At 72.4% G+C, this 113,845-nt stretch carries 82 protein-coding genes; 41 read left to right on the forward strand and 41 right to left on the reverse strand.

Annotated features, from left to right (window positions below; all coding sequences use genetic code 11):
- Nucleotides 1-80: 80 nt before the first annotated feature.
- Nucleotides 81-1,271, reverse strand: coding sequence for an MFS transporter (locus ACWEF6_RS14880; protein ID WP_449683419.1), 1,191 nt, complete (start codon nt 1,269-1,271; stop codon nt 81-83).
- A gap of 84 nt (nt 1,272-1,355) precedes the next feature.
- Here ACWEF6_RS14880 and ACWEF6_RS14885 point away from each other — a divergent pair, with 84 nt between their 5' ends.
- A complete protein-coding gene (locus tag ACWEF6_RS14885; protein ID WP_449683420.1) occupies nt 1,356-2,249 on the forward strand; it encodes a LysR family transcriptional regulator in 894 nt (297 codons plus the stop codon).
- A 259-nt stretch (nt 2,250-2,508) separates the two neighbouring features.
- Here ACWEF6_RS14885 and ACWEF6_RS14890 read toward each other — a convergent pair whose 3' ends face one another.
- Nucleotides 2,509-3,177 (reverse strand): TetR family transcriptional regulator, encoded by a 669-nt coding sequence (locus ACWEF6_RS14890; RefSeq protein ID WP_449683421.1) that lies wholly within the window; start codon nt 3,175-3,177, stop codon nt 2,509-2,511.
- A 130-nt stretch (nt 3,178-3,307) separates the two neighbouring features.
- On the opposite strand from ACWEF6_RS14890, the gene ACWEF6_RS14895 reads away from it, so the two are divergent.
- Nucleotides 3,308-4,216 (forward strand): SDR family NAD(P)-dependent oxidoreductase, encoded by a 909-nt coding sequence (locus tag ACWEF6_RS14895; RefSeq protein ID WP_449683422.1) that lies wholly within the window; start codon nt 3,308-3,310, stop codon nt 4,214-4,216.
- 73 nt (nt 4,217-4,289) lie between these two features.
- On the opposite strand, the gene ACWEF6_RS14900 is transcribed toward ACWEF6_RS14895, so the two are convergent.
- The 4 genes from ACWEF6_RS14900 to ACWEF6_RS14915 are packed head-to-tail and all read right to left on the reverse strand — an operon-like array spanning nt 4,290 to nt 8,515.
- On the reverse strand, nt 4,290-5,465 hold the full coding sequence (locus tag ACWEF6_RS14900; protein WP_449683423.1) for a mandelate racemase/muconate lactonizing enzyme family protein: 1,176 nt from the start codon (nt 5,463-5,465) through the stop codon (nt 4,290-4,292).
- Between the two features lies 1 nt (nt 5,466).
- Entirely contained in the window at nt 5,467-6,294 is an 828-nt protein-coding gene (locus ACWEF6_RS14905; protein WP_310969720.1) for a carbohydrate ABC transporter permease, read from the reverse strand.
- Nucleotides 6,294-7,241 carry a carbohydrate ABC transporter permease gene (locus tag ACWEF6_RS14910; protein ID WP_449683424.1) on the reverse strand — a complete coding sequence of 316 codons (948 nt, stop codon included), beginning with the start codon at nt 7,239-7,241 and terminating at the stop codon, nt 6,294-6,296. The genes ACWEF6_RS14905 and ACWEF6_RS14910 overlap by 1 nt, the downstream gene beginning before the upstream one ends.
- Before the next feature lie 5 nt (nt 7,242-7,246).
- Entirely contained in the window at nt 7,247-8,515 is a 1,269-nt protein-coding gene (locus ACWEF6_RS14915) for an ABC transporter substrate-binding protein (RefSeq protein WP_449683425.1), read from the reverse strand.
- 151 nt (nt 8,516-8,666) lie between these two features.
- On the opposite strand from ACWEF6_RS14915, the gene ACWEF6_RS14920 reads away from it, so the two are divergent.
- Nucleotides 8,667-9,425 (forward strand): FadR/GntR family transcriptional regulator, encoded by a 759-nt coding sequence (locus ACWEF6_RS14920; RefSeq protein ID WP_449683426.1) that lies wholly within the window; start codon nt 8,667-8,669, stop codon nt 9,423-9,425.
- A 32-nt stretch (nt 9,426-9,457) separates the two neighbouring features.
- Here the strand turns inward: ACWEF6_RS14920 and ACWEF6_RS14925 are convergent, their stop codons facing one another.
- The 15 genes from ACWEF6_RS14925 to ACWEF6_RS14995 form a co-directional block, all read right to left on the reverse strand.
- The gene (locus tag ACWEF6_RS14925) at nt 9,458-9,835 is read right to left on the reverse strand and encodes a hypothetical protein (protein ID WP_449683427.1); all 378 of its coding nucleotides are present in this window, start codon (nt 9,833-9,835) and stop codon (nt 9,458-9,460) included.
- A 77-nt stretch (nt 9,836-9,912) separates the two neighbouring features.
- A complete protein-coding gene (locus tag ACWEF6_RS14930; protein ID WP_449683428.1) occupies nt 9,913-11,103 on the reverse strand; it encodes a glycosyltransferase in 1,191 nt (396 codons plus the stop codon).
- Complete coding sequence (locus tag ACWEF6_RS14935) at nt 11,100-12,557, reverse strand: serine hydrolase domain-containing protein (protein WP_449683489.1); 1,458 nt, start codon at nt 12,555-12,557, stop codon at nt 11,100-11,102. The genes ACWEF6_RS14930 and ACWEF6_RS14935 overlap by 4 nt, the downstream gene beginning before the upstream one ends.
- Nucleotides 12,558-12,559: 2 nt before the next feature.
- Nucleotides 12,560-13,240: a hypothetical protein gene (locus ACWEF6_RS14940; RefSeq protein ID WP_449683429.1), complete on the reverse strand. Its 681-nt coding sequence runs from the start codon at nt 13,238-13,240 to the stop codon at nt 12,560-12,562.
- Entirely contained in the window at nt 13,237-14,445 is a 1,209-nt protein-coding gene (locus tag ACWEF6_RS14945) for a cytochrome P450 family protein (RefSeq protein ID WP_449683430.1), read from the reverse strand. Before ACWEF6_RS14945 ends, ACWEF6_RS14940 begins: the two co-directional genes overlap by 4 nt.
- A 13-nt stretch (nt 14,446-14,458) precedes the next feature.
- Nucleotides 14,459-15,331: a TauD/TfdA dioxygenase family protein gene (locus tag ACWEF6_RS14950; protein WP_449683431.1), complete on the reverse strand. Its 873-nt coding sequence runs from the start codon at nt 15,329-15,331 to the stop codon at nt 14,459-14,461.
- Between the two features lie 23 nt (nt 15,332-15,354).
- Entirely contained in the window at nt 15,355-23,757 is an 8,403-nt protein-coding gene (locus ACWEF6_RS14955) for an amino acid adenylation domain-containing protein (RefSeq protein ID WP_449683432.1), read from the reverse strand.
- Nucleotides 23,754-27,497: a non-ribosomal peptide synthetase gene (locus ACWEF6_RS14960; protein WP_449683433.1), complete on the reverse strand. Its 3,744-nt coding sequence runs from the start codon at nt 27,495-27,497 to the stop codon at nt 23,754-23,756. Before ACWEF6_RS14960 ends, ACWEF6_RS14955 begins: the two co-directional genes overlap by 4 nt.
- Nucleotides 27,498-27,644: 147 nt before the next feature.
- Complete coding sequence (locus ACWEF6_RS14965) at nt 27,645-28,523, reverse strand: sulfotransferase domain-containing protein (protein WP_449683434.1); 879 nt, start codon at nt 28,521-28,523, stop codon at nt 27,645-27,647.
- Between the two features lie 73 nt (nt 28,524-28,596).
- A complete protein-coding gene (locus ACWEF6_RS14970) occupies nt 28,597-29,805 on the reverse strand; it encodes a cytochrome P450 (protein WP_449683435.1) in 1,209 nt (402 codons plus the stop codon).
- Nucleotides 29,802-30,335, reverse strand: a complete 534-nt coding sequence (locus ACWEF6_RS14975; protein WP_449683490.1) for a GTP-binding protein — start codon at nt 30,333-30,335, stop codon at nt 29,802-29,804. Before ACWEF6_RS14975 ends, ACWEF6_RS14970 begins: the two co-directional genes overlap by 4 nt.
- A 52-nt stretch (nt 30,336-30,387) precedes the next feature.
- On the reverse strand, nt 30,388-30,747 hold the full coding sequence (locus ACWEF6_RS14980) for a DUF742 domain-containing protein (RefSeq protein WP_310969732.1): 360 nt from the start codon (nt 30,745-30,747) through the stop codon (nt 30,388-30,390).
- Nucleotide 30,748: 1 nt separating this feature from the next.
- Nucleotides 30,749-31,165 carry a roadblock/LC7 domain-containing protein gene (locus ACWEF6_RS14985; RefSeq protein WP_310969733.1) on the reverse strand — a complete coding sequence of 139 codons (417 nt, stop codon included), beginning with the start codon at nt 31,163-31,165 and terminating at the stop codon, nt 30,749-30,751.
- Nucleotides 31,162-32,478 carry a sensor histidine kinase gene (locus ACWEF6_RS14990; protein WP_449683436.1) on the reverse strand — a complete coding sequence of 439 codons (1,317 nt, stop codon included), beginning with the start codon at nt 32,476-32,478 and terminating at the stop codon, nt 31,162-31,164. Before ACWEF6_RS14990 ends, ACWEF6_RS14985 begins: the two co-directional genes overlap by 4 nt.
- 257 nt (nt 32,479-32,735) lie before the next feature.
- Entirely contained in the window at nt 32,736-36,191 is a 3,456-nt protein-coding gene (locus ACWEF6_RS14995) for a CHAT domain-containing protein (protein ID WP_449683437.1), read from the reverse strand.
- Nucleotides 36,192-36,278: 87 nt separating this feature from the next.
- Here ACWEF6_RS14995 and ACWEF6_RS15000 point away from each other — a divergent pair, with 87 nt between their 5' ends.
- The 5 genes from ACWEF6_RS15000 (at nt 36,279) to ACWEF6_RS15020 (ending at nt 40,603) form a co-directional block, all read left to right on the forward strand.
- Nucleotides 36,279-36,641: a hypothetical protein gene (locus tag ACWEF6_RS15000; protein ID WP_449675502.1), complete on the forward strand. Its 363-nt coding sequence runs from the start codon at nt 36,279-36,281 to the stop codon at nt 36,639-36,641.
- Nucleotides 36,638-37,444, forward strand: a complete 807-nt coding sequence (locus ACWEF6_RS15005; protein ID WP_449683438.1) for a hypothetical protein — start codon at nt 36,638-36,640, stop codon at nt 37,442-37,444. Before ACWEF6_RS15000 ends, ACWEF6_RS15005 begins: the two co-directional genes overlap by 4 nt.
- A 22-nt stretch (nt 37,445-37,466) precedes the next feature.
- The gene (locus ACWEF6_RS15010; RefSeq protein ID WP_449683439.1) at nt 37,467-38,057 is read left to right on the forward strand and encodes a tetratricopeptide repeat protein; all 591 of its coding nucleotides are present in this window, start codon (nt 37,467-37,469) and stop codon (nt 38,055-38,057) included.
- Nucleotides 38,058-38,190: 133 nt separating this feature from the next.
- Nucleotides 38,191-39,651, forward strand: coding sequence for an RICIN domain-containing protein (locus ACWEF6_RS15015; protein WP_449683440.1), 1,461 nt, complete (start codon nt 38,191-38,193; stop codon nt 39,649-39,651).
- 88 nt (nt 39,652-39,739) lie between these two features.
- Entirely contained in the window at nt 39,740-40,603 is an 864-nt protein-coding gene (locus ACWEF6_RS15020; protein WP_449683441.1) for an expansin EXLX1 family cellulose-binding protein, read from the forward strand.
- A gap of 12 nt (nt 40,604-40,615) precedes the next feature.
- Here the strand turns inward: ACWEF6_RS15020 and ACWEF6_RS15025 are convergent, their stop codons facing one another.
- Entirely contained in the window at nt 40,616-41,095 is a 480-nt protein-coding gene (locus ACWEF6_RS15025) for a MarR family winged helix-turn-helix transcriptional regulator (protein ID WP_449683442.1), read from the reverse strand.
- 109 nt (nt 41,096-41,204) lie between these two features.
- Here ACWEF6_RS15025 and ACWEF6_RS15030 point away from each other — a divergent pair, with 109 nt between their 5' ends.
- Nucleotides 41,205-42,380: an FAD-dependent monooxygenase gene (locus ACWEF6_RS15030; RefSeq protein ID WP_449683443.1), complete on the forward strand. Its 1,176-nt coding sequence runs from the start codon at nt 41,205-41,207 to the stop codon at nt 42,378-42,380.
- An 87-nt stretch (nt 42,381-42,467) separates the two neighbouring features.
- Here ACWEF6_RS15030 and ACWEF6_RS15035 read toward each other — a convergent pair whose 3' ends face one another.
- A complete protein-coding gene (locus ACWEF6_RS15035; RefSeq protein ID WP_449683444.1) occupies nt 42,468-42,689 on the reverse strand; it encodes a hypothetical protein in 222 nt (73 codons plus the stop codon).
- A gap of 201 nt (nt 42,690-42,890) precedes the next feature.
- Between ACWEF6_RS15035 and ACWEF6_RS15040 the strand changes: the two genes are divergently transcribed.
- The 12 genes from ACWEF6_RS15040 (at nt 42,891) to ACWEF6_RS15095 (ending at nt 59,383) form a co-directional block, all read left to right on the forward strand.
- Complete coding sequence (locus ACWEF6_RS15040; protein WP_449683491.1) at nt 42,891-44,063, forward strand: ROK family transcriptional regulator; 1,173 nt, start codon at nt 42,891-42,893, stop codon at nt 44,061-44,063.
- 223 nt (nt 44,064-44,286) lie between these two features.
- Nucleotides 44,287-45,474, forward strand: a complete 1,188-nt coding sequence (locus ACWEF6_RS15045) for an ROK family protein (protein ID WP_449683445.1) — start codon at nt 44,287-44,289, stop codon at nt 45,472-45,474.
- Complete coding sequence (locus ACWEF6_RS15050) at nt 45,471-46,967, forward strand: sugar ABC transporter ATP-binding protein (RefSeq protein WP_449683446.1); 1,497 nt, start codon at nt 45,471-45,473, stop codon at nt 46,965-46,967. The genes ACWEF6_RS15045 and ACWEF6_RS15050 overlap by 4 nt, the downstream gene beginning before the upstream one ends.
- The gene (locus ACWEF6_RS15055; protein WP_449683447.1) at nt 46,964-47,962 is read left to right on the forward strand and encodes an ABC transporter permease; all 999 of its coding nucleotides are present in this window, start codon (nt 46,964-46,966) and stop codon (nt 47,960-47,962) included. The genes ACWEF6_RS15050 and ACWEF6_RS15055 overlap by 4 nt, the downstream gene beginning before the upstream one ends.
- Nucleotides 47,963-47,983: 21 nt before the next feature.
- Nucleotides 47,984-49,039, forward strand: coding sequence for a substrate-binding domain-containing protein (locus ACWEF6_RS15060; RefSeq protein WP_310969748.1), 1,056 nt, complete (start codon nt 47,984-47,986; stop codon nt 49,037-49,039).
- Between the two features lie 88 nt (nt 49,040-49,127).
- A complete protein-coding gene (locus ACWEF6_RS15065) occupies nt 49,128-50,273 on the forward strand; it encodes a Gfo/Idh/MocA family protein (protein ID WP_449683448.1) in 1,146 nt (381 codons plus the stop codon).
- Entirely contained in the window at nt 50,270-51,274 is a 1,005-nt protein-coding gene (locus ACWEF6_RS15070; RefSeq protein WP_449683449.1) for a sugar phosphate isomerase/epimerase family protein, read from the forward strand. Before ACWEF6_RS15065 ends, ACWEF6_RS15070 begins: the two co-directional genes overlap by 4 nt.
- A gap of 9 nt (nt 51,275-51,283) precedes the next feature.
- Nucleotides 51,284-52,138 (forward strand): TIM barrel protein, encoded by an 855-nt coding sequence (locus ACWEF6_RS15075; RefSeq protein WP_449683450.1) that lies wholly within the window; start codon nt 51,284-51,286, stop codon nt 52,136-52,138.
- 19 nt (nt 52,139-52,157) lie between these two features.
- Entirely contained in the window at nt 52,158-53,135 is a 978-nt protein-coding gene (locus tag ACWEF6_RS15080; protein WP_449683451.1) for a multicopper oxidase domain-containing protein, read from the forward strand.
- Nucleotides 53,135-57,094: a ThuA domain-containing protein gene (locus tag ACWEF6_RS15085; RefSeq protein ID WP_449683452.1), complete on the forward strand. Its 3,960-nt coding sequence runs from the start codon at nt 53,135-53,137 to the stop codon at nt 57,092-57,094. The genes ACWEF6_RS15080 and ACWEF6_RS15085 overlap by 1 nt, the downstream gene beginning before the upstream one ends.
- 85 nt (nt 57,095-57,179) lie before the next feature.
- Complete coding sequence (locus tag ACWEF6_RS15090; protein ID WP_449683453.1) at nt 57,180-59,009, forward strand: OmpL47-type beta-barrel domain-containing protein; 1,830 nt, start codon at nt 57,180-57,182, stop codon at nt 59,007-59,009.
- Nucleotides 59,010-59,053: 44 nt separating this feature from the next.
- On the forward strand, nt 59,054-59,383 hold the full coding sequence (locus ACWEF6_RS15095) for a hypothetical protein (protein ID WP_449683454.1): 330 nt from the start codon (nt 59,054-59,056) through the stop codon (nt 59,381-59,383).
- A gap of 84 nt (nt 59,384-59,467) precedes the next feature.
- On the opposite strand, the gene ACWEF6_RS15100 is transcribed toward ACWEF6_RS15095, so the two are convergent.
- The gene (locus tag ACWEF6_RS15100; RefSeq protein WP_449683455.1) at nt 59,468-59,893 is read right to left on the reverse strand and encodes a hypothetical protein; all 426 of its coding nucleotides are present in this window, start codon (nt 59,891-59,893) and stop codon (nt 59,468-59,470) included.
- A 274-nt stretch (nt 59,894-60,167) separates the two neighbouring features.
- Between ACWEF6_RS15100 and ACWEF6_RS15105 the strand changes: the two genes are divergently transcribed.
- The 3 genes from ACWEF6_RS15105 to ACWEF6_RS15115 are packed head-to-tail and all read left to right on the forward strand — an operon-like array spanning nt 60,168 to nt 72,012.
- Nucleotides 60,168-64,517, forward strand: coding sequence for a LamG-like jellyroll fold domain-containing protein (locus ACWEF6_RS15105; RefSeq protein WP_449683456.1), 4,350 nt, complete (start codon nt 60,168-60,170; stop codon nt 64,515-64,517).
- A gap of 54 nt (nt 64,518-64,571) precedes the next feature.
- Entirely contained in the window at nt 64,572-71,465 is a 6,894-nt protein-coding gene (locus tag ACWEF6_RS15110) for an RHS repeat-associated core domain-containing protein (protein ID WP_449683457.1), read from the forward strand.
- Nucleotides 71,455-72,012 carry a hypothetical protein gene (locus ACWEF6_RS15115; RefSeq protein ID WP_449683458.1) on the forward strand — a complete coding sequence of 186 codons (558 nt, stop codon included), beginning with the start codon at nt 71,455-71,457 and terminating at the stop codon, nt 72,010-72,012. Before ACWEF6_RS15110 ends, ACWEF6_RS15115 begins: the two co-directional genes overlap by 11 nt.
- A gap of 80 nt (nt 72,013-72,092) precedes the next feature.
- Here ACWEF6_RS15115 and ACWEF6_RS15120 read toward each other — a convergent pair whose 3' ends face one another.
- The 10 genes from ACWEF6_RS15120 to ACWEF6_RS15165 all read right to left on the reverse strand — a co-directional run bounded on the left by ACWEF6_RS15120 (nt 72,093) and on the right by ACWEF6_RS15165 (nt 84,430).
- Nucleotides 72,093-75,029: an AAA family ATPase gene (locus ACWEF6_RS15120; RefSeq protein WP_449683459.1), complete on the reverse strand. Its 2,937-nt coding sequence runs from the start codon at nt 75,027-75,029 to the stop codon at nt 72,093-72,095.
- Nucleotides 75,030-75,140: 111 nt separating this feature from the next.
- Nucleotides 75,141-75,347 (reverse strand): hypothetical protein, encoded by a 207-nt coding sequence (locus ACWEF6_RS15125; protein WP_449680210.1) that lies wholly within the window; start codon nt 75,345-75,347, stop codon nt 75,141-75,143.
- A 30-nt stretch (nt 75,348-75,377) separates the two neighbouring features.
- Nucleotides 75,378-78,212 carry a type 2 lanthipeptide synthetase LanM family protein gene (locus tag ACWEF6_RS15130; RefSeq protein ID WP_449683460.1) on the reverse strand — a complete coding sequence of 945 codons (2,835 nt, stop codon included), beginning with the start codon at nt 78,210-78,212 and terminating at the stop codon, nt 75,378-75,380.
- Between the two features lie 96 nt (nt 78,213-78,308).
- Nucleotides 78,309-79,013: a 4'-phosphopantetheinyl transferase family protein gene (locus ACWEF6_RS15135; RefSeq protein ID WP_449683461.1), complete on the reverse strand. Its 705-nt coding sequence runs from the start codon at nt 79,011-79,013 to the stop codon at nt 78,309-78,311.
- A complete protein-coding gene (locus ACWEF6_RS15140) occupies nt 79,010-82,177 on the reverse strand; it encodes a S41 family peptidase (RefSeq protein WP_449683462.1) in 3,168 nt (1,055 codons plus the stop codon). The genes ACWEF6_RS15135 and ACWEF6_RS15140 overlap by 4 nt, the downstream gene beginning before the upstream one ends.
- Nucleotides 82,174-82,755 (reverse strand): GNAT family N-acetyltransferase, encoded by a 582-nt coding sequence (locus ACWEF6_RS15145; protein WP_449683463.1) that lies wholly within the window; start codon nt 82,753-82,755, stop codon nt 82,174-82,176. Before ACWEF6_RS15145 ends, ACWEF6_RS15140 begins: the two co-directional genes overlap by 4 nt.
- Entirely contained in the window at nt 82,743-83,180 is a 438-nt protein-coding gene (locus ACWEF6_RS15150) for a hypothetical protein (protein WP_449683464.1), read from the reverse strand. The genes ACWEF6_RS15145 and ACWEF6_RS15150 overlap by 13 nt, the downstream gene beginning before the upstream one ends.
- Nucleotides 83,173-83,628 (reverse strand): hypothetical protein, encoded by a 456-nt coding sequence (locus ACWEF6_RS15155; RefSeq protein WP_449683465.1) that lies wholly within the window; start codon nt 83,626-83,628, stop codon nt 83,173-83,175. Before ACWEF6_RS15155 ends, ACWEF6_RS15150 begins: the two co-directional genes overlap by 8 nt.
- Nucleotides 83,625-84,146: a hypothetical protein gene (locus ACWEF6_RS15160; RefSeq protein WP_449683466.1), complete on the reverse strand. Its 522-nt coding sequence runs from the start codon at nt 84,144-84,146 to the stop codon at nt 83,625-83,627. The genes ACWEF6_RS15155 and ACWEF6_RS15160 overlap by 4 nt, the downstream gene beginning before the upstream one ends.
- 146 nt (nt 84,147-84,292) lie before the next feature.
- Nucleotides 84,293-84,430: a hypothetical protein gene (locus ACWEF6_RS15165; RefSeq protein ID WP_449683467.1), complete on the reverse strand. Its 138-nt coding sequence runs from the start codon at nt 84,428-84,430 to the stop codon at nt 84,293-84,295.
- A gap of 227 nt (nt 84,431-84,657) precedes the next feature.
- On the opposite strand from ACWEF6_RS15165, the gene ACWEF6_RS15170 reads away from it, so the two are divergent.
- Genes ACWEF6_RS15170 through acpS form a run of 11 tightly spaced genes read left to right on the forward strand, consistent with a single transcriptional unit; the run spans nt 84,658 to nt 95,069 of the window.
- Nucleotides 84,658-86,232: a condensation domain-containing protein gene (locus tag ACWEF6_RS15170; RefSeq protein WP_449683468.1), complete on the forward strand. Its 1,575-nt coding sequence runs from the start codon at nt 84,658-84,660 to the stop codon at nt 86,230-86,232.
- Nucleotides 86,233-86,254: 22 nt separating this feature from the next.
- Entirely contained in the window at nt 86,255-87,214 is a 960-nt protein-coding gene (locus ACWEF6_RS15175; RefSeq protein WP_449683469.1) for a 3-oxoacyl-ACP synthase III family protein, read from the forward strand.
- Nucleotides 87,211-88,554 (forward strand): preATP grasp domain-containing protein, encoded by a 1,344-nt coding sequence (locus ACWEF6_RS15180; RefSeq protein ID WP_449683470.1) that lies wholly within the window; start codon nt 87,211-87,213, stop codon nt 88,552-88,554. The genes ACWEF6_RS15175 and ACWEF6_RS15180 overlap by 4 nt, the downstream gene beginning before the upstream one ends.
- The gene (locus ACWEF6_RS15185) at nt 88,551-89,849 is read left to right on the forward strand and encodes a type III PLP-dependent enzyme (protein WP_449683471.1); all 1,299 of its coding nucleotides are present in this window, start codon (nt 88,551-88,553) and stop codon (nt 89,847-89,849) included. Before ACWEF6_RS15180 ends, ACWEF6_RS15185 begins: the two co-directional genes overlap by 4 nt.
- On the forward strand, nt 89,846-90,112 hold the full coding sequence (locus ACWEF6_RS15190; RefSeq protein WP_003100549.1) for an acyl carrier protein: 267 nt from the start codon (nt 89,846-89,848) through the stop codon (nt 90,110-90,112). Before ACWEF6_RS15185 ends, ACWEF6_RS15190 begins: the two co-directional genes overlap by 4 nt.
- A gap of 4 nt (nt 90,113-90,116) precedes the next feature.
- Nucleotides 90,117-90,980, forward strand: a complete 864-nt coding sequence (locus ACWEF6_RS15195) for a hypothetical protein (RefSeq protein WP_449683472.1) — start codon at nt 90,117-90,119, stop codon at nt 90,978-90,980.
- On the forward strand, nt 90,980-91,927 hold the full coding sequence (locus ACWEF6_RS15200; RefSeq protein ID WP_449683473.1) for a 3-oxoacyl-[acyl-carrier-protein] synthase III C-terminal domain-containing protein: 948 nt from the start codon (nt 90,980-90,982) through the stop codon (nt 91,925-91,927). The genes ACWEF6_RS15195 and ACWEF6_RS15200 overlap by 1 nt, the downstream gene beginning before the upstream one ends.
- Nucleotides 91,924-92,532 (forward strand): acyl-CoA dehydrogenase family protein, encoded by a 609-nt coding sequence (locus tag ACWEF6_RS15205; protein WP_449683474.1) that lies wholly within the window; start codon nt 91,924-91,926, stop codon nt 92,530-92,532. The genes ACWEF6_RS15200 and ACWEF6_RS15205 overlap by 4 nt, the downstream gene beginning before the upstream one ends.
- A complete protein-coding gene (locus ACWEF6_RS15210; RefSeq protein WP_449683475.1) occupies nt 92,529-93,668 on the forward strand; it encodes an acyl-CoA dehydrogenase family protein in 1,140 nt (379 codons plus the stop codon). Before ACWEF6_RS15205 ends, ACWEF6_RS15210 begins: the two co-directional genes overlap by 4 nt.
- Entirely contained in the window at nt 93,661-94,410 is a 750-nt protein-coding gene (locus tag ACWEF6_RS15215; RefSeq protein WP_449683476.1) for a hypothetical protein, read from the forward strand. The genes ACWEF6_RS15210 and ACWEF6_RS15215 overlap by 8 nt, the downstream gene beginning before the upstream one ends.
- Nucleotides 94,407-95,069, forward strand: a complete 663-nt coding sequence (gene acpS, locus ACWEF6_RS15220; protein WP_449683477.1) for a holo-ACP synthase — start codon at nt 94,407-94,409, stop codon at nt 95,067-95,069. The genes ACWEF6_RS15215 and acpS overlap by 4 nt, the downstream gene beginning before the upstream one ends.
- A gap of 106 nt (nt 95,070-95,175) precedes the next feature.
- Here acpS and ACWEF6_RS15225 read toward each other — a convergent pair whose 3' ends face one another.
- Nucleotides 95,176-96,159 carry a LuxR C-terminal-related transcriptional regulator gene (locus ACWEF6_RS15225; RefSeq protein WP_449683478.1) on the reverse strand — a complete coding sequence of 328 codons (984 nt, stop codon included), beginning with the start codon at nt 96,157-96,159 and terminating at the stop codon, nt 95,176-95,178.
- A 182-nt stretch (nt 96,160-96,341) separates the two neighbouring features.
- On the opposite strand from ACWEF6_RS15225, the gene ACWEF6_RS15230 reads away from it, so the two are divergent.
- The 6 genes from ACWEF6_RS15230 (at nt 96,342) to ACWEF6_RS15255 (ending at nt 103,402) form a co-directional block, all read left to right on the forward strand.
- Nucleotides 96,342-96,611 carry a phosphopantetheine-binding protein gene (locus ACWEF6_RS15230; RefSeq protein ID WP_310969779.1) on the forward strand — a complete coding sequence of 90 codons (270 nt, stop codon included), beginning with the start codon at nt 96,342-96,344 and terminating at the stop codon, nt 96,609-96,611.
- Complete coding sequence (locus tag ACWEF6_RS15235) at nt 96,604-98,136, forward strand: acyl-CoA ligase (AMP-forming), exosortase A system-associated (RefSeq protein ID WP_449683479.1); 1,533 nt, start codon at nt 96,604-96,606, stop codon at nt 98,134-98,136. Before ACWEF6_RS15230 ends, ACWEF6_RS15235 begins: the two co-directional genes overlap by 8 nt.
- An 88-nt stretch (nt 98,137-98,224) precedes the next feature.
- The gene (locus ACWEF6_RS15240; protein WP_449683480.1) at nt 98,225-99,064 is read left to right on the forward strand and encodes an ABC transporter ATP-binding protein; all 840 of its coding nucleotides are present in this window, start codon (nt 98,225-98,227) and stop codon (nt 99,062-99,064) included.
- The gene (locus ACWEF6_RS15245; RefSeq protein ID WP_449683481.1) at nt 99,048-99,809 is read left to right on the forward strand and encodes an ABC transporter permease; all 762 of its coding nucleotides are present in this window, start codon (nt 99,048-99,050) and stop codon (nt 99,807-99,809) included. The genes ACWEF6_RS15240 and ACWEF6_RS15245 overlap by 17 nt, the downstream gene beginning before the upstream one ends.
- An 18-nt stretch (nt 99,810-99,827) precedes the next feature.
- Nucleotides 99,828-102,824 carry a beta-ketoacyl synthase N-terminal-like domain-containing protein gene (locus tag ACWEF6_RS15250; RefSeq protein WP_449683482.1) on the forward strand — a complete coding sequence of 999 codons (2,997 nt, stop codon included), beginning with the start codon at nt 99,828-99,830 and terminating at the stop codon, nt 102,822-102,824.
- A 65-nt stretch (nt 102,825-102,889) separates the two neighbouring features.
- Nucleotides 102,890-103,402, forward strand: coding sequence for a hypothetical protein (locus ACWEF6_RS15255; RefSeq protein ID WP_449683483.1), 513 nt, complete (start codon nt 102,890-102,892; stop codon nt 103,400-103,402).
- A gap of 78 nt (nt 103,403-103,480) precedes the next feature.
- Here the strand turns inward: ACWEF6_RS15255 and ACWEF6_RS15260 are convergent, their stop codons facing one another.
- The 6 genes from ACWEF6_RS15260 to ACWEF6_RS15285 are packed head-to-tail and all read right to left on the reverse strand — an operon-like array spanning nt 103,481 to nt 113,450.
- On the reverse strand, nt 103,481-104,227 hold the full coding sequence (locus ACWEF6_RS15260) for a thioesterase II family protein (RefSeq protein ID WP_449683484.1): 747 nt from the start codon (nt 104,225-104,227) through the stop codon (nt 103,481-103,483).
- Complete coding sequence (locus tag ACWEF6_RS15265; protein ID WP_449683485.1) at nt 104,224-105,291, reverse strand: HAD-IIIC family phosphatase; 1,068 nt, start codon at nt 105,289-105,291, stop codon at nt 104,224-104,226. Before ACWEF6_RS15265 ends, ACWEF6_RS15260 begins: the two co-directional genes overlap by 4 nt.
- Nucleotides 105,288-106,427: an acyl-CoA dehydrogenase family protein gene (locus ACWEF6_RS15270; RefSeq protein WP_449683486.1), complete on the reverse strand. Its 1,140-nt coding sequence runs from the start codon at nt 106,425-106,427 to the stop codon at nt 105,288-105,290. The genes ACWEF6_RS15265 and ACWEF6_RS15270 overlap by 4 nt, the downstream gene beginning before the upstream one ends.
- Nucleotides 106,428-106,430: 3 nt before the next feature.
- A complete protein-coding gene (locus tag ACWEF6_RS15275) occupies nt 106,431-106,682 on the reverse strand; it encodes an acyl carrier protein (RefSeq protein ID WP_003066161.1) in 252 nt (83 codons plus the stop codon).
- 29 nt (nt 106,683-106,711) lie between these two features.
- On the reverse strand, nt 106,712-107,554 hold the full coding sequence (locus ACWEF6_RS15280) for a 3-hydroxyacyl-CoA dehydrogenase family protein (protein ID WP_449683487.1): 843 nt from the start codon (nt 107,552-107,554) through the stop codon (nt 106,712-106,714).
- Between the two features lie 34 nt (nt 107,555-107,588).
- Nucleotides 107,589-113,450: an SDR family NAD(P)-dependent oxidoreductase gene (locus ACWEF6_RS15285; RefSeq protein ID WP_449683488.1), complete on the reverse strand. Its 5,862-nt coding sequence runs from the start codon at nt 113,448-113,450 to the stop codon at nt 107,589-107,591.
- Between the last annotated feature and the right edge of the window lie 395 nt (nt 113,451-113,845).

Genomic DNA, 113,845 nt, shown 5'->3' on the forward strand with positions numbered 1-113,845 from the left:
GTGCTCTGGGCCTTGCTGCGCGACGGCCGGACATTCACACCGACCGCGCCACAACCCGCTACCGCTGCGGCTTGACACGGTCATTCAGATTCCTTTCCGGGGTTTCGACGGCGCAGGGCGGGCCCGAGCGCCATGTGGACGGTGCACAGCGCGATCCCGCCGATCGCGCAGGCCGCGCCGAGGACGGTGGCCCCGGCGAGGTCGAGAACTGCGGTCCCGGCCAGCGGGCCGAGTACCGCGCCGACGCTCCAGGAGGTCGAGGCGAGACCCAGGTAGCCGCCGCGGAGTTCGGCCGGCGCGAGGCTCGCGAAGGTGTCGCCGAACCGGACGGCGATCCCGATCTGGCCGAGCGTCCAGAGCACCACCGAGCCGGCGAAGGCGGCGGTGCTGTGGCCGACCGCGCCCCATCCGGCTCCGAGCCCGGCCAGGAGCATCGAGACGGCCGACACCGCAGCGGCGTTGCGGCCGGCGAGCAGCCGGACCGCCGGCGGCTGGAGGACCACGACGGCGATCCCGTTCAGCGCCAGCACGCCGCCGTAGGCCGCGGGGCCGAGCCCGCGGGCCGCCATCAGCAGCGGCAACGTCGTGAACGTCTGCAGGAACAGCGTGAAGTAGCCGACGTACAGCGCCAGCATCGCGAGCATCAACCGGTCGCGCAGCACGACGGGCAGCAGCGCCCGCCGCGTCCGCACCGAGCCCGGCGGACGGGTTTCCGGCACCTGGCGCCAGACGATCAGGGCCGCGGCCAGCGCGGTCAGGACGTTGATCCAGAACAGCAGCCCGTAGCCGTACCGGGCGAGGACACCCGCGGTGACGGTGGCGACCGAGAAGCCGAGGTTGGCCGCCCAGTAGAGCATCCCGAACGCGCGGATCCGTTGCGACGCGGGGAGATCGGCGACCGCGGCCGAGCCGGCCGGGCGGAACAGCTCGAGTGTCAGCCCGACCGCGACGGCGGCCGTCCAGATCGCAGGCAGCGAGTCCGCCGAGCCGAGCGCGGTGAGCGCCGCGGCGGCGCCCAGGAAGCCGGCCAGCATGGTGTTGCGCCGGCCGATCCGGTCGCCGAGCCAGCCGCCGAGCAGCTGGGAGCCGATGTCGCCGAGGCCGACCGCCGCGACCACCGTCCCGGCGCTCGCGGCGGAGAGGTGCTGCGCCTGCGTCAGGTACAGCACCAGGAACGACCGCACGACACCCCCGGCGCGGCCGACGAAGTGCGTGGCCGCCAGGGCCCAGACGAGTTTCGGGAGTCCCTGCCGGGTGTCTGTGGTGGTCATGGGAATCACGCTAGATCCGCGGAGACATCACGAAAAGCGATGAATTCCGATTGAATCGATCGCCTTCGGCTATGTTAGGGAGTTATGGCCGACTTCGAGCTGCGTCACCTGCGGACCATGGCGGCGATCGCCGAAGAAGGCACGTTCGGCCAGGCGGCCGCCCGGCTCGGCTACACGCAATCCTCGGTGAGCCAGCAGATCGCCGCGCTGGAGAAGGCCGTCGGCGGCCCGGTGTTCGACCGGCCGGGCGGGCCGAGGCCGGTCCGGATCACGCGGCTCGGCGAGGTGGTCCTGGCGCACGGCCGCGAACTGCTGGCGAAGGGCGAGGCGCTGACCGACGCCGTCGACCGGTTCCGGGCCGGCCACGGCCGCATCGACATCGGCACCTTCCAGAGTGTGTCGAACCTGATCCTGCCGTCCGTCATCCGCCGGCTGCTGGACGAGCACCCCGGCTGCGACATCCGGCTGTCCGACGTGACGCCGGACGACCCACGGATCGGCGAGCTCGACCTGCTGTTCCACGACGGCCCGGTGGCCGGCGACGTCGAGCGCGTCACGCTGTTCGACGAGCCCTACCTGCTGGTGACGGGCGCGGGCGCGCTGCCGGACGGCCCGGTGCGGGTGAAGCGGCTCGACGACGTGCCGATGGTCGCCTGGCCGCCCACCCACCACCAGCGCTGGCTGGAGCGCACGTTCGCCCGCGCCGGCGCGCAGCCCCGGTTCGTCTTCCGCACGACGGGCCACGAGACGATCCTGTCGATGGTCCGGGCGGGCATCGGCTGGGCGGTGCTGCCGTGGCTGGCGCTGCACGGCCAGGACGCCTGGTCCGACGACCAGCTGAGCCTCCACCGGCTGACGCCGTCACCGGAGCGCGAGCTGTCCGTGTACTGGCCGGCCGGGCGTACGGAGTCCCCGCTGGCGATCCGGACACGCGAGATCGCGGTCGAGGTGGCGGGCGAGCTGGCCGGGCGGATGTGACCCGCCGTAGCCCCCGAGGACGGCGCGGTTGGTGGAGGCGGAGCAGGAATCGGCCGCGTCCGCGACGGCGGGGGCCGCGACGGCCGAACCGACGGCGACGGCGAGGGCGCCGAGCGCTCCGAGGCAGCGACGCACGAACTTGGCGGAACTCCTTTGCCGGGCCGGGCACCGCCGTGGTGCGGCGCGGGCGTTTCGTGGTCTATCACCCGGGCGTGCGGAGGTTTCACGGCACTTGTGACGACAGGTCCGGACCGGCGCGTCAGCCGTTGCGGGCCATCGCGCCGGTGATCAGCAGCGCCAGCCCGTGCTGCAAGGCCGGCGCCAGATCCAGGTGCAGCGCGGCCAGTGCCGGGTCCGCTTCGTAGGCCGCGCGGGCGCTGGGGGACGGGCGGCAGTGCGTCCACAGCCCGCCGGCCAGGATCATGGCGAGGAGGCACACCGGGGCCGCCTCGGTGCCGACCTCGGGGACAGACCGGCCGAGCAGCTCGGCCATCTCCTCCAGCCCGCCGAGGGCGGACCTCTTGAACCGCACCACGACGTCGGTGGACACGTTGTGCTCCAGCACCCCCGCCTGCGCGCCGATCAGGTCGCACAGCACCGTGCGGCGGGCCAGCGAACCGGCGACCACCGCGGCGAACGCTTCGGCGCGCTCCTTCGCCGGGCGGTCCGGGTCGACGCCTTCGGCCACTTCGCCGGCCACCTCGGCCAGCCAGTCGCGCAGCGCGCGGTCGAGCAGTTCGAGCAGCACGGCTTCACGGGATTCGAAGTAGCGCAACACGTTCGACTTGGCCAGGCCGACCCGGCGGCTGAGCTCGTTGAGGCTGACCTCGGCCACCGGCATCTCGTCGAGCATCTTCAGCGCCGTGTCGAGGATGGTGCGGCGCCGCTCCTCCCGCTGCTCCGCGCTGCGCGCCCGCTGGAACGTCATGAGATCAGCGTAACCCGCCCGCGGCCGAATTGGAGACCGGCAGTCTCTTGACAACAGACCGACGGTTCCTTAACGTCGGAGTCATAACAGACCGACGGTCCGCAAGGGCCGCGAACGCAGGAGGACTGCCATGAGCGACACCTGGACCGAGCGCGACGTCCCCAGCCAGCGCGGCCGCGTGGCCGTGATCACCGGCGCCAACACCGGCCTCGGCTTCGACACGGCGAAGGTGCTGGCCGAGCGCGGCGCGACGGTGGTGCTCGCCGTCCGCGACGTCGAGAAGGGCAAGCAGGCGGCCGCCCGGCTCGGCGCGGACGCCGACGTCGCCGTGCAGGCGCTGGACCTGGCGTCGCAGGAGTCGATCCGGGCCGCGGCCGCCGATCTGCACGCCACGCTGCCGAAGATCGACCTGCTGATCAACAACGCCGGCGTGATGTACCCGCCGCGCCAGACCACCCGGGAGGGCTTCGAGCTGCAGTTCGGCACGAACCACCTCGGGCACTTCGCCCTGACCGGCCTGCTGCTGGACCTGCTGCTCCCGGTCGAGGGCTCCCGGGTGGTGACGGTCGCCAGCATCGCCCACCGCATCCGCGCCGGAATCCGCTTCGACGACCTGCAGTGGGAGAACTCCTACGACCGCGTCGCGGCGTACGGGCAGGCCAAGCTGGCCAACCTGATGTTCGCCTACGAGCTGCAGCGCCGCCTCGCCCCGCACGGGACGACGACGTCGATCGCGGCGCACCCGGGCGTGGCCCGCACGGAGCTGATGCGCAACTCCCCGGCGGTGCTGCGCGCGCTCTTCCCGGTGGTGGCCCCGCTGTTCACCCAGAGCTCCGAGCGCGGCGCGCTTCCGACGTTGCGCGCGGCAACGGACCCCGCAGCCCTGGGCGGCCAGTACTACGGCCCGGCCGGCCTCGGCGGCTACCGCGGCCGCCCGGAGGTGGTCACCTCGAGCCCGCAGTCCTACGACGTGAGCATCCAGCAGCGGCTGTGGACGGTTTCGGAGGAGCTGACCGGCGTCAAGTTCCCGGTCGGGTGAGCGGCGTGACCAAAGGGTCGACACGCGTGATTCCGGCGACGACACGGCCGCCGGCGCCGTGTCGACCCTTCGATCACGCGAGTTCCACTGACGTGCGGTGGCCGTTGCCCGAGGCCGGGAGCAGGTGGTAGCCCGCGCGGTCCGGGCGGATGTGGGACCCACCCGATGCCGGGTCCGGGAGGCGGTGCCCGGCGGCCGCGATCGCGGCCTCGTCCAGATGGATGCCCAGGCCGGGGCCGTCGCCGAGGAGGAAGGCTCCGTCGCCGATCGCCACGTCCAGGGTGACGCCCACCGGGGGGCGGAGGTCCTGCAGCTCGGTCACCAGGTGGTTGGGCACCGCCGTCGCCGCGTGGACCAGGCCGATCGGGGTGGTCCCGATCGGGCTGACCGGGAGGTCGTGGGCGTGGGCCAGGGCTGCCACCCGCAGGAAGTGGGTGACGCCCCAGCCCGCCGCCGTCTGGACGACGTCGACCGCTCCCGCCGCGATCAGGGGCCGGTGCTGTTCGAGCCCGGTGAGGTTCTCCCCGGTCGCCACTGAGGCGCGGATGCCGCGGCCGACCGCCGAGTGGCCGTCGACGTCCCAGCGCCGCACCGGCTCCTCGATCCAGGTCAGGTCGAGGGTCCGTTCCAGCTCGGCGACGTGCCGGACCGCCTGCTTGCGCGTCCAGTTCTCGTTGACGTCCAGCATCAGGCCCGGACGGCCGCCGCCGGCCTCGGCGAGGACGTCGCGGACCAGCGTCAGCCGGCGCCGGTCGCGGTCGATGTCCAAGCCGCCCTTGAGCTTCGCCGCGCGCAGGCCGTGGCCGGCGTACGTCCGGTACAGCGCGGCCAGCTCGTCGTCGTCCAAGGCGATGTCGAGACCCGAGGCGTAGGCGGGCACGCGGCGGTCCCGCCCGCCGAGCAGCCGCCAGAGCGGCTCGCCCGCCAGCTGCGCCTTGATGTCCCACAACGCCGTGTCGAAGGCACCGATGGTGCCGAACACCGCGCCGGCGTGCCCCGCCTTGAACGTCCGCCGCAGCATCCGGTCGTAGAGCGCCGTCACGCCGCGCGGGTCTTCGCCCTCGATCGCGGCGAAGACGGTCTCCGCCTGCACGTGTGAACCCAGCCCGACACCGGTGACACCCTCGTCCGTCTCGACGACGACGAGCGGCATCCGGACGAGACCGCTCGCGTGGACGCCGTTGGCGTCGCCGATCGGGCGGCCCCAGTCCTGCACGGTCGTGAGGGCCCGGAAAGCAGTGATGCGCATTTCATCCCTTCGTGGACCCGGCGGTGACCCCGTCGGCGATCTGGCGTTGCAGGAACAGGTAGACGAGCAGCACCGGCACCGCGGCGATCAGGACACCGGCGGCGAACGTCGGGATGTCGGCCGAGTACTGCCCGCGCAGCGCGGTCACCCCGACCATGAGCGTCCGGTGCTCGGCGGACGGCATCAGTAGCAGGGAGATCAGGACGTCGTTCCAGCAGAAGAGCGCGTTGAGCACCCCGACCGACAGCAGCGCCGGGGCCCCCAGCGGGAGCATGATCCGCCAGTAGACGCCGTAGAGGGTGGTGCCGTCGACGCGGGCGGCGTCGACGATCTCCGCCGGCACGGCCGAGTAGAAGCTGGTCATCAGGAAGACCGTGAACGGCAGGAACTGCGCTACGTACGCCAGCACCAGCCCCGGGTAGGTGTCGATGAGCCCGGTGCCCGCCATGATCCGCGCCAGCGGCACCATGATCACCTGGAACGGCACGAACAACGCGGCGAGGATGCCCAGGAACACCACGGACGACCCGCGGAAGCGCAGGCGCCCCAGCGCGAAGCCGGCCATCGACCCGAGCAGCAGCAGCACCACGACCGAGCACGCCACGACGACGACCGAGTTGAGGAAGTACCGCGACATCCCCACGCTCGTCCACGCCCGGGCGATGTTGTCCCAGCGCAGCGACCCGGCGGGGGCGAACCGGTCGAGGGTGTACTCGCGGCGGTCCTTCATGGCGACGTTCGCGGTGAACACCAGGGGGTAGATCGTCGCCAGGGCCAGCGCGGCCATCGGGACGGCGGCGAGCCACCGGGTGAGCCGGGAACCGGACATCAGTCCTCCCTTCCGGCGCGGCGCAGGATGCCGATCTGGGCCAGCCCGACCACGAGCATGATCAGGAACAGCACAGTGGACGCCGCGGAGGCCAGCGCGGGCTGGTTCAGCTGCCCCTGCTGGATCCAGACGTAGTACTCGGGCAGGTAGGTGGAGCCCGCCGGGCCGCCGCTGGTCATCACGTACAGCAGCCCGAACATCGAGGTCAGCATCCCGATCATGGTGGTGACGAAGACGAACTGGATGGTCCGGGACAGGCCGGGGACGATCACGTGCCGGATGGTCTGCAGCAGCGACGCACCGTCCACTTTGGCCGCGTCGAGCAGCGAAGCGTCCAAAGTGGAGAATCCGGCCAGGAAGACGACCAGCGCCATGCCGAACGTCGCCCAGACGTGCACCCCGACGACGGCGAAGATCGCCACGTCCGGGTTCCCGAGCCAGTCCACCGGGCCGAGGCCGACCAGGCCGAGCAGGGCGTTGACCGGCCCGTCGAAGGCCAGCAGCAGGTTGAAGATCGCCCCGACGATCACCGGGGACAGCACCGCCGGGAAGAAGTAGACGCCGCGGTAGACGCGGTGGCCCGGCACCTTCAGGTGGATGAAGGTGGCGAGCAGGCCGGGGATGGCGACGGCGACCGGCAGCAGCAGCACGAGCAGCCCGACGTTGCGCAGCGCGGTGCGGAACAGCGGGTCGGCGAACAGCGCCGCGTAGTTGTCGAAGCCGACCGCCGTGCCGTTGCGGTCGCCGTCCCCGGTGAAGGAGAAGTTGACGCCGAGCAGCAGCGGCCACAGCCGGAGCAGGAGGACGACCAGTACGGCCGGGGCGACGAGCACGAGCGGCGCGAACCGCTCGAGCCGCGTCCCGCGCGGGGCGCGCCGGGCCGGCGCCGGTCCTCCGGTGGTCCGGGCCGGAGCCCGGACCACCGGAGCGGGGGAGTACCCGGTCACCCTCCTCAGCCCTTGTCCGACGCGGCCAGCTGCGTCAGCACGTCGTCGACCCCGACCGACCCGCTCAGCAGCTGCTGCGAGAGCCGGCCCATCAGGTCGAGCGTCTTCGAGGAGAGGGCGACGTGCAGGGCCGGCTTGCCGGTCTTGACCTCCGCGACGATCTTCGCCACGGCCGGTCCGGCCGCCGAGACGTCGATCGAGGTGTCGGCGGCGATCGCGCCGCTGTCGGCGTAGAAGGACTTCAGGGCTTCGGTCGAGCTCAGCGACCGGACCAGGTCCGCGGCCAGCTTGGGGTCCTTGGTCCCCTTCGCGACCGCGTAGCCGATGCCGCCGTCGTACGGGAGGCTCGGCGTGGCGGCCGGGTTGACCTGCGGCGCGGTCATCACGCCGACCTTGTCCGCCCCGAGGAACTCGGCGAAGTCCTTCCAGTGCCCGACGTCGGACATCAGGCCGATGACGTTCGCGGCCTTGCCGGACTGGAAGAGCGCGAAGGCGTCGTTGAACATCGCGGTGGAGTTGGCGCCGTCGGTGTTCAGGCCGGTGTCGCCGGCCTGCTTCCAGAGCTCGAAGATCCGCTTGACGTCCGGTGCGGTCCAGTCGCGCTGGCCGGCGATCCAGTCGGTGTACTCCTGCGGCGTCAGGCTCGCCGAACCCAGCGCCGACAAGAAGAACTGGATCCCGGCGCCTTCCTTGTTGCCCAGCGCCAGGCACTTCGCGCCGGTCTTGGCCGAGATCGTGCCGCAGTCGCCGACGAACTGCTCCCAGGTCCGGGGCGGGGCGTCGGGGTTCAGCCCGGCCTTTTGGTACAGGTCCTTGTCGTAGTACACCGGGTGGCCCTGCAGGGTGACCGGTTCGGCGTAGACCTTGCCGTCCTTGGCGAAGGCGTCCCAGCCGCTCAGGCGCGACCGGTCGTCGGTGACGTAGGAGTCCAGCGGGACGAGGTCGCCGACCCGGTCGCGGATCTGGCCGCCGCCGTTGAAGAGCATGACGTCCGGCCCGCGCTTGGCCTGGATCGCCGCGCCGAGCAGGGTGTAGTACTGGTCGTAGGGCTGGGCGACGAACTCGACGGTGACGCCGGGGTGCTGCTTGGCGAACTCGGCCTTGGCCTTCGCGACGTACCCCGCGGCCTTGGCGTCACCGGATTTCCAGTCCCAGACCACGAGCTTGCCGCTCGCGTCGCCGGACGGCGCGGCCGGGCCGGCGGCACTTCCGCACCCGGCGGTCAACGCCAATGCCGCAGCCAGGGCGGCCGAGAATAGTGTGCGCTGCTTCATCGCTGCTCACTTCTCCAGACGGTGGCCGGACGGGGAGTGGCCCGGCACGGTGCGGCAAAACGTAACTCGTATGACGTATGACGTCAACGGGCGCGCTGTGTAAGCTTCACCTGCGTACGGCGAAGGTCGGCGCAGTGCGACCGGAGGAACGATGACGGCATCAGACCGGCAACCCGCCGCCCCCGAGTGGGTGCGCCGCCCCGCGAACCTGGCGAGCGCGGTCACCGCCGAACTCGTGGGCCGCGTGGTGCGCGGGATCCACCCGCCCGGCACGTCGCTGCCGGCCGAACCGGTGCTGTGCGAGAGCTTCTCGGTGAGCCGGACCGTCGTCCGCGAGGCGGTGAAGCTGCTGCAGGCGAAGGGCCTGGTCCAGGTCCGCCAGGGCGCGGGCACGGTGGTGAACCCGGCGTCGATGTGGAACATGCTCGACGAACTCGTGCTGGCCGCGGTGATCGCCGAGGACGAGACCTCGGCCGTCCTCGACGACCTGGTCGTGACGCGCCGCCTGCTCGAATCGGACATGGCGCAGGTCGCCGCGCGCACCGCCGGCCCGGAGGTGGTCGCCCGGCTGGGCGAGCTGGTGGACCTCATGGACGAGCTCGTCGACGACCCCGCCGCCTACCGCGAGCAGGACCTCGCCTTCCACGACACGATCATGCAGGTCTCGGGCAACCGGCTGGCGCGGGGAGTGGTGCGGGCGCTGGAGAGCCAGGTCGTGAACACGGCCCGGTACGTGGGTCCGAGTGAGCGGGCGCTGTGCGTGGCGTCGAACAAGGGGCACCGGCGCGTCTACGAACGGATCGCGGCCGGGGATGGGGACGGCGCGGCGCAGGCGATGTTCGACCACATCACCGAGGCCTGGCTGGCGCGCCGTCCCGCATCCGGGGATCCCGGCCGTCTGGAACGCTGATTCCTTTGTGGACGGTCAACTTCCCCTGACGGTCAGGCGTTCAGCCAGTTCGAGCACTGCCAGTTCGGCGTCTTCTGGCAGACGCGGAAGATGGTCACCGGGTTGGCCGAGGTGCCCGGGACCTTCGCGCTGCAGCCCGAGCTGCTGCCGTTGGCGTCGTCCACGCCGCCCCCGCCGCCGCTGCGGGTGCGCCACTCCGTGCGGAAGCCGTAGCCGTCGCCGAAAGTGTCGCAGGCGTACACGCGGGTGTGGCCGTTCGTCACGCCTCCGTAGCCGCAGCGGATCGCGCCCTGGTAGCTGCAGTTGACGACGTCGGCGTAGGCGTCGTGCGCCGACGCGGCCGGGGCCACGGCGACGGTCCCGACGGCGGCGAGCAACGCCGCTCCGGCAAGGGTCAGTAGTTTCGGCACGCTTCCTCCTGGTGTCGGCGACCGGGCGTACCGTCCACTCCGGACTCTCCCGGCCGGTTGAGGCCGGAACCCGGAAATCACCCGATCGGCCGCACCGCGCGGAGCTCGTCGAGCAGCAACCGGGCCGCCGCCGCGGCGCCGTCGGTGTGGATCCGAGCTCCCAAGGCCGCCGCTCGGGCGCGGGTCTCCGGGGTCAGCGCCGTGTCGAACGCCGCGGCGAGGGACTCGGCCGTCGGGTCCTCGAGGGCCGTGCCGACCCCGTGCGCCGCCACCCGGCTCGCCCAGTACGGGTTGTCCGCCAGGCGGATCGGGACCACCACCTGCGGCACCCCCGCCCGGGCCGCCGTCTGCGTCGTGCCCGCGCCGCCGTGGTGGACCACCGCCGCGAGCCGGCCGAACAGGCGCTGGTGGCTGACGTCGCCGACGGCGAAACAGCCGTCCACGGCCAGGCCGGCCCAGCCGCGCGAGACGAGCACCCGGTACCCGCGGGCGCGGCTGACCGCCACCGACCAGCGGACGACGTCCGGCGCCGGGGTGATGCTGCCGAAGCCCACGTAGACCGGCGGCGGCCCCGCCGCCAGGAACTCCTCCAGCCCGGCCGGCAGCGGCCGCTCGTCCGGCAACGTCCACGCCCCGGTCTGGACCACGTCGAGATCCGGCGTGGCTGCCCCGAGCACCGGGTCCGCCGCCAGCCACGGCCGGTCCGAGTAGACGTGGTCGCGGACGCCGGTCACCGGCGGCAGGCCCAGCGCGGCCCGGTGGCTGTCGAGCGCCTCGCGGAACTGCGCGTCGACCCGCTGGGCGTCCAACGCCCAGAGCGCCGGGTTGTCCAGCCCCGGCGGCTCCGGCCAGCCCGGCCGCGGCGGCGGCGCGTGGTGCGGCGACGGCAGGTTGACCGCCGAATACGTCACGTAGACGTAGCGGCGGCCCGCGGCTTCGGCGACCGACCGCGCGGCGACCTGCGCCAAGCCGGCCGCCACCAGTGCGTCGCAGCCCTCGGCCGCCTCGGGGAGAACGGCGAACTGCGTCTCGAGCAGCTCGGTGCGGTACCGGGTCAGTTCGGCGGCCGTCGCGCCCATCATCGCCCGCACCGGCGGCCCGATCGGCACCCGCTCGATCCCGAGACCGGCCAGCCGGTCCGCGAACTCCGCGTCCGGCGGGGTGCCCATCCGCACGTCCGCGCCGAGCGCCCGCAGCTCGACCGCGAGGGCCACCAGCGGTTCGACGTCGCCGCGCGTGCCGTACGTGGACAGCAGGACCCGCGTCACCGCGCCGCCCCGGCGTAGAAGCCGACCGGCATGGTGACGTCGGCGCTCGCCGCCCCGCACTCCAGCATCCACAGCGCCGCCGCCGGGCCCAGCTCCTGGCCCAGTGCCCCGAGCGCGGCCGGGTCCGGTGCCACCGCGCGGGCCTGCTCCACGCCGCGCCCGAACGCGTCGGCGTCCCAGCCCTCGGAGTCGCCCTCGCCCAGGGAACGGGCGCCGGCGGCCAGCGCCGCCACCGGCAGCGGGCCGGGCACGGCGAGCAGGCCGTGGGTGCGTTCGCCGACCAGGACGCCCATCCAGTGGGAGCTCTCCGGCGTGGGCCGGGGACCGGTCCACCGCGGCCGCCCGTCCATGTCCGGGAGTTTCGCCGGCGCGCCGGCCACCGCCCAGCGGCCCGCCCACTCGACGGCCAGCCCGGGCGCGCTGCGCGTCGCGGGGTTGTGGAACCGGGCCATGTCCCACCGGTTGCCCACCGCGACCGCGGCGAGGTCGCGGTGCGGCCAGACCCGCGCTTCCCACCAGAAACCCCACGGGAACGCCGCGGTGTGCCCCCACCACCAGTCCTCGCCCAGCGCCGGATCGGCGAGTTCGAGGGTCAGGCCGGAGAACGAGCGGACGCCGTGCGGGCTCGGGCGCTCGGCCCGCGGCGTCACCATGGCCGCGAGCGAGTCCGGGCCGACCAGCCCGCGGTCGCCCCGGGCGGTGCGCAGCAGGGATTGCAGCAACCGCGCGAAATCCGCGGCACTGGTGCGCATCCCGACGCCCGGGGAGGCCGCGGTGCGCAGCGGCGGGCTCGGCACGCACCAGTCGCCGAACGCCGCGTACCCGGTGGCGCCGCCGGTGTTCCCCTCGTCGAGGGTCGTGTCCGCCATCCCGGCCGGCGCGAACACCTCCCGGGCGACGCGGGCCGCGTACGGCTCACCGGCCAGGTGCTCGACGACCCCGCCGAGCACGCCGACGCCGAAGCTGGAGTACGAGTAGGACCCCGGCGCCGTCATCAGCGGCCGCGCCCCGCCGTACTCGACGGCGCGGCCGGTCTCGTGCCGGCGCCGGACGTAGCCGAGGATCGGCTCGGCCGGCGCGGTGGGCGCGATCGCGGTGACGATGTCGCTGGTGTAGCCGCCCTGGTGGGCGGCCAGCATGGCGGTGGTGGCGGGCGCCGCGCCGGGGCCGCGAAGTCCCGCGGGCAGCACCTGGTCGACCGGCGTGTCCAGCCCGGCCAGCCCGGCCTCGACGAGCTGCAGGAACGCCAGGCCGGTGACGGGTTTGGTGAGCGAGCCCGCCGGCGCGACCGTCCCGGCGGTCATCGGCGTGCGCGCGGCCAGGTCCGCGAACCCGGTCGCGGCCGTCCGCAGCTCGTCGCTCGTCGCCACCGCGACGGCGACGCCGGGCGTGCCGGTGACCGCGGCCAGCCGGGGCAGGACGGTCTCCAGCGCCGCCATCACGTCGTCGAGCATGCTCATCCCTCGGTGGTGTTGTAGTTGACGATCCGCGCCACCATCAGGGCGCGTGCCCCGGCCAGGGGGCTGTCCGCGTCCCGCCGCGCCACGTCCGGCAGCCGGTGGGCCTGGTCCGCGGTGACCGCCACCATGCCCCAGAGCGCGTTGAAGCCCGACGGGTCGGCCGGCTTCTCCGCGGCGGCCTCGACGGTCACGACGCCGTCCCCGCCGGCCACCGTCAGCGCGCCCATCTGCCGCAGCACCACGGGATCCCGCTCTTCGGCGGCCACCACGCTCCAGCCCGCGACCTCCGTCTGCCGCAGCGCGCCGAGCAGGCTTTCCACACTGCTGACGACGATGTCGGGCAGCACCAGCGCCACCGGTCCGCACGTCAGCGGCAGGGCGCACCGGATCGCCCCGTCGAGCCCCGGCGCGGCCACGTCGTCCTGGTAGACGAAGACCAGCTGGAAGGTGCCGGCGTAGCGCGCCAGGTACTTCACCGTGTCCAGCTTGTGCGGCCCGATCACGACGACCACGCGCACGCCGAGCCCGCTCTTCACCAGCTCCACCACGGCCTCCAGGCTGCGGTCGAGCACGGTGACCCCGGGCGCCAGGCAGTGCAGTTCCTTCGCGTACGGCGCGCCGAACCGCGTTCCCAGCCCGGCGCACGGCAGGATGACCGAAACGTCCGGGGCGTTCACCGCAGCCGCACCTCCACGGCGACCCGGTGCCGGGCCCGCGGCAGCGGTACCCACGCCTCTTCCCCGATCGGCTCGACGTCCGGGAAGCGCTCGAACAGGCTCCGCAACGCGACCTCCGCCTCCAGCTTCGCCAGCGCCACGCCGAGGCAGAAGTGCGGCCCCCAGCCGAATCCGACGTTCCCTTCCCGGCCCCCGTGCTCGGCCTGCCACCGCACGTCCGCGGTGTGCGGGTGCGCGAACTGGGCCGGGTCGCGGTTGGCGGCGCCGAGCACCGCCTGCACCGCGTCCCCCGCCTTGATCCGCACGCCACCGACCTCCAGATCGGTGGCCGCGTACCGCAAGCGGGCCAGCTGGACCGGGCCGTCCGTGCGGACCAGCTCGCGCACCGCCGCCGGCCACAGCTCCGGCTCGCCGCGCAGCAGGTCCCGCTGGGCGGGGTCGCGCATCAGCGCGAGCGCCGCGTTGGCCAGCATGTTCGCCATCGTCTCGTGGCCGGCCAGCACCAGGAACACGACCAGGGCCACCGCGTCGACGTCGGTCAGGTCGTCCTGGGCGACGACTTCGCTGAGCAGGTCGTCCCGGGGTTCGGCGCGGCGGTGGTCCACCAGGTCGTGGCAGTAGGCGAACATCGCGGTCAGCGTCGGCGTGATCGACGCCGGGTCGCCGTCGACGAGGACCTTGCCCCAGCGCCACCAGTCCGCCCAGTCCGTCTCGGGCACGCCGACCAGCTCGCACACCACCGCCATGGCCAGCGGGTAGGCGTACTCGTCGAGCAGGTTCGCCGTTTCGCCGAGCCCGTCGAGCAGTTCGCCGGCGATCTGCTGCACCCGCGGGCGCAGTGTGGCGACGCGCGCCGCGCCGAACGCGTGGCTGATGCTGCGCCGCAGCCGCGTGTGTTCGGCGCCGTCGAGGCTCAGCAGGCTCGCGCGCAGGTACGGCAGGTGTTCCCGCGGCGTGCCCAGCGCGAGGAACGTCTCCTCCTGCGTGTGGGCGCCCTGGCCCGGCAGGCCCGCCGGGTCGTTGCGCACGGCCGGATCCGCCAGCACGGCGCGGACTTCGGCGCTGCCGGTGACCAGCCAGCCCTCTTCGCCGTTCGGCAGGCGGGCCCGGCAGACCGGTGCCGCGGCGAGGATGCGGTCGTAACCGCGCATCGGGTCGTCGAGGACGGCCGGATCGCGGACGTCCACCACGGGTTCGGACGACATCGAGCGCTCCCTCTCAGCCTTTGAGCGGGCCGCCGTTGATGGCGACGCGGTGGCCGAAGCGGGTGTGCGGGTAGTAGTCGTAGGTCGCGTGGTGCTGGACGCAGCGGTTGTCCCAGAACACCAGCGTGTCCGGCTCCCACCGCACCCGGCAGGCGAGCATCGGCCGGTTCGGCACGATCGAGAACAACAGGTCGAGCACGGCCTGGCTCTCGTCGGCCGACAACTGCGGGATGCGCGAGGTGTAGGCGGGGTTGACGTACAGCAGCGGCCGGTCGGTTTCCGGGTGCCGCACGACGACCGGGTGCTCGCTCACCGGCGGCTCGTAGCCGTCCGGGATCTGGTGGCCGCGGAAGGCGTGCGCGCCGTCGTGGATCGCGGTCAGCCCGGTCAGGAGTTCCTTCAGCTTCGGCGACAGCATGTCGTAGGCCAGGTGCATGTTCGCGAAGAGCGTGTCACCGCCGCTGCCCGGCTCGGGCATCCGCGTGATGTGGAGCATCGAGCCCAGCGACGGCTCTTCGTCGGCCGTGCCGTCGGCGTGCCAGCCGTTGCCGAAGACAGTGGCCGACTCCGGCGCGGTCGCGACCTCGAGAATGTACGGGTCGCCGTGCTCGGGCGGCGGGTTGACCGGGCGCAGCTCGCCGAAGGCCGCGGCGAGGCGCTTGTGGTCCTCGACCGAGATGTCCTGGTCGCGGAACACCAGGACGTGGTGGTCCAGGAAGGCCGTCTTCAGCTCGGTGAGCTGCTCGTCGGTCAGGTCACGGGTCAGGTCGAGGCCGGTGACTTCGGCGCCGATGACCGGGGTCAGGCCCCGCACCGCCAGGGTCCGGTAGGCGCGCGCCGGCCGCGTGGTGATCCGCTTGACGGCGTCGAGTTCGTACTGCTCCATGGTTTCCTTTCCTCCGGTGGGTCTCACCGTTCGATGGCGGCGGCCACCGCGGTGACGTGCGGGGCGCGCACGACGCCGTAGTGGGTGGCGGGCAGTTCGTGCCAGTGGCTCGGTTCGGGCAGCAGGTCCCGCCAGCCGTCCCGGCTCGCCACCGGCAGGCCGGGTTCGGGTTCGGTGGCGAGCCAGACGTGGCTGGGCGTGGCGGTCAGGCGGGGCAGGGCGTGCCCGGTCATGCTGCGCAGGTTGGCCCGGGTGGCGCGGGCGAGCTTGCGCGCGTGTTCGCCCGCGGCGCCGCCGAGTTCGCGCTCGAACACCGTCTCCAGCTGGGTGTCGTCGTAGTCGGCGGCGCTCGCGCCGGGCGGCGGCGGGTCGATGAGGTGCAGGGCCCGCACCGGCTGCCCGGCCGCCTCGGCTTCGGCGGCCATGCCGGCCGCGACCCAGCCGCCGAACGACCACCCGGCCAGCTGCTTGCTCCGGCCGGGGAATCGCCGTTCGAGGGCCTCGTGGTAGCGGCGGGCCCGGTCCGCGACGGACCACCCCGGCGGTTCGGGGCGGCTCAGCGCGGGGTCGGCGATCACGCAGACGCCGAGCCCGGGCGGCAGGGCCTCGACGAGCGGGCGGTACGCGTGGACGTCCCCGCCGATCGGGTGCACGAGGCAGACGACCTCGGCCGTCGTCCCTTCGCGCCACACCTGGACGACGACTTCGCCGGTGCCGGCGGCCCGGCCCAGCTCGGCCAGCAACCCCGCCATGGTGACCTCCGGGCCGAGCCAGGCGAGATCGAGGTCGACGCCGTAGAGGCGTTTCACCGACTCGACCACGTCCAGCAGGGTGAGGGAGTCGGCGCCGAGGTCGTAGAGCGGGACGTCCGGGTCGAGCTCGGCGACGCCCAGGAGGGCACGGACTTCCTCGGTCAGGTCCGCCTCGGCGGGTTTCGCCGCCGCCTGCGGGGCTTCGCGTTCGTGGAACGATTTGGCGGTTTCGAGGCCGGTCGTGGCCACCAAGACCTGCGGGAGGCCGGTCGCCAGCGCGCGGGCGAAGGTGCGCCGCCCTTCGTCGTCGCTCAGCCCGACGGCCAGGTGGGCCTGGTGCCGGGCGTCGGATTCCAGGGCGGTGAGGGCCATGCCGCTGTCGCGCCAGACGTCCCAGCCGATGGCGAGCCGGGCGGTCGGGCCGTCCCGGTGGGCGAGCGCGTCGAGGAACCCGTTGGCGGCGGCGTAGTCGAGCTGGCCGGTGCCGCCGAACTGGGCGGACAGCGACGAGCAGTAGACGGCGAAGGCCGGGTGGTCACGTTCGATGAGCGCTTCCACGAGGAGGGCGCCGGCGAGCTTGACGTCCTGGGTGCCTTCGCCGCGGGTGGCGATCAAGCGGCCGCCCGGTGTCCCGGCGGCGTGCACGATCCCGGTCAGCGGGCCGTCGATCGCGTCGGCGGTGATCTTCGTGAGATCGGCGGCGAGCAGGTCGACGCGGTCGGCCCACGGTGCGAGGGCCTCGGGCAGGTGCGGGTGGCGGGCGAGCAGGACGACCCGGCCGGTCGAGCGGGTCAGCAGCTCTTCGGCGACCGCGGTGCCGATGCCGCCCGTGCCACCGAGAACGAGGTACTTCCCGTCCATTGTGGATACTTCTTGGGCCTCGGCGGGGGCGGTTCCTTGCCGCCACCAGAACCCGTTCCGGAAGGTCACGCGCTCGGGCGGGGTCGGGCCGGTGAGGAGGTCGGCGATGCGGTCGAAGTCGGGGCTTTCGAGGTCGACCCAGTGGCCGGGGACGCCGGTCTCCTGCGGCCCGACGGCGGTGATCCCGGCGAGCAGCCCGGCTTCGGGACGCGTAGCCGTGGCGCCGTGCGAGACCCACCACGTCCGCAATGGACGGTCGTGGGCGGCGCGGAGGAGCGCGGCCGGCGTGTCGAGGCAGGCCCATCGCGCGTGGTCGAGGGACTTCTCCCCGACGGGGCCGGTGATGCCGAGCGGGAGGGTGTGGAGCCAGTCGATTTCCCGGTTCGGCAGGGCGTCGAGGACTTGGCGGAGCTGCGCGGTGTCGGCCGGGTCGGCTTCGAAGGTGTCGGGGCCGAGGCGGGCGAAGTGGCCGGCCGCGTGGACGCGCACGACGCGGGGGTAAGCGGCGTCGAGCGCGGGCGCGGTGAGGGCGCCTTCGCCGGAGATGACGAGGACGCGGTCGGTTGCGGTGGCGGTGGTCGCCCGGCGCAGGCGGATCCAGGTGGGCTGGTGCAGCCAGGCGGCTTCGGGCAGCCGGGTGGTGGTGCGCCGCGGGAAGTCGAAGGGTGCGGTGTCGAACGCGGGCGGCGGGAAGTCCCACGGCGCGGGGGCGGGGGAGTGACCCCAGTCGAAGGGAGCGCCGGCCAGCCACGCGGCGGCCGGCCCGGCGGCGGGCGTGGTGCCCGCCGGCTCGGTCACCTCCCGCGGCTCGGCCGTGCGCAGCCATTCGACCGCCGCGGCCGCGTCCTCGCAGGCCGCCGCCATCCGCCAGCGACCCGCCGGGCGACCGGACTGCAGGTGCCGCAGAACGTCCGCATAGGACTCCGGGTGTGCGGCCAGGTACTCCGCCACCCGGGCCGCCTCCAGCTTCAGGGCCGGGGCGCTGCGGGCCGAAAGCACCAAGCACCGCACCGGATCACGCCGCCGCGGCGACCCGGGCCGGACCGACTCCAGGACGACGTGCGCGTTCGTCCCGCCGATGCCGAAGCTGCTCACCCCGGCCACCCGCGGGCCCGCGGGCCACGGCTCCGCCGACGTCGGCACCCGGAACGGCCCCAGCTCCAGCGCCGGGTTGGGAGCCCGGAAGTCGACCGTCGGCGGCAGCACGCCGTGGTGCAGCGAAAGCACCGCGCGGACCAGCCCCACCACCCCGGCCGCCGCGCCGAGGTGGCCGATCTGGCTCTTCACCGACGAAATCGCGCACGCCGAGGCCTCGGGCATCGCCTCCCGCAGCGCCGCCACCTCGATCGGGTCGCCCAGGCGGGTGCCCGTGCCGTGCGTCTCCACGTACCCGACGTCCGCTCCCGTGCGCCCGGCTCGCTCCAGGGCCGCGCGGATCGCCGCGCGCTGCCCGGCCGGGGACGGCGCGCTGTAGCCCTGCTTGACCGCGCCGTCGTTGGTCACGGCCGAGCCGGTGACCACCGCGTACACCGGGTCGCCGTCGCGACGGGCCGCCGACAGCGGCTTCAGGACCACGACGCCGACGCCGCTGCCACCCACCGTTCCGGCGGCGTCGTCGCTGAACGGGCGGCAGTGCCCGTCCGGCGAGAAGATGTGCTGCGGCCGGTACCGGTAGCCCTCGGCCAGGGTGACGTCGACGAGCACGCCGCCCGCCAGCATCACCTCCGCCTCGCCGCCGCGCAGCATCGCCGCCGCCTGGTGGACCGCCACCAGCGAACTCGAGCACGCCGTCTGGGTCGTCAGCGCCGGACCCGTCAGGTCCAGGTGGTACGCCACCTTCGTCGCCAGGAAGTCCTTCTCGTGGTGCAGGGCCAGCTGGAAGCCGTCCGGCAGGGCCGCTGGGTCGGCTTCGCGCAGCATCTGCTGGAAGTACGTGCTCTCGCCGCCGCCCGCGATCAGGCCGACGCCGGCTCCCGCGGTGATCCCGGCGTGCGTCAACGCCTCCACGCACGCCATCAGCAACTGCCGCTGCTGCGGGTCCATCAGGGCCGCGTCGCGGTGGCTGACGCCGAAGTACCCGGGGTCGAACGCCAGCGGGTCGGCCAGGAGGCTGCGCGCGCCGACCAGGCCGTCCGCCGCCGGGAACTCCTCGATCCCGCGGCGGCCCGAGACGACCAGGTCCCAGAACTCGGCCAGGTTCCGGGCGCCCGGCAGCCGGACCGCCATGCCGATTACGGCCACCGGCTCGTCGGCGACGGGCCGGGACGACGAGGTGGTCGCGGCCGGGCCGCTCGCCAGGTGCCGCGTGAGGTCCCGCAGCGTGACGTGCTCGAAGAGGTCCGCCACGGTGAACCGGTACCCGGCTTCCGCGCAGCGCAGGTGGAACTGCATCAGCGCCAGCGAACCGGCGCCGGCGGCGAAGAAGGTCTCGTCCGGGCCGATCGGCGTCCCGGTCACCTCCTCGAACAGCGCCGCCAGCTCGCTCGACGGCCGGTCCGCCGTCCGGTGCAGGTCCGTTCCGGGCGCCGAAGAAGCGGCGTCGCGGTCGAGCTTCCCGCTCGGCGTGCGCGGCAGGACGTCGACGACCCGGAAGCGGTCCACCCGGGCGTGCGGCGGCAGCAGCGGCACCAGGGAGTCCGCCAGTTCCGCGGCCGACGGCGTCCGGCGGCACTCCAGGAACGCGGTCAGCCGGTCGTCCTGGACCGTGACGACCGCGTTGACGACGGCCGGGTGCCGCAGCAGCGCGGCTTCGACCTGCCCGAGTTCGAGGCGGTGGCCGCTGACCTTGACCTGCCGGTCGGCCCGGCCGTCGAAGTGCAGCAGCCCGGCGCGGTCGAAGTGCGCGAGGTCGCCGCTGCGGTAGTACAGCTCCGGCAGCTCGGCGAACTTCTCCGGCGCCGCGTCGCCGAGGTAGCAGCGGTTCGCCGCGAGCCCGCCGATGAGCAGTTCGCCGATCTGGCCGGGCGGCAGCGGGGTGCCCGCGGCGTCGGCGACGCGCAGGACCGCGTTCGCCACCGGCCGGCCGATGGCGGGCCGCTCGGGCCACGAAGCCGGATCGCCGTCGAGGGTCAGCGCGCTGACGACGTGGGTCTCGGTCGGCCCGTAGTGGTTGTGCAGGCGTGCGCCGGGCAGCCCGGCGAACCACCGGCGGATCGCCGGCGTGCACACCAGCTGCTCGCCGGCCGTGAGCACGTCCCGCAGCCGCGCCGGGTACCGCCCGAGCCGGACGCCGTGCTCGGCGAGCAGCTGCAAAGCGACGTACGGCAGGAAGATCCGCTCGATGCCCGCGGTGTCGAGCTGCGCCAGCAGCGCCGGGACGTCGTGCCGCCACTCCGGGCGGATCAGGTGCAGCCGGCCGCCGCCGCAGAGCGTCGTGAAGATCTCCTGGAACGACACGTCGAACGACAGCATCGAGAACTGCTGGGTCGCCGCGGGCGGGGCGTCCTGCCACTGCAGCAGGTTGGCCAGCGTGCGGTCCGGGACGCGCACGCCCTTCGGCACGCCGGTCGAGCCCGAGGTGAACAGCGTGTAGAGCGGCCGGCCGGCGTGCCGGGCCGGGACGTCCGGCACCGGGCCGCCGGTGAGCGTGACGAACCGCCGCTCGACGTCGGTGTCGAACGTTTCCCCCGGCGCGAGCAGGACGCACCGCGGCCGGACGCGGTCGAGCATGGCGCGCAGCAGCTCCGGTGGGTACGCCGGATCCAGCGGCACCGCGGTGATGTTCAGCCGGGCGAGCGCCAGCAGCGCGACGACGTGCTCGGCCGAGGGCCGGAAGTACAGCGCGATGTCGGTGGCGTCCGCGGGCAGGGTGGCGGCGAGCCGGGCCGCGTGCGCGTCCAGTTCGGCGTAGGTCAGGGTCGTGTCGCCGGTCAGCGCCGGGGCGCCGGGCGTCCGCGCGACCTGACGCGCGAAGCCTTCGGCGATGGTTTCCCACGCCAGACCGGCGTCGGCGCCGCGGCCGTGGTCAGGACGGTCCGGTGTCCGCGCGTCGCCGTGCAGGGCGCGGCCGAAGACGTCGCCGAGGGCCGTCGCCTCGGCCTCGGTGAAGTGGCCTTCCCCGTACTCCCACAGGCAGTCGAACCCGTCCGGCCGTTCTACGACCGACAGCGTGAGCGCGCACTTCGCCTCCGCCGCCTCGATCCACTGTGGACTGATCGAGCAGCCGGGGAGGCGCAGTGCTTCGAAGTCGGTGTTCTCCAGGACGAACAGGTAGTCGAAGGCCGCGTAACCGGGATCGAGGTCGGCGAACGCGACGTCCTGGTGGTCCAGGGCCGCGCCCGCCGCGGTGCCGAGCCGGCGGAGCTGGGTGCCCAGGTCCTCGTCCGGGGCCACGGCCAGGGGCAGCCGGACGGTGTTGGCGAACATCCCGACGCTGGCTTCGAAGGCCCGCACCGGCCGGTTCGCCACCGGCGCGGCGATCCGCGGCCGGGTCCGCCCGGTCACCGCGTAGAGGCTCCACGCGAACACGCCGAGCAGCAGCTGGAACCGCGTCAGGCCCAGCTCGGCGGCCCAGGTGTCGACCCGCTCGCGGTCGATGCGGGTCGTGTGCAGCCGTCCGGCCAGGGAGGCCTCGCCGAGGGGTTCGGCGTCGTCGGACCGTTCGATCAGCCGGTCGCGGTAGCCGGGGGAGGCGAACCAGCGGGACTGCCAGGCGGCGAAGTCGAGGGGTGTGTGCGCGTCTCGCGGCGGGGTGCCGGACAGCTCCCGGAACAGGATGTTGAGCGACCAGCCGTCGACCGCGATGTGGTGCAGGCACAGCAGGAACGTCCCGTCGGGACGCCAGGCCGCGCGCAGCAGCCGGCCCGAAGCGAGGTCGAAGGGCGCGGTGAAGAAGTCGTCGGAGGGCTCGGTCCACGGGTCGTACGCCGGTTGCGTCACCTGCCGCAGGCCGGCGGAGGTGGCCTCGAACGCGGTGCGCAGCGCCGGGTGCCGCTCGACCAGCCCGCGCACGTCCCGGCGCAACGCCTCGAGGTCCGGCTCGCCGGTGACCCGGAAGGCGAGCGGCACGTGGTAGGCCGTGGACGCGGGATTGCGGTGCTGCACCAGCCAAAGCCGCTGTTGTTCGCTGGTGGCGGGGGCGACGGTGGCGGTGGTCGGGGCGGCCGGTTCCGGGTAGGCGGCGCGTCCCGCCCCCGAGATCGCCGCGGCGAGCTCGGCGAAGGTGCCGCGTTGGACGACCGACGGCGGCAGGTCCGTGCCCCAGCGTTCCCGGATCGCGAATCGGAGCCGCAACGCCTTGAGCGAGTCGCCCCCGGACCGCAGCCACGTGTCGCCGGGATGCAGTTCCGGGCCACCGAGGACGTCCGACACGACGTCGAGGACTTCGCGTTCCCACGCCGTCGCGTCGCCGCCGGTGTCCGGCCGCCACGCGGGGAGGCCACCGGCCAGGAGCGCGGTTTCGTCGACCTTGCCGTTCGCGTTCCGCGGCAGCTCGTCGACGCGGAAGACGTGGTGCGGCCGCATGTAGGCCGGAACCGTCTCGGCCAGGTGCGCTTCGAACGCGTCGAAGGACAGGTCGCCGGCCACGACGAAGGCGAGCAGTTCGGCGGTGGCCGCGCGGCGCACGGCTACGTGGGCCTGCCGGATCCCCGGGTGTGCGAGGAGGCGCTGCTCCAGCTCGCCCGGCTCGATCCGGAACCCGCGGACCTTGACCTGGCGGTCGGTGCGCCCGACGTAGGCGTAGCGCCCGCCCGGCAGCACTCGGACGAGGTCGCCGGTGCGGTAGAACCGCGCGCGGCCCTCGTCCAGCCACGGCAGCCGGACGAACCGCTGCCCGGTCTCCGCGGGCAGCCCGCGGTAGCCGAGGGCGACACCGGCGCCGGAGAGGTACAGCTCGGCGACTTCGCCTTCGGTGGCCACTCGCTCGTCCGGTTCGAAGACCGCGACCGCGCCGGTGCCGGGGAGCGGACGGCCGATCGGGACGACGTCGCCGTCGAAGCCGCGCGGGATCGTGTAACTGAGCGCGAACGTCGTCGTCTCGGTCGGGCCGTAGCCGTTCTGCAGCCGCGTCGGCGAGTCCGGGTTGGCCTGGTACCAGCGGCGGATCAGCGGCGCGTTGAGCTGCTCGCCGCCGATGACGACCCGGCGTACGGTGGCGAAGCTGCCGGGGACGGTTTCGGCGACCGCGTTGAACAGCGTCGCGGTGACGAACATCGTGTCGATGCGTTCCCGTACCAGCGCGTCGGCGAACGCCTGCGGGTCGCGCACGGTGTCGTCATCGAGGATCACGCACGTGCCGCCGGTGAGCAGCGGCACCCAGACCTCGAAGCTGAGCGCGTCGAAAGCGGGGTTGGCCAGGCAGGCGAACCGCGCGCCGATGTCGAGCCAGCCGGGTTCGGCCAGCCGGAGGATCCCGGCGTCGCGGACCTCGACCCCCTTGGGGCGCCCGGTCGTGCCGGAGGTGGCGAAGAGGAACGACGCCGGCGCCGGTTCGGCGGGCGCGCCCACTTCCACGGCTTCGGCCAGCAGCTCGGCCGGGGGGATGCCGGGCGGTTCGTCGCCGACCACGATCGCAGCGCCCGCGTCGGCGAGGATGACATCGCGGCGCGCGGGCGGGCTTTGCCGATCCAGTGGCACGACCTGAGCGCCCAGGCGCAGCACGCCCAGCATCACGAGGACGAGGTCCGCCGAGCGCGGGAGGCTGACGGCGACCGCGTCGCCCGGGTGGATTCCCCGGCGGGACAGCGACTCCGCGACGGCGGCGGCGCCGGCGTTCAGCTCGGCGTAGGTGAGGCGGCGGTCGCCGTCGGCCACGGCGAGGGCGTCCGGGTGCCGCAAGGCCCGGTCGTGGACGCGGCGGGCGATCGAGGTCATCGGGCCGCCAGCTCGGCCGTGATCAGCTTCGCGACCAGTGGTAACGCGTCGCTTTCCAGCATGTCCCAGTGGCCGCAGTCCGCGGGGACCACATCGAACTCGCCGAGGGCGCGGCGGCGCCAGAACTCGGCGCTGCCGGGGATCGGGTCCTCGCCGACGGCCTGCACGAAGAGCACGCGCGCGGCGGTTTCGCCGGGGTCGTGTTCGCGCGCGGTCAGCCGGTTGTGGTTGTACGTGCGGTGGTAGCGCTCGATCTGCGCGTCCTCGATGCCGGGGTACATCCCGTTGAAGCGGACCAGTTTCTCGCGGAACTCGGCCGCGGGTACCGGTTCGATCGCCGCCTTCGCGGCCGGGTCGTCGGTGGCGGTGGTGTCGAGCAGGACGACGCTGGCGCGCTCGCCGAGCCGGCGGCCCATCTCGTAGGCGATCAGCCCGCCGTAGGAGAGTCCACAAAGGACCAATTTCTCCTCCGGCCGCGGGTCGACGAGCCGCAGGTACTCCTCGGCCATCGCTTCGACGCTCGGCAGCGGCTCCTCGCCGGCGTTGAGCCCGGGGGACTGGATCCCGACGACCCCGGCGTCGTCGGGCAGCAGCCCGCTGAGCGGCAGGTAGCAGAACGCCGTGCCGCCCGCCGGGTGCACGCAGACGACCCGGGCCGGGCCCGTGCCGCGGCGGAACTCGATCAGGCTGCCGGTCTCCGGTGGGCGGTCCGCGCGCACCAGCGCGGCTTGCGCCTCGATGGTCGGGTGCAGGATGACGTCCCGGATGGGCAGCTCCCGGCCGAACTCCGCACCGATCGCGTGGGCCAGCTTGATCGCCGAGATCGACGTGCCGCCGACGTCGAAGAAGTCGTCCGAGACACCGATCGCCGGGTGCAGCAGCAGGGTCCGCCAGATCCGCAGCAGCGCGAGTTCGGCGTGGTCGCGCGGAGCGGTGGTGTTGACCGCGGCGGGGGCGCTCGTGCGGGCGCGCGCCAGGACGGCGTCGCGGTCGAGCTTGCCGCTGCGGCTCAGCGGCAGCCGGTCGAACTCGGCGAACACCGACGGGATCATGTAGTCCGGCAGCCGTCCGGCCAGCGCGGCCCGCCATTCGTGCGGTGTCCGGCCGGCGCCCGCGACCCCGGCGACGAGCCGCGGCTCGCCTTCGCGGTCCACCAGCACGGCGGCTTCCTGCACGCCGGGCACGGCGAGCAGGGCGGCCGTCACCTCGCCGGGTTCGATGCGGAAGCCGCGCAGCTTGATCTGGTCGTCGCGGCGGCCGGCGTATTCGGCTTCACCGCTCGGGAGCCACCGGGCCAGATCCCCGGTCCGGTACATCCGCTCGCCGGGCATGAACGGATCGGCGACGAACCGTTCGGCGGTCAGGTCGGGCCGGTGCAGGTAGCCGCGGGCCAGGCAGTCGCCGGCCAGGAACACCTCGCCGACCACGCCGGGCGGCACCGGGCGCAGCCGCTCGTCGAGGAGGTACAGCCGGGAGCCGGGCAGCGGCCGTCCGATCGGGGCCGGGCGGTCGCGCGGCTGCGGGTCGACGTGCGCGGTGGCGTAGAGCGTGGCTTCGGTCGGCCCGTAGCCGAAACAGATCCGCAGCCCGGGCAGGGCGGCCGCGAACCGGGCGAGGGCGGCTTCCGGCAGCGGTTCGACGCCGGTCAGCAGCTGCCGCAACGCGAGCCCCTGCAGGCGCGCGGGGTCTTCGTCGGCCCACCGGATGTAGGCGGGCGGCAGGAAGGCCTGGACCACCCGGTGCTCCCGCAACCAGGCCATCAGCGCGGCCGGGTCGGGCCGGACGTCCTCGGGCACGACGTGCAGGACGGCACCGGTGGTCAGGGGCAGCAGTAGTTCGTGCACCGAGGCGTCGAAGCCGATGCTCGACCACGCCGACGTCGCTTCGCCGGGTGTCGCGCCGAAGCGGTCCAGCCATTGGTCGAACAGGGCGAGGACGCTGTGGTGGGTGACCTCGACCCCCTTCGGGCGCCCGGTCGACCCCGACGTGTAGATCACGTACGCGGTGTCGCCGGGCTCGGTTCCCGCCGGTCGCCGGGTTTCGTCGCCGTCCAAGGGAAGGTCCTCGTCGAGGACCAGCACCGGGCACGCGTCCTCGATCATCGCCGCGCGCCGGGCGGCCGGCTGGGCCGGGTCGAGCGGGAGGTAGGCGGCCCCGGTCTTCAGCACGCCCAGCACGGCGGTGACCAGGTCCTTCGACCGTCCACTGAGGACACCGACCACCCGCCCGCGGCCGGCTCCGCGGGCCCGCAGCGCGTTCGCCAGTCTCGTGCTGCGGCGGTCCAGTTCGCCGTACGTGCAGGTCTGGCCGTCGCAGACGAGTGCGGGGGCGTCCGGGCTGGTGTCGGCGTGGGCGGTGAACCGCTCGACGAGCCCGCCGGGCCGCCGGTTCGGCCGCGGGCCGGTGCTCCAGGAGGTGAGGATCTCGCGGCGTTCGGCGTCGTCGAGGAGCTCGTAGCCGGTGATGTCCGCGTCCGGCCGCGTGGCCAGCTGGTCCAGCAGCCGGACGAGGTAGCGGGCGTACCGCTCGGCGGTGGCGTGGTCGAAGAGGGCGACGGCGTAGTCGAGGTGGCCTTGGACGTCACCGGCTTCGTGCGCCAGGCCGAGGGCCAGGTCGAACTTCGCGGGAGCGTGCTCGACGTCGAGGGGCGCGACGGCCACGCCGGGCAGGTCGAGGAGGTCGTGCTGGGTGGGCACCCAGGCGAACATGGTCTGGAACAGCGGGGTGTGCGCCGGGCTGCGCGGCGGGTTGACCAGCTCGACGACCCGTTCGAAGGGCAGCTCGGCGTGGTCGATGGCGCCCCGGAGGCCCGCGCGGACCTCCGTCAGCAGGGTGGCGCCGGTCCGTGGGCCGGACAGGTCGGCGCGCACGGCGAGGGTGTTGACGAAGAAGCCGAGCGTGTTCTCGCCGGCGTCGTCGCGGTTGGCGGTGGGGACGCCGACAACGATGTCAGTTTGCGCGGAAAGTCGGGATAGCAGGAGGTACCAGCAGGTCAGGAAGGTGGAGTAGAGGGTGACGCCGTGCTCGCGCGCCAGGGTCTTCAGCCGCGCGGTGAGTTCCGGCCCGAGCTGCACGGGCACCCGGGCACCCCGGAAGTCCTGCCGGGCGGGCCGCGGCCGGTCGGCGGGCAGCTCCAGCACCGGGGGGACACCGTCGAGCCGGTCCCGCCAATAGTCCTCGTGCGGCGACGGGCCGTCGCCGGTCAGCCAGTCCTGTTGCGCCCGCGCGTGGTCCCGGTAGGGCCGGGCGGGTGGCAGGGCGGCTTCGGTGCCGCTCAGCTCGGCGGCGTAGAGGAGGCCGAGTTCGCGCAAGAGGAGAGTCCGCGACCAGCCGTCGAAGACGGCGTGGTGGACGGTGATCAGGAGGACGTGCTCGCGATCGGACTCCACCAGCAGCCGGGCCCGGGCCAGCGGGGCCCGCGTCAGGTCGAACGCCGCCAGGGCCTCGGCCCGCCGCAGCTCGGCCGCCTTCTCCGGCCGCCCGGAGACATCGTTGACAAAGCACGGAAACCCGACATTCTCGACCACCTGCACCGGCCGCCCGTCCTCGACGACGAACCGGGTCCGCAGCGCCTCGTGCCGCTCGGCGAGAGCATCGAACGCCCGCTGCAGTGCCGCCCGATCCACCGGCCCGCGCAACGCGAACGCCATCGTCTCGTTGTAGGCCGCTCCGGCCCCGTCCAGCTGGCAAACGGTCCAAAGGCGCTGCTGGCCGGACGACAGCGGGGCGGACACGCGCATGGAGGGCCTTTCCGGTGGGGGGCGGGCGAGCCTGCGCCGTCGCAGCCGCGTTGGGGAAACGCTCTCTGTCTTCCGCGCCAGTTAACACCACACCATCGGGTGGTGCCAAAAGTCTGCCCGGAAGTCCCTTCGCGAGTGGGCCAAGCGTCAGCCCCGGTGGAGCCACCCGGCCAGGTCGGCGGGCACCAGCGAGGCCACCCGCCGGTGGTAGTGGTCGATCGCGGCGGCGTCGAGCACGTCACGCCACTGCCCGCTGGTGCCCGACCGGAAGAACGCCTTGTTGCTGCGCCACAGCTTCGCGTCGACGCCGGGAGCCAGCTCGTCGGCGCGGTTGCGCATGCGGTCGAACGTGGCCGCCGCGGCGAGCTGCTCGATGCGCCGCGACGAGATCGACAGGGCGTCCGCCAATCGGCGCAGCTGGCCCGGCAGGTCGGCCTGGAGGTCCGCGTAGTGGAACAACGCCACCCGAGGCTCGTCGCGGTGGTCCCAGAACGTCCGCACGTGGTGGACCAGGTTCGCCAGGCTCACGCCGAACGTGTCCGACGACGGCGTGGGTTCCGCGTCCACCCACCGCCGGAACCGGTCGAGCGGGTCGGCCGGCGGCGGGGCGAGGACCTGGAGGCCGCCCGCGGTGATGGCGTCCGGGTGGATGTTGGCCACCGCGTGGTCGAACGACAGCATCGCGTCCCGCCCGTCACGGCCGACGCACACGTACGTCACCCCCGGCGCGGACGGCAGGCCGTCGAGCGGCGTGTGCGTCTTGACGAACCGCCGGTGCTCCTGGCTCTCCAGCGCGGCGAGGATCGCCTCGGTATCGTACGTCGTCGCGTCCAGCCACGGGGAAATCTCCGTGAGCGGCCGGGGCAGCTCGGCGGTGCCGAAGACCAGCAGCGCGCACAGCATCTGCAGCCACGTCGTGCCGCACTTCGGCGGGGTGCTGAGCACGATGTCCCCGGCGCGGAACCGGAACCGGTCCCACAACGCGCTGTCGGACACCACTGTGCGATACCGCCGCAACCCGCCCATTTCCGGCTCCCCGCCTGGTGAGCCGCCAGAATCCCACGGTCCCGGTGCGCGGGCTATCCGCGAGCCGGGGGAATCACCAGGCCGGCGTGAACTTCACCGGCAGCGCCGCCAGCCCGCGGAACAGCGGTGACGGCCGCCAGGCCAGTTCGCCGGCCGGCACCGCCAGCCCGACGTCCGGCAGCCGGTCGAGCAGGACTTCGATCGCCGCCTCGGCGATGACCTTGGCGATCTCCTGGGCGGCGTACGGGCACCGGTGTTCGCCGTGGCTGAACGACAGGTACGCCTGGTTGCCGGTCGAGGCCTGCGGCACCGGCCGGACGAGCGGGTCCTGGTTGGCCGCGGCGAGCCCGAGGATGAGCAGGTCGCCCTTGCGGATCTGCCGGCCGCCCAGCCCGAGGTCGTGGACGGCGAACCGGCCCGGGAAGTTCTGCGTCGGCGTGTCCTCCCAGAGCACCTCGTTCAGCGCCTGGCCGACGCTGCGGCGCCCGCCGGACAGCGTCATCGCGAAGCGGTCGTCGGTGAGCATCAGCCGCAGGGTGTTGCCGATCCAGTACGCGGTGGGCAGCTGGCCCGCGTTCATCAGGTGCAGCAGGTCCTCGGTGATCTCCTCGCCGGCGAGGCCGGCCGGGTGGGCCAGCAGCCGCGAGGTGACGTCCGGCCCGGGGTCGCGCCGCTTGGCTTCGACCAGCCGCCGCACCTTGTCGCGGACGCGCGCGTACGCCTCGTTCGCGCCCTCGCCGGCGGCGTGCGTCCGGTAGACGTCCCGGACCAGGTCGGCGGTTTCCGCGTCCGGCACACCGATCATCCGGGCCACGACGGGCAGCGGGATCCCGTCGGCGTACTGGGTGATCAGGTCGGCCTCGCCGCTGCCGGCGAAGGCGTCGACGAGCTGGTCGGCCACCTGCTGGGCCCGGGCGCCCAGCTCGAACTGGTCGACGGCGCCGAGGGCCTCGTCGAGCGCCTGGGCCCGCCGCCGGTGCTCGGCGCCCTCGGCGAACATCATCGTGGGCTGGTGGGCCAGCAGCGGGAGCAACGGCCAGTCGGGCGGGACGCGGTCCCAGGCGTTCCAGCGCCGCGAATCGCGCCCGAAGACCTCCGGATTGCTGACTACGTACTGCACTTCGCGGTACCCCAGGACCAGCCACGCCGGCACGTCCCCGTCGAGCAGCACCGGGGCCACCGGCCCGTGCGTGCGCCGCATCTCCGCGTAGAGATCCGCCGACGTCTGCTGGAAACCCGGCCCGGACAACGGGGTGGCGAGGGCGGGCGGAGGGGTGCTCATGAAGTGGTCTCCCGGGCGGCGGACAGGGCGAAGAGGTGGTGGACGAGGGAGAGCAGGACGGTCTTGCTGGACTCGCGCCGGCGGGCGTCGCAGTCGATCAGCGGCACGTCGGGGGACAGGTCGAGGGCCTGGCGCACCTGGTCGAGGGAGTGTTCCGGCTCGCCGAAGTTGTTGCGCGCCACGATGAACGGCGTCCCGTGGTGTTCGAGGCGGTCGATGGAGTACCAGGAATCGGCCAGCCGGTGGGTGTCCACCAGCACGACGGCGCCCAGCGTCCCGGCGAACAAACGGTCCCAGAGGAACCAGAACCGCTCCTGGCCAGGGGCGCCGAACAGGTACAGCACCATCCGCTCGTTCAGGCTGATCCGGCCGAAGTCGAAGGCGACCGTGGTGGTGGTCTTGCCGGGCGAGGCGCCGTCGTCGATCCCGATGCCCGCCTGCGTCATGGTTTCCTCGGTGCTGAGCGGGCGGATCTCGCTGACCGACCGGACCATGGTCGTCTTGCCGACCCCGAACCCGCCGACGATCACGATCTTCAGCCCGTCCCGGGCGGTGCTCGGCAGCGGGGTCCGGACGTCCTGGTCAGAGCTTCTGCAGTCCAACGAGTACCTGCTTCAGGGTTTCGAGATCGGGCAGATCGGCGGCGGCGGGAGCCGAGGACGGGTGGCGGGCGGTGACCCGGCCGGTGTCGAGCAGGTCGCACAGCAGGATCTTCACGACGCTCACCGGCAGGCCCAGCTCCGAGGCGACCTCCACCATCGCCGTCGGGTGCCGGCACAGGTGCAGGATCCGGACGTGCTCGGACTGCATGCCCGGCACCGGATCGCCTTCGCTCACGATCAGCGTCACCAGGTCCAGCGCGCTCTCGTTCGCGCGGCTGCGCCCGCCGGTGACGGTGTACAACCGGTCCGGGTCCTCGCGGTGGAGGTCTTGCCGGCTCATGTCACCCGGCCGCCGTCGGCTGCTGGGGGCGGGCCGGCGCGGTCAGGTACTCGCCGAGCTGCTCGACGAGCTCGTTCATGTTGTGGCCGATGAGGCCCACGTCCGCGTCGTCGTCGGCGATCACGGCGAGGTGGGCGCCTTCGCCGGCTTCCACGATGAACAGCATCCCGCCGTGGAACTCGGTCATCGACTGGCGCACCCCGCCGGTCCCGTCGCCGAATTCGATGGACGTGCCGTACGCCAGGCTCTGGATGCCCGAGGCGATGGCGGCCAGCTGGTCGGCCTGGTCGACGGTGAGCCCGCGGGTGTGGCAGAGCTTGAGGCCGTCCTTGGACAGCACCAGGGCGTGCCGGGTACCCGGCGTCTTGCTCCGGAGGTTCTCCAGCAGCCAGTCCAGGTCGTGGTCCGTGGTGTTCATCGGCTGTCCTCCGAGGAAGCAGAAGGGCGGGTTCCCCGGCCGGCCGCGTGGAACGCGCTGAACTTCGCCCCGGCGTCGGCCCGGGCGGGCGCGGGACTCGGCGCCGGTGGCGGTGGCGGCTTGGGCGCGGCGGCCAGCGTCTGCCCGCGACGCCGCTGGGGCAGCCCGGACGCGGCACTCTCCACTGTGGACACCGGTGCGGCGGCCACGGCCACCGGTTCGGGCTTCTCGACCGGCGGCGCGACCGGCGGGGTGTCCGGTTCGGCCTGGGTGATCAGGAGCCGCGGGATCAGCACGACCACGCCGGTGCCGCCCCGCGCGGACGGCCGGAAGTGCACGGTCAGGCCGTGCTTGCGGGCCAGGCACCCCACCACGGCCAGGCCCAGCCGGGTCCCGGACAGCGTGGTCAGGTCCAGCGGTTCGGAGGACACCGCCCGCACCGCCCGCTCCAGCGCCGCGGGCCCCATCACCAGGCCGCTGTCCTCGATGGTGACCACCACGCCCGCGTGCACCTCCTCGACGTACACGTGCACGTCCTCCGAGGGAGGGGAGAAGCTGGTGGCGTTGTCCATCAGTTCGGCCAGGGCGTGCATGACGCCTTCGGCGGCGTACCCGGCGACCGCGACGGTGCTGGTCGAGTGCGTCCGCACCCGCTGGTAGGCGCTGATGCGCCCCATCGCGCCGCGCAGGATGCTCTCCATCACGATCGGCTTGGTCCAGCGCCGGCCGGACCGCGCTCCGGTCAGCACGGCGATGCTGTCCGCCAGCCGGCCCGCCTGCGCGGTGCTGTGGTCCAGTTCGAGCAGGTCGCCGAGCACGGTTTCGTCGTGGCGGCCTTCCATTTCGCGCAGGTCGGCCAGCATGCTGGTGGCCAGCGCCTGGACGCGGCCGGCGGCGTTGGCGCAGGCCGCCATCGTGGCCGCGCGCATCCGCTCGCCCCGGCTGATCTCCTGCGCGACCGTGGCCAGGAGCCGCCGGTGGGCCCCGTCGATCGAGTCCGGCACTTCGGCGAGCGCGGTGTCCGCCGACGCACCGTCGCGCACCCGCTGGACCAGGGCGGGCACCGTGTCGTCGGCGAGCCGGACGGCTTGGGCGTCCAGCGCCTCGATCCGGCTCCGGTACCGGCGCGCCGCCTGCGCGAAGTGCGCGGCGAGCGTCACCGCCGCGCACACCACCGCCGCGGCCACCCCGCCGGACCAGGCCACCAGCGTCCGGTCCGCCCCCGGCACCTCGGTTGTCAGCCACCACCACGCCGCACCGGTGACGACGACGGCGACCGGCAGGACGTAGCGGGCGGGTAACTGCACTGACATCGATCAGGTCCTCGGGGGCGGTCGGAGACAGGACAACGGCGCGCGGCACCGGAGATTCCGGGCTGCACCGGGGTTTCGAGCGGATTTCACGGAATGGGCAAGCGGGAGCGGCGCCAGGGCGAGGACGACCCTAGCGCCGATCTTTCCCGTCCGTAAGAGTCAATCTTCTCCGGCAGGAATTTCGCCGGTCTTCGCCGTTTCCGGAAAGTCAATTACCGACGCGCCGGGAAACGGCCGGGAAACGGGGTACCGCCCTTTTACTGTCCGAAGTGGACGAACTGGGCCCACTTGCCCGGCTCGTAGGGTGACTCGTCCCGCAGCCGCTTCACCACGGCGTGCAGGGCGGCCGCCGTGCCCGCCGGGTCGAGGGTGCCGTCCGGTCGGGCGAGGGATCCGTAGATGCCGGCCGTGACGGTGGCCGCCGTTTCTTCGCCGATGGCCCACAACGTCGAGACCACTTGGCGGAACCCGGCGATCTGGAGCGCCGCGGCCAGGTGGCCGGCTTCGTCCGGCGCGGCCGCGTCGGGCATCGCGGTGTGGCACGCCGACAACACCGCCAGCTGGGCGTCGCCGAGGTCGAGCCGGCTGATGCCGGTGGTGGTGAGCGGGCCGTCGGCGAGGAACAACGCGGCCTCGCCGTCCGGGGTCGTGCCGCCGTGGCAGGCGAAATGCGCGCACGAGTACTCCGTCAGCCGGTTCGTCACGTTCCGGACGGTCGCTTCCGCGCCGGCCAGGATCGCGCTGCCGGCGGCGAACACGCTGACCATCTCGGCTTCGTGGACGGCGCCGGGCAGATCGGGCAGGCCGGTGACGTAGGCGGGACGGCGCTCGCAGGCGACGGCGAGCGGCCGGTGCGGGACCGGCCGCGCCGGGCGGCGGGCGTGCCGCAGCGCCCGGATCGTCGGCGTGCTGGAGGAGACCACGCGGTCGAGGACGGTCCGGCCGGGCTCGTCGTCCGGGTCGTGGTACCCGGCGGCGTGCAGCGGGCTCAGCGCGAGGGGACCGGTGGGGCACCACCACAGGCGCGACCCGGGCGGGACCCGGATCTCGTCGAGCACCGGCTCGGCCACGGTGTCCCACAGCCATTCCAGGTAACCCAGCAGCAGCTGCTCCCGCGGCCCGGAGGAAAGCCCGCCGGTGCCTTTCTGCGCGGTCGCGGCGAGGTAGGCCCGGGTGCGGTCGTGCGCTTCGGCGTGCGTCAAGCCGTCCAGCGGGATGACGTGGCTGCCGTCCGGGGTCAGCACGATGGCGTCACAGCGGATCCGGCTGACGTTCACCAGCACGACCGGACCGGCCGCCGAAGACTTCGCGAGTTCCGCGAACGGCGTCGGACGCAGGAAGCCGGCGAACCCGGGCCGGGTCCGGATATCGGCGACGATCGCGTCCCACTCGGCCGCCGCGGCCCGCCGGTCCGGGGCGTCCGGGTCCACCGCGCTCAGCCGCTCGGCCAGCTCGGGGTGGGCCGCCCGCAGCCCGGTCAAGTCGGCGCGGCGGTCCAGGACCTGGCTCCACCACAGGGAACGGCCGTGCTCCAGCAGTTCGACCGCCCGCTCCGGCCGGCCCGCGGCCAGCGCCGCCGCGGCCGCGTCACCGGCGAGCCCGGGCCACTGCGCGACGAGCTTCCCGCGGTCGGTCGCGGACAGCCCGCGCCACACCAGCTGCGGCAGGAGTTCCACGGCCTGCTCGTAGAGGCCGGCGACTTCGCCCGCGTCGTCACCCCGGCCGGCGCGCAGGTCCGCGAGCGTCACCAGAGCGCGCATCCGGTCGAACGACCGGCCTTCCGGCAGGGCCGAGAGGACCGCGATGGCGTCGTCCGGACGGCCGAGCGCGGTGTAGGCCTCGGCGAGGCCCTGGAGTGCGATCGTGTGCAGCGGCGCCTCTTCGCTCGTCGCCGCGCGGACTTCCGTGAAGGCGGTGACGGCGTCGAGCAGGTCCTGCCGGCCGGTGTTCAGCTGCCCGCGGTCGCTCAGCGCCAGGCCGGCGTTGAGCAGGGCGTGGACGTCGTACTCCTGACGCAGCGCGGCGTCGAGGTGGTCGATCGCCGCGTCGAGGTCCGCCGGCTCGCCGGTGGCGAGGAAGCGCTGCCGCAGCCGGTTGCCGAGGTTGGCCCGGGCGTTGGCGATCCGCAGGGGCCCGGCCGTCGCGACCGCCCGCTCGCCGACGGCGATCGCCTCGTCGAGGTCGTGCCGCCGCCCGAGGTGGCTGTAGCGGTAGAACAGCGCGCTGCCCAGGATGTGCAGGCTGGTGGTGCCGTGGGCGTCGTCGAGTTCGACGCCCCGGCGGGTGAGCGTGACCGCCTCGTCGAGATCGGCGCTGTCGCGATCCCGCAGGAACCGGTTGACCAGCGCGGCGGCGAGGTTGCCCAGCTCCTCGAGGACGTCGGCCGGGCCGTCCACGGGACGGCCGATCGCGGCGCGCTGCAGGTCGATCGCGGCGTCCAGCTCGGCGCGGTCGCCGGTGAGCTCGTAGCGGAGCATGAGCGCGGGACCCAGCCGGGTCTCGATCAGCCACCGGCGCGGGTGCCCGGCCGGCACCGCGGCCAGCAGGGCCTCGCCGTCGGCGCAGATCCGGTCCAGCAGGGCGTGGTCGCGGGTCTGCTGGTACTCCCCGAGCAGGCGGGAGAGCCGGTTGCCGTGGCGCACCAGCTCGGCCGGGTCGCCGGCCACCCCGGCGGGCGTGCTCCGCGGTTCTTCGGGGCCGGCGACGTACTCCAGGGTGACGCCGGGCGGCGGCTCGTACTGCCGCACCGGACCGCGCGCTTCCAGCACGCTCGCCAGCCCGCGCTCGGCCGCGGCGCGCAGGTCCGCGTCCGGCGCGTGCTCGACGGCCTGCCGCAGGTAGTGCGCCGCCGTGTCGAGGTCGGCGACGTCGCCGGTCGACTCGTGGCGCTCGCGGTAGAGCCGGCCGATGTTGTGCACGGTGATCGTCCAGACCTGGTGCCCCGGCGGGTAGACGTCGAGGACCTGGCGTTCGGCCTCGAGGAAGGCGTCGAGGGAGGCGCGGGTCCGCTCGTGATCGTGCCGGAGGCGGCGGACGTCGGCCGCCACGGTGAGGAAGGGACGGCGGTTGCCGTCGTCCGGCGGGCACCGCCGCAGGGCCCGGTCGATCTCCTCCTCGGCGGCACCGAGGAGGGCGACGTCGCCGGTGGCCTCGATGTGGTGGATCAAGGCGGTGCAGCGCAGCGCGCCGATTGCCGCGCGGTCCGGGTGGTCGGCCGGAAGCGCCACCAGCGCCCGCTCCAGCAGTTCGCTCACCAGGCCGAAGAGGTGGACCGCGCCGGTCGACCCGGCCAGCAGGTGCAGTTCCCGGGTGGCGAGCACCGACTCCTCGGCGCGGGAGCGGTCGCCGGTGAGCACGCCCAGCCGAAGCGCGCTTTCGGCGATCGCGGCCAGCGAGAACGGGACCAGATCGGGCTGGTCCGCCCGCACGAGCGGCAGCAGTTCGCGGTAGTGCTCCAAGGCCCGGCCGAGGTCCGGCACCGAGCCGGTGGCCTGGTGCCGCCGCATCCGCGCGTCACCGAGGAACATCAGGGTCGCGGGCCGCTCGGGCGCGTCGGGGGCGCACCGCTCGAAGGCGGCCGTGCCCGCGGCGATCGCCTGCTCGAGGGCGGCGAGGTCGCCGGACTCCTCGAAGGTGGCGAGCCACCCCTTGCCCTCCCACAGGGCGCCGCCGACGAAATCGTCGTCCGCCTGCCCTTTCCGCCGCCCGAACACTGGCGCCCCCTCGCGACCGGTTGGCCACCGATGGTAGTGCGGATGGCTAGACTCCGTGATCGTCCGACGTCGGAAGGGGGGAACGCGGTGGACTCCGAAGCCGATCACCTGGCGCTGTGGTGCCTGCTGCTGCCCGAGCTGCGGACGGCGGCGCGCCGGAGCGGGGTGCTCGACCGGCTCGACCGCGACGCCGATCGGGTGAAACAGGGCGGCCCGGCGAAGACCGCGCTCAAGAAGTGGGGGCCGGTCGGGCCCGACGGCGCACCGCGCAGCTGGGCGGACCGGCCGGCGCTCGGGATCGCGGCGCTGCCGGGCGGGGGCCGCGCGCCCGGCGTCGGCGCGGGGGAGTACGGCTGCCCGCTCGACCGGTGCGCCCGGGTGGCCACCCGGGACGAGAACGGCCACCCGCCGCGCTGCGCGGCCTTCGACGCCTCGATGCGGCCGAAGTGACCGGCTTCCTGACCGAGGTGGGGAAACGCCTCGGCAACCGCTGGGTCACCGCGATCCTGTTGCCCGGCCTGCTCCTGGTCGCCGTGGTCGTCGCCGCGTCCACGCTGGGGCACGCGCACGCGTTCGCCTTCTCCCGGCTGTCCGCCCGCGCCGAGTTCTCCGCTCCGCCCGCGCGGCTGGTCGTCCTCGCCGCCGTGGTGCTCGCCGCCGCGGGCCTGGCCGGCACCGCCGCCGGCGGCCTGGGCAGGCTGGTCCAACGCTGGTGCCTGCGCGAGCGGTTTCTGACCGGCGGGCTGCTCCAGCGGACCCGGTGGTCGCGGCGGAGCCGGGCGCTGGCCGCCGCGGACCGGGCCGGCACCCCGGTCGTGCCGGCCTACCTGCCGCAGCGGCCGACCTGGCTGGGCGACCGGGCCCGGCTGCTCGAAGTCCGGGTCCGGGCGCAGTACTACGTCAGCGCGGCCCTGGTGTGGCCCCGGTTGTGGCTGCTGCTGGACGAAGACGCGCGGCGTCCGATCACCGACGTCCGCACCCGCTACGCCGAGGCCGCGACGCTGGCCGGCTGGGGTCTGCTGTACCTCGTCCCCGGCGTCCTGTGGTGGCCGGCGCTGCTGGTCGCCGCGGGGGTGCTGCTCACGGCGTGGAGCCGGCTGCGCGAAACCACGGCGGAGTTCGCCGAATTGGCCGAGGCGGCGATCGATCTGCGGCTGCGGGACCTGGCCGAGAAGCTCGGTGTCCCGCTCGGTGCCGAAGTGGGGCCGGCGGAGGGCCGGTCCCTCGACGACCTCCTCGGCAAAGCCGGCTGAGACGTCTGCAAAGGACCTACGGATGGGACTGTTCTCCAAGCGCCCCAAGGCCTGGCCCGCCGACCTCGAACGCCGGGCCCGGGCCGCGGGCGCGATGTTCGACGCCGGGCAGTTCGCGGCGGCGGAGCTCAGCCTGACTTCCCTCTTCGCCGACTGCGAGACCGCGGCCGGTCCGGACCACCCGGGCACCCTCGCCGTGCTCGACCTGCTCGGCTCCACCCAGTTCCGGCGGGAGCGGCTGCCCGAGTCCGCCGTCAGCCACCGGGAGGCGCGCCGCCGGGCGGTCTCGGCGCTCGGGCCCGACCACCCGGAAACCCTGAAGTACGGCCACAACCTCGGCTGCACGCTGTCCGTGCTGCGGGCGTGGGACGAGGGCCTGCCGGTGCTGCGGGACGTGGTGAGCCGCCGGACCCGGAAACTGGGGGAGCGGCACCCCGACACGATCGACACCGCCAAGACCCTGGGGGCCGCGCTCTACCTGACCGGCGACAAGCAGGCGGCCGCGGTCACCCTCCAGGCGGCGTACCACGCGGCGCTGAAGGCGTTCGGAGCGGATGACCCGTTGACGCAGGAAGTGGCGCACAACCTGCAGATCGTGCTGCGCAACCTGTGACCGGTTCTCCTCGAACCGATTCGACGGCGTCGGCGATGCCGGTGTAATTTTCCCCTCTTCTTCCTTGACCCGGCTACCATCCTGGGCGAGTCGATCCGGCGAACCGGTTCGACCACCCGTGGAGAGGACGCCGATGTCCGGCTCAGCGCACCAGGTCCCGAAGCCGTTCGCTCTGCTCGTCACCCTGCTCGCCGTCCTGGCCGGCGTGCTGGTGCCCGCGGACCCGGCGCACGCGGCGGCGAACACGTTCACCCTCGGCGTCACGCGCACCGACACCGCCGGCCGCCCGCTGCAGCTGCACGGCCTCGGCATCGTCAAGGCCGGGAACACCTGGTACGGCTTCGGCGAGGACAAGACCGGCCAGACCACGGCGAACACCGCCTTCCAGGACATCCCCTGCTACACCTCGACCGACCTGGCGAACTGGACCCACCAGGGGATCGCGCTGGCGAAGCAGAGCAGTGGCGACCTCGGCCCGAACCGGATCGTCGAGCGGCCCAAGGTCCTCTACAACGCCGCCACCCGGACGTACGTGATGTACCTGCACATCGACAGCACGAGCTACTCCGACCAGCGGGTCGGGGTGGCCACCAGCCCGACGCCCTGCGGCCCGTACAGCTACCGCGGGAGCTTCCAGCCGCTGGGCAACCAGAGCCGCGACATCGGCCTGTTCCAGGACACCGACGGAACCGCCTACCTGCTGAGCGAGAACGCCGGCCGCAGCCTCCGCATCTACCGGCTGTCCGCGGACTACACGTCGGTGGCGAGCGCGGTGGCGACGCTGCCGAACTACGAATCCCCGGCCGTGGTCAAGGTCGGCGGGACGTACTACCTGCTGGCCTCCCACCTCACCGGGTGGGCCACCAACGACAACGTGTACGCGACCGCGACGTCGCTCGCCGGGCCGTGGTCGCCGTTCCGCACCTTCGCGGCGACCGGCACGAACACCTACAACAGCCAGACCGCCAACATCATCACCGTCCAGGGCAGCGCGGCGACCACGTACCTCTACGCGGGCGACCGCTGGACGGGCAACGCCATGGGCAATTCGCCGCTGATCTGGCTGCCGCTCACGATCCGCGGCACGACGGTCAACCTCGGCCAGTACCCGAGCTGGAACCTCGACGCCGACGCGGGGACGTGGTCGGCGAACTCGGGGTTGCCCGGCGACGGGACGCACGTGCTGAAGAACGCCGGCAGCTCGCAGGTGCTGGACGCCTCGGGCGCGTCGACCGCGACGGGCGGCAAGATCATCCAGTGGCCCGCGCACGGCGGCACCAACCAGCAGTGGCGGTTGACGAAGGTCGCCGACAACGTCTTCACGCTGGTCAACGTCAACAGCGGGCTGTGCCTCGACGTGCCGGACGGGTCCACCGCGAGCGGAGTCCAGCTGCAGCAGTGGACCTGCACCGGCGGCGCCGGCCAGCAGTGGGCCGCGGATCTGGTGGGCAGCCTCACCGGCAGCCAGTACGTCCTGGTCAACGTCGGCAGCGGCCTGACGATCGGGGTGTCCGGGTCTTCGACGGCGAACGGGGCGCCGGTCGTCCAGCTCGGCGGGACGGGCGCCGCGAGCCAGGTGTGGACGGTCTCCTGAACCGGCCGCGGTTGTGTTAGCGTGCACACCGCCCGGCTGACCCTCGGGTGCGGTCCGTTGTGGACTGTCCGGCGGTGCGGGAGGTGCGGTGCGCGGACGCGTGGTGCTCGGGACGATCGTGGCGTTGCTCGCGGTGGTTGCGACGGTCGTCGTCCTGGTCGCCACCCGGACCGGCGGCACCGCGCCGGCCGAAGCGGCGAACCGGGCGGACGCCGCCCCCGCGATCGGCACGGCCGTCACCTCCACGCCCCCGGCGTCGACCCCGGCCACCACCACGACTCCGCCCGCGACGACTTCGACGTCGTCCAGTGCCGCGGCTCCGACGTCGGTGGCCGCGCCGCTCGCCGGGCGGATCAAGCCGGGCGTGTCCCACTCCGGCGTGGCCACCTTCTACGACACCGACGGCACCGGCGCGTGCGGCTTCGACGCGAGCCCGGATCCGTTGAACGCGGCGATGAACGTCGCCGACTTCGAGGGTTCCCAGGCGTGCGGGGCGTACGTCCAGGTCCAGGCGGGTGGCGCGAGCGTGACGGTGCGGATCACCAACCTGTGCCCGGCGCCGTGCCGGGTCGGGCAGGTGGACCTGAACCCGAAGGCGTTCGACCGCCTCGGGGCGCGCAACCTCGGCGAGATCCCGGTCACCTGGAAGCTGGTGAGCTCGCCGTCGCCGAAGCAGATTTCCCTGCGCTACAAGGACGGCTCGTCCCAGTACTGGTGCGGGATCCAGGTGCTCGACCACCGCAATCCGGTGGCCCGGCTGGAAGTCCGCGCGGGCAGCAGCTGGAAACGGCTGCAGCGCACCGACTACAACTACTTCCTGTCGGAGAACGGTGCCGGGTGCGGCGGGCCGGTCGCGATCACCGACGTCTACGGCGAACGGCTGGTCCTCGACCCGCTGCCGGTCCAGCCCGGGGTCGGCCAGCCGGTGCACCGGCAGTTCGCGCAGCACTGACTCGTAGCGTCTTCAGTCCTCTTCGGCGGTCGCCGACAGGAAGGCCGCGAGGTCGTCGGTGAACCGCAGGAGCAGGTCGTAGAAGGTGCGGCGGTCCTCCGGTGCCCAGCCGGACAGGGCGTCGCCGAACCAGCCGAGCAGGGTGGCGATGTAGCGATCGGCGATCTCGGCGCCGTCGGGGGTCAGCTCGACCAGCCGGGCCCGCCGGTCGTCGGGATCGGCCAGGCCGCGCACGAGCTGCCGTCGTTCGAGCACGTGCAGGTGCCGGGTGACGTGCGGGCCGGCGACCTGCATCCGGTCCGCGATCTCGCCGACGCGCAGCGCCTTCCCGGTCATGTGCAGGGCGAGGATGATCGACAGCCCGGGCCGGTCGAGGTCGGCCCCGATCCGCCGCATCGCGCGTTCGCCGAGGCCGCTGCGGTTCATCAGGTTGCCCAGCTGCATGAGCCGGGGCAGCACGGCACGCAGTTCGCCGGCTTCTGTGTCGGCCATCACACCTCTTAGATAGCTAACTTAGGTATATAGTCGGTCTGGTCGGGGGTTGATCACGAGCATTGTCGCACCCCGGATTTAGATACCTAACTTAGCTATCGGAGGCGTCATGCAGCGAGTGTTGATTTCGGGGGCCAGCATCGCCGGCCCGGCGCTGGCCTTCTGGCTGCGGCGGGCCGGGTTCGCGGTCACCATCGTGGAAAAGGCGGCCGAACTCCGGACCGGCGGCTATCCCATCGACGTCCGCGGCACGGCGCTGGACGTCGTCGAGCGGATGGGGATCCTCCCGCGCCTGCGGGACCTGCACATCTCGACGCGGCGGCTGACGTTCCTCGACGCCGACGGCGCGGAAATCGCGTCGCTGGCCCCCGAAGCGATCATCGGGGGTGCGGACGGCGAAGACCTCGAGATCCGCCGCGGCGACCTCATCCGCACGCTGTTCGACCTGGTGCGCGACGACGTCGAGGTCCGCTTCGGCGACACGATCGAGACCCTCACCGAAGACGGCGAGGTGACGTTCCGCAGCGGCCACCGGGACACGTACGACATCGTGATCGGCGCCGACGGCCTGCATTCCTGCACCCGCGAACTCGTCTTCGGTGACGAAGCACCGTTCCACCACTACCTCGGCTATTGCTTCGCGGGCTTCACCATGCCCAACGACTTCGGGCTGTTCCGGGAGGGACTCGCGTGGAGCAAGCCGGGGAAGGGCGCGGCGCTGTACGCGGTCCTCGACAGTGAAGAGGTGCACGGGTTCCTGGTCTCGGCCCGGCCGGAGCCCCCGCTGGAGGCGTTCCGCAACCCGGAGGCCCAGCGAGAACTGATCGCCCGCACCTTCGCCGGCGACGGCTGGGAGATCCCGCGCATGGTGGCGGCGATGCGCGAGGCCGACGACCTGTTCTTCGACGTGATCAGCCAGATCCGCATGCCCCGCTGGTCGGCCGGCCGCGTGGTCCTGGTCGGCGACGCGGCCCACGCGCCATCGTTTTTGACCGGCCAGGGCACGAGCCTCGCCCTGGTGGGTGCCTATGTGCTTGCGCACGCGTTGGCGGTGTTCCCGGACCATGCGGCGGCGTTCGCGGCGTACGAGAGCCGGTTGCGCGGGTTCGTGGAGGCCAACCAGGGACTGGTGAGCGAGGGCCAGGCGACCTTGTTCCCGGCAACGGCGGAAGCGTTGGAGGCCCGCAACGCGGCGCTCAGGGGGTTGACCACGGCGCCGCCGGCGGTGGCTCGGCCGGAGCACTCGGCGCTGGTGCTGCCGGACTTCCCGGTGGCGGTGCGGTGAGGCGGCCGGTCGTGGATCGGCCTGGCCGGCCGGCGGGCCGGGTGCCGGGGCACCCGATCGGCACCCCGCACCCGCCCGCCGGCCGGCTCAGCTCGCCGGGATGAGCAGGATCGGATAGGTCCGGGGGACCACGCACAACGCCGTCGTGGCGAACATCGCGAGCGAGCTGCCGATGCACCTCTCCGCCGGGACGCTCTCCGCCTGAGCCGAGGCCGATGGCGTTGCCGATACCGGTGCGGCGGCCGAAGCGCCGGTGAGGACTCCGGTCGTCAACGCCAACGCACCCAGCGCGGCCGTGATCCGTCGCATGGTGATCCTCCTGTCGTAGAGCCGGTTTGCGATGGCGGGAGGCTGCCCCCGAAGCCCGGCCGGTGAACGGGATCGGCGCCGATCGCACCGGTCCGGGTGACCCCCACCCGCACCCCGCCAGCCACGGCCGGGCGGATCGGCGGGCCGCCGCGCACCAGTACGCTGAGGCGAATGAGCACGGTATCCACCCCGGAGCAGTCGATGGTCGAAACCCGGCACCAGACCCGGCTGCTGACCCTGCTCCGCGACGACGGCCCGATGTCGCGGGTCGAACTGGGCGAGCGCCTGGAACTGCCGCGCGCCCGGGTGGGCGCCGAGGTCGCCCGGCTCGCCGAGGTCGGGCTCGTCGAAGCCGCCGGGCCGTCGGCCAGCCGGGGCGGGCGGCGGTCCACGCTCGTGCGGCTCGCGGGGGAGCTGCGGGTGCTCGCCGTCGACGTCGGGGCGACGTCGGTCGGCGTGGCCGTCACCGATGCCTCGTGCGAGGTGCTCGCGCACGCCGTCGAGGACTGCGATGTGCGGCAGGGCCCGCACCCGGTGCTGCGGCGGGTCGCCGAGCTCGCCGCAAAGGTCCGGGACGAGGCGCCCGGCCGGTTGATCGCCGCCGGGATCGGGCTGCCGGGGCCGGTCAGCTTCGCCGAAGGCATGGCCGTCGCGCCGCCGATCATGCCCGGCTGGGACCGGTTCAACGTCCGCGACCACCTCGGCGGGCTGTGGGGCTGTCCGGTCGCGGTGGACAACGACGTCAACGCGATGGCGCTCGGCGAGCGGCACGCCGGGGTCGCGCGCTCGACCGACGACCTGATGTTCGTCAAGATCGGCACCGGGATCGGCTGCGGGATCGTGCTCGGCGGCAAGGTCTACCGCGGGGTCGCGGGCACCGCGGGCGACATCGGGCACATCCGGCTCGACGACTTCGGCCCGACCTGCGCGTGCGGCGAGGTCGGCTGCCTGGAGGCCTACTTCGGCGGGGCCGCCCTCGCCCGTGACGGGCTGGCCCTGGCCCGCAGCGGCCGGTCGGCGCACCTGGCCGAGGCGGCCGCCGAACGCGGGGTCGTCACCGCCCGTGACGTCGGCCGGGCCGCCGCGGCCGGCGACTCCGGCGCGGTCAATCTCATCCGCGACGGCGGGCGCCGGCTCGGCCAGGTCATCGCCTCGCTGGTCTGCTTCATCAACCCGGGCATGGTGGTGATCGGCGGCGGGGTGGCCCAGCTCGGGCACCAGCTGCTCGCCGAGGTCCGCAGCGCGGTGTACCGGCGCTCGCTGCCTCTGGCCACCGGAAACCTGCCGATCGTGCTGTCCGAGCTGGGCGAGACGGCGGGCGTCATCGGGGCCGCCTGGTCGGCCACGGATCGCGCATTCACGCTCAGCAGCTGAGCAATCAGATAACCGAGCGTTGCTGAACGCGTCCACAATGTAACGTCAAGATCGGACAGACTTTCGTACGCATCGAGCGAAAGTCTGTCCGGTTTCGCACGTCTATCCGGGTGAAAACCCGACTAAACGCACCCGCATCACCTTGACGAGTGATGCCAGTCACCCTACTTTCGCTGCCTGAGCGACAAAGTGCGTTCAGTAGCCAGCGCAAGATGGGGGCACCGTGGCCGTCACCGGAACGAGGCGAGCCGGTTCGGCGAGCCCGCGTACGGCGAACCTGGCCGCGGTCCTGCGGGCACTGCGCACCGGCCCGCTCTCGCGCACCCAGCTGGCGGCCCGCTGCGGCCTCCCCAAGTCCGCGGTGCCCGGCCTGCTCACCGAACTCGCCGAGCGCGGCCTGGTCCGGCCCGCCGGGGTCCGCCCCGGCAACGGGCGGCCGAGCCGGCTGGTCGAGCTGCACGGCGAAGACGCGTACGCGCTGGCAATGGGTATCGAGGCCGACCGGCTCTCGGCCCGGGTCACCGACCTGTCCGGCCGGGTGCTGGCCGAACGCGCCGAGACCGTCGACGTCGCCGCGCTCGGGCTCCAGAGAACGATGGACGAGCTCGGCCGGCTGGCTCACTCGGTCCTGCCCGGGCCGCCGGTCGGCGTCGCGATCTCGGTGCCCGGCCTGGTCGACTCGGCCGCCGCCGTGCTGCGGTTCGCGCCCGCGCTGCGCTGGCGGGACGCCGAAATCGCCGGCCTCATGGCGGCCCGGCTGGGCGTCCCCGCCGCCGCCATCGCCGTGGACAACGACGCCAACCTCGGTGCCCTCGCCGAATCGGTCGCGGGCACCGGCACCGAGGTCTTCTACCTCGGCGGCGGCACCGCCGTCGGCGGCGGGTTCGTCTCCGGCGGCACGATCCTGCGCGGCGCGCGCGGCTTCGCGGGCGAGGTCGGGCACATCGCCGTCGACCCCTCCGGCGAACGCTGCTCCTGCGGCCGGACCGGCTGCCTGGAAACCAAAGCGAGCCTCGCCGCCGTCCTGCGCGCGGCGGCGGCCCCCGGCGACCCGCTGCACGATCCCGCCGACGGCGTCGAAGGCCGCGTCGCCCGGCTCACCGACCGCATCCGGCTGGGTGACCAGCGCGCGGTGACAGCGGTCCACGAACTCGGCGTCGCGCTCGGCATTGCCCTGTCCACGGTGGTCGACGTGCTCGACCCGGACGTCGTCGTGCTCGGCGGCTACTTCGCGGAACTGGGGGAGTGGCTGGTCGAACCGGTCCGCGTCGAACTCGCCGCCCGGCCGCTCGGCCAGGCGCGGGTCGTGGCGTCCGGGCTCGGCCTGCAGGCGCCGCTGCGGGGTGCCGCGCACGTGGCGGCCGAGCGGCTGTTCGCGAACCCGACGCTCGCCGAGGAGGCCACGGTATGACCCTGCTGTCCGTCCGCGGGATCGTGAAGACCTTCCCCGGCGTCCGCGCCCTCGACGGCGTCGACCTCGACGTCGAAGCCGGCGAGGTGCACTGCCTGCTCGGCCAGAACGGCGCCGGGAAGTCGACGCTGATCAAGGTCCTCTCCGGCGCGCACCAGCCCGACACCGGCGAACTCACCTGGCAGGGCGAAGCGGTGACGCTCGGCTCGCCGGTCGACGCCCTGCGCCTGGGCATCGCCACCATGTACCAGGAACTCGACCTCGTGCCCGGGCTTTCGGTGGCGGACAACATCTTCCTCGGCCACGAACGCGCCCGCTTCGGCTTCACGCGCATCTCCCAGGCCCGCGACGAAGCCGCCCGCCTGATGGCCCGGCTCGGCCACCCGGACATCCGGCCGTCGACCGAGGTCGGCAAGCTGTCGGCCGCCGGCCAGCAGCTCGTCTCGATGGCCCGCGCGCTGGCCCACGACGCCCGGCTGCTCGTGATGGACGAACCCACCGCCGCGCTGGCCGGCGAGGAGGTCGACAACCTCTTCCGGATCGTCGGCGAGCTGACCGCCGACGGCGTCGCGGTCGTCTACATCTCCCACCGCCTGGAGGAGCTGCGCCGGATCGGGCACCGGGTGACCGTGCTCAAGGACGGCCGGACCGTCGGCACCGGCCTCGACGCCCGCGAGACGCCGACCGCCGACCTGGTCGCGCTGATGGCCGGCCGCAAGGTCGAGACGGTCTTCGGGCCGCGCCACGACGGGCACGCGAAACCGGAGACCGCGCTCGCCGTCGAGAACCTCACCCGGCACGGCGAGTTCGAGGACGTGAGCTTCACCGTCCACGCCGGCGAGGTCGTCGGCATCGCCGGCCTGGTCGGCTCCGGGCGCAGCGAGCTGCTGGAAACGATCTTCGGCGCCCGCAAGGCCGACCGCGGAACCGTTGCGGTCCAGGGGAAGCCGCTCGCTCCCGGCGTCCGGGCGGCGGTCAAGGCGGGCATCGGCCTCGCGCCCGAGGAGCGCAAGAGCCAGGGCCTGCTGCTCGACCTGCCGGTGGTGCACAACGTCACCCTGGCCAGCCTCGGCCGGTACGCGAAACTCGGCTTCACCGAGCGCGCCCGCGAACTGGACGACGCCGGCGCCAGCCTGCGCCGCCTCGACCTGCGACCCGCCGACCCGCGGCGGATCGTCCGCACGCTGTCGGGCGGCAACCAGCAGAAGGCCGTGCTCGCGCGGTGGCTGGTCCGCGGCTGCCGGGTGCTGCTGCTCGACGAGCCGACGCGCGGTGTCGACGTCGGCGCCCGCGCCGAGCTGTACCGGCTGATCGACGAGCTGGCCGCGACCGGCGTGGCGATCGTGCTGGTGTCCAGTGAAATCCCCGAGGTGCTCGGGCTGTCCGACCGGGTGCTGGTGCTGCGCGAGGGCCGGGTCCTCGCCGACCGGCGCTCCGCCGGGCTGACCGAGGCCGAGGTGCTCGACGTGATTCTCGAGGGGAGCGCGGCATGACCGAAACCCAGGCACCGCCCCAGGAAGCGCTGCCCGCCGAACGGAAGCGGTTCACCTTCTCCGCCGACCCGCGGCTGCTCGGCCTGGCCGGGGTGCTCGTCGTCCTGTGCCTGGTCGGCCAGTTCACCCGGCCCGAACTGTTCTTCACCGAAAGCAACATCTCGACGATCCTGCGGCTGGCCGCCGCGATCGGCGTGGTCAGCGTCGGGATGACGTTCGTGATCATCAGCGGCGGCATCGACCTGTCGGTCGGCTCGATGGTCGGCCTGGCCGGCGTCTGGCTGACCACGCTGGCCACGCAGTCGTACGGGCCGTTCGTGATGGTCCTCTGCGGACTCGCGGTCGGGCTCGGCTGCGGGCTGATCAACGGCGTCCTGGTCGCCTACGGCAAAGTCGTGCCGTTCATCGCCACCCTGGCGATGTACGTCTCGGCCCGCGGGCTCGCCGAGCGGATCAGCGGCCGCCGCACCCAGGTCGTCACCGACCAGGACTTCCTGGCCTTCTTCCGCGGCGGCTTCCTCGGCATCCCGACGCTGATCTGGCTGTTCGCGCTGGTCTTCGCGGTCGGCTGGGTGGTGCTCAACCGCACCACCTTCGGCCGCCGGACGTACGCGGTCGGCGGCAACGCCGAGGCGTCCCGGCTGGCCGGCATCAACGTCAAGCGCCACCTCGCGCTCGTCTACGGCGTGGCCGGGCTCTGCTGCGGGATCGCCGCGCTGATGGTCGTCGCGCGGACGACGGCGGGCGCGTCGACCAACGGCATGTTCTACGAACTCGACGCGATCGCGGCGGTGGTCATCGGCGGCACGCTGCTGACCGGCGGCCGCGGCTCGCTCATCGGCACCCTCGTCGGCGTGCTGATCTTCACGGTGCTGTCGAACATCTTCACGCTGAACAACCTGGACACCGACATCCAGAACATCGCCAAGGGCGTGATCATCGTGCTCGCCGTGCTCTTGCAGTTCCGGGCCAGGAAAGCCAGGACCGGTCCGTAGAAATCACCGATGGAGGTCAACATGGCCGAACAACCCTTCCTCGGCCGCCGGGGATTCCTGCTGGGCGGGGCCGCCGTCGGCGCCGGCGCGCTGCTGGCCGGCTGCACGTCGAACACGCCCGCGAACTCGGAGTCGAACGCGCCGGTCGCCAACGCGGGCAACAACGCCCAGCCGGGCAAGCCGATCACCATCGGCTTCTCCGCACCGGCCGCCGACCACGGCTGGATCGCCGCGATCACCAAGAACGCCAAGGCCCAGGCGCAGAAGTTCAGCGAGGTGAAGTTCAACGCGACCGAAGGCACCAACGACGTCAACCAGCAGATCTCCCAGGTGGAGACGCTGATCAACGCGAAGGTCGACGTCCTGGTCATCCTGCCCTTCGACGGCAAGGCGCTCACCGCGGTCGGCCAGCAGGCGATGGACGCCGGCATCCCGGTGATCAACCTCGACCGCGTCTTCGACACGCCGCTGGCGTACCGAACCTGGATCGGCGGCGACAACTACCGGATGGGCGTCAACGCGGGCAACTACATCGCCGCGGAGCTCAAGAAGAAGAACGTCGCGAACCCGGTCATCGGCGAGGTCGCCGGGATCGACTCGCTGCCGCTGACCCAGGAACGCAGCAAGGGCTTCAAGGACGCGCTGGGGCGCGCCGGGTTCAGTGTGGGCCCGCGCGTGTCGGCGCAGTTCACGTCGGAGTCGGGCGAGCAGCAGACGGCGAACCTGCTGCAGGGCGCGCCCAAGCTGGACGCCCTGTGGAACCACGACGACGACCAGGGCATCGGCGTCAACGCGGCGATCGACACCGCGGGCCGCAAGGAGTTCATCATGGTCGGCGGCGCCGGCTCGAAGAACATGATGAACCTGATCAAGGCCGACTCCTCGCCGATCAAGGCGACCGTGCTCTACAGCCCGTCGATGGCCTCGACCGCGGTCGCGCTCGCCCGGCTGCTCGGGCAGGGCAAGGGGATCGGCGACCTGGCCGAGCACGACATCCCGGCCGAGATCACCACGTACTCGGCGGTCGTGACCAAGGAGAACGTCGACCAGTACCTCGACGTCGGCTTCGACTCCTGACCAGAGTCTTCCGCGGCCTTCGTGAGTGGTAAGGCGGGTTAGAACCCGCTTTACCACTCACGACCCACTACGAAACGCAAGGAGGGGTATGAGCCCGGCACGGGAAACGATCGGGATCGGGATGGTGGGCCACGCGTTCATGGGTGCGGTGCATTCGCACGCGTGGCGCAGCGTCCACCGGTTCTTCGATCCGCCGCTGGTGCCGCGACTCGCCGTCCTCGGCGGCCGGGACGAGGCCCGGGCCAAGGCCGCCGCGGAGAAGTTCGGCTGGGACGACGTCGAAACCGACTGGCGGAAGCTCGTCGCCCGGGACGACGTCGGCCTGGTCGACGTCTGCACCCCGGGGGACAGCCACGCGGAGATCGCCATCGCCGCGCTGGCGGCCGGGAAGCACGTGCTGTGCGAGAAACCCCTGGCCAACTCGGTCGCCGAAGCCGAAGCGATGGCCGAGGCGGCGCGGCGGGCCCGGGAACGCGGGGTACGGGCCATGGTCGCGTTCAACTACCGCCGGGTGCCCGCACTCGCCCACGCCCGGAAACTGGTCGAGGGCGGGGCACTCGGCGAGATCCGGCACGTGCGGTCGGTGTACCTGCAGGACTGGCTGTCCGACCCGCAGGCGCCGATGACCTGGCGGCTGCGTCGCGAAAGCGCCGGTTCGGGAGCGCTGGGCGACCTGGGGGCGCACATCGTCGACGCGGCCCAGTTCGTCACCGGCGAGCTGATCACCGGCGTCTCGGCGCTGACGAACACCTTCGTCAAGCAGCGGCCGGCCGAGACCGGCGGCACCGACGACGTCACGGTCGACGACACCGCGGTGTTCCTGGCCCGGCTGTCCGGGGGCGCGGTGGCGACCTTCGAGGCGACCCGGTTCGCGCTGGGCCGCAAGAACGCGATGCGGCTGGAGATCAACGGCTCGAAGGCGAGCCTGGCGTTCGACTTCGAGTCGATGAACGAACTCCAGTGGTACGAGGGCACCGGCACCGAAGCCGGGTTCCGGCGCATCCTCGTCACCGAGCCGCAGCACCCGTACGTCGGTGCGTGGTGGCCGCCGGGGCACCTCCTCGGCTACGAGCACACGTTCACCCACGAGGTCGCCGACCTCCTGGACGCCATCGGCGCGGGCACCGACCCCGCGCCGGGCTTCGACGACGGCCTGCGCGTCCAGCGGGTGCTGGACGCCGTCGAGAAAAGCGCGGCCGCGGAAGCGACTTGGACACCGGTGGAGGAGAAATGAGCCGTCCCGTCACGTTGTTCACCGGCCAGTGGGCCGATCTGCCGTTCACCGAGGTCTGCAAGCTCGCCTCGGAGTGGGGCTACGACGGGCTGGAGATCGCCTGCTCGGGCGACCACTTCGAGGTCGACCGGGCACTGTCCGAAGAGGACTACGTGCCGGGGCGGCTGCGGCTGCTCGCCGAGCACGGCCTCAAGGTGTGGGCGATCTCGAACCACCTCGTCGGGCAGGCCGTCTGCGACGACCCGATCGACCAGCGGCACCAGGCGATCCTGCCGTCCCGCATCTGGGGCGACGGCGAAGCCGAGGGCGTCCGGCAGCGGGCGGCGGCCGAGATGGCCGACACCGCGCGGGCGGCGGCGAAGCTCGGCGTGGACACCGTCATCGGCTTCACCGGCTCCAAGATCTGGAAGTACGTCGCGATGTTCCCGCCGGTCTCGCGCGCTGACATCGATGACGGCTACGCGGACTTCGCCCGCCGGTGGAACCCGATCCTGGACGTCTTCGACGAGGTCGGCGTCCGGTTCGCGCACGAGGTCCACCCCTCGGAGATCGCCTACGACTACTGGACGACCCAGCGCGCGCTGGAGGCCGTGGAGCACCGGCCGGCGTTCGGGCTGAACTGGGACCCGTCGCACTTCGTCTGGCAGGACCTCGACCCGGTCGGGTTCATCCTCGACTTCGCCGACCGGATCTACCACGTCGACTGCAAGGACACCCGCAAGCGCTTCGACGGCCGCAACGGACGGCTCGGGTCGCACCTAGCGTGGGCGGACGCGCGGCGGGGCTGGGACTTCGTGTCCGTCGGCCACGGCGACGTCCCGTGGGAGGACTGCTTCCGGGCGCTGAACTCGATCGGCTACACCGGCCCGATTTCGGTGGAGTGGGAAGACGCCGGGATGGACCGGCTCCGCGGCGCGGCGGAGGCGGTGAAGTACGTGCGCGCGCACCTGTTCGACAAGCCGTCGGCGGCCTTCGACGCGGCTTTCAGCAACCAGAAATGAGGGAGTTCCATGTGCGGTCATGAAGCTGAACAGCACTCCCGGCGAACCTTCCTGAACGTGGCGACAGCGGCCCTGACGGTGGGGGCGGCGGCCATCGCGGTGCCCGGCACCGCGAGCGCCTCTCCGGCTCGCCGCCGCGTGCCGCTCGAGAAGATCAGCATCCAGCTCTACTCCCTCCGGTCGCTGCTGCAGGACGACCCGGAAGGCACGCTCTCCGCGCTGGCCGACATCGGCTACCGGAAGGTCGAGCTGGCCGGGACCTACGGCCGCAGCGCCGCCGAGTTCCGCGCCATCCTCGACCGCTGCCACCTCAAGGCGTCCTCGACGCACGTCGGCATCGACGGCGACCTGAACCAGACCATCGCCGACGCGAAGATCCTCGGCAACACCCTCGCCAACGTGCCGTACGCGAACTTCGCCACCATCGCCGAGTGGGAGGCCTTCGCGGGCCGCCTGAACACCGCCGCGACGGCGTTCCGGAAGGCCGGGATCGCGCTCGGCTACCACAACCACAACCACGAGTTCGCCCCGATCGGCGGCGTGCGGCCCTACGACGTCCTGACCGCGAAGACCGACAAGCGGACCGTCCACCTCGAGATCGACCTGTTCTGGGCGGTGACCGGCGGCGCCGATCCGGTGCAGCTGTTCCGGCAGCACTACCCGCGGGTGACGCAATACCACGTCAAGGACCGGACCGCGGACGGGCAGATGACCGACCCCGGCACCGGCGTGATCGACTTCCGGCGCATCTTCGCCGCGTCCTGTCACCACATCCGCGAGTTCATCGTCGAGCACGACCAGCCGGCCGATCCGCTCAGCACGGCGAAGGTCGGGTTCGAATACCTCCGCACCGTCCGGTTCTGAGAGCCCCGGGGGACTCGACATGCGAGTATCACGTCGGTCGATGCTGGCCGGAACCGCCGCGGGTGTGCTCGCGCCCGCGGTCGGGGCGGCCGATGCGGCCTTCGCCGCGGGGCTGACCCGCCAGATCACCATCTACGCCGAAGCCCTGCCCGGCGGCCTCTACGGCTACGGCCTCGAGCCGGGCAAGGCCACCATCCCGGGGCCGCTGCTGGAGGTCTACGAGGGCGACACCCTCGAGATCGAACTGGTCAACCGGACCGACAAACGGCTGTCGATCCACCCGCACGGCGTCATCTACGACACCGCGTCGGACGGCGCCCCGCTCAACGCGTCCTTCAACAACCCCGGCGAGACGCGCAAGTACACCTGGCGCACGCGAGCCCGGTACGACGCCGGCGGCGGGTTCTGGATGCCCGGCAGCGCCGGCTACTGGCACTACCACGACCACGCCATGGGCACCGACCACGGCACCGCCGGCCTCGCCCGCGGGCTGTACGGCGGGCTGATCGTCCGCAAGCGCGGCGACCTGCTGCCCAGCAAGCAGTACACGGTCGTGTTCAACGAAATGCTGATCAACCACGCGATGGCGCCCGACACGCCGATGTTCGAGGCTCGCCTCGGCGAGCGCGTCGAGTGGGTCTGCATCGGGTACGGCAGCCTGCCGCACACGTTCCACCTGCACGGGCACCGCTGGGCCGATACCCGGACCGGGATGCTCGGCAGCGCCGCTGACAACGTTGCCATCGTCGACAACAAGAACCTCGACCCGGGCAGCTCGTTCGGGTTCCAGGTGATCGCCGGCGAAGGTTCCGGGCCCGGGGCGTGGATGTACCACTGCCACGTCCAGACCCATTCCGACGGCGGCATGGTGGGGCTCTTCCTGGTCCGCAACCCCGACGGCAGCCTGCCCGACGGCGCGCAGGACGCGATCGACCGGTTCAAGGAGCACGGCCACACCGGGCACGGCCTGAGCCCGGACGCCGGGACGCACTCGTGATGAGGAGGGGAGTCATGAAACGACGATGGTTCGGCAGGCGCGGCGCGGTCGTGCTCGCCATCGGCTCGGTCCTCGCGGCCGGGGCATCGCTGCTGGCGATGCCCGTGGCCGCGGCGGCCCCCGCGGCGAACGTGCCGGTGAACGTGCTGGTCTTCCACGGCGCCGCGGCCGGTCAGAAGGACCCGGTGCTCCGCGCGGCGGACGCGATCGCGCGGCTGGGCGGGGACAACGGCATCACGGTGACGGCGTCGCAGGATCCCGCCGTCTTCAGCACCGCCAACCTGGCCCGCTACCGCGGTGTCGTCTTCCTGTCCGCGCAGGGCGTCACGCTCAGCCGGGACCAGGAAGGCGCGCTGCAGGCGTACATGAAGGCGGGTGGCGGCTTCCTCGGCATCTCCGACGCCGCCCGCGCGCAGGACTCGTCGCAGTGGTTCACCGGCCTGATCGGGGCGCGCCCGGTCGGGGCGCGGCTCACCCCCGAAGCGGTCGCGTCGGTGACCGCGAGCGGGGAGAACCCGCCCAACGAAACCAAGGAGAAACTGGCCGACAACAACGAGAACACGAAGTGGCTGACGTTCGCGACGACCGGCTGGGCCGCCTACAAGATGGCCACCCCGGTCGCGATCAGCAGCTACTCGCTGACCTCGGCGAACGACTTCCCGGGCCGGAACCCGAAGAACTGGACGCTGCAGGGGTCCGCGGACGGCAGCACCTGGACCGACCTGGACACCCGGGCGAACGAGACGTTCACCGAGCCGTTCCAGACCCGGACGTTCACCTTCGCCAACACCACGGTCTACCCGAACTACCGGCTGAACATCACCGCGAACGCCGGTGAGCCGATCATCCAGCTGGCGGACCTCAAGCTGTTCAAGGACACCTCGACCACCCCGCCGCCGCCCGAGCCGGCGCCGCAGCAGGCCGTCGTCGACGTCCTCGACGCGAAGCACCCGGCCACCAAGGGGCTGCCGCAGAACTGGACGCGCACCGACCGCTGGCTCAACTGGGAGACCAATCCGGTCGGCACCGTCCACCCCGTCGCGCAGGTCGAGGAGAAGGGCTACCAGCCGGGCGTCGGCGCGAACGGCCCGTTCCACCCGATCTCCTGGTGCCGCGACTACGACGGCGGCCGCTCCTTCTACACCGGCATGGGCCGCACCGAGGGCTCCTACGGCGAAGGGCAGTTCCGCGACCACCTGCTCGGCGCCCTGCGCTGGACCACCGGCATGGTCCGCGGCGACTGCCAGGCCGGGATCGCGGCGAACTACAAGGTGGAGAAGCTGACCGGCAAGAACGCGGCCGGGCAGCTCGACCAGATCGGCGAGCCGCACGGGCTGACCATCGCCCCGGACGGCAAGGTGTTCTACATCGGCAAGGCGGCCTGCCCGACCGGGCCGGTGGTCAGCTGGGACGACCCGAACGTCGGCCTCGGCTGCGGCACGATCCACCAGTGGGACCCGGCCACCAAGAAGGTCAAGCTGCTCACCACGTTGCGGGTGATGGGCAACCGCGGCAGCGGCGACGAGCTGGTCAAGAACGAAGAGGGCCTGCTCGGGATGGTGCTGGACCCGAAGTTCACCGAGAACGGCTTCTTCTACGCCTATTGGATGCCGCACGAGTCGATCGACCGCGACAAGCGGATCGGGAAGCGCACGATCTCGCGGTTCACCTACGACGCGGGCGCGCAGACGATCGACCAGGCCACCCGCAAGGACCTGCTGTCCTGGGACGTGCAGATCCACAGCTGCTGCCACGCCGGCGGCGGCATGGCGTTCGACAAGGACGGCAACCTCTACGTCGGGTCCGGGGACAACAACTCCTCGGGCGGGTCGAACGGGTACTCGGGCAACAACTGGACCCTCGACTACAAGGGCCTGTCGTTCCAGGACGCGCGCCGCACGGCGGGCAACACGAACGACCTCGGCGGCAAGATCCTGCGGATCCACCCGGAGGCGAACGGGACGTACACCATCCCGCAGGGCAACCTGTTCCCGAGCGGGCCGGCGGACAAGACCCGCCCGGAGATCTACGTGATGGGCGTCCGCAACATCTCGCGGCTGCAGATCGACCCGGTGCACAACTGGCTGACCGCGGGCTGGGTCGGCCCGGACGCGCCGTCGCCGAGCCCGGAGCTCGGGCCGGCGAAGTACGAGACGGCCACGATCATCACCGAGGCGGGCAACCACGGCTGGCCGTACTGCATGGGCAACCGGCAGCCCTACCGCGACCGCAGCAGCACCAACGCCGCGGAACTCACCGGCTGGTACGACTGCGACCACCCGGTGAACACCTCGCCGCGCAACACCGGCCTGGTGACGCTGCCGCCGATCAAGGACAACATGATCTGGTACTCGCCGGACGGCGGCGGCCCGGTCTTCCCGAAGCGGCCGGGTTCGTCGATCCCGACGTACAACGCGGCGGACGCCACCTACACCCAGCCGTACCTGCGGGGCGGCGGCCAGGCCGTCATGTCCGGGCCGACCTACCACCGCTCGCTGGTCAACACGAACAGCGGCGTCGCGTGGCCGGAGTACTGGGACAACAAGTGGTTCATCGCCGACGAGGCCAACTCGCAGAACCGCGTCGCGGTGGCGGTCGACCCGGCGGGCGTGCCGACGCACCAGCCGCCGGTGTTCGCCGAGACGTTCCGGCAGATCATCCCGGGCGGCTCGGGGGACACCCGGGTGCAGAGCTGGATGGACGCCAAGTTCGGGCCGGACGGCGCGCTGTACGTGCTCGACTACGGCAACGGCTTCTTCTCCCTGGACGCCAACCAGAAGCTGCTGAAGATCAGCTACACCGGCGGTGCGCCGACGCCCGCTCCTGCGGCGTCGTCGACCATGGTGCAGAACAAGGCGCTGACGGCGGCGTTCACCGGGTCGAAGTCCGGTGGCGTGTCCTACCGGTGGGAGTTCGGCGACGGCTCGGTGTCCACCCAGGCCGACCCGCGGCACACCTACCCGCGGACCGGGATCTTCACCGCCAAGCTCACCGTGACCTACGCGGACGGCGAGGCGGTGACGACCCGGGCGTCGGTGAACGTCGGCTGCGCGGTGGCCGATCCGAGTCCGGTGGTGACCTTGGGCGACACCGTCACGAAGGTGGTCAACCGCAACGCCGGCGGTGGCTGCACGGTGGACGACTTCCTCGACGACGAAGGCACGTGGAGCACGCACGCGGCGTTCGTCAACCACGTCGAGCAGGCCACCGAGACGCTGTCGGACCTCGGGGTGCTCGACGACGCCGAGGTGGCGGAGCTGAACGCGGCCGCCGAGGCGTCACCGATCGGGAAACCGGGGACCACCGGCTACGAGGCGCTCTTCGACGGCACAGCCGCGTCGCTGCGGGCCTGGGAACAGGCCCCTTCGGGGCAGTTCACGCTGCAACCCGACGGGTCCATCCGCTCGGCCGGCGGGCTGGGCATGCTCTGGTACGCCCAGCGGCAGTTCGGCGACTTCTCGGTGAAGGTGCAGTTCAAGGACATCGCCCCGGATGGCTTCCGGGCCAACAGCGGCGTGTTCGTCCGGTTCCCGGACCCGCGGACCCCCCTCGACCAGCGGCCGCCGGGCAGCTGCGGCACGGTCGGGTCGGCGCGGACGTCGCAGGCGTGGGTCGCGATCTACTGCGGCCACGAGATCCAGATCTACGACGGCGACACCGGCGAGCCGCAGAAGACCGGGTCGGTCTACAACTTCGACCCGCGCCCGCTCGACCAGGCGGGCGCGCGGCCGAAGGGGACGTGGAACGAGTACGAGATCAAGGTCGTCGGGCAGCACTACACGATGATCCGCAACGGCGTGGTGATCAACGAGTTCGACAACACGCCGGGCCAGCAGTCGTCGCGGGCGGGTGACCCGCCGACCGACCTGCGGCAGTTCGTCAGCGGGTTCATCGGGCTGCAGAACCACAGCGACAACGACCTGATCGAGTTCCGCAACATCCGGGTGCGGCAGCTGTAGGTCTGCCGCGGCCGTCGTGAGTGGTAAGGCGGGTTCTAACCCGCCTTACCACTCACGAGGCCCACTTCAGGAAGGGTTCCCCGCGATGTCCCCACGACTGATCGCCCTGCTGCTGACCGCGTTCCTGGCGCTGCTCGGGCTGGCGACGCCCGCGGCGGCGGCCCCGGTCCAGACGCTGACCTGGACCGGGAACAACAGCACCACCGAGTACGCCTCCGCGCCGACCGGCGCCCTGCCCGGCGAGACCACCATCGTCTTCGAGAACAGCGAAGCCACCGGCAACACGACCGGGATGTCGCACACCCTGACCTTCGACACGACGACGCCGGGCTACAACCACGACGTCTCGCTCAACATCCTGGCCAATCCGTTCGACCCGCAGGACGGCCGGCACGAAGCCGTCGTGACGCTGACACCGGGCAAGTACCGGTACTACTGCACGATTCCCGGGCACACGGCGATGGTGGGGGAGTTCGTCGTCTCCGACGGCACCGGCGACACGACCCCGCCGACCGTGACCGCTGCCGTGACGGGGGATCGCGACCCGTCCGGCAATTACGTCGGCTCCGCCACGGTGGCGCTTTCGGCGACCGACGCGGGCTCCGGCGTCGCCGCGGTCGAATACCAGCTCGACGGCGGCACCTGGACGGCGTACTCGGCGCCGGTGGTGGTTTCCGCCGCGGGCATGCACATGCTGCACTACCGCGCCCGCGACGTCGCCGGGAACACGTCGGAAGAAGGGATGGCGCACTTCACGGTCGTCGCACGGCCGGGGGACACGACGGCGCCCGCGGTGAGCGCGGCGATCACCGGCACCCAGGACACGGCGGGCAACTACCTCGACGCCGCGACGGCGCGGATCACGGCCACGGACGCGGATTCCGGCGTGGCTTCGGTGGAGTACCAGCTGGACGGCGGGGCCTGGACGGCTTACACCGCGCCGGTGGTGGTTTCCGCTGCCGGCACGCACATGCTGCACTACCGGGCCACCGACGTCGCCGGGAACGTGTCGCCGGAGGGCATGGCCCACTTCACGGTGGTCCGCAGCGACACGACACCGCCGACGGTGTCGGCCTCGGTGGCCGGCACGCAGGACGCCGACGGCAGCTACGTCGGCAAGGCGACGGTCACGGTGACGGCTGCGGACGCGGGGTCCGGGGTCGCCGCCGTCGAGTACAAAGCGGACGGTGGGGCGTGGACGGCCTACACGGCACCGGTTCCGGTGTCCGCGGCAGGGGCGCACACGGTGGGCTACCGCGCTCGGGACGTCGCCGGCAACGCATCCGCGGAGGGTTCGGTGTCGTTCACCGTGGTCGCCGGCGGGGACACGACGGCACCTTCGGTCGCGCTCCAGGTCACCGGCAAGCAGGACGGCGGCTGGAACTACGTGGGCTCGGCGACCGTGACGGTGACGGCCTCGGACACCGAGTCCGGAGTGGGCTTCGTCGAGTACAAAGTGGACGGCGCGGCGTGGACCAGGTACGCGGCGCCGGTGGTCGTATCGGCGCTGGGGGCGCACACCGTGCGGGCCCGGGCCACGGACGTCGCCGGGAACGTCTCGGCCGAGATCTCGGGAGCGTTCACGGTGGTCGCGGCCGCGCCGCCGCCGGACGCCTGCCCGGTGTCGGACACCCGCGAGACGGCGGTGATCGGCGGGGTCGACAGCCAGGTGGCGAACATCGACATCGGCAACGGCTGCACGATCAACGACGTCATCGACGAGAACGCGGAGTACGCATCGCACGACAGGTTCGTGAAGCACGTGAAGGCGGTGACGCAGGAACTGGTGGCCAACGGCGTCTTGTCACCTGGCGACCGCAACCGCATCGTGACGGCGGCAATCGACTCCGACGTCGGCGGCGGCGGTTCGGCACCGGCGGACGGGGGTGAGCGGAAAGCCTCGGCTCGCGCCTAGGGCAAGAGTGCGGGATGCCCGCGTTGACCCGCGTCCTCGGAGCGGTGACGGCCGCGTACAGCGCCACGATCATCGCCGCGCCGCGCGTATTGGCCAAACCATGCGGCTTGACGACCCCGGCCGGCGGCGTCACCGCGGGCGTCCGCACCTTGATCGCCGGAATCGGCGCCCGCGACGCGGCGATCGGTTTGGCGATGTTGCTGGCACCGGAGGGCAAGCCGCTTCAGGTGGCGTTGGCGGCGAGGGTGGCTTCCGATGCGGCGGATGCGGTGGTGTTCGGGACCGGTTTGCCGGATCGTTCGGCGCGGGCGAAGGTGGCGGGTTTCGCGGCCGGGTGGGCGGCGTTGTGTGCGTTGTCGGCGGTGGTCCGCTGACGGAGGCTGTCGTGCGGCCGGGCCAATTGCCGGTGCCGGGCGGTGACGCCGGGGTCGGCCATTCCGACCAAGGCAAGCTGCTGGTCAGTGATTCTTGGTGCTACAGGTGACAATGGTTGACGCGTTGGCGCCGCTGGTACCGCGAGGGGGAAAGGCGATCTGGGTGTCCACGAGATTGCCGTCCGGGTCGACGATGCTGCAGCTGGCGCCACTTGGCATGGTCGAGACGACGGTAAGCGTAAGAGAACCGGCCCGGACCCTGTCGGTGTTGCCGCCGTTGGTGAGGTCGAGCTTGCCGTCGCTGTCTTCGGAGACCCAAGAGGCGCTGATGTTTCCAGTGGCACCGACAATGTAGTCGACCGGAGGCGGTCCACTGGGGAGTTCGACGACCAAGAGGACACCGGCGGAGATGGCGAGGGCGGCCGCGCCGATGCCGACGTACAGCAGAGTCCGGTATTGGCGGGACGACGCGGCGGCGGTCTGTGGCTGTTCGGCGTCGTGCTCGGTCATGGCAATTGCTCCTTCGCTCCTGGCGGCATCGTCGTGAGGACGTGTGACGTTACGAAATTCGGGTTGTCGAGCCGGGGCTGCGCTGCGTACCAGGACCGGCGAATCGATGCGCAAGAACGCGGAGAAATGTCCTATATTATACTAATTGTCTCCCTGGTGGTGTTGAGAGACGCTCCTCTGACAGGCACTTTTGCGGTGAATACCCCTCTTGGTCTATATCCTTCCGTGGCCTGATCGGACAGGGTGATCACGGGTTCGTCGGGGGCCCGGCTGTGTGCTGGTGCTCTTGGGCGAGGGGGATCTCGTGCGTTGTTTTGGTGCGCGTTGGCGCGCTTTTTTGGTGTGCGTTGCCGTCGGTGCCGGGGCCGTGGTGGCGGTCGGATCGGCTCATGCCGACACACCCCGGGTCGTTCCGGGTTCGGCTCCAGACGAGGTCACTGCCGCGGCATACGCCCGGGAGGGCAACAAGCCGGTCGAGGTGAGCTCGGAGACGACCGAGACGTCGCAGACCATGGCGAATCCGGATGGCTCGTGGAGGATGACGCAGTACGTCCACCCTGTTCGGGTGAAGCAGGCCGGTACGTGGACGCCGGTCGACACCACGCTGGTGCGCCGCGCGGACGGGACGATTGCGCCCAAGGCGGTCACGATCGACGTCAAGCTCAATCCCGGCGGAACCGGCTCCGCGGCTGTACCCATCGCACAGGCGGGGCAGGACAGCAAAGAGGTCGGCCTGAAGTGGACGGGCGACCTGCCGGTCCCGGCGCTCAACGGCGACACCGCCACCTACGCGGAAGTGCTCCCCGGCGTCGATCTGACGGTGAAGGCGGCCGCTGAAGGGTTCGAGGAGAACCTGGTCATCAGGACACCGGAGGCGGCGAAAAACCCGCAGCTGAGGCAGATTCCGTTTGGTCTGCACACCCGCAACACAACCGTCACCGTCGCCGAAGGTGAAGGCCGTGGCACGCCCGCGCAAGCGAGTCCGACCGATGCGCTCGAGGTCAAGGACACGGCCGGTGGGGTCGTCTTCTCGGGTGAGGCGTCGCGGATGTGGGACTCCACCGGGGATGGTTCGCCTGCCGAGCAGCAGCTCGGAGAGGGTGGAGGCCGTCGTGAGGCTGTGATGGGAGTCTCCCTCGGACCCGACAAGGTGACCATTACGCCGGACCAAGCCTTCTTGCAAGATCCGGCGACGCGCTACCCGGTGTCGCTGGATCCGGGCTACTGGTGTGGCTCGTGCGACAACCAGGCGCATGTGGTGGTCCAGTCCGGCTACCGGGACGCGCACAACTGGAACGCGACCGGCGGGGATCTGTCGAACCTGAAGGCCGGTTTCGAGGACTTCGACACTGCCGGGACGTCGCGGTCCTACCTCCAGATGAACTCCGCGCGTCTCGGTGGCACGGTGGTGCACAGCGCCACGCTGAACACCAAGGTCCAACACAGCGCCAAGTGCGACGGGTACGCCAAGCCGACCGGGTTGTGGTTGTCGAATGCCGCCTCGCCGGAGACGACGTGGGCTGCGCAGCCGGGCTGGGGTTACCAGGTCTCGACGATGAACACCACGAACTGCCATGACGCAGCGGGCGTATCGGGTGAGTTCGACGCCACGCGCGCGGCGAAGGATGCTGCGGCGAACCGTTGGCAGAGCACGTGGTTCGTGCTCGCAGCCGCCAATGAAGGTGATGGGGTGGCGGCGTGGCGGCGTTTCGACCTGAACCCGTACTTCGCGGTGAACTACGACTCCTACCCGAACCCGCCAGCGGCCCTGTCGATGCAGAACGGGACACTGCCGTGTACGTCGGGGCCGAACCGGCCGTGGGTGTCCACGAAGACGCCGCAGGTCGCCGGCCAAGTGTCGGACCCGGACGGTGGCACCGTCTACGGGAAGTTCGCCCTTGCCTACGGCGCGCTCGGCCACAACGTCTACGTCCACGAAAACGCCGCCAACCTCGTCCCGGTGGGCACGGCGGGACCGAACCAGCAGGCGACCGCGCAGCTGGCCGCGGTTCCTCCGGGGTGGATCAACGAAGACGGCATCTACAACTGGTCGATGCAGGCCTACGACGGTGAGCTGTGGTCGAACTGGGTCGGCAACTGCGAATTCACCGTGGACACCAAGGTGCCGGTGCCGCCGGCGCTGGCGATGGCGTCGTGGACCGATCCGAAGGTTCAAGGCGATGCGGTGGAGTTCGACGTGTGGACCGGCATGGCCACCGAGAACCTCTACGACATCGATCACTTCATCTACACCACCGATGGTTCCGAACCCCAGACCCAGGGCTCGCCGACCGCGCCGGCCACCCAAGGCGTCGACGCCAACGGCAAGATGGTCGCCACGACGGCGATCAAGGTCGTGGCGGCCAACGGCAACCAGAACCTGATCAAGGTGAAGTCGGTGAACAAGGCCGGCATGCCCAGCCCCAACGCGACCTGCGTGGTGCTCGCCGACTCCAACCCGGCGCTGGACGGACCGTCCTGCTCCTACCACGTCCAGCCGCTCACCCCCGGCAAGAACCTGGTCGCGGCCTGGGGCGCTGACGAGTCGTCGGGCACGACCTTGATCGACAGTGCGTCGTCGACACCGGACAACGCGACACTGGCCACCCACCCGGCAACGACGTCCGGCGGCGTGAGCCGAGGTGCGGGCTACAACCACGGCACCAGTTGGACCCACCCCGACAGCAGCGGCTACAGCGACGGCGTGAAGGGTGCAATCGGCCTCGACGGCACCAGCGGCTACGCCCAGGCCGGTGATCGGGTGCTCGATGCCTCGAAGTCGTTCACGGTGGCGGCCTGGGCGAAGCTCACCGATACGACGCATTCGCAGACCGTGCTTGCCCAGGACGGTCCTCAGTCGATGTCGTTCGCACTGCAGTACAACAAGGAAAGCAATGCGTGGGCCTTCCGGATCACGGCGGGTGATTCGGCCACACCGGCGGCCGCCTGGGCTTTTGCGAGCAGACCGCCCCAAGCCGGGGTGTGGACGCATGTGGCGGGGACGTATGACGCCTCGACGGAGGTTGCCACGCTCTACGTCGACGGAGCCAAACAGAGCACGGTGATCGCCCACCCCTGGGCCGCGACCGGAGCGATGGTGCTGGGTGCGACGAAGTGGTCCGGCGCTCGCGTTGACCTCTTCCACGGGGCACTCGATGACCTGCAGGTGTGGCAGCGGGCGCTGTCCGGGCCGGACGTCCACGACCTGGCCGGAACGGCAGTTCCGTTGGCTGCGTACGGCTTGGCGGAGGGCTGCGGCCCGGAGCTGACCGCGGCGCCCTCACGGGTCCCGTCGTTGCGAGCAGGCTGGTCGTTCGGGGAAAGCAGTGGCAACCTGGCCACGGACGCCACACAGCGCGGCAATGACATCACCCTGACCGGCAGCTACGTGCGGGTTTCCGGGCGCGGCGGCGGGCTCCAGCTGGATGGAACGACGGCCTACGGAACCACTACCAGACCGGTCACCAACACCGCCGCGTCCTTCACGGTGTCCGCATGGGTCAATCCGGCTGACCTCAACGCCAATTACACCGTGTTGTCGCAAGCGGGCGCTAATGCACCGGCGTTCGTGCTCCGCTACGACAAGGGCCTGAACCGCTGGGCGTTCGGCATGAACCCGGCTGACGACGCCGCGGCAACGACCAGCTGGGCGGTTGGCATGACGACCCCGGCGGCCGGTGTCTGGACGTTGCTTACCGGCACGTTCGACCAGGCGACGATGCGGCTGAGCCTGCACGTCAACGGCCGGCACGAGGCGAGCGTCGGGCTCCCGCAGGCTTGGACGGCGAACGGGTCCCTGTACGTCGGAGCCGAACAGACAGCTCGCAACCCGTTCAAGGGCATCGTCGACGAAGCCCGCGTGTGGGGCAGGGTCCTCACCGACGACCAGATCGCTGCTCTGAGGCCGTTCGCTTACTACGACTCGGTCGGCCAGGCGGAGGGCACCGCCTCGGGGGCGGCTTCACTCGGGGTGGAGACCGGTGCGGCCGGCAATCCGACGGCGTGCGCCGCTCAGTTCTCCATCAATGGCGGCGAAGTCGCGACCACGAGGCCGGCCAACCTGCGGACCGACAAGTCCTTCACAGTGGAAGCCTGGGTGAAGCACACCTGGACCGCAGCGGATGTGGCGGCGAACGGACCGGTCGACACGTCGCCCCGTGCGGTCGTCACGGCCTCCGATCCGCAGTTCTCGCCCTTCCTGCTCGGCTACCGGCCATGGGCAGATGCGTCCGGGACCCTGCACGGCCGGTGGAGCTTCTTGATCCCGCCCTACGCGACTTCAGGCAACGACGGCAGGTTCGCCCTCAGCGATGCCGAAGCCGCGGACAACACTTGGACGCATCTGGTCGCCACGTACGACGCCGCCACCGGCTACCTGGCGCTGTTCGTCAATGGGACGAAGCAGAACTTCTTCGTCAACACACCTGATGGCAGTGGAGTCACCGCTCGGGATACGGGCGCGTCCCTCGTTCTCGGTCACGGGGTGTGGACGGGGCTGCGCAGCGATGTCTGGTATGGCGGTCTGGCCGGTGTTCGTGTTTACGGCGGGTTGCTCGATTCGGCCGGCATCCGGAGGGACAGGATCCTCGACGACCCCGGCAATCTCTTCGGCGTCTTCCACTAGCTCGATTCCGGCTTCGGTGCCCTGGCGCCGCGCGCAACAGGAGATGGGTCAGCAATGACGGGCAGAAGTGGGCTCTTCCGGAACAACCGCGGCCGGCGGTTCGTCGCGTTCGGCGTCGCGATGGCGCTATTCGGTTCGGCGCAGTCCGCCGCGCAGGCGGCGGCGAGCGGTTGGCACGGGCTGGGCTGGGATCGTCCGCCACTACAGGAGACGAAGTCTGTCGACGGCGTGGACGGCGGCCTCCGGACGCCATCAGCACCGTCGGAGCGCAGGTTCAGCCCAGCCGTCGTGGCTTGGCCGGCTGCGGCGACCACTGAGGTGGACCTACCCGGCGAAGGGACGTCGAACTCGCTGTCCGGGCAGCCTGTGACACTGTCGCGGCCCCAGGACAAGACCGCGGCCTCCAGTACGCGGCACGTGGCGGGCAAAGTTCGCGTGAGCACCCTGGATCAGGCCACGATGGCCAAGACAGGGATCAAAGGGGTGCTCGTCAAGGTCGAACCTCAGTCCGGTGATACGGGCGGCCCCGTCCGGCTCGACGTCGACTACCGGTCGTTCGGCGACGCCTACGGCGGTGACTTCGGCGGCCGGTTGAGCCTGGTGGAATATCCGTCGTGCCTGCTGACGACGCCGGACAAACCCGCGTGCCACATCGGCACGCCGTTGAATTCGGCCAACGACACCAAGACTCGGCATGTCACGGCCGACGTCACGCTTCCGCTGACTCAGGCGAGCGCCCGGACCGGCGCGGCGACGGCGATGGTGGTCGCGGCCGAGGCCGGTACAAAGGGCGGCGGAGGTGACTTCGCCGCGACCGACCTCAAGCCCGCCGGTGCCTGGAAGGCCGGCGGTTCTTCCGCGGATTTCACCTACTCCTACCCGATCAGCACCCCTTCGGCTGTCGGCGGGACCGGTCCGTCGATCAGCCTAAACTACTCCTCGAGTGCGGTCGACGGCCTCACTTCGGCGACCAACAACCAGGCTTCGGGTGTCGGTGACGGCTGGAACCTGTCGGGAAGCGGCTTCATCGAGCGTCGCTACAAAGGCTGCAGCGACGACCTGGGTGGCAACAACGGCCAGACCAAGACCGGCGACCTGTGCTGGTTCAACGACAACGCCACGATCTCCTTCTCCGGCGCCAACGGCGATCTGATCCTGGACAAGAGTACCCAGACGTGGCACCCGAAGGACGACGACGGCACCCGCGTCGAACGCCTCACCGGTGGGGCCAACGGCGACATGTTCGGCGAGTACTGGAAGGTCACCACACCGGACGGTGTCCAGTACTTCTTCGGGTTGAACCACTTGCCTGGCTGGGCGGCGGGCAAGGCGGAGACGCAGTCGACGTGGACGGTTCCGGTGTTCGGTAACAACAGCGGTGAGCCGTGCAACGCCGCGACCTACGCAGCGTCTTGGTGCAACCGGGCGTGGCGGTGGAACCTCGACTACGTCGTCGACCCGCACGGCAACGCCATCGCGTACTACTACCAGCCCGAGACGAACTACTACGGGCTCAACCGAAACGCCTCCACAGCCAACAATACCGGTACGTCCTACACCCGCGGCGGCTCGCTGGAGAAGATCGAGTACGGGTTCAACACGAAGTTTGTCGACACCTTCGGCCACGCGCCCGCGCAGGTCCTGTTCATCACGGCCGAGCGATGCTTTCCCAGTGGGACGATCACATGTGATCCGGGACAGCTGAACGCCGGCACGGCCACGTCGTGGCCGGACGTGCCTTCGGAGACGATCTGCGCCCAAGGTGCGATCTGTACTTATGGTTCGCCGAGCTTCTTCTCCCGGAAGCGTTACACCAAGATCACCACTCAGGTGTCGGACGGCGGAACCGGGTGGAAACCCGTGCGGGAGTGGGCGCTCACGCAGTCGTTCCCGGCGACCACCGACGGGAACAAGCCGGCGCTGTGGCTGGACTCGATCACCGAGACCGGCAAGATCGCGAGCCCGAACACCGTCGGATCGCCGGTGACCTTGCCGCCGACGACGTTCCACCCGCTGTCGATGGCCAACCGGGTCAACACCAGCACCCTGTACACGGCATTGACCCGCAACCGGATCGACGCCATCACCAACCCGCAGGGCGGGCTCACCACGGTCGCCTACGAAGATCCCGAGTGCGTGACGGGCGTGAAGATGCCCGACCCGGCCAACCTGAAAGGCAACACGCTGTCGTGCTACCCGGTGTACTGGACGCCGCCGGGAGCGAACGACCCAGTCTTGGACTACTTCAACAAGTTCCGCGTCAAACTGGTCGAAGAGGACGCGCACACCACGCGCCAGGAACAGCACACGGTCACCCGCTACGACTACCTGGGCGGCGCGGCCTGGCACCTCGACGACGATCCGTTCACCGATCCCAAGTACCGCACGTGGTCGCAGTGGCGCGGCTACGGCGACGTCAAGACCACCGTCGGCATGGGGTCGGCGGGCGGCGATCCGGCCGGACCACCGGTGGTGACCGAGACGTACTACCTGCGCGGGATGGAAGGCGCGACGGTGACCAGCGACCGCTGGCACGAGTCGGTCACCGACCGCAAAGAGGTCGCGGGATTCGTGCGCGAGACCGTCACCTATCGCGACGGTGCCGTCATCGGGGGCGCCTTGCACGATCCGTGGGTGTCGGACCCGACCGGCACCGATGCCTACGGCCGGACCTCGGCCTACGTGGACACCGACACCAGCCGCACCCGCACGTGGCTGGACACCAGCAAGACCTGGCGGATCTCGCGGACCCACAACACCTACGGCAAGTACGGTCTCGCGACGGCGGTGCAGGCCGAAGGCGACACCAGCGACCCGAAGCAAACGACCTGCACGTTCACGACGTATCTCGAGAACGCCGCGACTTGGTTGATCAGCTATGTGAGTCAGGTGCAAAAGTTCTCCGGCGTCTGCGACAGCAACACCAATCCCGTCGGCTCCGGCAACATCATCAGCGACGTCCGCAACTATTACGACAACGGTGGTTTCGGTGTCGCGCCCACCAAGGGCAGCATCACCCGGACCGACACGCTCGACGATTGGCCGGCCGCAGGCGCCGAGACGTGGACAGCCCCGGCCACCACCACCGGCTACGACGACTACGGCCGCCCGACGAGCGTGACCGATGCCCTCGGCCTGACGACCACCACCGCCTACACCCCGGCCAGCGGAGGTCCGCTTACCCAGGTCGGCACCACGTCACCGCAGATCAGCGCAACCAACACCACCCGGCTGACTTCCACCAAGGACCTCGACCCCGTCTCCGGCGTCGCGATCGGGGGCAAGGACGGCAGCGGCCTCCGCACCGATGCGAGTCAGGACGCGCTCGGCCGCATCGTCTCCGTCTGGAAGCCCGGCCACAGCAAGGCAACGAACGCACCGGCCGATGTGATCTTCACCTACAGCGTGAAGAACACCGGCGGGGTCAGCAACGTCGCCGCGCAATCGCTGCTCGCCAACGGCCAGTACGCGACTTCGTACACGCTTTACGACGGCCTCGGCCGGACGATCCAGACCCAGGCACCGCGAACCGACGACGGCCTTGGCCGGATCGTCACCGACACCTACTACGACTCCCAAGGACGGGCCTACAAAACCCACAACACCTACTGGAACAGCTCGGCCCCGTCCTCGACGCTCTACGTCACCGACGATGCCTCGGTCCCGAACACCACGCTGACGACATTTGACAGTGCCGGGGCCACGCGGGCCAGTGCGTACCTGCTCAACTCGGTCGAGCAGTGGCGCACCACGACGATTCCCGACGGCGACCGGACGACCACGATCCCGCCGAGCGGCGGCACCGCCACGACCACGATCACCAATGGTCTCGGCCAAGCCGTCCAGCTCCTGCAGTACAAGGACGCCACGAAGTACACCGCCGGCTCACCGGCCGACACCACGACCTACACCTACACCCGCAGCGGCCAGCAGGCGACGGTCACCGACACCACCGGCAAGAACGTCTGGACCTTCGGATACGACCTGCACGGCCGTAAGGTCTCGGCGATCGACCCGGACACCGGCAAAACGACGTTCACCTACGACGCCGGCGACCGCCTGCTGACCACCACCGACGCCCGCAACCGGCTCATCAGCTACACCTACGACAACCTCGGCCGCAAGACCACCGAGTACGACGGCCCGGTCGCGACGGGCACGAAACTCGCCGGCTGGACCTACGACACGCTGCTCCCCGGCCGGCCCACTGGTTCCATCCGGTACGTCGGGACCAACGCCTACGGCAAAGAGGCCACCGGCTACGACACCGCCGGCCGCTTGACCGGCACCAGGGTCACCATCCCCGCCGGCGAAACGGGGCTCTCCGGCAGCTACGACTCCTACACCACCTACGACCCCAACTCCGGCGCCGTCAAGACGGTCACCAGCCCCGAAGCCGACGGCATGCCCGCCGAGCAACTGTCCTTCGACCACTACAGCCGCGGCGCCGCGAAGACCCTCACCTCCAGCATGGGCTTCCAGCTGGTGTCGAACACCAGCTACAACCCGCTCGGCCAGGTGCTGCGCACCGATTTCAACGACGCCTCGAGCCCGTACCAGGTATCGGTCACCAACAGCTACGAGAACGGGACCAACCGCCTCGCCACGGTCCAGGCCCAGCGCTCGACGAAATCGAACTACTGGATCGCCAACCGCCTCTACACCTACAACGCGGTCGGCAACATCACCAAGATCGCCGATACCCCGCCCGGGGAACTGCCGGACACCCAGTGCTTCCGGCAGGACTACCTGCAGCGGCTCACCGAAGCCTGGACCCCTTCCGCCGGCGACTGCGCGATCCAGCCCACCAAGGCGGGCGTCGGCGGTGCTGCACCGTATTGGACGTCGTGGTCGCTCGACGACACCGGCAACCGCAAGACTCAAGTCCGGCACACCGCCACCGGTGACATCACCACGAATTCGACTTATCCCAACCCGGGGGAGAAGCAGCCGCACGCGGTCCAGGCGGTCACCACCGACGGACCGAACGGCAAGACCCAAACCAACTACGGCTACACCGACGCCGGCAGCACTGAGACCCGAGGTCCGACGGGTGCCGCGCAAACCTTCACCTACGACGCCGAAGGCCACGTCGCCACCGCGAAAGAGGCCAACGGCGCCGAAAGCAAGTACCTCTACGACGCCGACGGCAACCTGCTGATCACCAGGGATCCGTCGGGGACGACGTTGTCGATCGGCGACACGGAGTTGTGGGTTCCGACCGGCGGGTTCTTCGCATCCTGGACCCGTTTCTACAACTACAACGGCCAAGTCATCGCGACGCGCACGAGTTCGGGTGGTCTGAGCTGGAAGCTGGCTGATCACCACGGCACAGCTTACACCACGGTGAAGGCGGCGGACCTGACGCCGAGCAAGCGTTGGCAGGACCCCTACGGCGGTGACCGTGGGACGCCGCCGTCGGCTTGGCCGGACAAGCACGGGTTCCTCGGTGGTTACCAGAACACCACGGGCGTGACACACATCGGCGCCCGGGATTACGACCCGCTGGCCGGGCGGTTCATGACCGCGGACCCGGTGCTGGACACCGGCGACCCGCAGGCGTTGAACGCCTACAGTTACGGCAACAACAGCCCGGTTTCGTTCAGCGACCCGACCGGCATGGTGCTCCAGATCGACGGCCGTCCGGCGTATATCGGATCGGCCGCGATGGCCTCGATGAGCCCGGCGAACTGGGAGCGGGCTTACCGGCACAACGTCGGTGTCGCCCGCAATTGGGCCCACGCGGTGACCCACAAAACTCCTCCGACCTATCCTGCTTTCGTCGGCAAAGAGAACCATCAGTTGACACCGAAGCAACGACGGGCACGCTGGGAGACTCAGTTCGCCTACTGGTCGCTGGAGCCGCCAGACCGGCGTCCGCCGGACTTCGATCAGTTTGCAGCGGCGTTCTGTTTCGAGTTTGCCGACATGCGTGAATGTGACCCCTCGCCGCCCAGTTTGGAAGAAAGCGCCGCTGTGCTGTCGCTGCTCATCCCGTGGGGTGCGGCGTTCCGCCTCGGTGGCGAATTCGTGGCCGGCGCAGTCGCTGGCATCGAAGGGTCTGTGTTGGCGGGGGGCGCCGTCGCCGGCGGTGTTCGCGCTGGTGCTCTCGGCGACCTCGGAGCGTCGGTCACCGCAGCGAAGATCGCAGCCGCGGCGGCCCGTGGTGAGGGTGCGGCAGGTCGGTGTATGAACAGTTTCACCGGGGACACCCCGGTGCTGATGGCAGACGGCAGGAGTAAGCCGATCGCCGAGGTCAAGGTCGGCGACGAGATCGCCAACGCCGAGCCCGGGGAGCGCTTCGTTCAACGCCATGTCGTGACTGCGCTGCACATCACCGACGACGATCACGACTTCGTCGACATCACGGTCCTGACGTCAGGTGGCCCTCGGACCGTCGTCGCGACGGCCCACCACGCTTTCTGGAATACAACAACCCGCACCTGGACCGACGCCACAAACCTCAAGGCGGGCGATCAACTGTCCACTCCGGGTGACGGTCGGATCTCCGTGCGGAGCCTGCATCGATACACTGCCGGCAATCGCACCTACAATCTCACGGTAAACAGTGTTCACACATACTACGTGATCGCTGGCAATGCTTCGATATTGGTCCACAATGACGATGGCCCGTCATTCGAAACAAGTGATCAAGCGCGCAGGGATGCTATGCGACAATCGGGACTGCCCACGAGTCTTCAGCCGAGAAGTTCTCAATACTACTCGGGCGGTTTTGGGCAAGGCGGCGGTTATCAGTATGTGTACGACTACAATGGGGCGACATGGGTGGTGACAGACAACTGGAACGATTTGAACGCGGATACTCCTCATGGTCCTCACTGGGAGGTTGGCGAAAGCAAGCCGGGTGGGCAGCGTGATAGCCTTGGTCGCCTACGCGTGGCCAGTAGTAAGACAAAGGCGTATTATGGAGGTTTCTGTGGCGGGTGAGAGCGCGGAGCGTGCGGCGGCGGCACGGCGGAAGTGGAAGACTGAAAAAGCGCGTGCCGCTCTCGGAGCTGAGTTCGCAAGTCGGGGCCGACATCTGATCGGCGAGTGGTGCGACTTCGATGAGTCGACGAGGCTGAGTGAAGGCGCCGAGCGACTCGGTCCCGCACCCGACCGAATGATTCAACGGTGGCCGACGAAGCAGCGGTTGGTCGAAGCGTTGGAAGCAGGCGAGTCCTCGCTGCGTCGGCTGGGCGATGTCTACGTGCTGGTTCTGGACGTTCCGGACGCAGAGTGGATCAGGATTCGGGGTGAGGCAGTATCGGCTGATCTTGCCCACGCTGCAGGTGAATGGTTGACCGACGGATTCATCGTATTCCTTCCCTGGGTGGCGTCGCTATTGAGTGTTGATGTCGAAGAGCAAGGTGGCGTTTCGTTCATTGAGACAACGCTGATCGGCGAGGGGTTTGGCGAGCTGCGCGCCTACTTTGCCGAGATTGGTCCGGAGTCGCAAGAAATTGTGAGGCCGAATGGGTTGAACTCGAACTAACTGGGCCACGTCAGCCTGAAGGGCGGCTTGGTGCAGGAATCCGATAATGCGTCATGATCACCCGTTCGGGTTGCGAGGTGTCACACCTCCGAGGCCGACGAGTTCTCCGCCGCGAACCGGGCCAGTTCGGCGCGGTCGCGGACCGACGTCTTCATCAGCAGGGCCGCCACGTGCTTCTCCACCGTGCGCGGGGAAATGTGCAGCCGGGCCGCCAGTGCCTTGTTGCTGAGCCGGAACGCCAGCAGCTCGAAGACCTCGTACTCGCGCAGCGTGACGCCGATCGCCCTCAGGCTCTCCGGCACCCGCTCGGTGCCCGTTCGGCGCTGCTGCACCGACGCCCCGGCGCGCCGGAGGAGGGCGCGGCAGGCGCTGGCCACCGGGATCACGTCCGCGCCGTGGAAGTGGCTTTCGGCTTCGCGGAGCCATTCCGCGGGCTCGCCCCAGCCGTCGTCGACCGCGGTCTCCGCGGTCAGGCGCAGGCCCAGCGGGCGGGCGACGCCGAACGGGGCCGCCGCCTGGGCCGCGCGCCGCATGGCCGTGGCCGCGGCCTCGTGCGCGTGGTCGCGGCCGTGCAGCACCGCCTCGGCCAGTAGCACGAACTGGCGGTTCCAGCGCATCCCGCCGGTGGCTCCGGCCGCGATGCGCCGGTGGTCGTCCCAGGTCGCGTCGCCGGCGATGACGTCGAGCAGCAGCTTGAGGCCGTGGGTGCCGGCCAGGTGGAACGTGCTCTGCTGCCGTGCCTGGTCGGCGGCCAGGGTGTCCAGCTCGGCGCGCGCGGTCTCGCGGTCCTCCTCCAGCAGCGAGCAGAAGACCTGGGCCAGGCCGCGGGCCAGGGGTGCTTCGGGGCCGGCGTCACCGCCGCCGCGCCGGAAGTCGCCGAGGGCGGTCTCCATCGCCCGGCGGTCGCCGCGGTGGCCCGCCAGCACCGCCTGCGCCATCTGCACGTACCGGCTGACCGCGTACAGCTTGATCCGCGACGACTCCGCGTAGCACGCGTCGAGCCGCAGCCCGGCCTCGGCGAACCGGCCGCACAGCACCGAATGCAGGCCCAGCACGGCGTCCGCGTTGTAGGCCAGGCTGATCCCGCCGGTGCGCAGCGCCTCGGCGCGCGCGGTCTCCAGGCCCGCGGGGTCGGCCTCGGCCAGCCAGGCGTTGCCGCCGAGGCCGACCAGCGCGTAATTGCGCCAGTTCGTCAGCCGGTGCTCGGCGGCGCTGTCGAGCATCCGCCGGAAGCATTCGTCGGACTCGGCCATGTCCCGCTCGCGCACCACGAACCCGACCGCGTAGAGCGCCTGGCACGCCGTCGAGGGCGAGCCGATCCGCTCGGCCCCGGCGACCGCGCGGCGGCCCAGTTCCTCGCTGCGGCGCACCCGGTCGGGGGCCGGGCCGGACATCGACAGGTACGCGTCCACGGCGTCGACCGCGACAGCTTCCTCGTCCAGCCCCTCGTCCGGCAGCAGCGCACGGGCCGCGGCGACCTGCTCGAAGCCCTCCGCCCAGCGGCCGGCAACCTGGGCCGCCCACGCCAGCCGGACGTGAACGCGGATCTGGCGCGCCGAATCGCGGCCGTCGGTGGGCCGCAGCGAACGCGCCACCTTCGCCGCCCGGTCGAACTGCCCCGCCTCCGCCAGCGCGAACAGCAGCAGTTCGAGCAGGTCCCGGTAGCGGCCGGAGTGGTCGTCGCCGCGGCCGGCGTCCTCGCCGAGCAGGTTCACGGCGTGTTCCAGCACGGCGATGGCCGACCCCGGCGCGCCCTCGGCGAGCGCGCGCTGGGCGGCCTCGCGGTAGAGGTCGGCGGCGGCCCAGCGGTCGCCGGCGCCCAGCCGCAGCGACGCGGCCAGGCTGCACAGCTCGCCGGGCAGGTCGGGGTGCAGTTCCACGACGGCGTCGGCCGCCTTGGCCGACAGCGCCACGCGCTCGGCCGGGTTGAGCAGGGTCAGCAGCGCTTCGGCGGTGAGCGGGTGGCGGAAGGCGTACCAGTCTTCGCCGCGCTCGTCGGCGATGAGCAGCTGGGCGGCGACGGCGGACTGCAGGTGACCGAACAGGCTGTGGTCGTCCAGCTCGCTCACCCGCTGCACCACCGACAGCGGGAACCGGCGGCCGAGCACCGCGGCGATGGCGAGCAGCTGCTTGCCGCGTTCACCGAGGCGGTCGGCGCGGCGGGTGATGATCGTGACGAGCGTCGAGGGCACGGCACTGCGGCCGTGGCCGGTGAACCGCCAGCCCGCGGCGCCGTTCACGAGCTCGCCCGCCGCCACCATGCTGTGCAGCAGTTCCTCGACGACCAGCGGGTTGCCCGCGCTGTCGGCGAACAGGCGCTCGGCCACGTCGGCGGACACCCGGTCCGGCTCGGCGCCGAGCGACGACGCCACCACGTCCCGCACCTCGGCGGGCCCGAGGCTGTCGAGCGGCATGAGGAAGCCTTCACCGCGCCGGGCGACGGCGTGGGCCGCCTCCAGCGCGGGCGAGGGTTCGGCGCGCAGGGTGGCCAGCACGACCACCGGCTGCGTGCGGATGTTGGCGGCCAGGTACTCCACCACGGCCAGGGTTTCCACGTCGGCGTCCTGGAGGTCGTCGACGACGAACAGGCAGCCGCGGCCCGCCCCGGCCAGCCCGGTGAGCCGCAGCGTCGCCTCGGCGAGCACCACCAGCGAGGAGTCGCCGGCCGCGTCGGCCCCGGCGGCCCAGTCCGGGATCAGCCGGCCCAGCACCGACCGGTACGGCCCGAGCTGTTCGACCAGCTCGCGGCCGCCGGTGCGGGCCAGCGACAGCAGTGCTTCGGTGAGCGCCCGGAACGGCACGGCGGGCCCGGTGGTGCTGCCGCGGCCCCGCAGCACCACCAATCCCGCGTCCAGAGCGTGGCCGACCGCCTCGGCGGCGAGCCGGGTCTTGCCTATGCCGGGTTCCCCCGTGACGAACACGGCCGATCCCGAAGAGCGGCGAGCGTCGTGCAACACCCGCCCGATCTCCTCGATCTCCGTTCCTCGGCCGACGAGAGCGGGGGCACGGGTGCGCATGCGCCAACCTTAGAGACCGGACTCACGAATTCGGTGGTCTTCCGGTGGAGATTCCACTGTTCGGACGGCAAGATTGGGGTTGTTGTCACGCTTTGTGCCGTCGCGAGCACGTCACGCGTGCGTGTGGTTGCTGACGACGGTGCTGATGTCCATCGTGACGACGGCTGCGCTGGCGACGCCGAGGGTCAGCCCGGCGAGAATCCCCGCCCGGACACCGATCTTCGTTCTGGCACCAGGCGTGGCGTCGCCGAGCGGGCTGTCCGCCGCCGAACCGGCGGGGGTCGCGTCGAATTCGCCGGCATTGGTGTCGTTGCGCATCTGCACTCCCGTGTTGTATGAGTTTCGCGGTTATTTCCGGTGTCCCGATGGTTCAAGCAAGAGAACCGACGGAACCTGTTCGGCAAAACCGGCCCGCAACAACCCGAAACCGATACCCCCGGTTCCGGTCAACAGGCCTGGGCTCGCTACGCCGTGCGGCGTACCGCACTGGAGCCCGTGTCCTTCGATGGCGCCGACGAGGCGCGAAGTCGCCCTCCGCAACGCGGAGACCGACGGTTCGTGACCCTGCCCGGCGAGCACCACGAGTGCTTCGAGGGTGCCGAGTTCGCCGTGGCAGAGGGATTGGTCCGACGACGGCGGCCGGGCGGCCACCGCGGCCGAGAACGCGTCCGCCGTCCGCGCGGCGAACCCCGGACCGGCGGCCGCGGCGAGCACCCGGCCGGCCAGGCCCGAGCACCAGCCCAGGTCGCCGGCCACGGAGTCCGCCGGGATCCGGCCGCCCCGGCCGAGGGCCCACTCGACCCCCGCCGCGCCCCAGAGGAAGCCGGGGGCGGTGGGACGCGCGGCACCGGCGAGCCGCCGGGAGAGCGTGGCGGCCAGCGCGGCCGCTTCGGGCAGCCCGCTTTCCGCGTGCACGGCGTGCATGGCGGCGAGAGCGCCCGCGGTGCCTTCGCCGACGCCCACGGGCGCGGTCGCGTCGGCGGCGGCGGTCGCGGCGATCGCGGCGGGCAGGCAGGCGGCGAGCGTGCTGTCGCCGAGCAGGGAGGCCAGGCGGGCCAGGGCGTAGCAGATCCCGCCCAAGCCGAAGAAGCCGCCGGAGCCGACTTCGCGCGCGAGCTCGGGGTGTTCGGCGAGGACCTCGACGAGCACCGGCAGCGTGCGCACCGCCTTCGCGGCCAGCTCGGAGTACCGGGCGGTGCCGGTCAGCTCGCCCAGCTGGGCCAGGAACAGCGCGGTGCCGCAGTAGCCCTCGGCGAGCCCGGCGCCCATCGGCAGCACCAGCCAGTGGCGGCCGTCCAGGAGTTCGAGGCCGACCCAGTTGGCCCGGACGTCGTCGTGTGCGGCGCGGGCGACGAGGTCGTCGCCGATCGCCGACGCCAGCGCGAGCAGGTGCTGGCTGTCGGGCACGACGGCGGCGACCGCGCCGGGCAGCGGCGCACCCGCGCCGTGGCGGACCTCCGGGCGGCGGGTGGCGAGCGTGGCCTCGACGAACCACTCCTGCTCGCGCAGGTCTTCCGCGCACAACTGCGCGATCTTCGCGCGGGCCTGGTCGAGGCCGCTCGCGGCCAGCAGGCCGAGCAGCACCACGCCGGTGCCGGTGGTGACGTCGACCGACCCCGCGGCGGCGGTGAACACCGGCACGTCGCCGTCGCACAGCTCGGTGATCTCGTGCGGCACGAGCGCGGGCAGGTGGGCCTTCCCATGGTCCTCGGCGAGCGAGGCGAACGCCTCGGGCCGGGCGGCGCCCGCGCCGAGGTGCGCCGGGTGGGTCGAGTCGGTCAGCAGCGTCGCGTAGACCTGCGTCGGCCGCATGACCAGGCGGATCTCCTCGCCCGCGAACCCGTCCAGCGCGCCGCCGAGCAGCTCGTGGCGGCGGTCCACCAGCGATTCGTAGGCGGCGCGGAAGCCGCTCAGCAGGCTCTGCCGGTACATCCCGGCGTCGACCTCGGCCCCGGCGAGCACCGGGCGGTTCGCGCCGCCGGCGTAGGGGCGGGGCCCGCGGGCCAGGCGCATGTCGTCGGTCCCGGCGCCGGTCCAGTGCGGCACTTCGCCGGGGCTCGGTTCGCCGTTGCCGCCGCCGAAGGCCGAGACGTCGAGCGCGCCGTGCTCGCCGAGCATCAGTGTGGGCAGCAGGGCGGTGCGCGCCACCGAGCGGTGCAGCGCGGCGGCGGCCGGGTCGGGGCCGTTGCGGGTGAGCGAGGTGAAGGCGGGGTGGAACAGCGTCTCGACGTCCACCAGCATCGGCTGGTCGCCGCAGGCGATGAGGTTCTCGCAGTGCATGTCGGTGGCGTCGAGCGCGTAGAGCAGGGCGAGCAGCGCGCCTTGGCGGCGGTAGAAGAGCTCGACGCCGGCCTGGTCGGCGCACGGCCGCGCGGGCACGTACTCGGCCCAGCCGTAGCCGTCGCGGGCGAGGACGCCCACCGGCCGCGGCGCGAGCCCGGGCCGCTCCTCGGCGAACCACCGCAGCAGCTCACCCCACCGGGCGAGCAGCCCGAGCGGCCGCGGCTTGTAGACGAGCTGCCGCCCGTCGGCGAACCCGAGCACGGCGACCGCGCGGCCGCCGGAGTGCACATCGCCGGCACCGAGGGTCAGCTCGCTCAGCTCGGCGGTGCTGCCGGCGAGCAACCCGGCCCGCAGCGCGTCCTGGTCGGCGGCGAACCGGGCGAGCAGCTCGGCGACGGCGTCGACGGTGCGCAGGCAGGTCTGGGCGAGCAGCCGCGCCAGCATCGGGTGGCGGCCCAGCACGTCGGTGAGGGGGCCGCGGCTGCCGAGCAGGCGGAGGAAGCCGACGAAGCGGTCCCGCCCGGTCGCGCCGCGCAGCAGGCCGGCTTTCCGGGCCGAGTGCAGCTCGAGGACGAAGGTCCGCGCCGCGAGCGCGGTGAGCTGCCCGCAGAGCCAGGTCTCCACGCCGGACCACACCCGCTCGGCGGCGGGCTCGCGGTCGAGCAGGAGGTCCCGGGCGGCGTCGGCGAAGGGGAGGACGGCGTGCCGGAAGACGCGATCGCCCTCGGCCTCGACGGGAGCGGGCCAGTCACCATCGGCGGGCAGCGAAGCCAGGACGCGGTCGGCGAGCAGCGCCCAGGCGGGCGGGTGGTCGCCGCCCTCGCCGGGAAGGCGAGCGGCGGTCCACCAGGCCGGTGCCTCGTGGGGGGCCTGCTCGGGGCGCTCTACTGTCTGGCTCACGCCGAGAAGATTCGCACTACGGGAGATGCGGGCACATGGGTAGCCGCTACCCAGATTGGGTACCCGTCTTCGAGGTCTGCCTCCGATCGTGGGGGGTCACGGCCGCCCGGCGAGGAGCGGCGTGGTGAGTTCGGCCAGGTCACGGCGCCGCACGGCCCGCACGGGCTCGGTCGTGGCCAGCGCCGCCACGTGGTCGCCCGGCACCGTCAGCGACCGCAGGTGCACCGGCTCGTACGGCCATCCGGGCACCCCCGAACGGGCGATGCTCCCGCGCACGTCCACCCGCGCCGGGGCCGCGGCCAGCCCCAGCCCGGCCAGCTTCATCGCCGCCTCCTTGCGGGTCCACGCCCTCAACAGCCGCCCGGCCTGCTCCGCCGGGGCCGCCGCCGAGAACTCCCGATGCTCCGAAGCCGACAAAACCACTCCCGCCAGCCCCGCCGGGTCGGCCGCCGCCGCCGGGTCTTCGATGTCCGCCCCGATCAGGCCCGCCGACGCCACCGCGAGCAGGAGCCACCGCCCGGTGTGGGACACCGAGAACTCCGGCGCCCCGGCCACGCGCGGCCGGCCGTGCGCGGGGTCGGCGCAGTGCTCGCAGGAGCGGTCGATCACCACCTCCGACGGCCGGCCACCGAGCACCGAAGCGCCCCAAAGGCGTTGCAGCGCACGGGAAGCCACGAACACGTCGCCCGCCGGCGTCGCGGCCAGCCGGGCCCAGCGCGCGCGCTCGGCGTCGGCGAGCAGCGCCACCCACTCCGGCCGGGGGCGGACCGGCACCACCCAGACGTCGACCCGGCCGGTCATGGTGCCTGCGGCAGCAGCAGGGCCGCCCGGGGCACGGGCAGCTCGTCCGACGGCGAACCCAGCTCCGCCAGCAGGTGCGCGACCGCCGCCGCGAGCTGGTCGTCCTCGCCCGGGAGCAGCCGGTCCGGGGCGGGGACCACCGCCAGGTCCGGCTCCACGCCGTGGTTCTCCAGCGACCCGCCCGCGTCGCCGAAGCGGTAGCGGAACTCCGGCTGGGTCGTGACCGTGCCGTCCACCAGCCGGTGCCTCGGCCAGGTCGCGATCACCCCGCCCCAGCTGCGCCGGCCGATCAGCGGGCCCAGCCCGAGCGCGCGGAACACGTGCGCGAAGATCTCGCCGTCGGAGCCCGTGTGCTCGTTGAGCAGCGTCGCCATCGGGCCGCGCGGGGACTCCGTCGGGTACGGCGCCATCCCGCTCCACCGCCCGTGCTCGGTGCCGGTGCGGCGGCGGGCCAGCCGGTCGAGCAGCAGCGGCGACACGTGCCCGCCCGTGTTGAACCGGACGTCCACGATCAGGCCGTCGCGGTCGAGTTCGGTCAGGAACCCGCGGACGAAGTCGGCGTACCCGGCGCGCGTCATGTCCGGCACGTGCAGGTAGCCCAGCCGGCCGCCGGACACCGTCCGCACGTACGCGCGGTTGCCCTCGGTCCAGTCCAGGTACCGCGCCCGCGCTTCCCCGGCGCACGCCCGGACGACCACGCGGTGCTCGGCGCCGCCCCGCCGCACGGTCAGCTCCACCTCGCGGTCGGCCTGCCCGACCAGCAGCTCGCCGGGGCCCGACGGGCCGACGCGGCGGCCGTTGACCGCGACCACGGCGTCACCCGCGCGGATGTCCGCGCCGAGCCGGGCGCACGGCGAACCGGCCTTCGGGTTCCACGGGTCGCCGCGCAGGATCCGGGCGATCCGCCAGGTGGCGCCGTCGGGCGGGGTGTCCCAGTCGACGCCGAGGAAGCCCTGCGCCTCGTCCGGCCCGGCGCGGTACTCGCCGCCGCGCTCGAACGCGTGGGACGTGCCGAGCTCGCCGTGCAGCTCCCAGATCAGATCCGACAGCTCCGCCCGGCACGACACCAGTTCCGCGAGCGGCGCGTACCGGTCGTACACCGCGTCCCAGTCGAGACCGGACATCCGCGCGTCCCAATAGCCTTCGCGCTGCAGCCGCCACGCCTCGCGGAACATCTGCCGCCACTCCGCCGACGGGTCGAACGGGACCTTGACGCGCCCGAGGTCGACCCAGCCGGTCGCCGGGCCCGGTTCCTCGCCGTCGGGCGGGTCGCCGGCGGCGTCGGCGCGCAGCACCCGCAACCGGCTGTCGGTGCGGTGCAGCACCACGTCGCCCCGGACGTCGAGCTCGTCGACCGCGCCGAGGCAGCCTTCGGTGACGCGGCCGGTGCCCAGGTCCACCAGCGACACCGTGCCCTCGCCGCCGGACCCCGGGTGCGCCGGGTCGGGCGCGGAAAGGGGCACCGACAGCAGCAGGACCCGGCCGGGCAGCGCCGCGATGTCGCTGTAGCGGCCTTCGGGCACCGGGAACGCGGCCACCCGGCGGGAAATCCCGTCGAGGTCGATCGTCACCCGGCCGTCGCCGCGCGGGACGGGCAGCGCCTGCCCGGGCACCGCGGTCCGGGTCTCGAACGGCGAGGGGTCGCCGGCCCGCAGCGTGATCAGGTACGGCCGCGAGCCGAACGGGAACCCGACGTCGAACTGCACCTGGTCCAGCTCCGGCGTGAGGTCGCGCTGGCCGAGGAAGTACAGGTAGCGCCCGGACGGGTCGAACGCCGGGCGCGCGTCCCGCACCACCGGCTCGGTGACCCGGTGGGTGCGCCCGGACGCGGTGTCGGCGAGCTTGATCGACGACGTGCGCGGCGACTCCGGGAACGTGTAGGCCAGCCACCGGCCATCGGGCGACCACGCGAGGTCTTCGATGCGCTCGTGCCGGCTCGCGTCGAGCAGCCGGGGCCGGGGCAGCACATCGGCGGTGTCCACGATCCACACGCGCTGGCGGCTGGTCGCGAAGGCGACGAGCCCGGACGCGGGGGAGGCGGTCAGCTCGGTGATGTGCCCGACGCCGCCGGCGACCAGCACCGGGGCGTCCTCGCCGCCCTCGGCGTCCATCAGCACGATCCGCTCGTCCGGGCTCTCGTCGGCGGCCACGGCGACGAGCTGCCGCCCGCCGGCCAGCCAGCGCAGCAGCCGGTAGCGGACGCCGTCCGCGCTGCCGTGCCCGCGGACCGGCCCCGACCAGTGCTCGAAGGTGAACGCCTTGCCGCGGGCGGTCACCGCGAGCCGGGTGCCGTCGGGGGACAGGCGCGCGCCGTCGAGGTACTCGCCCGCGGGGGCGAACCGGCGGCCGCGCTGTGGGGCCGCGCCGCCGAGGTCCACCTCGACCGGCCGGGCGCCGCGCTCGTCGAGCAGGTGCAGCCGGGCGCCCGCGGTGTAGACCAGGCGGGTGCCGTCGGTGGTGAGCCCGCGCGCGTAGTGGTCGTGGTGGTCGGTGTGGCAGCGCAGGTCGGTGCCGTCGGGCAGGCACGAGTAGACGTTGCCGATGCCTTCGTGGTCGCTGATGAAGTGGACGCGCCCGCCGGCCCAGCAGGGGTCGGCGACGTTCCCGGGCAGCGCGACGAGCCGGGTGAACGGCCCGGCCTCGTCCCCGGCGTACCACAGCTCGCCGGTGCCGCCACCGCGGTACCGCTTCCACCGCGCGGGATCCGCGGTGTTGCGGCCGACGACGACGCCGGCGGCACCGAAGGCGATCGTGTCGGCCGGCCCGAGCCGGAGCGGCCGCGCGGGACCGCCGGCCGAGGACACCGAGAACAGCCGCGCGCCGAAGCCGGACGGCTGCTCGGCGTCGGTCGCGTACAGCACCTCGCCGGTGTGCGGGTGCCAGCCGACGGTGACGCACCGGCCGGCCTGGTGGGTCAGCCGCCGGGGCCGGCCGCCCTCGGCGGGCATGACGTACACCTCGGCCGGGCCGTCGTAGGTGCCGACGAACGCGATTTCCGTGCCGTCCGGGGAAATCCGCGGCCGCCGGGCTTCGCCGGGGCCCGCGGTCAGCCGGTGCGCCCGGCCGCCCTCGGCGGGCACCGACCACAGGTCGTCCTCGCACGCGAAGTACAGGGTGCCGCCGGAGATCGCGGGCGTCCGCAGGTACCCGGCCCGCCCGGTCACGACCGGGCCTCGATCCGCTCGCGGATCCGCTCGGCCAGCTCGCGCCGCCGTTCTTCCGAGGACGCCTCGTGCTGCCGGATGTCCTCATCGGACAGTGTCCAGTAGCAGGCCGTCCGCCACTGCCCGACGGTGTGGGAATCCCGTTCGCAGCGGACCTGCTGCTGGGCTTCGAGCGCCTCGGCGGACAGGAACATGGTGTTGTGCGTGTAGACCTGGTTGACGATCACGCGCATGTTGAGCTCGTCGCGCAGGTGCTTGTGCACCGCGTAGACGGCGAACGCGCCGAGCCCGCGGTCGCGCGGCAGCACGCCGAAGGACAGCTCGCAGCACTGCGCGCGCCAGTCGATCGAGGTGATCCAGGCGAAGCCCAGCACGCGGCCGTGCGCGCCGCAGACCGTGAAGATCCGCTTGGTGCGGTGCTCCTCGGTGATGGTGCGCAGCTGCCGGGCCTGCAGGCCGTCGTCGTCGGACCCGACGGCGAAGTCGGTGAGGTTGGCCGCGAACCGGGCCTCGCGCAGCAGTTCCGTGCGCAGCGGGACGTCCTCTTCGGTGAAGTGCCGGACGGTCACGATCGGCATGGCTCCTCCTTCACCAGGACCAGCAGGTCGTGGAAGGCGTGGCCGGCGTAGTGGTGGCCGGGCAGCACGCCGCTGTGGGCGAACCCGGCCCCGAGGAAAGCCGCGGCCCCCTCTTCGGGGACCAGGGCGACGAACGACGTCCGCCGCTGGTAGGTGGTGAGGTGGCCGAGCAGCGCGCGCACCGGCTCCGGGCCGGCGGACGTGCTCGAGACGTACGCCTGGCGCGGCTGCGCCCGGTTCGGCACGCAGCCGACCAGCGCGCCGCCCGCGGCGTACACCTGGGCTTCGCGGCGGGTGAGTTCCCACGCGAGCAGGGCGTCGTTCTGGGTGACCGGGTCGGTGCCGAGGAACCCGCGCGCGGCGTCCCCCGCGCGGCGCAGGCCCTGCGCGGCTTCGGCGGGCGAAAGCGGTCTCAGGTCAGTCATGGCGGATCGTCCCCCAGATCTCCCGTGCGGCGGGTGCGCCGTCGAACCAGGTGGCGGCCGGGACGACCGCTTCACGCCGGAACCCGGCCGCGGCCAGCGCTTCGGTGTCCGGCCGGGTGACCGGGGTGACCCAGCCGTGCAGCCGGCGCAGGTTCAGGCCGGTGAACCCGTGCGCGACGGCCCGAGCCAGGAGGTCGTCCACATCGGACAGTGGACTGTGGACGCCGATTTCGACGCGGGCCCGCCGGTGCACCCAGTCGATGGCCGTGTAGCGGACGAAGGCGTCGTCGGTGACGCACAGCTCCTCGTCGTCGCCGGTGGGCGGGGGGACCGTGGTCGGTTCGGCGAGCGCGGGCCAGTCGCCGATCGGCAGGCCGAGCAGCTCGCCGGCGAGCCACGGCCCGCTCAGCAGCCCGCGGTCGGTGCCGCGGTATCCGCGCAGTTTCATGACGTCGCCTCGACCTGGGAGAAGAAGACCGTGCCGCGGCGACGGCCTTCCTGGGTGGTCACGCCGGCGAGCGTGCCCTCTTCGGTGAGCCCGGCCGCCCGCGCGAAGGCGAGGCCGGCCGGGTCGAACTCGGGGAACCGGACCGACAGCCGCACCAGCTCGTGGCGCCACCGCAGCGCCCGCACGATCTCGCGGTAGGCGTCGCACCACCAGGGGGTCGGGGTGTCCGAGCGCAGGCGCAGGTGCAGGACGTAGTGGCAGCCGTGCTCGCTGCCCTCGTGCTCCAGGGCGTAGAGGCCGACGGGCCGGCCGTCGGCGCAGAGCACGCGGGTGTCGTCGCCGAGGAGCCGGAGGATCTCCCACTCGGGCCGCGTTTCGGGCCGGTCGGTGCGGAAGAAGAAGCCGGGATCGGTGAAGAGAGCGAGCACGGCCGCCCGGTCGGCGTCCGCGCAGGAGCGGGCCGACCAGCGCGGCAGCGCACGCTCGGCCGGCATCTTGACGGGCGCGATCGAGGTCATGGCCCCTCCCGGGCTGGTGGGCTGGTGCGGGTAGGTGGTCTGCCGCAGCCGGTCGTGAGTGGGAAACAGGGTTAGAACACTGTTTCCCACTCACGACCGGTCGGCGGGACGGCGGCGCTTGCGTGCGCCGCCGGCCCGCCGGGAGGTCACGCCTCCTTGGAGGCGACCTTCGAGGCTTCCTTGGACGCCTCCTTGGAGGCGACCTTCGACGCGACCTTGGAGGCCTCCTTGCTGGCGACCTTCGACGCGACCTTGCTGGCGACCTTCGAAGCTTCCTTCGACATGGGGCTACCTCATTCCTTTGTTGGGATTCCCCCGCAGATCCGGTGTGCAATTCCTGCGTTCCGGTGGGGCCAACCCAGATTCACCGACGAACCGTTGCGGGTCAAGGAAAACCCTTCGCGCTCCGGTGTCATCTTCGTGCCACGGAGAACGTGCCACCGCCAGGGGCTAACCATTTCCGCCCGCACCGCCCACCATCGGCGTACGACGATTCACGGTTGGAGGACACGTGGCGAAGAGCGCGAACCTCTGCTGGGGACAGCACCACCACCTGCTGCGGTACTTGCGGGTGCCGGCGCGGTCGCGGCACGAGGCGCACATCGGCACCAGTTACCCGCTGCCCGCGGGCTGCACGGTCGCGGCCGTCCGCGCCGCGCTGACGCACCTGGTGCGCCGGCACGAAATCCTGCGCACCGTCTACGACCTGACCGGCACCGCCGCCGACGGGCACGCCTGGCCGCGCCAGCTCGTGCAGCCGCCGGCGCCGCAGCCGGTCGTCGAGGCGACCGTGGAGGACGCCGTGGACGTCATCGCGCGGCTCACGCGCACCCCGTTCGACCTGGCCCGCGAGTGGCCGATGCGGGCCTGCGTGGTCACCGGCGGCGGCCGGCTCGTCCGGCTGCACCTGGTCTTCAACCACCTCGCCTTCGACGACGTCGCCCTCGACCGGCTGGCCGCCGAGCTCGACGAGCTGCTCGCCGCGCGCACCGCAGGCCGGCCCGCCGTGCTGGACCCGGTGGAGCACCAGCCGGTGGACCTCGCGCGCTTCGAGGAGAGCCGCACCGATGCCGACGTCGAACCCGCGCTGAGCCACTGGCGTGAGATCGTCCGGAAACTCCCCGAAGACGTCTTCGCCAAGCGCCGCAAGGCATCCGAGGCCGCACACAGCGCCTCCTTCACGGTCCCGACGCTGCTGTCCGCGGCCCGGGCGATCGCGGCACGCGAGCACGTGTGGCCCTCGGCCGTGCACCTCGCCGCCTACGCCGTCACGCTCGCCGCCTACACCGGCGAAACCCTGGTGGCGCACCGGATGTACACCAGCCAGCGCGACGCCAGCGGCTTCGGTGGCGCCGTCACCTGCCTGTCCTACCCGACCCCCGTGCTCGCCGACCTCGGCGGCGACCCGCGGTTCTCGGCCGTCGTCCAGGAGTCCGCCGTCCGCGTGAGCGAGGCGATGGCGAACGCGCACGTACCCTACGACCGCGTCTACGAGGAGAGTGCGCGGCACGGGACGCGTGTGGTCGCCGAGCTGAACTTCCTCGACAACGCGCCGCGCTCCTGCCGCACCCAACGCGACCGGTACGCGGTCAACGCCGCCCCCGCCGACTGGGCGCTCGCCGGCTCCGACAGCTACCTGCGCGTCTACGAATGGGCCGACGGCATCACGCTCGCCCTGCAGGCTCTGGACGCGGTGATGGACGCCGGCGCCGTCGAACACTTCCTGCGCGGCTACGCGCGGCTCGTCGAGGCGCACCGCGACCCCGGCACCGACCTGCGCGTCAGCGAGGCCGCCGCGCTCATCGGCTTCGCCCCGCCGGGGGCGCCGAAAGCCGCACCCGGCGAGCCCGGGCCGACCGGGACCGCGCCCGCCGAACGCGTCCTCACCGAGGTCGTCGCCGAGGTGAACGGCCTCGCCGACGTCGACCCGGCTCGCAGCTACCTCGCCGCGGGCGGGCGCGTGCTGCGGCTGCCCCGCGTGGTCGAAGCCCTGCACGAACGCGGCTGGTCGGCCTGGCTCGTCCCGTTCACCACCACCCGCCCCCTGTCCGCGCTCGCGCACGAACTCGTGCCGGCCCGCGGCTGAGCCGGACGAAGAGGAGGAAATCATGTCCCTGCTCGAAGCACCGCGCCTGGAACGGGTGGCGTCGTTCGTGCCGGAGACGAGCCTGCCGGTCGCCGACCTGGCCGGCCCGCTCGGCCTCGACGCGACCCAGCTGCGCTTCTTCACCCGCTTCCTGGGCCTCGACCGGGTCGCCGTCGCCGACGGCCTCGAACTGGCCGACCTGCTGGCCGGCGCGGGGGAGCGCGTGCTGGCCGGAACCGACCGCGACTCGGTCCGGTTCCTGGTCCACGCGCACACCATGCAGCACGTCGCCGTCGCCACGCCCGGCCTCCTCGAGGACGTGCGGACGCGGCTGGAGCTGCACCGCGCGACCGCGTTCAGCCTGTCGCACCTCAACTGCGTGGTCGGCATCCACGCCCTGCACGTCGCCCGCTCGCTGCTGGCCACCGCGGCCCCCGGCGACCGCGTGCTCGTGCTGACCGGCGACAAGGTGCTGATGCACGAGGCCCGCCTCATCCGCGACACCACGATCCAGGGCGACGGCGCCGCCGCGGTGCTGCTCGGCCCGGACCCGCGCGGCGACCGCGTCCTCGGGCGCGCGCTCACCGTGCTCGGCGAGTTCTACCGGGGCATCGACTGCGACGAAGCCCTGCAGCTGCGGTACAAGCACGTCTACCCGGACGCGCTCGCCCAGGTCATGCAGGACGCCCTCGACGACGCCCGGGTCGCCCCCGCGGACATCGCCGCCATCCTGCCGCACAACGTCAACAAGCTGTCGTGGAAACGCATCACCGGCGCGCTCGGCGTGCCGCGGGACCGCGTGTTCCTCGACAACGTCGGGAAGTACGCCCACTGCTACAGCTCCGACCCGTTCATCAACCTGGCGGCGGCGCGCGCGGACGGGCGGGTCGATTCGGGGGACCTCGTGCTGCTGGCTTCGGCCGGCCTCGGGGCGACCTTCGCGGCGGCCGTCGTCGAGATCGGAGAAGGGAACCAGGGATGAATTTCGTGGCACGGCTGAAGAAGGACCTCACCGGCGACGCCGGTGCGCGGTTCGTCTTCGTCAACAACTTCGAGGTGGAGCGCAGCTGGGCGGTGGGCGAGCCGAAACTGCCCGGCGCCGGCATCTCGTTCGCGGGGGCCACGGTCAACCGCATGGAGGAGATGGGCGCGCTGCTCGCCGGCGAGGGCGACCTGGTGGTGCTCAAGGCACCCATGGACGCCGCGTTCGCCGGCTACCTCGCCCGGATCGGCGCGGCCGACGGCTCGACGCTGATCGCCGAGCGCAACGACCCGGACGCGATGGTGACCGAGGACGCGCTCGACTCGCCCGAGCTGCTGGGCAAGCTGCGCGAGCTGGCCGACGGCAACACCTACCTGATGCCGCTGGGCATCTCGGCGTCGGAAGAGGCCCTGGCCAAGGAAAGTGGCTTGCCGCTGGCCGGCTCGACCGCCCAGATCTGCAAGGCGGTCAACGGCAAGGTGTTCAGCCGCGGCCTGGTCGACTCGCTCGGCCTGCGCCAGGTGCCCGGCCGGGTGGTGCACACGGTCGGCGAGCTGCGCGAGGCCCTCACCGCGCAGCTGGTGCTGGGCGGCCGGGTCGTGGTCAAGGAGTCGCTCGGCGTCTCCGGCCGCGGCATGGTCGTCGTCGAGGACGAGCGCGGCGCGAACCGCCTGCTGCGCCTGATCGAGCGCCGCGGGGCCGACGCGCCGGCGAACCTGGTCGTCGAGTCCTGGATCGAGCACGCCCAGGACCTCAACTACCAGTTCGTCGTCTCCCGCACCGGCGGGGTCCGGTTCGAGACGGTCAAGGCCGCCGTGCTGAAGAACGGCGTCCACCAGGGCCACCGCTTCCCGGTCGAGCTGCCGCCGGTCGCGGCCCGGGAACTGGCCGAAGCCGTCGAGAAGATCGGGCGGGCGCTGCACGACGAAGGCTTCTTCGGCATGGTCGGCGTCGACGCGATGCTCTCCGCGGACGGCACGCTCTACCCGTGCCTGGAGATCAACGCCCGGTTCAACATGTCGACCTACCAGAGCCGGATCGCCGAGAAGTTCATCCCCGAGGGCCGGCACGCCATCGCGGCCACCTTCTCGCTGAAGCTCCAGCGCGAGCACACCTTCGCCGAGGTCGAGACCGCACTCGGCGACCTGTTCTTCACCGGCGCCGGCGACACCGGCGTACTGGTCAACAACTTCGCGACGCTCAACGCCGCGGCCACCGGCGAGGGCTCCTTCCACGGCCGTCTCTACGCGATCTGCGTCGGGGACTCGCCGGAGGAGGCCCTCGCCGTCCGGACCGAGGCCGAGCGCCGCCTCGGCGTCATGGCAGGGGAAAACGCATGACCGACATCGACTACCCGGACCTCGCCGCGCGCTTCGGCACGCCGCTGTACGTCTACGACGGCGACGTCCTGCACGCGACCATCACCGGCCTGCGCGCGGTGCTGCACCCGGCGATCGAGGTGTTCTACTCGCTGAAGGCGAACCCGAACATCAGCGTCTTCGCCGCCCTGCACGGCGGCGGCGCGCGGGCCGAGGTTTCGTCCATTGTGGAACTGCAGACCGTGCTGAAAGCCGGGGCCCGGCCGGATGACATCATCTTCCTCGGCCCCGGCAAGAGCCAGGATGAGCTGCGGGCGTGCCTGGACACCGGCGTGTACGCCATCGTCTGCGAGTCCTTCGACGAGCTGGACGACATCGAACGGCTCGGCGCCGAACTCGGCAAGCAGCAGCGGGTGCTGTTGCGGATCAACCCGACCTGCGCGATCAGCGGGTCCCGGCTCACCATGGGCGGCAAGCCCCGCCAGTTCGGCATCGACGAGGCCCAGGTCCTCGCCGCCGGGCCGCGGCTGGCGGAGTACCGCCACGCCGACGTCGCCGGCATCCAGGTCTACATGGGCACCCGCATCCTCGACGCCGAGGTCATCGGCAAGAACACGCGCTACGCCCTCGACCTGGCCGAGCGGGTGGCCGCGGAGACCGGGATCCGGCTGGAAGCCGTCGACATCGGCGGCGGCCTCGGCGTCGCCTACTTCGAGGGCGAGGACGACCTCGAAGCCGCCGACGTGGCCGCCGAGATCAACCCGATGCTGGAGGCGTTCCACCGGGCGCACCCGGCGACCCGGCTGATCATGGAGTCCGGCCGGTTCCTGGCCGGCCGCGCCGGGGTCTACGTGCTCGGCGTCCGGTACGTCAAGGAGTCGATGGGGGAGCGGTTCGCGATCGCGGACGGCGGCACCCACCACCACATGGCGGCCGTCGGCATCGGCTCGTTCGTCAAGCGCAACTTCCCGGCCGTGCTGCTCACCCCGCGCGACGCCGGGGACGACACCGACGACACCGTCGAGCCGGGTCCGTGGACCGTCACCGGGCCGCTGTGCACGCCCAACGACACCCTGCTCAAGCAGGTGAAGCTGCCCGACCTGCGCGCCGGCGACCTGGTCGGCGTCCTGAACTCCGGCGCCTACGGGCCGTCGGCCTCGCCCGGGCTGTTCCTCAGCCACGGGTTCCCCGCCGAGGTGCTCGTCCGCGGGGGTGCGGCCTACCTGGTCCGCGATCGCGACGAGCCCGCGGACCTGCTGCGCAAGCAGCACCTGCACCAGCCCCTTACCGACAGCATGGGAAGTGAGCCGAGATGAACCGCACCGAGATCGTCGCCCACCTGGAGATCGCCCTGTCCGCCGTGCTCAACAAGGAGATCGGCGGCGTCACCCCGGAGCTGCGCCTGTTCGAGGACCTGGCGCTCGACTCCACGAGCGTCATCGAGCTGCTGATGAGCCTCGAGGACACGATCGGCCTCGAGATCGACCCGGACGAGCTCGGCCCGGAGGTCTTCCGCACGGTCGGCAGCCTGACCGACTACATCGAGTCGGCCTTCGCCAGGGCCGCCGCGGCGGTCTGACGCCATGTCCCTGCAAACGCTTGCCCCGCCGGGCCGGGCGGCGGTACCCCCGCGCCCGGCCGGGGTGCACCTGAGCGGTGTGACGCACCGGGTGTTCACCGAGCGCGCCAAGCCGGTGTTCGGGATGCGCCCCGAGCTGGCGCGGCTCATGGTCGAGACCTTCGGCGCCGCGGCGGACCAGGAGGACTTCCTGGCCCGCACCGGCAACGGGTTCATCGAGATGACCGAGGTCCTCCTGGCGGATGCGGGCGCCCCGCTGCCGCCGCTGGACGCGGTGGTGCTCGCCTACCACTCGCCCGACCTGTACCACTCCGAGGTCGCCGGCTGCTACCTGGCCGGCCGCCTGCCCGGGAACCCGGAACCGTGCTCGGTCGCCGGGCCGGGACCGGGTGCCGCGTTCACGGCCCTGCGCCTGCTGGACGGGATGTGCCGGCTCGGCGAGGCGACCTCGGCGGCGCTGCTGGTGTACGACCAGAACGCCGTGCTGTGGGACAGCGGCCACCCGGCCACCCACCGCCCGGACGCGGCGGTGCTGCTGCAGGCCGGCGCGACCGGCGACGTCGCGGTGACGGAACTGGAGGAGGTCCGCCTCGGCGGGACCGGGCCGCACAGCGCCACCTTGGCGCTGGCGGACGTGCTGTACCGGCACCCGGGCGTGGCGGTGCTGGCCGGAGCGGGCCTCGCCAAGCGGCTCGCGGGCACGCCGTACGCCGGGCGCGTCGAGGCGGTGCCGGACCTGTGGTGCACGGGCGTGTGGGCGGGTCTCGCCCGCCGGTGGCCCCTGGAGGAGCCGGTGCTGCTGGCCGACTTCGAGCCGGCGAGCGGCACGTTCTGCAGCTGCCTGCTCGTGCCGGGGAGGGAGCACTGATGGACACGGGGCTGTCCCGGGTCGCCGTGCGGCTGCCCGGCCGGGTCGAGGCCGTCGACGACGTGCTCGTGCGGTCGGGCGCCAAACCGCTGGAGCGGCGCATGTTCGGCCGCATCTACGGCCTGCGCGACAGCCCGGTGCTCGCGCCGGGCGAGCGGATGGCGGACCACCTGGCCGAGGCCGGGCGGGCCGCGCTCGGCGGCGGGCCGGCGAGCCTGGTGCTCTACGGCCACACCCTGCTCATCGCCGAGCTCGACCTGTGCGGCGAGTTCCCGGACCGGCTGCGCGACGCGCTCGGCCTGCCCGGCGTCCCGTTCTTCGGGGTGTCGCACGTGAACTGCACGTCGGTGCTGCGCTCGGTCGAACTCGCCCGGCGCTACCTGGCCCGGCCCGGGGCGGCCCCGGACGACCGGGTGCTCGTGCTCGGCGGCGACCAGGGCAGCGCCAGCGACCGCGGCCGCTACATCCCGGGCACCACCGTCGCGGGCGACACCGCGGCGGCCCTCGTGGTGGAAAACGGGCCCGCGCGCTACCGCTACCTCGGCGGCGCGAGCACCCGCGACACGCGGTTCCACCGCAGCCTGCGGATGACCAAGGAGGAGTTCACCCTCTTCGGCAAGGTCTGCTGCGAGCAGGCGGTCGCCGTGGTGGGCGCCGCGGCGCGGGACGCCGGCCTCACGCTGTCCGATGTGGACTGGGTGCTGCCGGACCTGTCCAACCGGATGTTCTGGCGCACGTTCAGCGGGTTGTCCGGGTTCCCGTTCGAGAAGATCCCCCTGGACCTGGTCGCCGAGCGCGGGCACAACTTCGGGGTCGACTCGCTGCTCGCCCTGCAGCACGCCGACGCGGCCGGACGGCTGCGTCCCGGGCAGCGCTGCGCCCTGGTCTCCGTGGGCCAGGGCGCCTACTTCCAGTCGGTGATCGTCGAGGTCGTGGAGGAGAAGTGAGCACCAGCCTGCTCGAATGCGAGCGAACCGCACGCAGCGACGGCCTCGCCGCCGGTCTCGCGCGGGCCCTGCCCGCCACCCCGGCCGACCGGCTGGCCCCCGGCCGGTACGCGGCCGTGCCCGCCGCGGCCGTCCCCGAAGGCGCCGAAGTGCGCACGCACAGCCTGGCCGACCGCGAGGACATCGTCTTCCTCGCCTGCCCCGGCCGTCCCCGCGAAGAGCGCGACGCCCACGAGCTGGCCGACTTCGGCCGGCACCTGGCCGCGGTCCGGCTCGGGGTGCTGCGCTCGGTGCTCGACCACGTCGTCGAGCACCTGTCGAACCGCACCAGCGGCGACGAACCGCTGATCCGCAAGCAGCTGATCGTCGGCGCGATCGGGGAGGTGATGGCCGCGGTGGAACGGCTGCGCGCGCAGGTGCGCTCGCAGCGGCACCCGGTCGCCGTCGCCGACGTCCACCGCGAACTGGACGAACTGGGCTGGCGGGTGGCCCAGCACCTCGGTGCCTCCGGCTTCCTCGCCACCTCACCCGCGCGGTCGCTCTACGTCTCGGCCCTGGTGGCCGGCACCTGGGTGGACCGGGAACCGGAAGGAGAACCGGCATGATCGAGCTGAGCGACCGCGTCCGCGCGGTCCGCGACCTGAGCCGGGAGGCGGCCGCCGACCTGCGGTCCCGCGCCCTGGCCATCGACGTCGACCCGGACGCGATGGACGAGCACTACGGCTCGCCCGTGTTCGAGATGGTCCGGCAGGCCGACACCCCGCCGCAGTACCGCGAGTCGCTGCCGTCGACGCCGTTGCTGCGCGCGATGGAGCGCGGCTCGTGCCTGGAGAACGTGGCCGGCCTGATCGAACTGGCCCGCGGCGACGTCGGCGCTATCCTCGCCTGTCCGTCACCCGGCCTGGCCGGGGTGTTCGTCGAGCTGCTCGGCACGCCCGAGCAGCAGGAGTGGTTCTTCACCCGGATGCACGGCGGCCGCCGCTGGTCGTTCTTCGCGATGACCGAAGAGGGCCGCGGCAACGACGCGACGGCGATGGAGACCCGCTTCGAGCGTGACGGCGACGGCTGGCGGCTTCACGGCGGCAAGTGCTACGTCGGCAACGCCGCCCGCGGCAGCGTCGGCGTGGTGTTCGGCCGCACCGGCCGCGGCGCACTGTCGATCCGCGCGGCGCTGGTCGAGCTCCCGGCGCCCGGCTGGCACGGCGAGAAGCTCGAGATGATCGGCCTGCGCGGCGCCTACATCAGCAGACTGTCCTTTTCGGACGTCGCCATCCCCGCCGGCCGCATGCTCGGCGACCACCTGCCGGCGACACGGCGGGGCATCTTCGCCGCCATCACGACGTTCAACCACATGCGGGTGCGGATCGCCGCGTCCGCCGTGGGCACGGCCCTCGCCATGGTCGAATACGTGCTGGAGCACCGCAAGAACGCCCCCGGCGGCCAGCTCGCCCTCGCCCGCGCCGAAGCGGGCCGCGAGCTGGTGTACGAGGCGGCGGCGCGGATCGACCGCGACCCCGAGCGCGGCTACCTCTCCAGCGCCGCGAAGCTCGGCGCGATCGGGCTGGCGGTGGGCACCGCGCACTGGGCGTCCGCCGCGCTGGGCCCGGCCGGCCTGATCGAGCACCCGCTGCTGGAGAAGTGGACGCGGGACGTGCACGCGTTCGAGTTCATGGAGGGCACCAGCAACATCCACCGCCTGCACGTGGCGCGCGGGTACCAGGCGGGAGACGCCGATGCCTGACCTCGGGATCGACACGATCGCGTTCGCCTCCGCCCGGCGCGAGGAGTACGTGCCGCTGTCGACGTTGCCCGGAGCCGCCGACCTGGTGCCGCCGGAACGGCTGGCCGCGGCCGGGATTCCGTTGTCGCGCCTGATGGTCCGGATCCCGGAGGACGACGACGTCGACGTCACCGCGCAGGTGCTGGCCGCCCTCGGCCCGCCCGCCGTGCCGCAGCCGCTGTTCTTCGTGCGTTCCGGGCCGCTGCGCGATCCGAACGTCGCCGCCCTGGCCGGGCTGGTGCACCGCAGCGGCTGGGAGGGCGAGGACGTCGGTCTTTCGCACCTCGACGAGCTCGGCGGCACGGCCGTCTTCGGGCTCCTGGAGTGGGCGGTCGAGAGCGAGGCGACGGCGGTCATCTGCGACGAGCCGCTGTTCGCCGACGCGGCCTGCGGCCAGCCGCGGTTCGCGGCGGTCGGCGTCCGGGTGCGCCGCGGGGCCTCCCCGCTGGCCGTTTCCGGCTGTGGGGAAGGGAAACCGGCGCTGACCGGTGACCACCGGTTCACCGGCCGCGGCCCGTGCGACGCGTGGCTGGCGTTCTGCGCGGCGGTGGCCGAAGGGGTGGTCGCCGACGGCGAGCGCGTCCTGCTGCACACGCGCGGGCCGCTGCGCGAGGGCTGGTTGTCCCTGGTCGCGGTGGACGTCACCGCGCTGCGGCTGGTGCCCGCGGCCACGGCGAGCCTGCTCGGGGGGCGGAGTGGATGAGAATCGGCGTGGACCTGATGTCGATCCCGCGGTTCGCGGAGGTCGCGGCGCACCAGCGCTACCGGACGCTGGTCTTCACCCCGGTGGAGCTGGAGCAGGCCGCCCGGATGGGTGCCGAACGGTCCCTGGAACGGCTGGCCGGGCGGTTTTCCGTCAAGGAGGCCACCTGCAAGATGCTGGGCCGCGGCTTCGGCCAGGGCCTGCGCTGGCGTGACATCGAGGTCACCAACGACGACTGGGGAGCGCCGTTGGTGACGCTGGGCGGGGGAGCGGCGGAGATCGCGGACGAGGCCGGCCTGGAGGAGATCGTGGTGACGCTGAGCCACCAGGCCGACCTGGTGGTCGCGGTCGCGGCGGCGGGGTGTGCCCGCCCGCCCCGCCCGTTCCGCCGCGCGGCGGAGCCCGCTCCGGCCGCCCCGGTCCCGGCCCGCTTCGACGAACTGGCGGTCCTGGCCGCCGACCTGTTCTCGGTTCCCCCGACCGAAGTGGCCGCCGCGGCATCGTTCGCGGGCGATCTGGGGGTCACGTCGGTGGTGGTGATCGAGCTGCTCGCCCGGATCGAGCACCGGTACGGCATCCGCATCCCGGAGGCCGGCATCTACCGGATGACCGACCTGCGGCACACCTACGGCGTCGTCGCCGAGGCGGCCGGATGGTAGGGCGGGCAAGGAGAAGGGGCCTTCCGCAAGTGGAAGGCCCCTTCTCGCGCGGGTGCGTCCAACGCAACCAACGCCACATTGGGGCGCTTTGGGGCCGGGCGGCGCCTCAGGCGAGCGTGAAGCGCGAAGCCGCCTGCACCCCGGCCTGGAAGCGGGACACCGCGTCGAGGTTCTGCAGCATCGCGGCGATGTGCCGCCGGCAGGTCCGCACCGACATCCCCAGCCGCCGGGCCACGACCTCGTCCGTCAGGCCCTGGGCCATCAGGCGGGCGATCGTCTGCTGCATGTCGTGGGCGATCTCGCCGCTGTAGCCCTGGTCCTCGGCCGCGAACGGGGTGGCGCCGTCCCACAACTGGTCGAACAGGCCCAGCAGGAAGCGCACCATGCCCTGGTCGCGGACGCGGCGGGCGGACAGGTCGGCGACGTCCAGCGTCACCGCCAGGGACCGGTCGAAGACCACCGCCGCCTCCGGGACGCGGCTCAGCGTGCGGATCTGCGCGCCGCGGCCCGCGAGCTGCGTCAACCGGGCGCGGGCCGCGTAGCCGGCGCGGCTGCGGTGCGGGCAGACCACCCGGACGCCGACGCCGTCGCCCAGCACCGAATAGCACGCGTCCAGCAGCTCGTCGACCAGGTCGTCGGCCGCCTCGCCCGGGTGGAGGACCACCAGTTCGTCGCGGCAGACCTCGGCCGCCAGCTTGATCAGGCCGCGGATCTCGGCGACACCCTCCAGGCGGTCGAGCGTGCCCGCGGCGCCGGCCGGGGCGCGGGTGATGCCGTCGATGCGCTCGCGCAGGCGGTCGGCCATTTCGCGGCGCTCGTACATCGCGCGCTCCAGCGGCGTCACGACGAGCTCCGCGGCCGCCGAGGGTTCCCGGGGGACGAAGCCGTCGGCGACCGCGCGCAGCAGGTGCAGCTCGACGAGCCTGGCCGCGGCCGCGTGGACCGTGTCGGCGGGCAGGCCGAGGTGCGCCGCGGCGGTGTCCACGGACGAGATCCGGCCGCAGCGCGCCGCGTAGCGGTACAGCTCGGCTTCGGGGTCGGGCTCGGGCACGGAGAACGCCCCGAGCGGCGGAAGGGTGGCCGTCGACATCGTGCCTCCAAAGGTCTCGCTTCTGGCACTTTCCACCGTCGCAGCCGGTCTTCTCGGGGCGCTCTCACGCCGCTCTCGCCCGGTGGTGGCGCGATGAGAGCGCGGTGATGGCCGGGTGATTCCGGCCAGTGGTGTCCTCGGGGGGACACGGTTGACCGCCGAAAGCGAAACAGGGTGACGAAATGCCTGACACACTCCCCATCCCGCCGGGGTTCCTCGAGATCCTGATCGCGCACCTGCCGTACGCGCTCGGGGACCGGATCGCCGAGGACGACGACCTCGCCGCGCTCGGGCTCGACTCGATGGGCGTGGTGCAGCTCGTCACCGACCTGGAGGAGACCTTCGACTTCGAGCTGCCCGACGAACTGCTCACCGAGGACACCTTCGCCACCGCGGGCAGCCTGTGGGCGGCCGTCGCGGAGTTCGTCGCCCCGGAGCCCGCCGATGTCTGAGGCGGCCGCCCCGGTGCGGCTCGACCAGCTCCTCACCCGCGGCGCGCCCGGCGACCCGGCCCTGACGTACAAGGACCGGACGCTGACCTACGCCGAGCTCGCCGACCAGGTCGCGCGCGTCGCCCACGGCCTGCACCGGCTCGGCGTCCGCCGCGGCGACCGGGTGGCGGTGTACGCGGAGAAGCGCCTGGAGACCGTGGTCGCGCTGTTCGCCGCTTCGGCCGCCGGCGCGGTGCTGGTGCCGCTGAACCCGCTGTTCAAGGGCCGGCACATCGCCCACGTCGCCACCGACTGCACCCCGAAGGTGGTGCTCACGACCGCCGAGCGGCTGGCGACGGTCCGGGAGGCCGTGCCCGGGAACACCCCGGTCGTGGTGTTCGGACGGCCCGAGTGGGACGCGCTGACCGCGGCCGGGCCGGACGCGGTGCCCGGCGGGGTGATCGACCAGGACCCGGCCGCCATCATGTACACCTCCGGCAGCACCGGCGGCCCCAAGGGGGTCGTGCTGTCCCACCGCAACCTGCTCGCCGGCGCCGCGAGTGTGGCGGAGTACCTCGGCCACACGCGCGACGACGTCGTGCTCGCCGCCCTGCCGCTGAGCTTCGACGCCGGGTTCAGCCAGCTCACCACCGCGTTCGCCGCCGGGGCGCACGTGGTGCTCGTGAACTACCTGCTGCCCAAGGAAATCGTGCGGCTCTGCGCCCGCCACCGCGTCACCGCGCTGACCTGCGTGCCGCCGTTGTGGCTGCAACTGGTGACGCAGGAGTGGCCCGCCGAGGCGACCGCGCGGCTGCGGTACTTCGCCAACACCGGCGGCCGCATGCCGCGCGCCACGCTGGCCAAGCTGCGCCGGATCTTCCCGGCGGCGCAACCGTTCCTGATGTACGGCCTCACCGAGGCCTTCCGCTCCACCTACCTCGACCCGGCCGAGGCCGACCGCCGTCCGGGCTCGATCGGGAAGGCCATCCCCAACGCCGAAGTCCTCGTGCTGCGCGCCGACGGCACGCCCTGCCTGCCCGGCGAGCACGGCGAGCTGGTGCACCGCGGCGCGCTCGTGGCGCTCGGCTACTGGAACGACCCCGGGCGCACGGCGGAGCGCTTCCGCCCGGTGCCGGGCCCGGACGGCTTGGTGCGCCCGGAAATCGCCGTGTGGTCCGGCGACACCGTCTACCGCGACGAGGACGGGTTCCTCTACTTCGTCGGCCGGACCGACGAGATGATCAAGACGTCGGGCTACCGCGTCAGCCCCGCCGAGGTCGAGGAGGCCGCCTACGCGACGGGCCTGGTGGGGGAGGCGGCCGCGTTCGGCGTGCCGGACCCGGTGCTGGGCCACCGGATCGTGCTGGCGGTCGCGCCCGAGGCCGACCCGGAGGCGATTTCCCGGGCGCTGGCGAAGGAACTGCCCGCGTACATGCTGCCGCGGCGGATCGAGGTGCTGCCGAAGCTGCCCCGGTCGGTCAACGGCAAGTTCGACCGCGTCGCGTTGCGCGCGGCGCTCGACGCGGTGCCTGCCGGCACCGAATGACGGCAGTTTCCTGCCACCGCGGGGGAGCGCCGCCCCGGCCGTCCTCGTGCGACAGTCCAAGAGCCGTGAATCGCAAGGAGCGATCCCTATGTTGCAAGCAATCGACCTCCGGAAACGCTATGACGAAGTGCAGGCCCTCGACGGCTTCAGCCTCGAGGTCGCCGCGGGCGAGATCGTCGGGCTGGTCGGCCACAACGGCGCCGGCAAGACCACCTTCGTCGAAATGGTGTCCGGGCTGCTGCGCCCGGACAGCGGAACGGTGCTCGTCGACGGCGAATCGCCGACGCGCGCCCGCGACCGCATCGGCATCTCCCCGCAGCACATCGCGCTCTACCGCCCCTTGACCGTGCGCGAGCACCTGGAGCTCTACGGCCGCCTGGCCGGGCTGCGCCGGGCCGCGCTGCGCTCGGCCATCGACGACCTCACCGCCGCGCTGCGGCTGGAGACCTTCCTGAACCGCACGTGCGGCCTGCTCTCGGGTGGCCAGCAGCGGCGGGCGCAGGCCGCGACGGCGCTGGTGCACCGGCCGGCGCTGCTGCTGCTCGACGAGCCGACCGCCGGTGCCGACCCCGAGACCCGTCAGGCGCTGCTCGACGTGGTCAAGCAACGAGCAGGCGAGGGAGCCGCAGTGGTCTACACCACCCACTACCTGACCGAACTGACCGACCTGCAGGCCACGATCGCGGTGGCCGCCGAAGGCCGGGTGATCGCGCGCGGCGGCGCCGACGAGCTGCTGTCGGGCCTGCCCGGCGAGGTCCGCGTGCGCACCGCCGACGAGCAGCTGGCCGTCTCGACCACCGACCCGACCGGCACGCTGCTGGAGCTGCTGCCCACGGTGACGCGGCCGGTCGAATCCGTCGAGCTGCGCAACCCCAGCCTGGACGACCTCTACCACTCCCTGGCGGTGACCGATGTCGACGCGCACTGACTCCCTCTCCCGGGCCGGCGCCCTCGTCCGCTACAACGCGATCCTGCGCCTGCGCGACCCGTCGCAGCTGATCAGCTACCTGATCACGCCGATGATCTTCATGGTGCTGTTCCAGCCGCTGTACGTGAAGGCGCTGGGCACCGGTGCGGTCGAGGCCGTCACCGGGCAGCTGGTGATGTTCTCGGTGTTCGCGATGGCGATCGTGGGCAACGCGATCTTCGTCGAACGCGAGTGGCGCACCTGGGACCGGCTGCGCGCCAGCCGCGCGGCCCGCGCGGAGCTGCTGATCGGCAAGGCCGTCCCGGTGTTCGTCGTGCTGCTGATCCAGCAGGGCGTCCTGATCATCTACGGCTGGCTCGTCGTCGGGATGCCGTTCCCGGTGTCGCCCGGCCTGGTGTTCGGCGCGATGTGCCTGTGGGGCTTCATGCTGCTGGCCATGGGGGCCGCACTGTCCACTGTGGTCCGCAGCCGCGGCGATCTGATCGTCGCCGTCGACCTCGGCGCGATCACCATCAGCTCGCTCGGCGGCTCGCTGCTGCCGGTGTCGCTGATGCCGCCGTGGGCGCAGGCGGCCGCGCCGTTCTCCCCGGGCTACTGGGGGCTGTCGCTCATCCGCGCGGCCATGGCGGGCAACGCCGAAGCGATGCTGCGCCCGGCGTTGATCGTGCTCGCGATCGGCCTGGCCACCGGCGCCTTCGCCACCTACCGGCTGGCCCACGGCTGGGGCCGCAGCCACCTGCTCTGACCCACTGGAGGGACGGCCATGACGGAACCGGCACACGAATCGGCCGTGGCGCTCGTCGGGATGGCGGGGCGCTTCCCGGGCGCCGCCGACGTCGAGCAGCTGCGCCGCAACCTCGCGGCCGGGCTCCCCGGCCTGCGCGAGCTGACCGACGAAGAGCTCGCCGCCGCGGGCGTGGATCCGGCCACCCCGGGCCACGTCCGCGTCGGCGGGCCGGTGGCCGGCGGCGTCGAGATGTTCGACGCCGCCGCCTTCGGGCTGTCCGCGCGCGAGGCGGAAACCCTGGAACCGCACCACCGGCTCCTGCTGGAGTGCTCGTGGGAAGCCCTGGAACGGGCCGGCTACCGGCCGACGGATCCCGGGGTGCCCGTCGGGCTGTTCGCCGGCTGCGCGTTCCCCGACTACCTGACCCGCAACCTGCCCGGCCTGGCCGGGGAACCGGGCGGCAAGCCCCTGCTGTCCGCGGGGGTGGAGCGCGACTCGCTGACGTCGCTCGTGTCGTACAAGCTGGGCCTGCGCGGCCCGGCGATCACCGTGCAGACGTACTGCTCGACGTCGCTGGTCGCGGTGCACCTGGCGTGCCAGAGCCTGCTGACCTACGAGTGCGACCTGGCCCTGGCCGGGGGCGCCGCGCTGCCGCTGCCGCAGACCGGCGGCCACGTTTTCGAAGAGGGCAGCATCCTCTCGCCCGACGGCCGGGTGCGCGCCCTCGACGCGGAGGCGAACGGCACGGTGATGGGCTCCGGCGCGGCGGTCGTCGCGCTGAAACGCCTGGAGGACGCCCTGGCCGACGGCGACGTCGTGCACGCGGTGCTCCTCGGCTCGGCGGTCAACAACGACGGCCGTGACCGCGCCGGCTACCCCGCGCCCGGGGTCGCCGGACAGGCCGCGGTGGTCGACACCGCGCTGGCCGTGGCCGGGGTGAAACCCGAGACGGTGGGGTACGTCGAGTGCCACGCCGTCGGCACGCCGCTGGGCGACTCGATCGAACTGGCCGCGCTGAACCGGGTTTTCGGGCCGGGACGCGCGGCACCGTGCGTGCTCAGCTCGGTCAAGCCGAGCATCGGGCACCTCGATCGCGCGTCCGGCGTGACGTCCCTGATCCGGGCGGCGCTGAACCTGCGTGACGGCGTCCTGCCGGGCACGGCCGGGTTCCGCACCCCCAATCCCGCGCTCGGTGACCGGTTCACCGTGCTGCCCACCGACGTCCCCTGGCCCGCGGACGGCGCGCCGCGGCGGGCGGGTGTCAGCTCGTTCGGCGTCGGCGGGACGAACGCGCACGTGGTGTTGGAACAGCCGCCGGTCCGGGAGCCACGGCGTTCTCGCGGTCCGCACTTGCTCACGTTTTCCGCCGGGGACGCCGGTGCGCTCGACGAGGTGACCTCGCGGCTGCGCGCGCACCTGGCCGCGCACCCGGATCTGGACCTCGCCGACGTCGCCTTCACGCTGCAGGTGTCGCGGTGTCACTTCGCGCTGCGCCGGGCGGTGGTGGTCGAGGACCTGCCGGACGCGGTGGCGGCGCTGGCCGATCCCGAGCGGTGGCTCGACGGCGAGACGCGTCGCCGTGACCCGCGGTTCCGGCTGGTCGCGGACACCGGCTCCGGCTGGGCGTCGACGGCCGAGGCGGCCCACCGCCTGCTGGCCGGGGCCGAAGTCCCCGCGCCGGCGGCCACGCGCGACGGCGCGCTGTCGGCGTTGACCGCCGGCCTGACCCGGCTGGGCATCCGGCTGGACGAGGGCGCCTCGGAAACGGTCGCCGTCGAGAGCGGGTCGTCGGCCGCGGACCTGCTCGCGGTGGTGGCCCGGCTGTGGCTCGCGGGCTGCACCGTGGACTGGGCCGCGCTGCACCGCGGCGAGGGCCGCCGGGTGGAGCTGCCGCCGTACCCGTTCCAGCGCAAGCGCTTCTGGGTCGACCCGGGGGCCGCCGCACTCCCGGTCGCGCACGTGCCGTCGTGGCGACCCGACCCGCAGCCCCTGGTCGGCTTGGAGAGCCGGCTGCGGGCGGCGGGACCGTGGCTGGTGTTCGCCGCCGATCCGGTCGGCGAGGCGCTCGCTGCCCGCGTCACCCTGGCGGGGGGCGAAGTGACCACCGTGCGGCCGGGGAGCGGGTTCGAGTTCCTGGACACCGGCGACTTCGTCGTCGGGCCCGGCGACCTGCCAGCGCTGGCGCGTTCGCTGGTCGTCGTCCCGCGGACGGTCGTGCACGGCTTCGCCCTGGGCGGCTCACCGGGGGAGATCGAGGTAGCGGCCGGGTTGTGGCCGGAGATGGTGACGCTGACCTCCGGCGCCGTGGGTGTCCTGGGGCCCGACTTGACCACGCCCTCGCAGGCGGGTCTCACGGCGTTGACGCCGCGGCACGTGGACGTGGGGCCGGATGCCGACCTCGACCAGGCGCTGGCGGCGGTGCTGCACGCGGAGTCCCCGCTGGCGGTGCGCGGCGACCAGTCGTGGCGCCTGCACCACGAGCCGTTCGAGCCGGCCGGGCACGCCGAAGCCGAGGTGCACCACGACGTGCCGGACCTGGGCGGACGGCGGGGAATCCTGCTCGTCTCGCCGGATCCCGCCGGCCGCGTCCTGGCCGCCGAAGCCCGCGTGGCGCGGCTCGCCGGCCGCGGGCGGTGGACGACGGTGGTGTCCACTTCGGACCCCGCGCCGGAGGTCCTCGCCGCGGTGGCCGCGGCCGACCAGCTGACCGAGGTGGTGCTGTCCGGGGTGCCGCTCGCCCGCCCGGTGCGGGGCGGTGCGCCGGTTCAGGCGCAGGCCCAGGTCCGCCCGCGGCCGGCACTGGGGACGCCGTTCGTGGAGCCGGAGCCGGGCCTGGAGCAGGAGGTGGCCGCCCGGTGGGCGACGGCCCTCGGGTACACCGAGATCGGCGCGGACGACAATTTCTTCGAGCTGGGCGGCCGTTCCGCGGGCGCGGTCCGCATCGCGGCCCGGTGGAACCTCCCGGCGACGGCGGTCGTGGAGCTGCCCACGGTCCGGTTGCTCGCCGGCCGAATCGCCGATCTGCGTTCCTGACCCACCGAAAGGGCCCCTTCCCGCTGTTGGGAAGGGGCCCTTTCGGTGCCGGTTATCCTCGATCCATGACGAATGTCTTCGCATGGCTGGCGTTGGGCGTCTCGTGCCTTTCGTTCACCTGGCAGCTGATTTCGTGGCGCCGATCCGGTGCCCGTGTCGTCGTGCATTCCGAGCTGACGGTCGCCCCTCGGGAGTTTTTCGACGACGAGGACCGGATGCTTGACGAACAGGGCATGGTGGTGGTGGCTTCCAACGTCGGCCGGCAGGAGGTCTCGATCTACATGGCGGGATTCAAGTTCCCGAAACAAGTCAAGGTGACCGGAGCGCAACGGGTCTTCCGCATGCCCGACAACGACGGCGAGGAGACGTTGCCCTACCGCTTGGCGCCGCAGGCTGAGTACGCGTGCTGGTTCTCCTACCGGGAACTGGTGGATTTCACCGACGACGAGGAACTGTGTGCCGCCACCGAGCTGGTTCCCATCGTGCGAGCCGGGCGGAAGGAGATCGAGGGGAAATTCCATCGCGTAGTGAGCCGCCAGGGACGCCCCGCGCACTTCCGGCGGCCCGAGGTCCGATGAGCGGCTGCGGCAGCGCATGGGTGATGGGCCCGCCGCCAGGGGTATTGGCGGCGGGCCCACCACGTTCCGGGGCCCGGCTCAGGACCAGGGGCGCAGGGCGGCCGCCAGGTGGGCCAAGGTGATCTCTTCCCGCTCCAGCACCGCGAAGTGGCCGCCCTCCAGGACGTGGCCGCGGAACGGGCGGACCGTCTGCTCCCGCCACGCCAGCACCGACTCCACGCTCGCGCGGACGTCGGCCGTGCTCGCCAGGGCCGTCACCGGGACCTCCAGCGGCGGTCCGGACACGTAACCGTACGTGTTCTTCACCGTCAGGTCCGCGCGGATCGGCGGCAGGATGAGCCGCAGCACGCGCGGGTCGTTCAGGAACACCTCCGGCGTTCCGCCCAGCGTGCGCAGCAGCGACACGATCTCCGCGTCGCCCATGCCCGCCACGATCGGGTCGTCCGGGGTCAGCCACTGCGGGGCCGGGCAGCCCGACACCACCAGGTGCACCGGGAGGGCGGCACCGCGGCGAGAAATCTCCCGCACCAGCTCGAACCCGACCAGCGCGCCCAGGCTGTGGCCGTAGACCGCGTACGGGGAGTCGTCCGAGAGCACGAAGTCCGCCAGGTCGGCGACGTACGAAGCCATCGACGTGTGCGGGGTGTCCCGCTGGCGCGTCTCGCGGCCCGGCGGCTGGACCGGGCACACCGTCACCCCGGGCAGCCGGCCGATCCACGCGCGGAACGCCGACGCCGAGCCGCCCGCGTGCGGCAGGCAGTACAGCCGCACGTTCCCCGCGGTCACGGGGAACGGCAGCCAGCGGCTCGCCACCGCCGTCGTCACGACTCCACCTCGAGCGTCACGTACGCCGGCGGCTCCTGGATCGCGTCCAGGTCCGCCGCGAGCACCACGTGCGAGCCCTCCCGCGAGACCTCGCGGAACCCGCTGAACGCGTAGGTGATCTGCATCATCCGGTTGCGGCCGGTTTCGACGAAGTCCGCGCGCAGCCCGGCACCCGCCGCCCGGGCCAGGCCCATCACGTGGCCCAGCAGCACGGTGCCGACGCCGCGCGACATCACGCGGCACGACATCAGCATCATGTTGAGCCGCCAGTCCGGCGACCCCTTCTCCAGCAGCGCCAGGCCGATTTTGCCGTAGGAGCCGAACTTGTCGGTCAGCGACGCGACGAGCAGCACGTGCTCGTCCGACGAGCGCAGCGCGTCCAGCTCGTCGTAGGAGTACGTTCGCCCGGTCGAGTTGAGCTGGTTGGTGCGGACGGTCAGCTCCTCCGCCCGCTGCAAGTCCTCCCGCCTGGCCGGCGCGATGGTGAACCGCAGGTCCAGGCTGGCCAGGAAGTCTTCGCCGGTGCCGGCGAAGTCCGCCTCGACGTCGTCGCGGGCGAGCTGGCTGAAGTACATCCCGCGCCGCTGCGCCGACTCGTCGGTGACGAACCGCGGCGCGAACTCCGGCCGCCGCAACACCTCGTCGGCCTCCAGGATGTCCACTGTGGTCACCTGCGGCAGCGCGAAGGCGACTTCGGCGCGCTCGAACTCCTGGTCGTCGACGAACGCGAAGGCGTCCAGGCCGAGGTTGAGCTTCTGCGCGATCTGGCCGATCGACGCCGACTTCGCGTTCCACGAGATGCGCGGGAACAGGAAGTACTCGTCAAGGCCGAACTCGCGCAGCTTCGCCATGGCGGCTTCGTGGTCGTTCTTGCTGGCGACCGAGTGCAGCACACCCATCGCGTCGAGCCGCTTGACGTGCTCGACCACCCACGGGCGCAGCCGGACGTCACCGTCCTCCAGCAGGACCCCGTCCCAGACGGTGTTGTCGAGGTCCCACACCACGCACTTGATCTTGCCCTGCACCGGCTTCGTGACGGTGGCCGGTTCGATGAGACTGGTCACGGTACCTGCTTCCGGTAGGCCTCGGCGGCGATGGTCATCCGCTGGATCTCGGTGCTGCCCTCGATGATCTCCATGACCTTCGAGTCCCGGTAGAACCGGGCGACGGGGTAGTCGGTGCTGCAGCCGTTGGCGCCGTGCACCTGCACGGCCTCCGACGCGTGTTTCGCGGCCGCGACCGACGCGAAGTACTTCGCCACCCAGGTGGCCATGATCGTCGCCGAGTCGCCGCGGTCCTTGAGCCGGCCGGCCTCGGCCAGCAGCAGCCGGGCCGCGCGGACGTCGGTGACCATGTCCGACAGCTTCGCCTGGATCAACGGTAGGTCCTTCAGCGGCTGACCGCCCACGGTCCGCTTGCTCGTGTAGTCCGCGCACGCGTCGGCGCACGCCTGGATGATGCCCACCGACCCGGCCGCGACGCTGTAGCGGCCGAGGTCGAGCGTGCCGGTGAGAACCATGCCGGAGGCGAAGCCGCTCGGCCCGAGCAGCGCGTCGGCACCCAGCCGGACGCCGTCGAAGGAGATCGACGCCAGCATCGACGAGCGCGTCCCGAGGATGTCGTCGATCGGGGTGACCGTGACACCGGGCGCGCCCCGCGGCACGAGCAGCGCGATCGTGCTGGCCGGGCCCTTCGCGAAGACCAGGAACAGGTTCGCGCGCTGGCCGTTGGTGGTCCACTTCTTGAGGCCGTCGAGCCGCCAGCCGTCGCCGTCGGGGGTGGCGGTCGTGGTGATCGCGGCCGTGTCGCTGCCCGCGCCGGGCTCGGACAGGCAGAACGCGCCGAGGACGCGCCCGCTCGCCAGCTCCGGCCCCCACCGGTGCTGCTGCGCCTCGGTGCCGAAGCGCAGCAACGCCCAGGAGAGCATGGTGTGCACGGTCAGCAGGCTGCGGACCGACGAGCAGCCGCGGCCGACCTCTTCGTGAATCTCGCCGAGGGTGACCATGTCGAGGCCGGAGCCGCCGAGCTCGGGCGGCAGGAACGGCGCCCACAGCCCGGCGTCGGCGATCTTGTCCAGGACGTCCTCGGGGATCCGCCCGGCTTTGTCCCACGCGTCGGCGAAGGGGACGACGTGCTCGTCCACGAAGGCCCGCGCGGCCTCGCGGTCGGGCGCGCGGACCGCGGTGAGTACCTCCGGCACGGGTCAGCCCACCGTCGCGGCCGGGCGCAGGCGGCCGACCAGCTCGGTCATCGCCGCCGCGGTGCGGAAGTTGTCGATCCGCAGTTCCTCGTTGGGGATGGTGACGGCGAAGGTCTTCTCCAGGTGCATCACCAGCTCCATGGCGAACAGGGAGTTGATGTAGCCGAGGGAGAAGATGTCCTCGGTCGCGGTGATCTCGGCCTGGGGGAAGCGGCCGGTGATGAAGGCGAGGATGTCGCCGGTGGTCTCGGACATGGTGGTTTCTCCTTCTGGGTAACGGGATTTCAGCTGTAGGTGTAGAAGCCGCGGCCGGACTTGCGGCCGTGCAGGCCGGCGTCGGTCATCTGCTTGAGCAGCGGGCAGGGGCGGTACTTCGAGTCGGCGTAGTGCTCGTAGAGCACCTCGACGCTGTAGAGGATCGTGTCGACGCCGATCAGGTCGGCCGTCTCGAGCGGGCCCATCGGGTGGCCGAAGCAGCCGCGGAACACCTCGTCGACGGACTCGGCGGTGGCGACGCCCTCGTGCACCAGGTAGGCGGCTTCGTTGACGGTGAGCATGAGCACGCGGTTGGACACGAAGCCCGAGGCGTCCTTCACGTCGACCCAGCGCTTGCCGATGCTGGTGAGCAGCTCGCGGGTGCGCAGGATGGTCTCCGGCGTGGTGTGGAAGCCGGGGATCAGCTCGACGACCGGCTTCTGCGGCACCGGGTTCATGAAGTGCACGCCGATGACGCGGCCCGGGTTCTGGCCGACCGAGGCGATCCGGGTGATCGGCACGGCCGAGGTGTTGGCGATGATCACCGTGTCCGGACCGCAGACCTCGTCGAGCTCGGCGTGCACGGCGGCCTTGATGTCCCAGTCCTCGGTGACGTTCTCGACGAGGATTTCGGTCTTGTCCAGCGCGGCCAGGCCGACCGCGGTGGTGATCCGGGCGAGGATCTCGTCCGCGTCGAGCGCGGGCCCGCCCATGAGCCGGCTGAGCCGGCAGTTGCGCGTGATCGCGGCGCGCGCCTCCTCGAGGATCCGCTCGTCCTTGTCGACGAGCACGACCTCGTGGCCCGCGGCGGCGAAGTCCTGGGCGACGCCGATGCCCATGACGCCGGCGCCCACCACTCCCGTGACTGCCATGACTGTTCCCTTTCTGCTGTGCGGAGGTTGTCGTTCAGGCCCGGCGCCGTCGGGCGGCCGCGGCTTTGATGCCGGAGCGGCGCAGCTGTCCCTGCGCCTGGGTGTCGGGTGCGGGTTCGGGGGTCTCCGGGCCGCCGGCGGCGATCTTCGCGAGCGCGGCGACGGTCGGGGCCTCGTGGATGATGTGCGGCGGCAGTTCCGCGTCCGGGAACGCGGTGCGCAGCCCCGCCAGCAGCGAGATGCCGAGCAGGGACGTGCCGCCGAGTTCGAAGAAGTTGTCGGACGCGCCGACGCGGTCCAGCCGCAGTGCCTCGCACCACGCCTCGGCCACCGCGCGCTCGGCGTCACCCTCGGGCTCCTGGAACGGCGTGACGAGCTCCGGCCGCGGGTGGCGGTCGGCCGTCGAGCCGCCGTGGGCGGCCGAGGTGACGGCGTCGACGCTGAACCGCGCCGCCACGGCGGTCACCGCGTCGAGGTCCTGGGTGGACACGACGACGTGCGGTTCGCCCGAGGCCAGGGCCCGCAGCAGCGTGCGCCAGCCCTGCTCGAAGTCGATGCCGAACTTGGCGCGGTGCTCGCGGAAGTAGGTCTGGATGTCTTCCTCGTACCCGGAAAGCCCTTCGTCCCAGGCGTTCCAGGTCCACTCGCCCCACGAGATCGACACCGTCCGGCCGCCGTGGGCGGCGGCGTAGGCGTCGAGCCAGGCGTTGCCGGCGCAGTAGTCGACCTGGCCGGGGCCACCGCCGGTGACCGAGGTGATGGAGGAGAACAGCGCGACGAAGTCGAGGTCCAGGCCGTCGGTGGCCGCGCTGAGGGCCCGGGAGCCGGGCAGCTTCGGCGCGAGGACCTGATCGGCGTCACCCGGCTGCTTGAACTGCATCAGCCCGGTGCCCGGCACGCCCGCGGTGTGCAGGATGCCGTGCAGCGCCCCGAACCGCTCGATGGCCACGGCGACCGCGCGCCGGACGTCGGCCTCCTCGGCGACATCGCCTTCGACGACCACCACTTCACCGCCGAGCGCCTCGATTTCGCGGACGCGATCGACGCGGTCGCGGATGGTGCCGGGCACTTCGTCGGTGCCGTCGGCGATCCCGGCCCAGCGTTCGCGCGGCGGCAGGCCGCGGCGGCCGAACAGGACGAGTTTGGCGTGGCTGTCGCGGGCCAGCCGCTCGGCCATCGCCAGCCCGATCCCGCCGAGCCCGCCGGTGATCAGGTACACGCCCTGCTCGCGCAGCACGTCCTTCGCCTGCTCGATCGGTTGCGGCGCCAGGGTTTCGTAGCCGGGCAGCCAGCGCCGCGAGCCGCGCAGCGCGACCGTGCGGCCCGGCGCCGGGCGGTGCAGCTCGGCGACCACGGCGGCGGCACCGGCAGCGGCGTCGACGTCGATCAGTCGCGTCTGGACACCGGGGTACTCCATCGGGATCACCAGGTTCGGCCCGGTGAGGGTGGCCGCGTCGGGCCGGAGCTCGCCGTCGTGCAGGACCCGCTGGGTGCCGGTGGCGGCCAGGTCCAGGGTCCAGCCGCCGAGGCCCAGCTCGCCGGCCGCGCGGGCCAGCGCCACGAGGGTGTGCAGGCCGAGCAGCAGGGAGTCGCCGTCGAGGTTCCACAGGTGGACGACCCGGTCCAGGCGGGTGCCGCCGCGCTTGAGGTCGCGCAGCAGCTGCAGCAGGTCGTCGACGTCGCCGGGGCGGACGGTGGCGTCCGGGCCCGGCCGGTACCCCGCGCCCGGCCGGACCACGGTCACCGGGTCGCCGGTGCGGCGGATCCCGTCGAGGACGTCCTCGGCGAGGCCGGGGCGGGCGAACACCAGCCAGGACGCGGGCTGCGGCGCGACGGGCGCGGCCGAGGTCTGGCGCCAGGTGGGCAGGTTGATCCACTGCTCCTCGGGCAGCAGCGGGATCCGGTCGAACTCCTCCAGAGGACCCTCGGCGGGCGTCTCCACCCGGGCCGTCCCGGTGGCCGGCTTCGCCTCGATCCAGTAGCGCTGGCGCTGGAAGGGGTAGGTCGGCAGCGGCACGCGGCCCGGGGCGGTGCCGCGGTAGACCGGCGTCGCCGGGCCGCGGCCGTGGTAGGCCGACCAGTCGAGGTGCGCGCCGAGCAGCCACAGCCGGGCCAGGCCGTCGGTGAGCACCTCGTCGGCCGGGCGCGGGTCGTCCGCGGCGGGAAGCGTGGCGGTGATCAGCGGCCAGCGGCTTGCCGGGCTGAGTCCGCGCAGCAGGGCGCCGAGGGACGGCCCGGGGCCGATCTCGACGACGGCCACGTGCTCGTCGGCCAGCAGCTCGGTTGCCGCGTCGGCGAACCGGACGGTCTCGCACATGTGCCGCGCCCAGTAGCCGGGGTCGGTGACCAGCTCGGCGGTCGCGTGCTGCCCGGTGACGTTGGACAGATAAGGCAGCTCGGGTGCAGTGAGCGTGACGTTCGCGGCGATCCACGCGGTCAGCTCGGCCGCGGCCGGCGTCAGCATCCGCGAGTGGAACGCGTGACTGGTGCGCAGCGGGCGGCACGGGACGTCCGCGGCCCGCAGGTCCTGCGCGAGCCGCTCGACCGCCGCGCTCTCCCCGGCGACCACGACCAGCTCGGGGCCGTTCACCGCGGCGAGGTCGAGGCCTGCGAGGTCGAACCGGGCTTGCAGTTCGGTGCCCGACAGCGGCACGGCGGCCATCGACCCGCCCGGGAGCGCGGCGATCAACTCCGCGCGCTTGGCGACCAGCGCCAGGGCGTCTTCGAGCGAGAGCACCCCGGCCAGGCAGGCGGCGACGTACTCGCCGAGGCTGTAGCCGAGCATCGCGGCGGGCCGCAGTCCCCAGTCCATGAGCGTCCGGGCCAGGGCGTAGTCGACCGCGAACATGAGCGGCTGGGCCAGTTCGGTCTGCTGGAGCCGTGCGGCGCGCGGGTCTTCGTCGCCGCCCCGGCCGAGCAGCGCGGCCAGGCTCGGGCCGCCGCCCCGCTCGCCGGTGACGAGGTCACCGTCGAGGTGCACGAGGCAGTCGTCGAGGTGGGCGCGGAACACCGGCTCGCGCCGGTACAGCTCGCCCACCAGACCCGGGTACTGCTCGCCGACGCCGGCGAAGAGGAACGCCACCGGCCGGTCCTGCACCGGCTCGACCCGGGTCGCGGGCGCGGCCAGCGCGGTGACCGCACTGTCCACATCGGACGCCACGGCCGCACGCCGGTGTTCGAACGTCTTGCGGCCTTCCTGGAGCGTGAAGGCGACGTCGGCGAGCCGGGCGTCCGGGGTGCCGGCGAGGTGCTCGCCGAGCCGGCGGGCCGCCGTGTCGGCCGCGTCGGCGGTGCGGGCCGAGACCGGCAGCACCTGGTAGCGGCGTTCGGTGTCCGGGTCGCCCGGAGGCGGGGCGGGCCGGTCGGGCGGCTGTTCGACGACGACGTGCACGTTGGTGCCTCCCATGCCCAGCGAGTTGAGCCCGGCGATCCGGGGACGGCCGCCGCCGGTGTTCCACGGCGCGAGCTCGGCGGCCACCCGGAACGGGCTGTGCTCGAAGTCGATTTCGGGGTTCGGCGCGGTGTAGTGGAGCGTCGGCGGGATCAGGCCCTCGCGGACGACCAGCGACGCCTTGATCAGCCCGGCCGTGCCCGCGGCCCGGTCGAGGTGCCCGACGTTCGGCTTCACCGAGCCGAGGGCGCAGTACTGCTTCTCGGCGGTGTCCCCGAACGCCCGGGTCAGCGCGGCGACCTCGATCGGGTCGCCCAGCTCGGTCGCGGTGCCGTGGGCCTCGACGTACCCGACGTCCTCGGCGGCGACCCGCGCGTCGGCCATGGCGTCGGCGATCACCCGCGACTGCCCGCCCACGCTGGGAGCGGTGTAGCCGACCTTGAGGGCGCCGTCGTTGTTCATCGCCGAGCCGCGGATCACCGACCAGATGTGGTCGCCGTCGCGCAGGGCCGCGCCGAGCTTCTTGAGCACGACGACGGTGGCGCCGTCGCCGAACATGCTGCCGTGCGCCTGGGCGTCGAAGGTGCGGACGTGCCCGTCCGGCGACTCCTGGCCGCCGGGGGAGTGCAGGTGCCCGATCCGGTCGGGCACGCGCACCGAGACGCCGCCCGCGAGGGCCATCTCGCAGTCGCCGGCCCGCAGGCTGCGCATCGCCGTGTGCACCGCGACCAGCGACGTCGAGCAGAACGTCTGGACCGCCATGCTCGGGCCGCGCAGGTCGAACAGGTAGGACACGGTGGTGGTGAGCGCGTCCTTGTCGTTGCCCATCACCAGCTCGTAGATGCTGGCGTCGGCGTCGGAGGTGAACTGGCCGGCGATGCCGAGCAGGTACGTCGAGAGGTTGCAGCCGCCGAAGACGCCCACCCGGCCGCGTTCGCCGGGCCGCGCGTACCCGGCCTGTTCGAGGGCTTCCCAGCAGACCTCGAGGAAGAGGCGCTGCTGGGGGTCGGTCAGGGCGGCCATGCGCGGGCTGAGGCCGAAGAAGGCGGCGTCGAACCCGGTGACGTCGTCGAGCACCGGCCGCGCCGGCACGTAGGCCGGGTCGCGGACCTGCGCCGGGTCGACCCCGGCGGCGATGAGCTCGTCGGGGCTGAAGAAGGTGATCGACTCGACACCGTCGCAGAGGTTGCGCCAGAACTCGTCGATCGTGCCCGCGCCGGGGAACCGGCCGGCCATGCCGACGATGGCGATGTGCCGGTCGAGCTCGTCGTCGTCGGGATCGGCTTCCCGGACCGGCGAGGCGGTGACCGCTGCCGGTGCCTGGTCGTCGAGGGTGGCGGCGAGGGCCTGGACGGTGGGCAGTTCGAAGAGCGTGACGGTGGGGATGGCGACGCCGAAGCGCTCCTTGACCAGAGCGAGCATCTGCAGGGCGAGCAGTGAGTTGCCGTTGAGGTCGAAGAAGTTGTCCCGGGTGCCGACCGGCTCGACGCCGAGCACGGCCGACCAGACTTCGGCGAGCCCGCGTTCGGTGGCGGTCATCGGCGGGGTGTAGGGCTGGGGCAGGTCGGGCCGCGGGAACCGGTCGGCGGCGATGGCCCGGGCCGGTTTCGCCGCGCCGGGGAGCCGCTCGTCGAGCCCGCCGGCGGCGACGATGACGGCCGGCCCGGCGTGCGCGGTGAGCCGGTCGAACGCGGTCAGCGCCTGGGCGCGGGTCATGGCGTGCTTGGCCATGGACGCGCCGAGCCGGGCGTCCAGGCGTTCCAGGGTGCCGGGCCAGGTGTCCCAGGCGGCGGCGACCCAGCCGGGCCGGCCGTGGGCCTCGGCGAGCAGCGCGGCGTTGGCGGCGGCGTAGCTGCCGAAGGTGACGCCGCCGAGCAGGGCCGAGGTGGAGGAGAAGAGGAGCGTCCACTCGGGACGGTCCGCTTCCGGCAGCGCGTCGAGGGCCGCGGCCAGCACCCGGGCCCCGCCGACCTTGGCGGCGAAGTGCCGGGCGATCACCGGTTCGTCCAGTTCGGACAGAGGACGGAACCCGGCGGGATCGGAGTCCGCGGCGGCGTGGACGATCCCGTCGAACTTCTCGGTGAGCAGGCTTTCGAGCGCGGCCGGATCGCTGACGTCCACGCTCGGGGTGTGGACCTCGGCGCCGAGGGCCCGCAGCCGGGCTACGGCGGCGTCGGTGCCGCCGCTGCGGCTGGCGAGAACCAGGCGGCGCGCGCCACGGGTGGCGAGGTGCTCGGCGACGGTGAGCCCGACCCCGCCGAGGCCGCCGGTGATGAGGTAGCTGCCGCCGTCCCGGATGGCGGGTGCCGCGACGGGTTCGGCGGGCCGGTAGCCGGGAACGAGCCGCTGGTCGCCCCGGTAGGCGACGAGGGGAGCGCCGGGCGCCCGCAGTTCGGCGGCGAGCACGGCGGCGGCTTCGGCGGGGGTGTGGGCCGCGTCGAGGTCGACGGTCCCGGCATCGAGGTTGAGGTACTCCTGGTTGGCGACGACCGGCAGGACGGCCACGGCCGCCTGCGCGGGCCGCACCCGGCCGGAGCCGGCTTCGGCGGTGTGTCCGGCGGCGGCTGGCGGCGCGGCCGCGGTGGCTTGAGCCGGGCTCGGTCCGCCGGCGTGTCCGGCGCCGGCTGGCGGCGCGGCCGCGGTGGCTTGAGCCGGGTTCGGCCGGGCGGTTTCGGCGGCGTGTCCGGCGCCGGCTGGCGGCGTGGCCGCGGTGGCTTGTGCGGGGTTCGGCCCGCCGGTGTGTCCGGCGGCGGCTGGCGGCGTGGCCGCGGTGGCTTGTGCGGGGTTCGGCCCGCCGGTGTGTCCGGCGCTGGCTGGCGGCGTGGCCGCGGTGGCTTGTGCGGGGTTCGGCCCGCCGCTGTAAACCCCTCAATCTATCGATATCCGAATATCACAAGTAA

The organism is Amycolatopsis sp. NPDC004772 (genome assembly GCF_053601215.1).

Excerpts from the sequence above, each read along its gene's own strand:
- ACWEF6_RS14880 (WP_449683419.1), bottom strand. The coding sequence starts at position 1,271 with ATGACCACCACAGACACCCGGCAGGGACTCCCGAAACTCGTCTGGGCC.
- ACWEF6_RS14885 (WP_449683420.1), top strand. The coding sequence starts at position 1,356 with ATGGCCGACTTCGAGCTGCGTCACCTGCGGACCATGGCGGCGATCGCC.
- ACWEF6_RS14890 (WP_449683421.1), bottom strand. The coding sequence starts at position 3,177 with ATGACGTTCCAGCGGGCGCGCAGCGCGGAGCAGCGGGAGGAGCGGCGC.
- ACWEF6_RS14895 (WP_449683422.1), top strand. The coding sequence starts at position 3,308 with ATGAGCGACACCTGGACCGAGCGCGACGTCCCCAGCCAGCGCGGCCGC.
- ACWEF6_RS14900 (WP_449683423.1), bottom strand. The coding sequence starts at position 5,465 with ATGCGCATCACTGCTTTCCGGGCCCTCACGACCGTGCAGGACTGGGGC.
- ACWEF6_RS14905 (WP_310969720.1), bottom strand. The coding sequence starts at position 6,294 with ATGTCCGGTTCCCGGCTCACCCGGTGGCTCGCCGCCGTCCCGATGGCC.
- ACWEF6_RS14915 (WP_449683425.1), bottom strand. The coding sequence starts at position 8,515 with ATGAAGCAGCGCACACTATTCTCGGCCGCCCTGGCTGCGGCATTGGCG.
- ACWEF6_RS14920 (WP_449683426.1), top strand. The coding sequence starts at position 8,667 with ATGACGGCATCAGACCGGCAACCCGCCGCCCCCGAGTGGGTGCGCCGC.
- ACWEF6_RS14935 (WP_449683489.1), bottom strand. The coding sequence starts at position 12,557 with ATGCTCGACGACGTGATGGCGGCGCTGGAGACCGTCCTGCCCCGGCTG.
- ACWEF6_RS14945 (WP_449683430.1), bottom strand. The coding sequence starts at position 14,445 with ATGTCGTCCGAACCCGTGGTGGACGTCCGCGATCCGGCCGTCCTCGAC.
- ACWEF6_RS14950 (WP_449683431.1), bottom strand. The coding sequence starts at position 15,331 with ATGGAGCAGTACGAACTCGACGCCGTCAAGCGGATCACCACGCGGCCG.
- ACWEF6_RS14955 (WP_449683432.1), bottom strand. The coding sequence starts at position 23,757 with ATGACCTCGATCGCCCGCCGCGTCCACGACCGGGCCTTGCGGCACCCG.
- ACWEF6_RS14960 (WP_449683433.1), bottom strand. The coding sequence starts at position 27,497 with ATGCGCGTGTCCGCCCCGCTGTCGTCCGGCCAGCAGCGCCTTTGGACC.
- ACWEF6_RS14965 (WP_449683434.1), bottom strand. The coding sequence starts at position 28,523 with ATGGGCGGGTTGCGGCGGTATCGCACAGTGGTGTCCGACAGCGCGTTG.
- ACWEF6_RS14970 (WP_449683435.1), bottom strand. The coding sequence starts at position 29,805 with ATGAGCACCCCTCCGCCCGCCCTCGCCACCCCGTTGTCCGGGCCGGGT.
- ACWEF6_RS14980 (WP_310969732.1), bottom strand. The coding sequence starts at position 30,747 with ATGAGCCGGCAAGACCTCCACCGCGAGGACCCGGACCGGTTGTACACC.
- ACWEF6_RS14985 (WP_310969733.1), bottom strand. The coding sequence starts at position 31,165 with ATGAACACCACGGACCACGACCTGGACTGGCTGCTGGAGAACCTCCGG.
- ACWEF6_RS14990 (WP_449683436.1), bottom strand. The coding sequence starts at position 32,478 with ATGTCAGTGCAGTTACCCGCCCGCTACGTCCTGCCGGTCGCCGTCGTC.
- ACWEF6_RS15010 (WP_449683439.1), top strand. The coding sequence starts at position 37,467 with ATGGGACTGTTCTCCAAGCGCCCCAAGGCCTGGCCCGCCGACCTCGAA.
- ACWEF6_RS15015 (WP_449683440.1), top strand. The coding sequence starts at position 38,191 with ATGTCCGGCTCAGCGCACCAGGTCCCGAAGCCGTTCGCTCTGCTCGTC.
- ACWEF6_RS15025 (WP_449683442.1), bottom strand. The coding sequence starts at position 41,095 with ATGGCCGACACAGAAGCCGGCGAACTGCGTGCCGTGCTGCCCCGGCTC.
- ACWEF6_RS15030 (WP_449683443.1), top strand. The coding sequence starts at position 41,205 with ATGCAGCGAGTGTTGATTTCGGGGGCCAGCATCGCCGGCCCGGCGCTG.
- ACWEF6_RS15035 (WP_449683444.1), bottom strand. The coding sequence starts at position 42,689 with ATGCGACGGATCACGGCCGCGCTGGGTGCGTTGGCGTTGACGACCGGA.
- ACWEF6_RS15040 (WP_449683491.1), top strand. The coding sequence starts at position 42,891 with ATGGTCGAAACCCGGCACCAGACCCGGCTGCTGACCCTGCTCCGCGAC.
- ACWEF6_RS15050 (WP_449683446.1), top strand. The coding sequence starts at position 45,471 with ATGACCCTGCTGTCCGTCCGCGGGATCGTGAAGACCTTCCCCGGCGTC.
- ACWEF6_RS15055 (WP_449683447.1), top strand. The coding sequence starts at position 46,964 with ATGACCGAAACCCAGGCACCGCCCCAGGAAGCGCTGCCCGCCGAACGG.
- ACWEF6_RS15060 (WP_310969748.1), top strand. The coding sequence starts at position 47,984 with ATGGCCGAACAACCCTTCCTCGGCCGCCGGGGATTCCTGCTGGGCGGG.
- ACWEF6_RS15065 (WP_449683448.1), top strand. The coding sequence starts at position 49,128 with ATGAGCCCGGCACGGGAAACGATCGGGATCGGGATGGTGGGCCACGCG.
- ACWEF6_RS15070 (WP_449683449.1), top strand. The coding sequence starts at position 50,270 with ATGAGCCGTCCCGTCACGTTGTTCACCGGCCAGTGGGCCGATCTGCCG.
- ACWEF6_RS15075 (WP_449683450.1), top strand. The coding sequence starts at position 51,284 with ATGTGCGGTCATGAAGCTGAACAGCACTCCCGGCGAACCTTCCTGAAC.
- ACWEF6_RS15080 (WP_449683451.1), top strand. The coding sequence starts at position 52,158 with ATGCGAGTATCACGTCGGTCGATGCTGGCCGGAACCGCCGCGGGTGTG.
- ACWEF6_RS15085 (WP_449683452.1), top strand. The coding sequence starts at position 53,135 with ATGAGGAGGGGAGTCATGAAACGACGATGGTTCGGCAGGCGCGGCGCG.
- ACWEF6_RS15090 (WP_449683453.1), top strand. The coding sequence starts at position 57,180 with ATGTCCCCACGACTGATCGCCCTGCTGCTGACCGCGTTCCTGGCGCTG.
- ACWEF6_RS15100 (WP_449683455.1), bottom strand. The coding sequence starts at position 59,893 with ATGACCGAGCACGACGCCGAACAGCCACAGACCGCCGCCGCGTCGTCC.
- ACWEF6_RS15110 (WP_449683457.1), top strand. The coding sequence starts at position 64,572 with ATGACGGGCAGAAGTGGGCTCTTCCGGAACAACCGCGGCCGGCGGTTC.
- ACWEF6_RS15120 (WP_449683459.1), bottom strand. The coding sequence starts at position 75,029 with ATGCGCACCCGTGCCCCCGCTCTCGTCGGCCGAGGAACGGAGATCGAG.
- ACWEF6_RS15125 (WP_449680210.1), bottom strand. The coding sequence starts at position 75,347 with ATGCGCAACGACACCAATGCCGGCGAATTCGACGCGACCCCCGCCGGT.
- ACWEF6_RS15135 (WP_449683461.1), bottom strand. The coding sequence starts at position 79,013 with ATGACCGGCCGGGTCGACGTCTGGGTGGTGCCGGTCCGCCCCCGGCCG.
- ACWEF6_RS15145 (WP_449683463.1), bottom strand. The coding sequence starts at position 82,755 with ATGCCGATCGTGACCGTCCGGCACTTCACCGAAGAGGACGTCCCGCTG.
- ACWEF6_RS15150 (WP_449683464.1), bottom strand. The coding sequence starts at position 83,180 with ATGACTGACCTGAGACCGCTTTCGCCCGCCGAAGCCGCGCAGGGCCTG.
- ACWEF6_RS15155 (WP_449683465.1), bottom strand. The coding sequence starts at position 83,628 with ATGAAACTGCGCGGATACCGCGGCACCGACCGCGGGCTGCTGAGCGGG.
- ACWEF6_RS15160 (WP_449683466.1), bottom strand. The coding sequence starts at position 84,146 with ATGACCTCGATCGCGCCCGTCAAGATGCCGGCCGAGCGTGCGCTGCCG.
- ACWEF6_RS15165 (WP_449683467.1), bottom strand. The coding sequence starts at position 84,430 with ATGTCGAAGGAAGCTTCGAAGGTCGCCAGCAAGGTCGCGTCGAAGGTC.
- ACWEF6_RS15175 (WP_449683469.1), top strand. The coding sequence starts at position 86,255 with ATGTCCCTGCTCGAAGCACCGCGCCTGGAACGGGTGGCGTCGTTCGTG.
- ACWEF6_RS15180 (WP_449683470.1), top strand. The coding sequence starts at position 87,211 with ATGAATTTCGTGGCACGGCTGAAGAAGGACCTCACCGGCGACGCCGGT.
- ACWEF6_RS15185 (WP_449683471.1), top strand. The coding sequence starts at position 88,551 with ATGACCGACATCGACTACCCGGACCTCGCCGCGCGCTTCGGCACGCCG.
- ACWEF6_RS15190 (WP_003100549.1), top strand. The coding sequence starts at position 89,846 with ATGAACCGCACCGAGATCGTCGCCCACCTGGAGATCGCCCTGTCCGCC.
- ACWEF6_RS15195 (WP_449683472.1), top strand. The coding sequence starts at position 90,117 with ATGTCCCTGCAAACGCTTGCCCCGCCGGGCCGGGCGGCGGTACCCCCG.
- ACWEF6_RS15200 (WP_449683473.1), top strand. The coding sequence starts at position 90,980 with ATGGACACGGGGCTGTCCCGGGTCGCCGTGCGGCTGCCCGGCCGGGTC.
- ACWEF6_RS15210 (WP_449683475.1), top strand. The coding sequence starts at position 92,529 with ATGATCGAGCTGAGCGACCGCGTCCGCGCGGTCCGCGACCTGAGCCGG.
- ACWEF6_RS15215 (WP_449683476.1), top strand. The coding sequence starts at position 93,661 with ATGCCTGACCTCGGGATCGACACGATCGCGTTCGCCTCCGCCCGGCGC.
- acpS (WP_449683477.1), top strand. The coding sequence starts at position 94,407 with ATGAGAATCGGCGTGGACCTGATGTCGATCCCGCGGTTCGCGGAGGTC.
- ACWEF6_RS15225 (WP_449683478.1), bottom strand. The coding sequence starts at position 96,159 with ATGTCGACGGCCACCCTTCCGCCGCTCGGGGCGTTCTCCGTGCCCGAG.
- ACWEF6_RS15230 (WP_310969779.1), top strand. The coding sequence starts at position 96,342 with ATGCCTGACACACTCCCCATCCCGCCGGGGTTCCTCGAGATCCTGATC.
- ACWEF6_RS15235 (WP_449683479.1), top strand. The coding sequence starts at position 96,604 with ATGTCTGAGGCGGCCGCCCCGGTGCGGCTCGACCAGCTCCTCACCCGC.
- ACWEF6_RS15240 (WP_449683480.1), top strand. The coding sequence starts at position 98,225 with ATGTTGCAAGCAATCGACCTCCGGAAACGCTATGACGAAGTGCAGGCC.
- ACWEF6_RS15245 (WP_449683481.1), top strand. The coding sequence starts at position 99,048 with ATGTCGACGCGCACTGACTCCCTCTCCCGGGCCGGCGCCCTCGTCCGC.
- ACWEF6_RS15250 (WP_449683482.1), top strand. The coding sequence starts at position 99,828 with ATGACGGAACCGGCACACGAATCGGCCGTGGCGCTCGTCGGGATGGCG.
- ACWEF6_RS15255 (WP_449683483.1), top strand. The coding sequence starts at position 102,890 with ATGACGAATGTCTTCGCATGGCTGGCGTTGGGCGTCTCGTGCCTTTCG.
- ACWEF6_RS15275 (WP_003066161.1), bottom strand. The coding sequence starts at position 106,682 with ATGTCCGAGACCACCGGCGACATCCTCGCCTTCATCACCGGCCGCTTC.
- ACWEF6_RS15280 (WP_449683487.1), bottom strand. The coding sequence starts at position 107,554 with ATGGCAGTCACGGGAGTGGTGGGCGCCGGCGTCATGGGCATCGGCGTC.